The sequence below is a fragment of the Agromyces sp. Y575 genome, from assembly GCF_059445445.1.
The window spans coordinates 399039-512270 of sequence record NZ_JCAIUI010000002.1 but is presented as its reverse complement, the minus strand read 5'-3'; the positions used below and the strand labels follow the sequence as shown (position 1 = coordinate 512270).

The 113232-nt window shown below is 66.6% G+C and carries 105 protein-coding genes, 4 tRNA genes and 1 pseudogene (1 of these 110 cut by a window edge); 64 read left to right on the top strand and 46 right to left on the bottom strand.

All coding sequences use genetic code 11. The features are described 5' to 3' along the window. Positions 1-93 precede the first annotated feature (93 nt). Positions 94-1365: an ABC transporter substrate-binding protein gene (locus tag AC1C2U_RS08520; RefSeq protein WP_495361307.1), complete on the bottom strand. Its 1272-nt coding sequence runs from the start codon at positions 1363-1365 to the stop codon at positions 94-96. A 222-nt stretch (positions 1366-1587) separates the two neighbouring features. Between AC1C2U_RS08520 and AC1C2U_RS08515 the strand changes: the two genes are divergently transcribed. The 3 genes from AC1C2U_RS08515 (at position 1588) to AC1C2U_RS08505 (ending at position 5321) form a co-directional block, all read left to right on the top strand. Further along, positions 1588-2400: a M15 family metallopeptidase gene (locus tag AC1C2U_RS08515; RefSeq protein WP_495361306.1), complete on the top strand. Its 813-nt coding sequence runs from the start codon at positions 1588-1590 to the stop codon at positions 2398-2400. Then, positions 2393-3814, top strand: a complete 1422-nt coding sequence (locus tag AC1C2U_RS08510) for an MFS transporter (protein WP_495361305.1) — start codon at positions 2393-2395, stop codon at positions 3812-3814. The genes AC1C2U_RS08515 and AC1C2U_RS08510 overlap by 8 nt, the downstream gene beginning before the upstream one ends. A 118-nt stretch (positions 3815-3932) precedes the next feature. Continuing rightward, positions 3933-5321, top strand: a complete 1389-nt coding sequence (locus tag AC1C2U_RS08505) for an amidase domain-containing protein (RefSeq protein WP_495361304.1) — start codon at positions 3933-3935, stop codon at positions 5319-5321. A 180-nt stretch (positions 5322-5501) separates the two neighbouring features. Here the strand turns inward: AC1C2U_RS08505 and pgm are convergent, their stop codons facing one another. Both pgm and AC1C2U_RS08495 read right to left on the bottom strand, forming a co-directional pair. Further along, positions 5502-7142 carry a phosphoglucomutase (alpha-D-glucose-1,6-bisphosphate-dependent) gene (pgm, locus tag AC1C2U_RS08500; RefSeq protein WP_495361303.1) on the bottom strand — a complete coding sequence of 547 codons (1641 nt, stop codon included), beginning with the start codon at positions 7140-7142 and terminating at the stop codon, positions 5502-5504. A 151-nt stretch (positions 7143-7293) separates the two neighbouring features. Continuing rightward, entirely contained in the window at positions 7294-8583 is a 1290-nt protein-coding gene (locus AC1C2U_RS08495) for a DUF445 domain-containing protein (RefSeq protein WP_495361302.1), read from the bottom strand. A gap of 165 nt (positions 8584-8748) precedes the next feature. Between AC1C2U_RS08495 and pheA the strand changes: the two genes are divergently transcribed. Further along, positions 8749-9723 carry a prephenate dehydratase gene (gene pheA, locus AC1C2U_RS08490; protein ID WP_495361301.1) on the top strand — a complete coding sequence of 325 codons (975 nt, stop codon included), beginning with the start codon at positions 8749-8751 and terminating at the stop codon, positions 9721-9723. A gap of 28 nt (positions 9724-9751) precedes the next feature. Beyond that, positions 9752-10663: a hypothetical protein gene (locus tag AC1C2U_RS08485; protein WP_495361300.1), complete on the top strand. Its 912-nt coding sequence runs from the start codon at positions 9752-9754 to the stop codon at positions 10661-10663. Here the strand turns inward: AC1C2U_RS08485 and AC1C2U_RS08480 are convergent. Next, the gene (locus tag AC1C2U_RS08480; RefSeq protein WP_495361299.1) at positions 10620-11627 is read right to left on the bottom strand and encodes a diacylglycerol/lipid kinase family protein; all 1008 of its coding nucleotides are present in this window, start codon (positions 11625-11627) and stop codon (positions 10620-10622) included. The two genes, AC1C2U_RS08485 and AC1C2U_RS08480, sit on opposite strands and share 44 nt — an antisense overlap. Positions 11628-11730: 103 nt before the next feature. Between AC1C2U_RS08480 and serS the strand changes: the two genes are divergently transcribed. From serS to AC1C2U_RS08435, 9 genes are all read left to right on the top strand, one after another. Further along, complete coding sequence (serS, locus tag AC1C2U_RS08475; protein ID WP_495361298.1) at positions 11731-12996, top strand: serine--tRNA ligase; 1266 nt, start codon at positions 11731-11733, stop codon at positions 12994-12996. Continuing rightward, the gene (locus AC1C2U_RS08470; protein WP_495361297.1) at positions 12993-13862 is read left to right on the top strand and encodes an HAD family hydrolase; all 870 of its coding nucleotides are present in this window, start codon (positions 12993-12995) and stop codon (positions 13860-13862) included. Before serS ends, AC1C2U_RS08470 begins: the two co-directional genes overlap by 4 nt. A gap of 74 nt (positions 13863-13936) precedes the next feature. Then, entirely contained in the window at positions 13937-15202 is a 1266-nt protein-coding gene (locus AC1C2U_RS08465) for an LCP family protein (RefSeq protein WP_495361296.1), read from the top strand. 126 nt (positions 15203-15328) lie between these two features. After that, positions 15329-15413, top strand: a tRNA-Ser gene (locus AC1C2U_RS08460). A 135-nt stretch (positions 15414-15548) separates the two neighbouring features. Then, entirely contained in the window at positions 15549-16748 is a 1200-nt protein-coding gene (locus tag AC1C2U_RS08455) for an LCP family protein (protein ID WP_495361295.1), read from the top strand. Positions 16749-16942: 194 nt separating this feature from the next. Next, positions 16943-18253 (top strand): hypothetical protein, encoded by a 1311-nt coding sequence (locus AC1C2U_RS08450; protein WP_495361294.1) that lies wholly within the window; start codon positions 16943-16945, stop codon positions 18251-18253. A 141-nt stretch (positions 18254-18394) separates the two neighbouring features. Then, entirely contained in the window at positions 18395-18682 is a 288-nt protein-coding gene (locus tag AC1C2U_RS08445; protein ID WP_495361293.1) for a hypothetical protein, read from the top strand. A gap of 70 nt (positions 18683-18752) precedes the next feature. After that, a complete protein-coding gene (locus tag AC1C2U_RS08440; RefSeq protein WP_495361292.1) occupies positions 18753-20690 on the top strand; it encodes a dynamin family protein in 1938 nt (645 codons plus the stop codon). A gap of 8 nt (positions 20691-20698) precedes the next feature. Beyond that, positions 20699-22252 (top strand): dynamin family protein, encoded by a 1554-nt coding sequence (locus tag AC1C2U_RS08435; RefSeq protein WP_495361291.1) that lies wholly within the window; start codon positions 20699-20701, stop codon positions 22250-22252. On the opposite strand, the gene AC1C2U_RS08430 is transcribed toward AC1C2U_RS08435, so the two are convergent. The 4 genes from AC1C2U_RS08430 to AC1C2U_RS08415 all read right to left on the bottom strand — a co-directional run bounded on the left by AC1C2U_RS08430 (position 22139) and on the right by AC1C2U_RS08415 (position 28189). Next, positions 22139-22705 (bottom strand): hypothetical protein, encoded by a 567-nt coding sequence (locus AC1C2U_RS08430; protein WP_495361290.1) that lies wholly within the window; start codon positions 22703-22705, stop codon positions 22139-22141. The genes AC1C2U_RS08435 and AC1C2U_RS08430 overlap by 114 nt on opposite strands. 61 nt (positions 22706-22766) lie before the next feature. Further along, positions 22767-23582, bottom strand: coding sequence for an IniB N-terminal domain-containing protein (locus AC1C2U_RS08425; protein ID WP_495361289.1), 816 nt, complete (start codon positions 23580-23582; stop codon positions 22767-22769). A 120-nt stretch (positions 23583-23702) separates the two neighbouring features. Beyond that, positions 23703-26309: a LuxR C-terminal-related transcriptional regulator gene (locus AC1C2U_RS08420; protein ID WP_495361288.1), complete on the bottom strand. Its 2607-nt coding sequence runs from the start codon at positions 26307-26309 to the stop codon at positions 23703-23705. A gap of 26 nt (positions 26310-26335) precedes the next feature. Next, positions 26336-28189 (bottom strand): Hsp70 family protein, encoded by a 1854-nt coding sequence (locus AC1C2U_RS08415; RefSeq protein ID WP_495361287.1) that lies wholly within the window; start codon positions 28187-28189, stop codon positions 26336-26338. Between the two features lie 260 nt (positions 28190-28449). On the opposite strand from AC1C2U_RS08415, the gene AC1C2U_RS08410 reads away from it, so the two are divergent. Both AC1C2U_RS08410 and AC1C2U_RS08405 read left to right on the top strand, forming a co-directional pair. After that, a tRNA-Ser gene (locus AC1C2U_RS08410) sits at positions 28450-28538 on the top strand. Positions 28539-28737: 199 nt separating this feature from the next. Continuing rightward, positions 28738-29106 carry a hypothetical protein gene (locus tag AC1C2U_RS08405; protein ID WP_495361286.1) on the top strand — a complete coding sequence of 123 codons (369 nt, stop codon included), beginning with the start codon at positions 28738-28740 and terminating at the stop codon, positions 29104-29106. Positions 29107-29198: 92 nt separating this feature from the next. Here the strand turns inward: AC1C2U_RS08405 and AC1C2U_RS08400 are convergent, their stop codons facing one another. From AC1C2U_RS08400 to AC1C2U_RS08380, 5 genes are all read right to left on the bottom strand, one after another. Beyond that, positions 29199-29795: a dihydrofolate reductase family protein gene (locus tag AC1C2U_RS08400; protein ID WP_495361285.1), complete on the bottom strand. Its 597-nt coding sequence runs from the start codon at positions 29793-29795 to the stop codon at positions 29199-29201. Between the two features lie 393 nt (positions 29796-30188). After that, complete coding sequence (locus tag AC1C2U_RS08395; protein WP_495361284.1) at positions 30189-30686, bottom strand: DUF1801 domain-containing protein; 498 nt, start codon at positions 30684-30686, stop codon at positions 30189-30191. A gap of 65 nt (positions 30687-30751) precedes the next feature. Further along, positions 30752-31264, bottom strand: a complete 513-nt coding sequence (locus AC1C2U_RS08390; protein ID WP_495361283.1) for an SRPBCC family protein — start codon at positions 31262-31264, stop codon at positions 30752-30754. Continuing rightward, positions 31261-31866, bottom strand: coding sequence for an SRPBCC domain-containing protein (locus AC1C2U_RS08385; protein WP_495361282.1), 606 nt, complete (start codon positions 31864-31866; stop codon positions 31261-31263). Before AC1C2U_RS08385 ends, AC1C2U_RS08390 begins: the two co-directional genes overlap by 4 nt. Then, positions 31863-32186 carry an ArsR/SmtB family transcription factor gene (locus tag AC1C2U_RS08380; RefSeq protein ID WP_495361281.1) on the bottom strand — a complete coding sequence of 108 codons (324 nt, stop codon included), beginning with the start codon at positions 32184-32186 and terminating at the stop codon, positions 31863-31865. Before AC1C2U_RS08380 ends, AC1C2U_RS08385 begins: the two co-directional genes overlap by 4 nt. A gap of 118 nt (positions 32187-32304) precedes the next feature. Here AC1C2U_RS08380 and AC1C2U_RS08375 point away from each other — a divergent pair, with 118 nt between their 5' ends. From AC1C2U_RS08375 to AC1C2U_RS08365, 3 genes are read left to right on the top strand one after another with little or no spacing between them, the layout of a single operon-like run. After that, complete coding sequence (locus AC1C2U_RS08375; protein WP_495361280.1) at positions 32305-32880, top strand: dienelactone hydrolase family protein; 576 nt, start codon at positions 32305-32307, stop codon at positions 32878-32880. Positions 32881-32935: 55 nt separating this feature from the next. Beyond that, positions 32936-33496, top strand: coding sequence for an alpha/beta fold hydrolase (locus AC1C2U_RS08370; RefSeq protein WP_495361279.1), 561 nt, complete (start codon positions 32936-32938; stop codon positions 33494-33496). 46 nt (positions 33497-33542) lie between these two features. Continuing rightward, positions 33543-33875 (top strand): YciI family protein, encoded by a 333-nt coding sequence (locus AC1C2U_RS08365; protein ID WP_495361278.1) that lies wholly within the window; start codon positions 33543-33545, stop codon positions 33873-33875. Positions 33876-34236: 361 nt separating this feature from the next. Here AC1C2U_RS08365 and AC1C2U_RS08360 read toward each other — a convergent pair whose 3' ends face one another. Genes AC1C2U_RS08360 through AC1C2U_RS08345 form a run of 4 tightly spaced genes read right to left on the bottom strand, consistent with a single transcriptional unit; the run spans position 34237 to position 37892 of the window. Next, positions 34237-35037: a TrmH family RNA methyltransferase gene (locus tag AC1C2U_RS08360; protein ID WP_495361277.1), complete on the bottom strand. Its 801-nt coding sequence runs from the start codon at positions 35035-35037 to the stop codon at positions 34237-34239. A 22-nt stretch (positions 35038-35059) separates the two neighbouring features. Then, a complete protein-coding gene (locus AC1C2U_RS08355) occupies positions 35060-36568 on the bottom strand; it encodes an MFS transporter (protein WP_495361276.1) in 1509 nt (502 codons plus the stop codon). Then, positions 36565-37272 carry an SRPBCC family protein gene (locus tag AC1C2U_RS08350; RefSeq protein ID WP_495361275.1) on the bottom strand — a complete coding sequence of 236 codons (708 nt, stop codon included), beginning with the start codon at positions 37270-37272 and terminating at the stop codon, positions 36565-36567. The genes AC1C2U_RS08355 and AC1C2U_RS08350 overlap by 4 nt, the downstream gene beginning before the upstream one ends. Further along, positions 37269-37892: an ArsR/SmtB family transcription factor gene (locus tag AC1C2U_RS08345; RefSeq protein ID WP_495361274.1), complete on the bottom strand. Its 624-nt coding sequence runs from the start codon at positions 37890-37892 to the stop codon at positions 37269-37271. Before AC1C2U_RS08345 ends, AC1C2U_RS08350 begins: the two co-directional genes overlap by 4 nt. 104 nt (positions 37893-37996) lie before the next feature. Between AC1C2U_RS08345 and AC1C2U_RS08340 the strand changes: the two genes are divergently transcribed. Then, the gene (locus AC1C2U_RS08340) at positions 37997-38632 is read left to right on the top strand and encodes a DUF998 domain-containing protein (protein WP_495361273.1); all 636 of its coding nucleotides are present in this window, start codon (positions 37997-37999) and stop codon (positions 38630-38632) included. Beyond that, positions 38629-39096: an SRPBCC family protein gene (locus AC1C2U_RS08335; RefSeq protein ID WP_495361272.1), complete on the top strand. Its 468-nt coding sequence runs from the start codon at positions 38629-38631 to the stop codon at positions 39094-39096. Before AC1C2U_RS08340 ends, AC1C2U_RS08335 begins: the two co-directional genes overlap by 4 nt. Positions 39097-39210: 114 nt before the next feature. On the opposite strand, the gene AC1C2U_RS08330 is transcribed toward AC1C2U_RS08335, so the two are convergent. Continuing rightward, complete coding sequence (locus AC1C2U_RS08330) at positions 39211-39546, bottom strand: hypothetical protein (protein ID WP_495361271.1); 336 nt, start codon at positions 39544-39546, stop codon at positions 39211-39213. A 113-nt stretch (positions 39547-39659) separates the two neighbouring features. On the opposite strand from AC1C2U_RS08330, the gene AC1C2U_RS08325 reads away from it, so the two are divergent. Together AC1C2U_RS08325 and AC1C2U_RS08320 are read left to right on the top strand one after the other, a co-directional pair. Further along, entirely contained in the window at positions 39660-40055 is a 396-nt protein-coding gene (locus AC1C2U_RS08325; protein ID WP_495361270.1) for an MBL fold metallo-hydrolase, read from the top strand. Between the two features lie 357 nt (positions 40056-40412). Beyond that, positions 40413-40508 (top strand) — tRNA-OTHER (locus tag AC1C2U_RS08320). On the opposite strand, the gene AC1C2U_RS08315 is transcribed toward AC1C2U_RS08320, so the two are convergent. Beyond that, positions 40490-40813, bottom strand: a complete 324-nt coding sequence (locus AC1C2U_RS08315; RefSeq protein WP_495361269.1) for a tyrosine-type recombinase/integrase — start codon at positions 40811-40813, stop codon at positions 40490-40492. The two genes, AC1C2U_RS08320 and AC1C2U_RS08315, sit on opposite strands and share 19 nt — an antisense overlap. A 90-nt stretch (positions 40814-40903) precedes the next feature. On the opposite strand from AC1C2U_RS08315, the gene AC1C2U_RS08310 reads away from it, so the two are divergent. Beyond that, complete coding sequence (locus AC1C2U_RS08310) at positions 40904-41422, top strand: hypothetical protein (RefSeq protein WP_495361268.1); 519 nt, start codon at positions 40904-40906, stop codon at positions 41420-41422. 64 nt (positions 41423-41486) lie between these two features. Here AC1C2U_RS08310 and AC1C2U_RS08305 read toward each other — a convergent pair whose 3' ends face one another. Continuing rightward, positions 41487-42038 (bottom strand): TetR/AcrR family transcriptional regulator, encoded by a 552-nt coding sequence (locus AC1C2U_RS08305; protein WP_495361267.1) that lies wholly within the window; start codon positions 42036-42038, stop codon positions 41487-41489. Between the two features lie 61 nt (positions 42039-42099). On the opposite strand from AC1C2U_RS08305, the gene AC1C2U_RS08300 reads away from it, so the two are divergent. From AC1C2U_RS08300 to AC1C2U_RS08285, 4 genes are all read left to right on the top strand, one after another. After that, positions 42100-43188 (top strand): FAD-dependent oxidoreductase, encoded by a 1089-nt coding sequence (locus AC1C2U_RS08300; protein ID WP_495361266.1) that lies wholly within the window; start codon positions 42100-42102, stop codon positions 43186-43188. Between the two features lie 6 nt (positions 43189-43194). Then, positions 43195-44043: an SDR family NAD(P)-dependent oxidoreductase gene (locus AC1C2U_RS08295; RefSeq protein ID WP_495361265.1), complete on the top strand. Its 849-nt coding sequence runs from the start codon at positions 43195-43197 to the stop codon at positions 44041-44043. Positions 44044-44382: 339 nt separating this feature from the next. Further along, on the top strand, positions 44383-48684 hold the full coding sequence (locus tag AC1C2U_RS08290; protein WP_495361264.1) for a glycoside hydrolase domain-containing protein: 4302 nt from the start codon (positions 44383-44385) through the stop codon (positions 48682-48684). A gap of 140 nt (positions 48685-48824) precedes the next feature. Next, the gene (locus AC1C2U_RS08285) at positions 48825-50597 is read left to right on the top strand and encodes a class I mannose-6-phosphate isomerase (protein ID WP_495361263.1); all 1773 of its coding nucleotides are present in this window, start codon (positions 48825-48827) and stop codon (positions 50595-50597) included. Positions 50598-50612: 15 nt separating this feature from the next. Here AC1C2U_RS08285 and AC1C2U_RS08280 read toward each other — a convergent pair whose 3' ends face one another. Continuing rightward, complete coding sequence (locus AC1C2U_RS08280) at positions 50613-51533, bottom strand: ROK family protein (RefSeq protein WP_495361262.1); 921 nt, start codon at positions 51531-51533, stop codon at positions 50613-50615. Positions 51534-51725: 192 nt separating this feature from the next. On the opposite strand from AC1C2U_RS08280, the gene AC1C2U_RS08275 reads away from it, so the two are divergent. Beyond that, complete coding sequence (locus AC1C2U_RS08275; protein ID WP_495361261.1) at positions 51726-52757, top strand: LacI family DNA-binding transcriptional regulator; 1032 nt, start codon at positions 51726-51728, stop codon at positions 52755-52757. A 12-nt stretch (positions 52758-52769) separates the two neighbouring features. Here AC1C2U_RS08275 and AC1C2U_RS08270 read toward each other — a convergent pair whose 3' ends face one another. Genes AC1C2U_RS08270 through AC1C2U_RS08260 form a run of 3 tightly spaced genes read right to left on the bottom strand, consistent with a single transcriptional unit; the run spans position 52770 to position 55833 of the window. After that, complete coding sequence (locus AC1C2U_RS08270) at positions 52770-53582, bottom strand: carbohydrate ABC transporter permease (protein ID WP_495361260.1); 813 nt, start codon at positions 53580-53582, stop codon at positions 52770-52772. A gap of 2 nt (positions 53583-53584) precedes the next feature. Continuing rightward, entirely contained in the window at positions 53585-54532 is a 948-nt protein-coding gene (locus AC1C2U_RS08265; RefSeq protein WP_495361259.1) for a carbohydrate ABC transporter permease, read from the bottom strand. Continuing rightward, positions 54532-55833: an ABC transporter substrate-binding protein gene (locus tag AC1C2U_RS08260; RefSeq protein WP_495361258.1), complete on the bottom strand. Its 1302-nt coding sequence runs from the start codon at positions 55831-55833 to the stop codon at positions 54532-54534. The genes AC1C2U_RS08265 and AC1C2U_RS08260 overlap by 1 nt, the downstream gene beginning before the upstream one ends. 356 nt (positions 55834-56189) lie before the next feature. Between AC1C2U_RS08260 and AC1C2U_RS08255 the strand changes: the two genes are divergently transcribed. Continuing rightward, positions 56190-56630, top strand: coding sequence for a hypothetical protein (locus AC1C2U_RS08255; RefSeq protein ID WP_495361257.1), 441 nt, complete (start codon positions 56190-56192; stop codon positions 56628-56630). 283 nt (positions 56631-56913) lie between these two features. Here the strand turns inward: AC1C2U_RS08255 and AC1C2U_RS08250 are convergent, their stop codons facing one another. From AC1C2U_RS08250 to AC1C2U_RS08240, 3 genes are all read right to left on the bottom strand, one after another. Continuing rightward, the gene (locus AC1C2U_RS08250) at positions 56914-58143 is read right to left on the bottom strand and encodes a threonine/serine exporter family protein (protein ID WP_495361964.1); all 1230 of its coding nucleotides are present in this window, start codon (positions 58141-58143) and stop codon (positions 56914-56916) included. An 82-nt stretch (positions 58144-58225) separates the two neighbouring features. After that, positions 58226-59827, bottom strand: coding sequence for a helix-turn-helix transcriptional regulator (locus AC1C2U_RS08245; RefSeq protein WP_495361256.1), 1602 nt, complete (start codon positions 59825-59827; stop codon positions 58226-58228). A 210-nt stretch (positions 59828-60037) separates the two neighbouring features. Next, positions 60038-60289, bottom strand: a complete 252-nt coding sequence (locus tag AC1C2U_RS08240; RefSeq protein WP_495361255.1) for a LapA family protein — start codon at positions 60287-60289, stop codon at positions 60038-60040. Positions 60290-60506: 217 nt separating this feature from the next. Here AC1C2U_RS08240 and AC1C2U_RS08235 point away from each other — a divergent pair, with 217 nt between their 5' ends. The 9 genes from AC1C2U_RS08235 to AC1C2U_RS08195 all read left to right on the top strand — a co-directional run bounded on the left by AC1C2U_RS08235 (position 60507) and on the right by AC1C2U_RS08195 (position 71280). Next, positions 60507-61790 (top strand): metal-dependent hydrolase family protein, encoded by a 1284-nt coding sequence (locus AC1C2U_RS08235; protein ID WP_495361254.1) that lies wholly within the window; start codon positions 60507-60509, stop codon positions 61788-61790. Between the two features lie 62 nt (positions 61791-61852). Then, positions 61853-62626: an ATP-binding cassette domain-containing protein gene (locus AC1C2U_RS08230; RefSeq protein ID WP_495361253.1), complete on the top strand. Its 774-nt coding sequence runs from the start codon at positions 61853-61855 to the stop codon at positions 62624-62626. Continuing rightward, positions 62623-64575 carry a YhgE/Pip family protein gene (locus AC1C2U_RS08225; RefSeq protein ID WP_495361252.1) on the top strand — a complete coding sequence of 651 codons (1953 nt, stop codon included), beginning with the start codon at positions 62623-62625 and terminating at the stop codon, positions 64573-64575. Before AC1C2U_RS08230 ends, AC1C2U_RS08225 begins: the two co-directional genes overlap by 4 nt. A gap of 80 nt (positions 64576-64655) precedes the next feature. Then, positions 64656-66053 (top strand): glutamate decarboxylase, encoded by a 1398-nt coding sequence (gene gad / locus AC1C2U_RS08220; protein ID WP_495361963.1) that lies wholly within the window; start codon positions 64656-64658, stop codon positions 66051-66053. Positions 66054-66147: 94 nt separating this feature from the next. Then, entirely contained in the window at positions 66148-66834 is a 687-nt protein-coding gene (locus tag AC1C2U_RS08215; protein WP_495361251.1) for a hypothetical protein, read from the top strand. Then, positions 66824-67945, top strand: coding sequence for a hypothetical protein (locus AC1C2U_RS08210; protein WP_495361250.1), 1122 nt, complete (start codon positions 66824-66826; stop codon positions 67943-67945). Before AC1C2U_RS08215 ends, AC1C2U_RS08210 begins: the two co-directional genes overlap by 11 nt. Beyond that, positions 67945-68616: a GAP family protein gene (locus tag AC1C2U_RS08205; RefSeq protein WP_495361249.1), complete on the top strand. Its 672-nt coding sequence runs from the start codon at positions 67945-67947 to the stop codon at positions 68614-68616. Before AC1C2U_RS08210 ends, AC1C2U_RS08205 begins: the two co-directional genes overlap by 1 nt. Positions 68617-68638: 22 nt before the next feature. Continuing rightward, the gene (locus tag AC1C2U_RS08200) at positions 68639-70372 is read left to right on the top strand and encodes a cation:proton antiporter (RefSeq protein ID WP_495361248.1); all 1734 of its coding nucleotides are present in this window, start codon (positions 68639-68641) and stop codon (positions 70370-70372) included. A 2-nt stretch (positions 70373-70374) separates the two neighbouring features. Continuing rightward, the gene (locus AC1C2U_RS08195) at positions 70375-71280 is read left to right on the top strand and encodes a DMT family protein (RefSeq protein WP_495361247.1); all 906 of its coding nucleotides are present in this window, start codon (positions 70375-70377) and stop codon (positions 71278-71280) included. Between the two features lie 157 nt (positions 71281-71437). Here AC1C2U_RS08195 and AC1C2U_RS08190 read toward each other — a convergent pair whose 3' ends face one another. From AC1C2U_RS08190 to ku, 3 genes are all read right to left on the bottom strand, one after another. Next, complete coding sequence (locus AC1C2U_RS08190; RefSeq protein ID WP_495361246.1) at positions 71438-72223, bottom strand: tyrosine-protein phosphatase; 786 nt, start codon at positions 72221-72223, stop codon at positions 71438-71440. Between the two features lie 15 nt (positions 72224-72238). Beyond that, positions 72239-72796, bottom strand: coding sequence for an HdeD family acid-resistance protein (locus AC1C2U_RS08185; protein ID WP_495361245.1), 558 nt, complete (start codon positions 72794-72796; stop codon positions 72239-72241). Positions 72797-72962: 166 nt separating this feature from the next. Continuing rightward, positions 72963-73871, bottom strand: coding sequence for a non-homologous end joining protein Ku (gene ku, locus AC1C2U_RS08180; RefSeq protein WP_495361244.1), 909 nt, complete (start codon positions 73869-73871; stop codon positions 72963-72965). Between the two features lie 229 nt (positions 73872-74100). On the opposite strand from ku, the gene AC1C2U_RS08175 reads away from it, so the two are divergent. Then, positions 74101-76635 (top strand): ATP-dependent DNA ligase, encoded by a 2535-nt coding sequence (locus tag AC1C2U_RS08175; protein ID WP_495361243.1) that lies wholly within the window; start codon positions 74101-74103, stop codon positions 76633-76635. 321 nt (positions 76636-76956) lie between these two features. On the opposite strand, the gene AC1C2U_RS08170 is transcribed toward AC1C2U_RS08175, so the two are convergent. From AC1C2U_RS08170 to AC1C2U_RS08160, 3 genes are read right to left on the bottom strand one after another with little or no spacing between them, the layout of a single operon-like run. Further along, positions 76957-77940 carry a DNA topoisomerase IB gene (locus AC1C2U_RS08170; protein ID WP_495361242.1) on the bottom strand — a complete coding sequence of 328 codons (984 nt, stop codon included), beginning with the start codon at positions 77938-77940 and terminating at the stop codon, positions 76957-76959. Between the two features lie 13 nt (positions 77941-77953). After that, positions 77954-78220 (bottom strand): DUF7218 family protein, encoded by a 267-nt coding sequence (locus AC1C2U_RS08165; RefSeq protein WP_495361241.1) that lies wholly within the window; start codon positions 78218-78220, stop codon positions 77954-77956. Between the two features lie 13 nt (positions 78221-78233). Next, complete coding sequence (locus AC1C2U_RS08160) at positions 78234-79157, bottom strand: SDR family oxidoreductase (RefSeq protein ID WP_495361240.1); 924 nt, start codon at positions 79155-79157, stop codon at positions 78234-78236. 280 nt (positions 79158-79437) lie between these two features. On the opposite strand from AC1C2U_RS08160, the gene AC1C2U_RS08155 reads away from it, so the two are divergent. The 3 genes and pseudogenes from AC1C2U_RS08155 (at position 79438) to AC1C2U_RS08145 (ending at position 80410) form a co-directional block, all read left to right on the top strand. Next, positions 79438-79602 carry a hypothetical protein gene (locus AC1C2U_RS08155; protein ID WP_495351666.1) on the top strand — a complete coding sequence of 55 codons (165 nt, stop codon included), beginning with the start codon at positions 79438-79440 and terminating at the stop codon, positions 79600-79602. A gap of 74 nt (positions 79603-79676) precedes the next feature. Continuing rightward, a pseudogene (locus tag AC1C2U_RS08150) lies at positions 79677-79976 on the top strand (DUF7882 family protein); the annotation flags it as partial. 203 nt (positions 79977-80179) lie between these two features. Beyond that, positions 80180-80410 (top strand): hypothetical protein, encoded by a 231-nt coding sequence (locus AC1C2U_RS08145; protein WP_495351665.1) that lies wholly within the window; start codon positions 80180-80182, stop codon positions 80408-80410. A 43-nt stretch (positions 80411-80453) separates the two neighbouring features. Here the strand turns inward: AC1C2U_RS08145 and AC1C2U_RS08140 are convergent, their stop codons facing one another. Then, on the bottom strand, positions 80454-80777 hold the full coding sequence (locus AC1C2U_RS08140; RefSeq protein WP_495361239.1) for a DUF7882 family protein: 324 nt from the start codon (positions 80775-80777) through the stop codon (positions 80454-80456). A 148-nt stretch (positions 80778-80925) separates the two neighbouring features. On the opposite strand from AC1C2U_RS08140, the gene AC1C2U_RS08135 reads away from it, so the two are divergent. The 9 genes from AC1C2U_RS08135 (at position 80926) to AC1C2U_RS08095 (ending at position 90199) form a co-directional block, all read left to right on the top strand. Then, on the top strand, positions 80926-81945 hold the full coding sequence (locus AC1C2U_RS08135; RefSeq protein ID WP_495361238.1) for a LacI family DNA-binding transcriptional regulator: 1020 nt from the start codon (positions 80926-80928) through the stop codon (positions 81943-81945). A 244-nt stretch (positions 81946-82189) separates the two neighbouring features. Beyond that, a complete protein-coding gene (locus AC1C2U_RS08130) occupies positions 82190-84001 on the top strand; it encodes a glycoside hydrolase family 13 protein (protein WP_495361962.1) in 1812 nt (603 codons plus the stop codon). 70 nt (positions 84002-84071) lie between these two features. Continuing rightward, positions 84072-85430: an ABC transporter substrate-binding protein gene (locus tag AC1C2U_RS08125; RefSeq protein WP_495361237.1), complete on the top strand. Its 1359-nt coding sequence runs from the start codon at positions 84072-84074 to the stop codon at positions 85428-85430. Between the two features lie 125 nt (positions 85431-85555). Then, positions 85556-86536, top strand: coding sequence for a carbohydrate ABC transporter permease (locus AC1C2U_RS08120; RefSeq protein WP_495361236.1), 981 nt, complete (start codon positions 85556-85558; stop codon positions 86534-86536). Then, complete coding sequence (locus AC1C2U_RS08115) at positions 86533-87498, top strand: carbohydrate ABC transporter permease (protein ID WP_495361235.1); 966 nt, start codon at positions 86533-86535, stop codon at positions 87496-87498. Before AC1C2U_RS08120 ends, AC1C2U_RS08115 begins: the two co-directional genes overlap by 4 nt. A 63-nt stretch (positions 87499-87561) precedes the next feature. Beyond that, positions 87562-87960: an MmcQ/YjbR family DNA-binding protein gene (locus tag AC1C2U_RS08110; protein WP_495361234.1), complete on the top strand. Its 399-nt coding sequence runs from the start codon at positions 87562-87564 to the stop codon at positions 87958-87960. Positions 87961-88116: 156 nt separating this feature from the next. Further along, positions 88117-88189 (top strand) — tRNA-Arg (locus AC1C2U_RS08105). A gap of 210 nt (positions 88190-88399) precedes the next feature. Continuing rightward, entirely contained in the window at positions 88400-89896 is a 1497-nt protein-coding gene (locus AC1C2U_RS08100; protein ID WP_495361233.1) for a hypothetical protein, read from the top strand. A 9-nt stretch (positions 89897-89905) separates the two neighbouring features. Continuing rightward, positions 89906-90199: a GNAT family N-acetyltransferase gene (locus tag AC1C2U_RS08095; RefSeq protein WP_495361232.1), complete on the top strand. Its 294-nt coding sequence runs from the start codon at positions 89906-89908 to the stop codon at positions 90197-90199. 338 nt (positions 90200-90537) lie between these two features. On the opposite strand, the gene AC1C2U_RS08090 is transcribed toward AC1C2U_RS08095, so the two are convergent. Beyond that, positions 90538-91002, bottom strand: coding sequence for a MarR family winged helix-turn-helix transcriptional regulator (locus AC1C2U_RS08090; RefSeq protein WP_495361231.1), 465 nt, complete (start codon positions 91000-91002; stop codon positions 90538-90540). Positions 91003-91419: 417 nt separating this feature from the next. Between AC1C2U_RS08090 and AC1C2U_RS08085 the strand changes: the two genes are divergently transcribed. From AC1C2U_RS08085 to AC1C2U_RS08075, 3 genes are all read left to right on the top strand, one after another. After that, positions 91420-92541: a sensor histidine kinase gene (locus AC1C2U_RS08085; protein ID WP_495361230.1), complete on the top strand. Its 1122-nt coding sequence runs from the start codon at positions 91420-91422 to the stop codon at positions 92539-92541. A gap of 17 nt (positions 92542-92558) precedes the next feature. Then, positions 92559-93221 carry a response regulator gene (locus AC1C2U_RS08080; RefSeq protein WP_495361229.1) on the top strand — a complete coding sequence of 221 codons (663 nt, stop codon included), beginning with the start codon at positions 92559-92561 and terminating at the stop codon, positions 93219-93221. A gap of 147 nt (positions 93222-93368) precedes the next feature. Beyond that, positions 93369-94235: a CPBP family intramembrane glutamic endopeptidase gene (locus AC1C2U_RS08075; protein ID WP_495361228.1), complete on the top strand. Its 867-nt coding sequence runs from the start codon at positions 93369-93371 to the stop codon at positions 94233-94235. Between the two features lie 192 nt (positions 94236-94427). Here AC1C2U_RS08075 and AC1C2U_RS08070 read toward each other — a convergent pair whose 3' ends face one another. The 3 genes from AC1C2U_RS08070 to AC1C2U_RS08060 all read right to left on the bottom strand — a co-directional run bounded on the left by AC1C2U_RS08070 (position 94428) and on the right by AC1C2U_RS08060 (position 96782). Continuing rightward, positions 94428-95237 carry a winged helix-turn-helix domain-containing protein gene (locus AC1C2U_RS08070; RefSeq protein ID WP_495361227.1) on the bottom strand — a complete coding sequence of 270 codons (810 nt, stop codon included), beginning with the start codon at positions 95235-95237 and terminating at the stop codon, positions 94428-94430. Between the two features lie 497 nt (positions 95238-95734). Next, a complete protein-coding gene (gene upp, locus AC1C2U_RS08065) occupies positions 95735-96367 on the bottom strand; it encodes a uracil phosphoribosyltransferase (protein WP_495361226.1) in 633 nt (210 codons plus the stop codon). 31 nt (positions 96368-96398) lie between these two features. Then, a complete protein-coding gene (locus AC1C2U_RS08060) occupies positions 96399-96782 on the bottom strand; it encodes a hypothetical protein (protein ID WP_495361225.1) in 384 nt (127 codons plus the stop codon). 147 nt (positions 96783-96929) lie between these two features. On the opposite strand from AC1C2U_RS08060, the gene tadA reads away from it, so the two are divergent. Further along, the gene (gene tadA / locus AC1C2U_RS08055) at positions 96930-97400 is read left to right on the top strand and encodes a tRNA adenosine(34) deaminase TadA (protein ID WP_495361224.1); all 471 of its coding nucleotides are present in this window, start codon (positions 96930-96932) and stop codon (positions 97398-97400) included. A gap of 247 nt (positions 97401-97647) precedes the next feature. Here the strand turns inward: tadA and AC1C2U_RS08050 are convergent, their stop codons facing one another. Then, entirely contained in the window at positions 97648-98610 is a 963-nt protein-coding gene (locus AC1C2U_RS08050) for a cation diffusion facilitator family transporter (RefSeq protein WP_495361223.1), read from the bottom strand. 137 nt (positions 98611-98747) lie between these two features. Between AC1C2U_RS08050 and proC the strand changes: the two genes are divergently transcribed. Further along, the gene (gene proC, locus AC1C2U_RS08045; RefSeq protein WP_495361222.1) at positions 98748-99599 is read left to right on the top strand and encodes a pyrroline-5-carboxylate reductase; all 852 of its coding nucleotides are present in this window, start codon (positions 98748-98750) and stop codon (positions 99597-99599) included. Further along, positions 99596-101320, top strand: a complete 1725-nt coding sequence (locus AC1C2U_RS08040; RefSeq protein WP_495361221.1) for a beta-N-acetylhexosaminidase — start codon at positions 99596-99598, stop codon at positions 101318-101320. The genes proC and AC1C2U_RS08040 overlap by 4 nt, the downstream gene beginning before the upstream one ends. 120 nt (positions 101321-101440) lie before the next feature. On the opposite strand, the gene AC1C2U_RS08035 is transcribed toward AC1C2U_RS08040, so the two are convergent. After that, the gene (locus tag AC1C2U_RS08035) at positions 101441-101707 is read right to left on the bottom strand and encodes a hypothetical protein (protein ID WP_495361220.1); all 267 of its coding nucleotides are present in this window, start codon (positions 101705-101707) and stop codon (positions 101441-101443) included. Between the two features lie 170 nt (positions 101708-101877). Here AC1C2U_RS08035 and AC1C2U_RS08030 point away from each other — a divergent pair, with 170 nt between their 5' ends. Beyond that, the gene (locus AC1C2U_RS08030; protein ID WP_495361219.1) at positions 101878-102000 is read left to right on the top strand and encodes a hypothetical protein; all 123 of its coding nucleotides are present in this window, start codon (positions 101878-101880) and stop codon (positions 101998-102000) included. A gap of 18 nt (positions 102001-102018) precedes the next feature. Here AC1C2U_RS08030 and AC1C2U_RS08025 read toward each other — a convergent pair whose 3' ends face one another. From AC1C2U_RS08025 to AC1C2U_RS08015, 3 genes are read right to left on the bottom strand one after another with little or no spacing between them, the layout of a single operon-like run. Continuing rightward, a complete protein-coding gene (locus tag AC1C2U_RS08025; protein WP_495361218.1) occupies positions 102019-102960 on the bottom strand; it encodes a TAXI family TRAP transporter solute-binding subunit in 942 nt (313 codons plus the stop codon). Further along, positions 102957-104369, bottom strand: coding sequence for a sensor histidine kinase (locus tag AC1C2U_RS08020; protein WP_495361217.1), 1413 nt, complete (start codon positions 104367-104369; stop codon positions 102957-102959). The genes AC1C2U_RS08025 and AC1C2U_RS08020 overlap by 4 nt, the downstream gene beginning before the upstream one ends. Positions 104370-104371: 2 nt before the next feature. Then, positions 104372-105028, bottom strand: a complete 657-nt coding sequence (locus AC1C2U_RS08015; RefSeq protein ID WP_495361216.1) for a response regulator transcription factor — start codon at positions 105026-105028, stop codon at positions 104372-104374. A 100-nt stretch (positions 105029-105128) separates the two neighbouring features. Here AC1C2U_RS08015 and AC1C2U_RS08010 point away from each other — a divergent pair, with 100 nt between their 5' ends. After that, complete coding sequence (locus AC1C2U_RS08010) at positions 105129-107279, top strand: TRAP transporter permease (RefSeq protein ID WP_495361215.1); 2151 nt, start codon at positions 105129-105131, stop codon at positions 107277-107279. A 25-nt stretch (positions 107280-107304) separates the two neighbouring features. After that, positions 107305-108321, top strand: coding sequence for a TAXI family TRAP transporter solute-binding subunit (locus AC1C2U_RS08005; RefSeq protein WP_495361214.1), 1017 nt, complete (start codon positions 107305-107307; stop codon positions 108319-108321). A gap of 54 nt (positions 108322-108375) precedes the next feature. Here AC1C2U_RS08005 and rlmC read toward each other — a convergent pair whose 3' ends face one another. Continuing rightward, complete coding sequence (gene rlmC / locus AC1C2U_RS08000) at positions 108376-109500, bottom strand: 23S rRNA (uracil(747)-C(5))-methyltransferase RlmC (RefSeq protein WP_495361213.1); 1125 nt, start codon at positions 109498-109500, stop codon at positions 108376-108378. 105 nt (positions 109501-109605) lie between these two features. Here rlmC and AC1C2U_RS07995 point away from each other — a divergent pair, with 105 nt between their 5' ends. The 3 genes from AC1C2U_RS07995 (at position 109606) to AC1C2U_RS07985 (ending at position 112123) form a co-directional block, all read left to right on the top strand. Next, entirely contained in the window at positions 109606-110181 is a 576-nt protein-coding gene (locus AC1C2U_RS07995) for a DUF402 domain-containing protein (protein WP_495361212.1), read from the top strand. A 66-nt stretch (positions 110182-110247) separates the two neighbouring features. Then, positions 110248-110511, top strand: coding sequence for a hypothetical protein (locus AC1C2U_RS07990; RefSeq protein WP_495361211.1), 264 nt, complete (start codon positions 110248-110250; stop codon positions 110509-110511). Positions 110512-110590: 79 nt separating this feature from the next. Further along, positions 110591-112123: a DUF222 domain-containing protein gene (locus tag AC1C2U_RS07985; protein ID WP_495361210.1), complete on the top strand. Its 1533-nt coding sequence runs from the start codon at positions 110591-110593 to the stop codon at positions 112121-112123. Between the two features lie 270 nt (positions 112124-112393). On the opposite strand, the gene AC1C2U_RS07980 is transcribed toward AC1C2U_RS07985, so the two are convergent. Continuing rightward, entirely contained in the window at positions 112394-113092 is a 699-nt protein-coding gene (locus AC1C2U_RS07980; protein WP_495361209.1) for a response regulator, read from the bottom strand. Then, positions 113089-113232, bottom strand: the 3' portion of a protein-coding gene (locus AC1C2U_RS07975) for an ATP-binding protein (protein WP_495361208.1). The gene runs 2349 nt beyond the window's last position; only the last 144 of its 2493 coding nucleotides appear in the window; the start codon falls outside the window, past its right edge — the gene reads right to left on this strand; its stop codon occupies positions 113089-113091. Before AC1C2U_RS07975 ends, AC1C2U_RS07980 begins: the two co-directional genes overlap by 4 nt.

The window sequence follows — 113232 nt, the reverse complement described above, 5'->3', positions numbered from 1 at the left end:
GGGGTGGTGGGTGGGAGGGGGGCGGGGGGGGGGGGGTGTTGCGGGGGGTGCTGGCACCCCCCCCCCCCCCACGCCGATGGTCGACCTGAGTTGCTAGCCGATCGCGTCGACTTCAGCGACCCACTGGTCCCACGAGGCCTGCTTGTCCTGCGTGCCTTCTTCGACACGGGTCAGGGCCTTCTGCATGGCGTCGTTGATCTGGAAGTAGAACTCGCCCTTGAACGGAGCCACCGTGACGGCGTTGGCGCGATCGGTGAAGATCTGGCCGACTGGGGCGTCGTTGAAGTATTCGTTCGTGTAGTCGACCAGTGCCGGGTCGGTGAACGCCTCGTTCTGGCTCGGGAACGTGCCCGCGTTGACGAACGCCTTGATCTGCTGCTCAGGCGCGGTCAGCCAGTCCGCGAGCTTCTGCGCCTCGTCGACGTGCTCACCGTTGGCCGGAACGGTCAGGTACGAACCGCCCCAGTTGCCGCCGCCGGAGGGGAAGACGTTCGCGACGTCCCACGTGGTGACGCCCTCGGCGTTGCCCGAGATGACGCCGAGCATCCAGCCCGGGCAGAGCATGGTCGCGTATGCGCCGTTGGAGAGGCCTGCGAGCCAGTCATCGCTCCACTGGCCGAGGTGCGCCGACTGCGTCGCGCTGGCGTCGAGCACCTGGTTGTAGATGTCTTCGACGTCACCGTTCTCGGTCGCGATGATCTCGCCGGAGTCGGGGTCTTCGTAGGCGGCTTCGACCTGGTTGATCATGCCCTGGTAGGTGCCGCCCGCCGAGTCGAACCATGCACCGCCGGTCGCAGCCGTGTACTGCGCGCCGACCTCGAAGTACTTCGCCCAGTCGCCCTCGAGCAACGTCGCGACCGACTCGCGGTCGGTCGGCAGCCCTGCCGCGGCGAGTAGGTCGGAGCGGTAGCAGACGCCCTCGGGGCCGATGTCGGTGCCGTAGCCGATGAGGCGGTCGTCGCCGTCGGTCGCCGCCTGCACCTTCCAGTCGAGCCAGCGGTCGCCCAGGTCGGCGGGCACCTCGGCGAGGAGGTCGGAGTACTGCATGACCTCGGGAAGCCAGTCGACCTCGATCGCCTCGATGTCGGCGAGGCCGGTCTTGCCGAGCTTCTGGAAGTAGTTGGCACGAGCATCGTTCGAGGTCGCGGCCTTGTTCTGCACGACCGTGATGTTCGGGTTGGCATCCATGTACTCCTGGAGGAGTTCGTCGGAATAGCCGAAGTCGTTGAACGTGGCGACGCTCAATTCGATCTTCTCGTTGCCGCCTCCTGATTCGGTCGTCGGCGAACAGCCGGCGGCGATGAGGGCGATGGATGCTGCGCCTGCTGCTGCGGCGATCGCCTTGGTGCGTCGTGAAAGCTTCACGGTCACTCCCTTGTGTGCGTGGGTGTCGGAATGGTCACGTGAGACACGCCGCCCACCAACGGTGAGAGCGCTCTCACGATGCAGCACGATGCTAGCCAGCCGCGATCGGCAAAGTCAAGAGAGCGCTCTCATGCACCGAATTCGTTATCGAGCCGTGATCAACATCGACGCCCCTGACAGCTGGCCACGGGTCGCCCAGCGACCCCGGCGTAGACTCGTCCGGTGCCAGCAAGCGAACGCCGAACGTCGCCCGATGAGGTGACGCAGAACCGGCGCATGGTGATCGCCGTCTCGATCAGCCTCGCCCTCATCGCGGTGGCCGTGGTCGTCATCGGTGCCGTCTCCGGCGGCTCGGCGGGCAATGCGACGGCGGGCGGGGCATCCGGTTCGCAGACGCCCGAAGCGCCGCGCCCGGCGCCCGGCGAGGCCCCGCCGCCCGCGAGCGTCGACACCTTCGACCGCACCGCGCACTCCCTCGACGACCCGAACAGCATCTGGGTCGTCGTCAACAAGCTGCGCCCGATGAACCCGCAGGACTTCGAGCCCGACGACCTCGTCGATGTGCCCGTGCCGCACACCTGGGAGCCGATGATGCGTCAGGAAGCGTCCGACGCGATTGTCGCGATGTTCCAGGCCGCGGCCGATGAGGCCGATCTCTCGCTCGCCTCGAACAGCGCATTCCGCTCCTACTCCTCGCAGGAGTCGATCTACGACGGCGACGACCTGCTCACCGCCCGGCCCGGGTTCAGCGAGCATCAGACCGGGCTCGTCATGGACATCGGCGCCGAGAGCGGCGACTGCTCGCTCGCGACGTGCTTCGCCGACACCGCCGAGGGCATCTGGCTGCGCGACAACGCCTGGCGGTTCGGGTTCATCCTGCGGTATCCCGCCGACAAGACGCCGGTGGCCGGCTACGAGTTCGAACCCTGGCACTATCGCTACGTCGGCGTACCGCTCGCCACCGAAATGCACGAGACCGGCTATACGACGCTCGAGGAGTTCTTCGGCCTCCCGGCTGCACCCGAATATGAGTGAGCGGCGCGCCCTGAGCGCGTCGAAGGGGCCGCGGCGCGGTCTCTCCATCACCGTACTGATCATCAACCAGCTGCTCGCGGGCGTCGGGGTCGCTTCGGGCATCGCGGTCGCCGCGCTCCTCGTCGAGCAGATGACGGGCGTCGTCGCGCTCGCGGGTCTCGCGCAGTCGGCGAGCGTGCTCGGGGCCGCGCTGGCCGCCATCCCACTCGCCAAGCTCGCGGTGCGCTCAGGGCGCCACGTCGCGCTTGCGACGGGATACGCCCTCGCGCTGGTCGGTGCGGTGCTCGTCGTGGCGGCCGCGGCGAGCGGCTGGGTGCCGCTGGTCTTCCTCGGCCTTGCGGCGTTCGGCGCGGGTGCCGCCGCGGGCCTGCAGGCCCGCTTCGCCGCCACAGAGGTCGCGGCTGCCGGCTTCGAGGCGCGCTCGATGTCGCTCGTGCTGTGGGCCACGACGCTCGGGTCGGTCGCGGGCCCCCTCCTTTCCGCCACCGGCGCCGAGTTCGGGCTCGAGCTCGGCCTGCCGCCGCTCGTGGGCCCGTTCCTGTTCTCGGGCGCCGCTTTCGCGCTCTCCACGCTGCTCGTCGCGACCATGCTCCGGCTGCCGAAGCCAGGCACGATGGCCGCGGACGCCGCGGACGCCGCGGATGCGTCTCCGCTCCCTGAGCCCGTCGAAGGGGCTTCCCTCGTGCCGCCCGGCCTCCCTTCGACAAGCTCGGGGAGCTCGACGGGCGCAGGGAGCTCGACAAGCGCGGGGCGCTCGACGGGCTCGGGGAGCTCGACGGGCGCAGGGAGCTCCCGCGACCTGGATCGTCCGGTCGGCGCGTGGTCCGCATTCCGCACCGCGACCCGCAGCCCGCGATCCCTCTTCGCGATCCTCGCGATCGTCTGCTCGCACACGGTGATGGTCGGCGTGATGGTGATGACGCCCGTGCACATGACGGCACACGGCTTGTCGCTGTCGCTCGTCGGCGTCGTGATCAGCATCCACATCCTCGGCATGTACGGCGCGAGCCCGCTCGTCGGTTGGCTCGTCGACCGCATCGGCCCGGCGCGCGTGATCGCCACCGGCGCCGGCATCCTCACGGTCGCCGCACTCATCGGCATCCTGGCGCCGGCCGATGACATGCTGCTCGTCCCGCTGGCGCTCGGGTTGCTCGGCTTGGGCTGGTCGTGCGGGCTCATCGGCGGCTCCACTCTGCTGACGACGTCGGTCGATCCGGCGATCCGGGTGCCGTTGCAGGGCGCCACGGACGCCGCGATGAACCTCGCGGCTGCGGCATCCGCTGCCCTGTCGGGTGTCGTGCTCGGCATCGCGGGCTTCGCCGGCGTGAACGTCGTGGCCCTGCTGGTGCTGGTGCCGCTCGGCATCGCCGGGCTGCGGGCGATGGCCGCGAATCGCAGGGTTGCGGCGTCCTAGCTGCGGGGCTGCGCGATGAATGCGCTCTCACCGGGTTCCCAGAGTTTGAGAGGGTTCCTCACAATTTGGCGTGATGGGGTGTTCTGTCCCCCAAAATGCCGACCCGGAATCTTCGCCTGTGCCCTTCAACTTCTTCACGCCTGCCTCCACGCCCACTGAACCACCCGCCCGACGGCGCTCGACGTTCCGCGAACCCACGGATGGCGGCCCGGCCGTCACCGGCGCAACGGCCGAGACGGCCGAGACGGCCGAGACGGCCGAGACGGCCGTCATCGGCGAGCCGACACCGGTGCGAGCAGCATCCGGTAAGACATCTGGCAAGACATCCGACGAGAAGCCCGGCACGGAATCCGACGAGACACTCGGCGAAGCATCGGGCGGGGATCCGCGCGAGTCCTTCGGCGATCTCGAGAGTCGCAACACGCTCCGTGCCCGGCACCGCGCCGAGCGAGTGCGCAACCGGCGTTCGTCGAGTAGCACGCCGCGCCGGTTCGTCGCGCTCGGCTGCGCAAGCGCCATCCTGAGCGTCAGTGCGCTCGGCGCCGTCTCTGCGGCATCGGCCGACCCTGACGCCGACGCGACCCTCGCGAGCGCGAGCGACCAGCCAGCGGCGACCGAACACGGTGTCGGTGCCGGCGATGAGCTCATCTCGTCGATCGATATCTCGGCGAGGCCGGCCGTCACGAGCGGGCTCTCGACAGCCGCCGTGCCGTTCACCGGCGGCACCCAGGTGACTGTGACGGGCGAGGAGCTCGACCAGGTGGGCCAGGTCGCCGTCGGCGGTGTTGCAGCGCCCATCGTCGCTGCGGCGCCCGAGCAGCTCACGTTCCAGGTGCCCGCCGTGGCCGACACCGCCCTCGGTGGTGTTGAGGTGGCGTTCACGGATGTCGCGGGGGCGCCCGTCGCCGTCGTGGCACCCGGGACCGCGACCGTGGCCGGCGCCGCCGCCCCGGTGTCACTCGCCGCCCAGCTCACCGCGATCGACGAAGCGGCCGTGCACGCGGCTTCGCAGCCGCTCACCCTCACCTACACCTCGAACCCCGCGATCGACGCACAGCTGGGCTACGTGCTCACCTACTGGAGCGGTTACAACACGGCCGCGTACACCGTCTTGAGTGGTGTCGACTGCGCGAACTTCACGAGCCAGTCCCTCGCCGCCCGCGGTTGGGCGATGGATGCCGGCTGGTACTACGACCAGGCGACGGGCGCGATGTCGCCCAGCTGGGCGAGCTCGACTGCGATGCGCGACTGGCTGTACACCCGCCCGGACCTCGCCACGCCGCTCGACGACTCGCAGCGCGGCCTCGTGAAGGTCGGCGACGTCGCCCAGTTCGACTGGGACGGCTCGGGCGACCGCGACCACACGGCCGTCGTCACCCGCGTCGACCGGAGTGCCACCGGCACGACCGTCTGGGTCGGCGGCCACACCAAGGACGCCGACTACTGGAACGTCGACGAGGCCCTCGCCTCGGGCGGCGGCGCCGTCACCTACTTCTCGCTGACGTGAACAGTACTTCTCTCTGACGTAGCTGGTCGCGCCTGACCAGTGCAGCAATTCAGGAGCGGAGGCGTGTCGCGCCGTCTTGTTCCGGCGTGTCGGGGCGACACGCCGGGTGCCCTCCTGAATTGCTGCATAGTCAGGTGTCCGACCGCCTGCGCGCGGTTCGTCGCGGCGTGCCGGCTCCTGCTACTCGAGCGGCGAAGCGCCGAGCGCGGCGTCGACGATCTCCTTCGCGGCGGCCTGCACCTCTGCGAGATGCTCGGGCCCCTTGAACGACTCGGCGTAGATCTTGTAGACGTCTTCGGTGCCGCTCGGCCGCGCCGCGAACCAGGCGTCGGCCGTCTCGACCTTCACGCCGCCGATCGCCGCACCGTTGCCCGGCGCGTGCGAGAGCTTCGCGGTGATCGGTTCGCCCGCGAGTTCGGTCGCCGAGATGGCGTCGCCGTCGAGCTTGCCGAGTGCGGCCTTCTGGGCAGCGGATGCCGCGGCATCCGTTCGCTCGTAGGCCGGGTCGCCGAATCGCTCGACGAGGTCGCGGTAGAGGTCTGACGGCGACCGGCCGGTGACGGCGCGGATCTCGGAGGCGAGCAGGCACAGCAGGATGCCGTCTTTGTCGGTCGTCCAGACGGTGCCGTCGAAGCGAAGGAACGAGGCGCCCGCGCTCTCTTCGCCGCCGAAGCCGACCGAGCCGTCGACGAGGCCGGGCACGAACCACTTGAAGCCGACCGGCACCTCCCAGAGGCGTCGGCCGAGCGAGGCGGCGACCCGGTCGATCATCGAGCTCGAGACGAGGGTCTTGCCGATCGCGGCATCCGCTCGCCAGTTCGGCCGGTGCCCGAAGAGGTACTCGATCGCGACGGCGAGGTAGTGGTTGGGGTTCATGAGGCCGCCGTCGGGCGTGACGATGCCGTGCCGGTCGGCGTCGGCGTCGTTGCCCGTGAGAATGTCGAAGTCGCCGGCGTGTTCGAGCACCGAGGCCATGGCGCTCGGCGACGACGGGTCCATGCGGATCTTGCCGTCCCAGTCGAGGGTCATGAAGGACCAGGCCGGGTCGACGCGTTCGTTGACGACCGTGAGGTCGAGGTCGTAGGCGTCGCGGATCGCGCCCCAGTACGAGACGGATGCCCCGCCGAGCGGGTCGGCGCCGATCTTGACGCCGGCCGACCGGATCGCGTCGAAGTCGATGATGTTCGCGAGGTCGGCGACGTAGTTTCCGCGGAAGTCGTAGGTCTCGACGCCGCTCGGCTCGGCCTGCTTGACCTCCTTGAGGCCGCCGGCGATGAGTTCGTTCGCGCGGTCGGCGATCCACTTCGTGGCATCCGAGTCGGCGGGCCCGCCGTGCGGGGGGTTGTACTTGAAGCCGCCGTCTTGCGGGGGGTTGTGCGATGGGGTGATGACGATACCGTCGGCCTCACCCTCGGCGCGCTTCGCGGGGTCGTTGTTCCACTTCAGGATCGCGTGCGAGAGGGCGGGCGTCGGCACGTAGTCGTCGAACTCGTCGGCGAGCACGCGCACCTGATTGGCGACGAGCACGTCGAGTGCCGTCGTCTGGGCCGGCGCGCTCAGCGCGTGCGTGTCTGCGCCGATGAAGAGCGGCCCCGTGATGCCCTGCGCGGTGCGGTACTCGACGATCGCCTGCGTGATCGCGAGGATGTGGTCTTCGTTGAAGCTCGACGTGAACGCCGACCCGCGGTGGCCTGAGGTGCCGAAGACGACGCGCTGCGCCGAAACCTCGGCATCCGGATGCCGCTCGTAGTAGGCCCTGACGAGTGCTTCCACGTCGATGAGGTCGGATGCGGTCGCCGGGGTTCCTGCTCGCTCGTGCATGCTCCTAGTTTCTCGTGGGTTGAGGAGGCGCGCCAGCGCCGTCTCGTTTCTCGTGGGTTGAGGAGGCGCGCCAGCGCCGTCTCGAAACCTGGCCTTCGGTCGACGTAGGTTCGAGACACTCCTTCGTCGCTCCTCAACCCGCGAGGTCGCCTCAGGAGAGGGCGTGCACCGCGGTGGCGATCGTGAAGATGGCGAGTCCGGCGAGTGCGCCGACGACCGTGCCGTTGATACGGATGAACTGCAGGTCGCGGCCCACCTGCAGCTCGAGCTTCTCGGTCGTCTCCCGCGGATCCCAGCGCTCGACGGTCTCGGTGATGACGCCCGCGATCTCGTGGCGGTAGTTGCGTACGACGTAGGCCGCGGCATCCGTCGCCCAGGTGTCGACCTTCGCGGCGAGCCCCTCGTCGGCGACGAGGCGGGCACCGACTTCGACGACCGCTGAGGTCAGCCCGGCGCGCAACTCGCTCGACGGGTCGGCGAGCGAGGCATCGAGCGTCGCCTTCACCGAGGCCCACGCCTCGCCGGCGAACTCGCGCAGGCGCGGGCTCTCGAGCAGCTCGGCCTTGAGCGTCTCGACGCGCGCGATCATGAGCGGGTCGTGCTGCAGGGCGTCGGCGAGCTCGGCGAGGTAGCGGTCGATCGCGACGCGCAGCGGATGCCCCGCATCGGCACGTACGGCCTGTACGAACCCGAGCACCTCGCGGTAGGCGCGGTCGTCGACGACGCGGTCGACGAAGCCGGGCAGCCACCGCGGCAGCCGATCGGAGATCATGCTGCCGAATGCCTCGGGGTGCGCATCGAGCCATCCCTCGGCCTTCTCGAGCACGACGTCGACGGCGGCGCGCTGTTGGTGGTCGGCGACGAGACGGGCGCCGACCCGACCGATCGCTGGCGCCCACTCGGGCTCGAACAGGTATCGCCGGGCGAGTCGCTCGATCACGTCCTCGACGTCGTCATCACCGAGCAGGGTGAGCAAGCCGCGTGCGGCGACGGATGCCTCGGCGGTCAGCCGCTCGGCATTGGCCGGCGTCCGGAGCCAGCCACCGAGCCGGCGGGCGATGCCGATCGAGCGGAGCTTGCCGAGCACGACATCGTCGGAGAGGAACTCGTGCTCGACGAACGCGCCGAGGGTCGCGCCGATCTCGTCCTTGCGGTTCGGGATGATCGCCGTGTGCGGGATCGGGATGCCGAGCGGATGCCGGAACAGCGCCGTCACCGCGAACCAGTCCGCGATCGCGCCGACCATCGCGCCCTCGGCGGCCGCGCGCACGTAGCCGAGCCACGGCAACTCGTCCTGCAGCGCGAACGAGACTGCGAACACGACCGCGGCGATGAGCAGCAGGCTCGTCGCGACGCGCTTCATCCGCCGGAGCGCCTCGAGCCGTTCGGCATCGGTGGGCACGCTTCGCGTGGATCGATCAGTCGTACCGATCGCGTTCATGCGGGGTCCCGTTCCGTCGCGTATCCGTTTTCAGGAGGTTCCGCGATATCGGGGCGTTTCTCAGGAGAACACGCCGCTGAATCGCATGTCGGGGCCGAGAACTCCTGAAAAGGGGCCGAGAACTCCTGAAAAGAGCAGGGGGTGGCGGTGGCTAGGCTGACCTGCATGACGCACGCTTCGACGGGGCTCAGCGGAGCTGCCGCGCCCACACCGCCCGAGGAGACGTACTCCTACCTGGGGCCGGCCGGCACCTTCACCGAGTCGGCGCTGAAGCAGGTGCCAGAAGCATCCGGTAAGCACTGGCGGGCCGTCAACAACGTCGGCGAGGCGCTTGCGGATGTCACGGACGGCCGCTCGATCGCCGCGATGATCGCCATCGAGAACTCGGTCGACGGCGGCGTCTCCGCCACGCAGGACGCGCTGGCCACCGTGCCCGGTCTCCGCATCCTCGGCGAGTACCTCGTGCCCGTCAACTTCGTGCTCGTCGCGCGGCCCGGCACCGCGCTCGCCGAGGTGCGGGTCGTCAACGCGCACCCCGTCGCCTACGCGCAGTCGCGCGACTGGCTCGAACGGGAGCTCCCCGACCACGGGCACATTCCCGCGACGAGCAACGTCGCCGCCGCGGCATCCCTCTTCGAAGGCAGCCAGGCCGACGCGGCCGTGGCGCCGCCCGGCATCACCGACCTCCTCGACGTCGACGTGCTCGCCCGCGAGATCGGCGACCCCAACGCCGTCACCCGCTTCGTGCTCGTCAGTCGCTCACGGGTGCTGCCCGAACCGACCGGCGCCGACAAGACGAGCATCATCGTCGAGCTGCCCGATGACGAGCCCGGCGCGCTGCTCGCGATGCTCGAGCAGTTCTCGACGCGGGGCGTGAACCTCTCGCTCATCCAGTCGCGGCCTATCGGCGATGCCCTCGGCCGCTACCGCTTCGTCGTCGACTTCGACGGGCACGTCGCCGACGAACGTGTCGCCGACGCACTGCTCGGCCTCCGTCGCACGAGCCCCAAGGTGATCTTCCTCGGCTCGTATCCGCGGGCCGACAAGCGTGAGATCGAGTACCACTCGAAGTACGATGACGGCATCTTCATCGAGGCCCGCGACTGGCTGCGGGGCCTCCTGAGCGGCGAGCCCGACTGATCGGGCGGCCCTGATCCGAGGAGGCCACGTGAGCGACGGCGCCACGACCGGTATCGACCCGCGATTCGATCCGCGGTTCCAGCGCGGGTACTCGGGGCATCATGGGGCGAGCGAGACGGATGCCGCGGACACCCGCGCAGCGCGGGTGGCGCGCATCCCCGATCGGCCGAGGGCGGAGCTGCCGAGCCATGTGAACGAGCGGTTCGACGACGCAGAGGAGCCGAAGCAACGCGGCATCGAGGCGCTGTTCGAGCACCTCGGCGGGCAATCGGCGACACCGCTCGAGGCGGCCGAGCTCGCGAGTGATGAGCCCACTGCACCTGTCGACGACGAGGCGCAACCCGGCGGGCCCATGCCGCAGCGATGGCTTGTCGCCGGGTGGGCGGTGACGATGGCGGCGTTCGCGGTCGGCGTCTGGTGGTCGTGGGCCGTGTACTGGGACCTGGGCTCCTACACGGGAGTGTCTCGGTCTGCCGAGCCCGGGCTGCGGGAGCTCGGATGGGGGTTGTCGTCGCCGCTGCTGATGGCCGGTGCGATTGGCGTCGTCGTCGTGACGGCACTGGCGGCGCAACGACGCCTTGGAACGTTACCTGCCGGGAGCGCGAATTGGGCGAGCGACGAGGCTCGCACGCACCGAGGGGCGGAGTGGTGGGGGCTCGTTGCGATCATGGCCGCAACCGTTGTGGCTGTGATATGGCTTGTCCGCGGAGTGGTCGAAGGAGCGGGAGCGAGCATGGGTCTCGTCGTCGACGGAAGCGGGGTCAGCGAGACGCAATCCGAGGCTTTCGCGCGCATGGCGTTCGGACAGTTCGCGCAGGCCATGCTCGGGCCGCTCGTCTCAGCATCGATTGCGGCATTCGTGGCGATCGTCGCAGTCGAAGTGCGCCGCGCAGCATTCAGCGCGGCACGCGCACGATCAGCGCAGCCGGGTCGACCTTGAACCGCGCAGAGACCACGAGTCCGAACTCGTCACCGTCGATCTCGAACTCCTCGGCCGCGCCCTCGATCTCGAGGTCGACTGCCCGCCCTCGCAGGTACACGATTTCCGTGCGCTTGCTGCCACCGGTGAGGTCGAGGAACTGTCGGCCGAGCGCAGACTTTCGCAGCACCCGGTTCTCCCACGTGACCTTGCGCCAGATGAGCAGCCAGCCGAAGAGATTGCGAGGTGCCAGCACGACCACGTCGAGGCGGCCGTCGTCGATCTCGGCGTCGGGGATCAGCTCGATGTTGCCCGGCAGGTAGCCGAGGTTCGCCACGAGGATGCTCGCGACCTTCGAGCGGTGCTGCCGGCCGGTGTCGACCCGGTGCACGACGCGATACGGCTTGGATGCGGGCAGGGCCCGCAGGCCCGCGTCGACGTACGCCAGCCAGCCGACGCGCTTCTTCAGGTCGGCGTTGGTGCCCGCGATCATGGCTGCGTCGATGCCGATGCCGGCCATCACGAGTGACACGTGCGTCTCGTCGGTTCCGTCGGCGCGGGTGATGTCGGCGACGATCACGTCGACGGCCCGGTCCATGCCGGAGAACGCGAGCACGACGGCGTCGGCCTGGTCGTTCACGGGAATGTCGAGGTTGCGGGCGAAGAGGTTGCCGGTGCCGATCGGCACGAGTCCGAGCGGCATGCCGCTGCCGCGGAGCGTCGCCGCGACCGAACGCACGGTGCCGTCGCCGCCTGCTGCGATCACGAGGTCGACGCCGGCCTCGAGCGCTTCACGCGCCATACCCTTGCCCGGATCGTCCTCGGCGGTCTCGATCCAGAGCGACGGGGCGAAGTTCTGGCGTTGCTCGGCAGCCTCGACTGCGGCCCGCAGCGACTCGACGCCCTGCTTGGTGGGATTGAAGATGATGGCCGCGCGCAGGCGCTGGCCAGCGGCATCCGTCGCCCCCTCCTCGTCTGCCCTCACGCTGCCCACGGTATTGCATCGAGGCCTGAAACGGCCGTGAACGCGCTCGGGTGCCGTTCGGGTGCCGATCGAGTCGTCGGATGCCCCGGCTAGACTTGCTCGGGTGATCGACCCCGTGCTGCTTCGCGAGAACCCTGACCTGATCAAGCGTTCGCAAGAGCTCCGTGGCGAGTCCGTGGCGCTGGTCGACACGGCCGTCGAGGCGGATGCCGCGAGGCGCACCGCGATCACCGTGTTCGAAGCGCTCCGCGCCGAGCAGAACGCCTTCGGCAAGCAGGTCGCGCAGGCGCCGAAAGACGCCAAGGCCGCTCTCGTCGCCGAAGCGCAAGAGCTCGCGGCCCGCGTGAAAGCCGCGAATCAGGCTGCGAGTGACGCCGAGTCCGAGTTCACGCTCGCCGTGCAGCGCCTCGGTAACATCGTCATCGACGGTGTGCCGGCCGGCGGCGAAGACGACTTCGTCGTGCTGCGCGAGGTCGGCGAGATCCCCGCGTTCGACTTCGAACCGCGCGACCACCTCGAAATCGGCGAGCTGCTCGACGCCATCGACATGCAGCGCGGTGCGAAGGTCTCGGGCGCGCGCTTCCACTACCTCAAGGGCGTCGGCGCGCGCCTCGAGATCGCGCTCATGAACATGGGCCTCGACCGGGCGATCGCGGCCGGATTCACGCCGCTCATCACGCCGACGCTCGTGCGGCCAGAGATCATGAACGGCACCGGGTTCCTCGGCGCGCACGCCGAAGAGGTCTACTACCTGCCCGAACAGGAGCTCTACCTGACGGGCACGAGCGAGGTCGCGCTCGCCGGGTACCACTCCGACGAGATCATCGACGTGTCGAAGGGGCCGATCCGCTACGCCGGATGGTCGACCTGTTACCGCAGCGAAGCCGGCAGCCATGGCAAAGACACGCGCGGCATCATCCGCGTGCACCAGTTCAACAAGCTCGAGATGTTCACCTACATCGACCCGGCCGATGCCGAGGCCGAGCACGAGCGTCTGCTCGGCTGGCAGGAGGGCATGCTGCAAGACCTGGGCCTCACCTACCGGGTCATCGACACCGCGGCCGGCGACCTCGGCTCGAGCGCCGCACGCAAGTACGACGTCGAGGCGTGGGTGCCCACGCAGAACGCCTATCGAGAGCTCACCTCCACGTCGAACTGCACGACGTTCCAGGCGCGTCGCCTCGAGATCCGCCACCGCACCGAGAGCGGTAAGACGGCCCCCGTCGCGACGCTCAACGGCACCCTCGCGACGACCCGCTGGCTCGTCGCGATCCTCGAGACCCACCAGCAGGCCGACGGCTCGGTCGTGGTGCCCGAGGCCCTGCGTGGGTACCTCGGCGGCCTCGAGGTGCTCGAGCCGGTCGCATGAACAGCGAGCAACCGGAGCTCGCTGAGCCCGTCGAAGCTGGGGAGATCCCTTCGACGAGTTCAGGGAACGCTGACCCGTGGTTCGTCGCGCTCGACGTCGACGGCACGATCATGCACGAAGACGGCTCGATCGATCCGGTCGTCGCCGAGGCGGTCGCCGCAGCCCGCGACCGCGGCCATGTCGTGACGCTCGCGACCGGGCGCTCGTGGGCGACGACCGCTCCGGTGCTCGAGCGGCTCGAGCTCACTCCCGAGTACGTCGTGTGCGCCAACGGTGCCATCACGATGCAGCGCGACGATTCGGCATCAGATGGCTATGTTCGCCGTCACGTCGAGACGTTCGACCCGACGCCCGTGCTCGAGCGCATTCGCTCGTTCCTGCCGGCCGGCAAGTTCATGGTCGAGTTGCCCGACGGCTATCGCCTCTACACCGAGGGCATGAGCGACTGGAACGTCGACAACGCCCGTGAAGTGCTCTTCGATGAGCTGCTCGACCAGCGCGCCACGCGTGTCGTCGTGACGAGCCTCGAGCACGGGCTCGACGAGTTCTTCGAGATCGTCGACCAGATGGGCCTGCACCACGTGAGCTACGCCATCGGCTGGACCGCGTGGCTCGACATCGCCCCCGACGGCGTCAACAAGGCAACCGCGCTCGAACGGGTGCGGGGCTGGCTCGACCTTCCGAACGACCGCGTGCTCGCCGCAGGCGACGGGCGCAACGACCTCGAGATGTTCGCGTGGGCGGGCGCGGCCGGCAGGGCCGTCGCGATGGGCCAGGCGCCCGACGAGGTGCGCGAAGCCGCACGCGAAGTCGGCGGCACGATCGACGATGCAGGCCTCGCGGCGGTGCTCGACTCACTGCCGTAACGCGCCCGGAATCGCACCGCTCCCGGTGCTCGCAGAGCTCGCCAGCATAGAATCGGCGAAATCGAAGGGTTGCGGTGAGCGGTTCAGTCGAGCAGGATGTCGCCGTCGAGCAGACGGCGGTGCCGAGGCACGGGCGGATGCCGCGGCGCGGCGCCGTCTCGACGTACCTGAAGATCGCGGCATCCGCCGTCGCTGTGCTCGCGGTCAGCGCCACCTCGGTCGTCGCCTATGCCGCACTCGACCTGCTCGGATCGGTGCAGCAGGGCGCCGAGCTCGAGAGCGAACACCTGCTCGACGGGGTGCCCGACATCGGAGCGATGGACGGCGGCCTCAACTTCCTGCTCCTCGGCAGCGACAAGCGGCCCGAGAGCGGTGCATTCGGCGACCCCGAAGATGAATCGGGCGAGCTCAATGACGTCACGATGCTGCTGCACATCGCGCAAGACCACTCGCACGTCGAAGTCGTGAGCTTCCCGCGCGACATGATCGTGCCGGTGCCGGAGTGCACCGATCCTGAAGACCCCGATGGTGAAAAGCTCTCGGCGATGTCGGGTGTGAAGCTCAACACGGTGCTCGGGCACGGCGGCATCGGCTGCGTCGGTCAGACGGTGGAGGAGCTCACCGGAGTTCAGATCCCCGTCGGCGGCATCGTGCAGTTCGACGGAGTTGCCGCGCTCGCCACGGCGGTCGGTGGCGTCGAAGTCTGCGTCGCCGAGCGCATCGACGACGACTACTCGGGCCTGCACCTCGACGCCGGCAAGCACACCATCTCGGGCTACGACGCACTCGCCTTCCTGCGCTCGCGGCATGGCGTCGGCGACGGCAGCGACCTCGGGCGCATCTCGAACCAGCAGACGTTCATGGCCTCCCTCATGCGCACCGTGCAGGCCGACGGCACGCTCAGCGACCCGACGAAGCTGTACTCGATCGCGAAAGCCGTCACCTCGAACATGAGCCTCTCTCCGACGCTGCAAGACCCGGTGAAGCTCATCTCGATTGCGAAGGCACTCCAAGACGTCGACCTGTCCAAGGTCGCGTTCCTGCAGTATCCGACGGTGTACACCGAGGATCGCTCGGGCGTGGAGGCCGCCGAGTCGGCCGAGCAGGTGAACGCCGACTTGCTGGCGGATGTGCCCCTGGTGATCGACCCGAACGCCATCGATGGTACCGAGTTCGGAACGGTGCCCGACGAGACGGCACCCGCGCCCGAACCCGCACCTGAGGCATCGGCCGCGCCTGAGGCATCCGCCCCGGCTGAGACCCCCGGAGCTGTGCTGCCCGATGATGTCACGGGACAGACCGCCGCCGAGGTGCGGTGCTCGAGCGCCAACGAAGGCTGAGGCGAGTACGAACGAGCCGCTTCAGCACCTTTTCAGGGTGGCCTGCGAGGCTTGACGAAGCTTGCTTCGGCTAGAATCGGGGCCTGCCCGCACGAATCGCGCCCCAGGGTGCGAGACTGCAGGCTTGGAGGGCTGTCCGAGCGGCCGATGGAGCTGGTCTTGAAAACCAGTGGGCAGTAATGTCTCGTGGGTTCGAATCCCACGCCCTCCGCGCGAGACGACCAGGCACGAAAGGATGATGGTGGCAGAAGAGTTGCGAAGCAGTGCACGTCGTGCTGCGACCTCGAATCCTATTGTTCGGCATGGCCGACTCAAGCGACGCAGCCTGTGGAAGACCGCCGGCAAAGTGACCGCGTCCGTGGTCGCAGTCGCTCTTGTCTCGGGCACCGCCATCGCCGCGTACGCCGCCTTCGATCTCGCGAAGACCGTGCAACCCACCGTCACCCTCGGCAACGAAGATGTGCTCGAGGGCGTGCCCGATGTGGGTGCCATGGAAGGGGGCGTCAACATCCTCGTCGTCGGCAGCGACAGCCGCCAGGGGCAGGGTATGGCGTTCGGCGATCCCGAAGAAGAGACCGCCGTACTCAACGACGTCACGATGCTGCTGCACATCTCGCAAGACCATTCCAACGCCTCGGTCGTGAGCTTTCCGCGCGACATGCTCGTCGATGTGCCCGAGTGCGATGACCCCGATGACCCCGAAGAGCCGTTCTCCGAGCAGTACGGCATGAAGATGAACACCGTGCTCTCGCACGGCGGTCTCGGCTGCGTCGTCAAGACGATCGAGGCCGAGCTGGGCATCACGATCCTCTTCGGCGGTGTCGTGCAGTTCATGGGCGTCGCGGGGCTCTCCGAGGCGGTGGGCGGTGTCGACGTCTGCGTTGCCGAGCCGATCGAAGACGAGTACACCGGCACGTTCCTCGCGGCGGGCACGCACAACCTCTCGGGCATGGCTGCGCTGCAGTTCCTCCGCACTCGTCACGGTGTCGGCGACGGCAGCGACCTCGCCCGTATCTCGAATCAGCAGGTGTTTCTCTCCTCCCTCGTGCGCACCGTGCAATCGAACGGCACGCTCAGCGACCCGGTGAAGCTCTACTCCATCGCGAAGGCCGCACTCGCCAACATGCAGCTGTCCGACAGCCTCATGGACCCGACCCGCATGATCTCGATCGCGAAGGCGCTGAGCGCCACCGATCTCAGCAAGATCGCGTTCATCCAGTACCCGACCGCGTACGTCGAGGGCGGCGGTGCCGTCGAGCCCACGAGCTCGGCCGAATATGTGAGAACGTCGCTCCAGAACGACCTCCCCGTGACCTTCGACGCGGCTGCGCAGGAGTCGGCGTTCGCTTCGGCAGGCGACCCCAATGCGATCGTGCCCCCCGAGGAGGCACCCGTCGAAGAGGTGCCTGCCGACGACGCTGCGGCCGAGGCGCCCGCCGACCCGGCCGCACCCGCGCCCACGGTCGAAGCGCTGCCGAGTGATGTCGCCGGGCAGACCGCGGCAGAGACCCGGTGCTCCGCAGGCCGCACGCTCGACGACCAGTAGGCGGCGTTCGCGATCGGCTTCTGCATCTGAGCTGATCCCCCAGTGGCCCCCTGATCGGGCGCCGGAGTCCCCTACAGCACCTCGTGAACCCTCGGGTAAGCCCCCGATGCCGACCACCGCACCTCGCTCGTAGCGTGAGACGGGTAATCGACAACAGGGCGTGAAATCGTCCGGGGAAGCGAAGGAACACACTCATGGCTTTCGATGACAACAGCGTCTGGACTCGAGTCCGAGACTCGTTCAACGTCAACGTGGCGGTGCCGATCAGCGACAACACTGTCGACTCGCTCAACGACTTCAACTCGCACAACGACAACTCGGATAACTCCGATAACTCGGATAACTCCGATAACTCCGATAACTCGGATAACTCGGACAACTCGGATAACTCGGACAACTCCGACAACTCGGATAACTCCGATAACTCCGATAACTCCGATAACTCCGATAACTCCGATAACTCCGATAACTCGGATAACTCGGATAACTCGGATAACTCCGACAACTCGGACAACTCCGACAACTCGGACAACTCCGACAACTCCGACAACTCGGACAACTCGGACAACTCCGACAACTCGACCAACGACTCGTATAACGACAACTCGGACAACTCCGACAACTCGGACAACTCCGACAACTCGGTGCACGACTCGTACAACGACAACTCGATCCACGACTCGGGCAACACGACGCTGAACGACCACTCGATCAACGCGGGTGTGCGGGAGTACAACGTCGGGTTCGGCGACCTCACGATCGTCGGAAGCCTCGGCGCCGACGGTGAAACCGGCGAGTCGAGCCTGCTCGCTGATGGCGGCGGCACGAGCGTCAACATCGACAACCGTTCGACGGTGCTCGACCAGTCGGTCAACCAGAACATCGCTGCTGCAGCTGGCAGCGGAGGCGATTCCGGCGCGCTCGGCTCAGCCGGCGGTTCCGGCAGCGGCGGTACCGGTGCTTCCGGCAGCGGCGGCTCGGGTGGTAGCGCCACCTCGGGTGCGGCCGGCGGTGGCGGCGATGCCGCCGTGGGTGCCGGCGGTGACGGTGGTGCCGGCGGTGACGCCACGGGCGGCAACGGTGCCAGCGGCACAGGCGGTGCCGGTGGGTCCGGTACCGGCGGCGGCGCAGGCGATACCGGCTCTTCTGGTGGCGACGCCAGCGGCGGCAACGTGTCGCAGTACTTCAACAACGAAACTGTCGTCAATTCCGGTGACTACGGCGTGGCTGCGCGAGGCGATGTCGACATCGACAACTCGTCGTTCGATGTCTCGGTCGGCGACATCTCGATCGGCAACACCACAGATTCGTACAACGAGGACTACAGCTGGGACGTCGATGTGAGCGACTCGTTCAACGACAACTCGACCAACCTCGACGTGGATGTGGACGACTCGTTCAACGACGACTACTCGACCGATGTCGACGTCGACGTCGACGTTGACAACGCCAACATCCTCAGCCCTGACGCCGTCGCCCTACAGGTCGACGACATCAACCTGTAGGGGCGTTGCAGTTCTGCCCGGTCGCCCCCTGGGGCGGCCGGGCACACACCCATCCGGTCGCTGACGGCCGCGGTCACTGCTGACATCCGCTGGTTTGCAGTGCAGACTGAAATTCCCCCACAGATTCCGAAGGTGTCCGAGATGTCCAGTGACGAGGCCGCGAGCGAGCACGGTGCCCTGCCGTACGACGACTCGTCGGCACAGGCGGCAGATCCGATGGTCGAGCCTGACGACGGGTTCGACGCCGGCGCATGGGAGACCGATCTCGCAGACGCCCTCTCCGACCCGAGCGCGGCGAACCTCTTCACCGCGGAGATCGAGCACGTCGACGCATCCGATTGGGATGTCGACACCGCGCTCATCTGGGGCGACGTCGTCGACGATGTCGTCGACGACGCTGGGAGTATCGGGCCCGATTTCCCACTCTGAATCGGGCGCGTGACGGGGCGGGGTGCACTCCGCCCCGTTCTCTGTCACGATGGAGAGAACGAGGGAATTCGTGCCGGAAGCAGTCAACACTGAGGAGTCTGCAGTGGTCGAGCGCGAGCAAACGGCGACGCCCGACGATCCGCCGGTGGCGGCGCACCTGCAACGCGCGCCGGAGCTCGAGGGTGAGGCTTCGGCCATGATGGACGTCGTCCGCAACGTCGGGCAGCTCGCCGCTTCATCCGGTCGTGCAGACCTGGCCAGACGAATCCAACAGACACAGGCGCGGCTCGCCGATCCCGACATCCGCGTCATCGTGGTCGGCGAGTTCAAGCAGGGCAAGAGCAAGCTCATCAACGCCCTCGTGAACGCACCGGCATGCCCCGTCGACGACGACGTCGCGACGAGCGTGCCGACGTCGGTGGGGTACGCCGAGGTGCCCTCGGCGTGGGTGCTCGAGCAGCACACGGATCCCGCCACCGGCACGGCTGGCGTCGATCGCCGTCAGATACCGCTCGAGGAGATCTCCGAATTCGTCTCGGAGAGCGGCAACCCGCGCAACGAGCGTCGCATCGTGTCGGCCGAGGTGCTGTTGCCGCGCGAGATCCTCAAGGGCGGGCTGAAGCTCGTCGACTCGCCCGGCGTGGGCGGCATGGAATCGTCCAACGCGCTGGCGACGCTGTCGGCGCTGTCGACGGCGCACGCCGTGCTGCTGGTGTCGGATGCCTCGCAGGAGTACACCGAACCCGAGGTGCAGTTCCTCAAGCACGCGATGCGCATCTCGCCGAACGTCGCCGCCGTGCTCGCCAAGACCGACCTCTACCCGTCGTGGCGTGAGATCGAGCAGATCGACCGCGGGCACCTCCGTGATGCCGGTGACGTGCCGATATTCTCCGTCTCCAGCGATCTTCGCCTGCTCGCTGCCGAACTGCGCGACAGCGCACTGAACGACGAGTCGGGCTTTCCGGCGCTCGTCGCGCATTTACGCCGAGAGGTGCTCGGCCGCGCCGAGGTGATTCACGAGCGCAGCGCCGTGCACGATCTCGTGTCGGTGGTCGAGCAGCTCACGATGTCGCTTCGTTCCGAGCTGAACGCGATCCTGCACCCCGAGGACACGCCGCGCATGATCGCCCAGTTGGAGGCGGCGAAGGCGCGCGCCGACGAGTTCCGCGGGCGCTCATCGCGCTGGCAGGTGACGCTCACCGACGGCGTCGCCGATCTCATCGCCGACATGGAACACGACCTGCGCGACCGGCTGCGCAAAGTGCAGCGCGAGGCCGAGGACGCGATCGAAGAGGGCGATCCCGGACCCATCTGGGACCAGATCACCGAATGGCTCGACCAGCGGGTGGCCAGCGCGGTGTCCGAGACATTCGTGTGGACCGACGAACGCTCGCGCTGGCTGTCGGAGGAAGTGGCCGAGATGTTCAGCGCGGGAGAGTCCGCGCTCCCGGCGATCGACGTCGGCGACACCCAGGGCGTGCTCGACCCGGTCGAGGGCATCTCCGTGCTCGACCCGGGTCGTCTCGGCGCAGGAGAGCGGATCTACATCGGCGTGCGCGGATCGTACGGCGGCGTCCTCATGGTGGGCCTCGCCACAGGACTGATCGGACTGTCCCTGATCAATCCCTTGTCGCTGCTCGCCGGAGTGCTCGTCGGTCGGCGGGCATATCGCGAAGACATGAGCGCACGATTGATCCGCAGGAAGCACGAAGCCAAAGGCCACGTGCGCCGCTACATCGACGAAGTCACCTTTCAGGTCGGCAAGCAGCTCAAAGACCGGCTGCGCCTGGTGCAGCGCGCCGCTCGCGATCATTTCGGGGCGATGGCCGAAGAACTGCACCGATCGCTGTCGGAGGCGCTCATCACTGCGAAGCAGACGGCTACCACCTACACATCCAAGCGCGACCAGCGAGTGGTCCAACTGAAAGCGCAGATCGGCCAACTCGAGCGGCTTCGCGCCGAGATCCCCGAGCTTCCGCCGATGCGCACCGAGGCCGTACAACGGTGACGGCACAGGTGAGGGACGACGCAGCGGGCTTGCTGCGCACCGCCCGCGCCGTCTACAGCGATGATCCTGCGGCGCAGAATACGCTCGCCGAACTCGACCGGCGCTTGCGCGAACCCCTGCGGTTGGCCATCGCAGGCATGGTGAAGGCGGGCAAGTCGACGTTGCTGAATGCCCTGCTCGGCGAGCAGATCGCACCGACCGACGCCGGTGAGTGCACACGGGTCGTCACTTGGTACCGCTATTCGGCAACTCCGACCGTCACGCTTCACCCGAAGGAGGGCGAACCCCGGCGGCTGCCGGTGCGACGAGATCACGGGCGCCTGGTGCTCGACCTCGGTGGCGCTCCCGTCGAGGAGGTGGGATGGATCGACGTCGGCTGGCCGTTGATCGGTCTGAAGTCGATGATCCTCATCGACACGCCCGGCATCGCCTCGTTGTCGGTAGAGACCTCTGCGCGAGCGACCGTGTTCCTCACCCCGGAGGAGGCGCCCTCGTCAGCGGATGCCGTCGTCTATCTCATGCGGCACCTGCACGCATCGGACATCAAGTTCCTCGAGGCCTTCCGCGACACCGCGGCCGGGGCGGCGCAGAGCATCTGCGCGGTCGGGGTGCTCTCGCGCTCGGACGAGATCGGTTCCGGCCGCATCGATTCCCTGCTGTCGGCCGGCAAGGTCGCACGACGCTACGAGCTCGATGGCGAGCTGGCCTCGCTGGTTCTGGGGGTCATCCCCGTGGCGGGGCTCGTCGCAGAAGGTGCGCGCACGCTCCGCGAGCACGAGTACACGGCCTTCCAGGAACTTGCGGGGCTCGAACGGATCGACCGTGAGCGCCTCCTCGTGTCGGCCGACCGGTTCACCGGCGCTTCCGACGTCACCGAGCTGAGCTTGGCCGAGCGCCGGAACCTGCTCGACCGATTCGGACTGTTCGGGGTGCGGTTGGCCACCGCACTCATTCGTGGCGGCACCGAAAGCTCGTCCGATCTGTCGGCGCAACTCGTGCAGCAGAGCGGACTGATCGAGCTGCAACGGTTCGTGCGAGATCAGTTCCGCAGCCGCGCGTCGACTCTCAAGGCGCGCGGAGTGCTGCTCGGGCTCGATAAGCTCATCCGCGAGAATCCGCGCGAGGGAACCGAAGAGATCCGCGGCGGTATCGAGCGCATCACGGCCGGCGCGCATGCGCTGCGGGAACTCTCGTTGCTGGCCAGCGCGAGGTCGGAAGGGCTTCCGCTGATCGCTCAGGATGCCGCGGACGCCCAGACGATCATCGGTGCCAAGGGCACCCCGACCCACGTGCGTCTCGGCGTGGCTGAGGACACCGACAGCGACTCACTCCGCGACCGCGTCGGAACCGTCCTCGTGCACTGGCGCCGACTGGCCGAGTCTCCGCTCACGGACCGAGCGACGGTGAGTGTATGCCGGGTGGTGATCCGCAGTCTGGAAGAGATCGCGTCAGAGCTGCGGCCCGCGGCGGATATCGTGCTGCCGAGCAGACCAGGCGATGGCGCCCGGGAGCACACTCCAGAGCAGCGCGAGCACCACGAGCCCGCACTGGGCGGCAAGTAGGAGCCGCACTGGTTCACCGCGTTCGCCGATCGCCACCAGCTCCGTCGACAGCAGCAGCAGGAGGACCTGCACCACCAACGTCGAGAGCTGCCACCAGCGCACCTTGGGACGCCGGCTCATGAACGACACGAGAAGCGTGATCTGCGTCAGCAGTGCTGCCACCATCACCCCGAACACGACCCAGAACACGACGTCGGCTGCGGTCTGGTACGTCTGCTCCGCGCGCCCGTCGCTGACGCCGCGAACGACGTCCGCGATCAGGGGGAGCTGGGTCTGACGGATGACGAAGAAGTAGACCACCGTGAACCCGCCGACGGCGAAACTGAGCATCCAGAGAACCTGGCTCGCGCGCACAGAGAAGGGCGGGGTCAGCTTCACGAGCACCGGGGCCGCGTTGGGATTCGCGACGGGAGGGCGTTCCGGCGCGTCTCGCTTGTGACCTGCGGTCGGCATGGCCGCGTTCATCGCCGGTGTTCCGGCGGGTGGATTCGTCTGCTCGGTCACGGAGCCCAGGTCACGGCTCCTCGGCCAGATCTTCTGGATACGGATCAGGGTCGGGCGCGGTGAGTGGCTCGTTCGCGTCGTACGAATCCGCCGCCGTGAGGTCCGCCAGCAGCGCATCGGGCTGCGCTTCCGGTTCGACCGCCGCGGGTTGCTCGGGGGCCGCGGCCGTGGCATCCGTGGCATCCGTCGCCGATGCAGCGGTCGCCGTGTCGACGACAGGGGCGTCGTCGGCTCCAGCGCCGACCGTGTCGGCCGGGGTGTCGCTCGGCGCACCCGTCGAGGTCGTGTTGTGCGAGCCGGTGGTGTTGCCCACCGCGATGTCGCCCGCCGTGACCGTGGAGTCGGAGTTGTCGATGGCGGCATCGTCGCCAGCGGCGACAGCGTCGTCGCCAGAGGCGACGACGGCATCCTGATCGAAGATCTGCGTCACGTCGCCCTGGGCCCAGATGTTCTGATTCGTCGACTGGTCCACGATCGTCGTTCGGTTGTCGATCGTGGTGAACTGATTGATGATGCGGGAGATCTCGTCGACCACCTCGTTGGTGTCGCTGAACGGCTGCGGCGACCCCGGGTCATCCGTCGAGCGGGACGGGCCATCCGTCGAGCGGGACTGCGGTGACGCCTGCGCTCTCGAGGTCACCGACGGGTCATCGATGATCACCGGTGCGACCGCCTTCACGTCTGCCCCGCACGCGCCCTGGAGGCCGTGAGCGGCCAGGGCCTCCCGCGGCGCCGAGTTGAACTCGTCGACCGCGGCCGGGTCGCGAAGCAGACTCAGGATGAACGCGATCAACGCGTCGGCGATGGTCGTCACGGGTGTGTTCATGTATCGACTCCTCAGCGGTCCAACGGCAACATGCACGCATGTTCGAAGCTGGTCTGTCCTAACGTATGCCGCTCATGCCGGGCATGGCATCGGGGGTATCCCCGAAATCGCACGGGGGCACTATGGGGGTGCATCGGTCTGCCCATGCCCCGCTGCCGCGACATCCTCGGCGGCCCCCGCTCCCTCGATCAGTACTCGCAGCTTGGCGATCACTTCGGAACGCGACGACGCACGGAGCCGGCGACGGATGTGAGCGATATGGTGCTCCGCGGTGCGAGGCGAGATGAAGATGGTCTCGCCGATCTCGGCGTAGGTCTTCCCCTGAAGAACGAGCCTGGCGACCTCGAGTTCGCGATCGCTCAGCATCTCCGTCGCAGGCGCAGACGGCATGGGCGCGGGAGAAGAGTCGGTTCCGGATGCCGCGGGGCGGCGTGCGGCATCGTTGGGGTGCAGGTCGCGCGCGCACGACAGCAGGCGGGCGGCGACTTTGCGGTCGGTGGTGCGTGCGGCGCCGTGCCCGGCCAGGCGAGCCGCGTCCCAGGCGAGCCCGACCGCTGCGAGGCCGCGCGCGGAGCTCTCGACGGCGTCGGCGTGCACCGTACCGGCGAGCACTGAGGTCCACACTCTGCCGGCCTTCGCCATGACTGCGGCGACCCGGTTGGTCGGTGCGGCCGAGACGAGCGCGTGCGCGTGCGGGGCGAGATCCTCGGGCCGGTTCAGCAGGATGCCTTGCTGAATGCCCGCCCAGCGCAGGTGCGCCGACCACAGCGCGGGAGCGCCGAGCCCGTCGACGATCTCGAGGCCACGGGCGAGGTGAGGCTCGAGGTGCTCGGAGTCTCCCACCTTCGCTGCCGAGCAGACGAGTTCGGCGAAGGGATGCAGCAGGTACAGATCGATCTCGGTGCGCAGGATGTTCGGTCGAGCCTGACGCCACGCTGCCTCGAGGCCAGCGGCATCCTCGTACCGGCGTGCGATGGCAACTTGCACCGCACGGGCGAGCAGCGCGTCGCGTGGCGAGGTGGTCGGTGTGCACTCCAGCGCACGGGCGAGCGCCTCGCGTGCCTCGCCGGGCCAGGCTCGCTGCACCGCGACCCATGCGCGCCACAGCAGCAGGCGCGTGCGCGCCCACTGCCCGCCGTGCCCGCCTGCGATCGCGTCTTCGATCACGGAGTGCGCGGTGGCGAGGTCCCCGAGGTTGATCGCGACCGCCGTCGCGATGACGGCCGGCAGCTCGGGGATGGCTGCGGACGCGCGTGACGATGTGTACATCTCCGAGGCGCGCACGAGATCGACGAGCATGGTCGGGGCGCCCCCGGGGGCGACCGATGCGGCGAGCCCGCGACGGAGCAACTGCATCGAGACGCCCAGTGCCGACGGCACACCGCTGCGTCTCGTGGTGATCTCGTGGGTGATCTCGGTGCCATCGTCGAGCGCGCCGACGCCGTACGCGGCGATCATCGCCCGTACGGTCGAGTCGGGGCTGTCGGGGAGGGTCGCGCGGTACACGGCGGAACTCTGTTCCATCATGCCGCGGCCGGCCCAGGTCGCGGCCGCGACGTCGGCCATCCGATCGCCGTCCGTGCCGTGCGCGCCGGACGGCGCCGCATCGATCAGGGCACTGGCGGCATCGAGATCGGCCACAGCCCAAGCCGCCTGTGCCCGGCGCGCAGCGATGCTCGCCGGGTCGACGCCCGAGTTGAGCGCGGCGCAATAGAGCTCAGCCGCCCGGCGCGGGTGATCCTCGAGCATTCCGTCGCCGTGCTGCACCAGCGCGGCGCCGACCTGCGGATCGCCGACGAGACCGACCCATTCATCGTCGCCGGGGTCTCCCGACTCGGCGGAGCGCGCGATGACCTCCGCCAGGCTGCTGCTCATGTCGACGAGGCGTCGTGCGGGGATCGTCGCCCTGACTGTGGCACGCACCACCGGCACCGGCTGACCGTTGCGCATCAACAGGCCCTCGGCATACCCCTTCATGATGTTCTCGTCGTTGTGTTCGGGTGTCCCGAGAATCGGTCGCCCGTGCCCGCCCACGATCGAGAGCTGCTCGATCGTGCGGCGGAGATCGGAGTCGAGGGTGTCGAGCCGGTGCGCGATCCGCTCCTCGAGCATGCGGGCGAGCTCGCCGTGGGTCTCGTCATCGAGGCAGTCGCGCTCGTCGTGCGCCGCCAGCGCCTCCGACACCAGCCACGACACGCCGCCGGTGGTCGCGAGAATGTGGTCGAGGCAGCGGCTCGGGATCAGCTGGTCGCGGCTCTCCAGATAGGCGAGCACGTCCGATCGCGAGACATGACCGAGCACGATCGCCGGTCGTGTCCGCTCGAGGCGCCGCGCGATCGTGGTCAGGGTGTCCGACGGCGGCCACGGGCGGCTGGCCACCACGAGCGCGGCATCGGGGTCATCCGACCGGATTCGCACGCGTTCCAGCTGCTCGGCGTTCATCAGATGCAGGTCATCGACCAGGAGCACATGCGAACGTGGGACGTGCGCGACATCCAGCTCGCCGGCGGCCACCAGGCTTGCATCGCGATGCTCCGCGGCGAGCATCCCGTGCAGGTGACGCAGCACGGTCGACTTGCCTGAGCCGGCGTTTCCGACGACCATCGCCCGGGCGGATCCGGCCCAAGGCGCGACGATCGCATCCACCGCGGGTCGCAACTGGCGCTCCCAGACGAACGGCGGGCCGGTCTGCGGAAGCACGGTGCTCGACACATGCAGGACTGTCATGGCGTGGGCTGCTCGTCAATGCCTGATCAGACGGATTCGTCCGTCGTGGGTGGGGGCTGGGCGGGGTCGGTGGTGGATGAGTCTGGTGCGGGTTCTGGTGCGGGATCTGGGGTGGTGTCTGCCGGGGGAGGGTCTGGTGCGGGGTCTGGTCCGGGGTCTGGGGTGGTGTCTGTCGTGGGCTCCGTGGCGGGCGGGTCATCGGTGGGCGGCCCAGTGACGACCGGCTGATCGACCGCCCGCACCGAAGGGGGCGAGAGCGCCGGCGGCGTGGTGTGCGGCACCGCCGGACGTCGAACCGGAGACGGCTCGTTGATCGGGCTGAGTCGTGTACTCGGTTGCCGGGCGTCGCCGGTGTCATCGGGCCGTTCGAACACCCCCGAATCGACGAACGGAGCAAGCGGGGGCAGCGCTCTCGCGAACGGGGCGATCGCCTTCGACGCCGGGTCGGTCAACGGCAACGGTATCGCTTCGGGCGAGTCCGACGTGCCGCCCGCATCGCCGGAAGCGGCATTGTCGTAGGCGGTCATCCGCGAACCCGCTGCCATCGCGCCGCCGAAGACGATCGCTCCCGAGATCACTGCGACGGCACCCGCCAGCAGCCACGGCGATCCGTGCCTCGCGGTACGGTTCGACGTGGGGCGCACGAGACTGAACGCACTGGCGACGCGCGCGAGCACGAGTCCGCTGCCCGTGGCCACGTCGACCTCGATCTCGGCGTCTGCGTCGGTGTCTTCCGCGGTGGGATCGAGTGTCGCCGGCACGGTCGACGCGGCGACAGCTTCGCGTTGGTTCAACCGGGCGAACGCGGTGCGCGCCGCGCCCAGAGCGATGGAGGCCTTGGGATCCGCATCGACCGCCAGCGGCCGGTCGAATCGTTCGGAGAGGCGCTGGGCGACGAGTGGGATCCGTGACGATCCCCCGATGAGGAGGATCGCCTCGAGCTGATCGGCGGTGAGGTCGGCGGAGTCGATCGCGTTCTCCAGCACGCCGAGTGTCGTGTCGAGCGCCCCGTCGATCATGTGCTCGAACTCGGACCGTGTCAGGCGCACGCTCGATCGGCTCGGCGGTATGAGCACCGGGATCGTGGCATCCGAATCGAAGGAGAGCGCTTCTTTCGCATCGATGGACTCCCGGCGCAATTGGGAGAGCGCGATGCGGGTGTCGGGATCATCGATGGAGAGGGCAGAGACATCCAAGCCGGATGCCGCGATGACGTGCCGGAAGACACAGTCGTCGAAGTTCGCTCCGCCCAGATCGTCCAAGCCCGCGGGATCGCCGGCCAGCGTGAATTCCGAGTCGGCGCCTCTGTGCAGCACCACGGAGTCGAAGGTGCCGCCGCCCAGGTCGTACACCGCGATGGACTGTCCGGGCTCGAGCGGCCGCGTGGCCTCGTAGTGGCGTGCCGCTGCTTCCGGCTCGGTGATCAGGGACACGTCGTCGATGCCGAGACGGCCGAGTGCTGCTCGGATCAGGCCGAGCCGGTGCGCCCCCCATGCCGTGGGATGCGTGAGCGAAATCGCATCGGGGCGCGAGCCCATGCGTTCCGTGACGGCGTCGACGATCGACGCGAAAGTCTTCGCATACAGCATTTCGGGTGAGAAGGACTGCTCGCCGACCACGAGGGGCACGTCGTCGCCGATGCTGCGCTTGAACTCGCGCACGAGTCGCTCGGGCTGCGCGATACCTCTGCGCTCGGCGGCATCGCCGAACAGCAGGTCGCCATCGTCTGAGACGAAGGCGAGGGCTGCGACGCAGTCGCCCTTTCGCCCCAGTGCGAAGGGCGTGGCGCTGATGCTTCCATCTCGCTCGACTCGGGCAGTTGCCGCTGCGACGCGACTCGTGCCGATGTCGACCGCGAGGACGTACGGGTTGTCCTCCATGTTTCACAAACCACGATTCCGAGTTTGGCATGAGGTTCCGAGTTCGGCTTGAACAGCGTCACTATAGGCCGATGCCGGTGAGACCGCGAGAGGACGCCGGGCTTCTGGTACACCCCAGTTCGGAGGACACGCCGGCGATCGAGAGTCAGGCATGCGGGACGGATGCGAGGCGCAACGTTGTCGAGGAACGGTGCTGGAATCGTCGTTCGTACGGTGGCCGGGTTATGATGACAGTCGCGTGTGCGCACCAGCATCCGCAAGGAGACGTCGCATAGTCCGGCCGAGTGCACCACCCTGCTAAGGTGGAGAACCCGTAAGGGTTCCGAGGGTTCAAATCCCTCCGTCTCCGCTCTTAAAATCCCGGTCAAAGGCGCTTTCTTAGATCCTTACCAAGGATCGAGTTTTCTCGAACAGCGGTATTCTGTGTCCCATAGGTGTCCTCGTGGGGACACACAGGGGGACACACAGAAGCCGCTGTTGGTGGCTCGCCATCAGAAAATGCCTGATCAGAGGCCCAATGTGTCGACACGGCACCCGCCTTTGGAAGAGTGGAGAACTCTGACGGCGATTTCGTCACCGCGGACACGCTCTGGGACTTCAAGGTTTCGGTGAACCCGCCCACCAAGAACCACACGTTGCAGCTGCTCGTGTACTGGCTCATGGCGCGACGCTCCGAATGGAACTGGCGTCCGACCTGGAACTGGGACCACAAGACGCCGGAGACGGACTGGCGCGACAACTGGGATCTCGACGCGTATCTTCGCAAAAACCTTGCCTGGCCCGATGACCTTCAGTGCCCCATTCCTACCCACCTCGGTGTATACAACCCTCGGCTCAATGCGGTCCACCGGCTCGCCGTCGACAGCATCCCGGCTGAGGTCATTACCGCGGTAGAGCGCGACATGATCGGCTACTAGATCGTCAACGGCTAGAGCGGTGAGTACCCAGCCACGGCGTCGCCAATCGTCGCGATCCATGAATGGGGTTCGATCGCTGTCGGTCCTCTGGGTCAGGCGTATTCGGGGCGACCGCCCACGCGGTAGGTGAGGGCAACGATGCCCGTACCGAACACGCGGGAATCGGTCAGGTCGAGTGCGAAGTCGGGGCCCTGCTCGGGGAACAGGCGCTTGCCCTCGCCGACGATCACCGGGAATTGGATCAGGTTCAACTCGTCGACGAGCTCATTCTCGAGTAGCCAGCGCGCAAGCGCCGCACTACCGACCACGAGCAATTCGCCACCAGGCTGTGCCTTGAGCTCACGCACGCGGGCCGCGACATCGCCGGAGACAACCGTGGTCTGCTTCCACTTCGGGACACTCACGGTGGTGGAGACCAGGTACTTCGGCTTCGAGCTGATCGCCTCGCCGAAGCCATCATCGTCGCTGCGAGCACCCCAGTATGTCTCGAACAGGCCGTACGTCTTCCGGCCGAGCAGGAACGCGTCCGGTCGCCGCCAAATGTCGAGGATGTACTGCACGGCCTCGCCGTCATTGAGCGGGAGCGCCCAGCCACCGCGGGTGAAGCCAGGATCCATCTCCTCGTTGTTGCCACCGTTCGCCTGGGCGACGCCGTCGAGGGTGACCTGCAGGCTGATAGTGAGTTTCACGATTAGTTCCCTTCTCTCACCAATGTTACGAACGGGCGCGGCCGACTACCACAACGCCCGCAAAGGCGGTCCACTCGCGACGGGCCGTAGGCTGATCGCACCACGACGGGCGAAGGAGGAGCATGCGACGCGGAACTAACTTGCCGGCAGTCGGCACGTTCAACCAGACCGTAGTTCTCGAGGTCATTCGCCGTAGCGCGGAGAGTCGTAGCCGGAAGCAGATCGCCGAGGTGACGGGGCTATCCCTGCAGAGCGTGCGCAATGCCATTCAGAAGTTGTTAGATGATGGCTCGGCGGACGCTCTGTTGCGAGACCCACAACCGCAACGTCACCAGAGGCAGGAGTCACCTCAACCCTCAGCAGTCCCGGGTGCCGCTGTAGTCATCGGTCGGTTCAGCGTCTCTTGCCGACGCCCGGCGCGGAGCTAATTTGTCTCATCCACACCTCTATCTGGTGCTCGTCGAGGTCATCCACGGATCCCAGCTCCACACCTCGGGTCGCCTTACCCATCCCGACGGGGATCACCGGCGGCACTGGGTCGAGCAGCACCGCGCCGTTGACGAACATGAGCTTCACGTGGCCGACAAAGCCGCCGCAGCTGAAACACCACCCGTCACCGACGCCGTAGTACGCCATCCCCCATTTCACCGACCGTTGAAGGTCTGGCAGGGTTCTGGCCGCCAGGGCGTCTATTGCTTCGGCGATCCCGCGTTGAGGCTGTGGGAGGCTTGCGATGTATGCGAAGACCGGCGGATCGCCAACGGCCGCTTTCGCTGGGCTGGCCTTACCGGTCATGGCCGTCGGCAACGTCGTGGCGCTAGCTGAGGTCACTTTCACCTCCTCCTCTTCCCGCCTCGGCGTTCGGCTCGCGCCGACTCGTTCCCATGTCATACGGACTCCCTTTGTCTACATCACGGACGTCGTCTACTGCACCGAGGGGGTCTCGCGATCGGCTGCTAGCCCTGCGGAACGCTCGCGAGACCCCGCTCGGAGTATCGCCCTTGCAAGGCGGTGAACGCCTCAAAGTCGAGAGGGACGGGGTGACCGGTCAGCGCAGCCTCGAGGCGGTCGAATCCGTAGTGACCCCCGACAATGTCGCCTCGTTGAATGGCCTCGTCGGGCTCGGGCACGAAATACGTCGCACGCAGAAGCGCCCCCTCGTCCGTAGTGGCGAGTTCGTAGCGCATCCACGAGCCGGGGCTGGTGTGGGTGTGCTCCAGAAGCGTCGGCTGTTCGATGCGAAGGAAACGGAACTCCAGTTGCGGACCATCCGGCCAGTCGAAGCGCATCGTGCCCCCTTCTCGGAGGTCGACGTGGACATTGGTCGCGAACGGAGGCCACCAATCCGCGAGGCGGTCAGGGTTGGTGAGCGCGGACCAGACATCCCCGATCGGATTGGGGAATGCGCGCTCGAAGCGGATCATCCCGCCATCCTTTGTGCGTTCCAGTGTGGCGAACTTGCCCGTCATGGGGTCTCCTTCGTGGGTGGCGCGGTGTCGGGGTTGTCATCTTCTCGCAGGCTCCGCCCGGTCTCGAGAAGACTCTTCAAGTCGCGCAGCATGTAGGGATGCCCTCCTCCCGCGCCGAGGTGCTCGAAGTCCCCGCTCACTATCGCGGCCATCCGCGGAGCCCCAAGAAGGTCGTGCGTGACGGTCAAACGGCAGCGGCCATCGTCCAAACGCTCGATCGCATATCGGACCTCGGTGGCCGGCTCAGCGGCGGTACTCGGATCAACCAAGAAGCGCATTGATACCGACAACAGAGAAGGCGGGTCGTAAGCCGTGATGGTGCCCTCGGCAATGACGTCCGGCGCAGGAACAGTCCCGTCTCCGGTCACAATGCGAAGGTGCGGCGGCTTTTCAACGAGGTAGCGGCCTCCCACCCGCGGCTCGACGAATGTACGTCCGCCGTAACCGTAGCGGGCTGTCCAGGCAGGATCGGTGATCGCCTCCCAGATGCGTTCGGCTGAGGTGGCGATCACGATCTGATAGATCTGCGTTGTATCGTGACGGCGTGCTGCGGCCAAGTCCTGGTCGCGAAGCTGGGGCGCTACGGGAATATCGTCATTCATGATCCGTACTCCAACTCGTTCTTCAGTTCGGTGAGCGCTCCGACGCGCTCGGCCGTGTACTTGTCGATCCAACGGTCGTGGATGAGTCGGATAGGCACGGGGTTGAGGTAGTGCAGCTTCCACCGTCCCGACTTCTTGGTCGTTATGAGACCTGCAGCCTCTAGCACGCCGAGATGCCGCATCACGCCGAACCGGGTGAGCTCGATGTCGCGCATCAGTTCCGCAAGGCTCTGCCCATCGCGGAAGAACAGCCGGTCCAGGAGTATCCGCCTCGTCGAGTCGGCCAATGCCTTGAAGACCAGTTCGTCGTCGTCGACCATAGGACCAACATAGGTGCGAAAGTTGTCACGTGTCAAGATAGTCACCTATTGTGGCCACTCACACACCGGATCGATTGATCGATCGACGTCGCCGATCGACGCAGACGAAGGAGTCATGATGGCCGAAGCACTGCTCTTCCACCACGCGCTCGGACTCACGGATGGCTTGCACGCCTTCGCGAACGAGCTGCGGCAAGCGGGTCACACCGTGCACACGCCCGACCTCTTCGAGGGACGCACCTTCGACTCGATCGAGGCCGGTGTCGGATACGCCACCGAGGTCGGTTGGGGCGAGATCATTGCTCGTGGCGAGCGCGCAGCGCAGGCGCTGACCGACGAACTCGTCTACGCGGGTTTCTCGCTCGGGGTCATGCCCGCGCAGAAACTCGCCCAGACCCGCGCCCGCGCGCATGGCGCGCTGTTCCTCGGCTCCTGCGTTCCCATTGCGGAGTTCGGCGGGTGGCCTGCCGGTGTTCCAGTCCAGATCCACGGGATGGATGCCGACCCGATCTTCATGAAGGAGGGTGATGTGGATTCCGCCCGCGAACTCGTCAAGCTGACCGACGACGCCGAGCTATTTCTCTATCCAGGCGACCAGCACTACTTCGCGGACTCAAGCCTGCCGACCTTCGACGTAACAGCGACGAAAGTCCTCACACAACGTGTGCTCGAGTTCCTTGCGCGGCTTGACTGACGACCAGTCCCCGGCACTTGTCCCGCTTTCACCGCGACTATGAAAGGAAAATCGTATGTCAGACATCACAAGCGCTGTTTCCGACGATGGAACCAAGATCGGTTACCGGATATCGGGGCCCGCTGGTGCTCCCACCATCGTGTTGATCGAGGGCGCCCTCGCCACCCAAGACAACGGCGACGGCAAGGGTCTCACCCAGGTGCTCCTGCGTGACTATCGGGTGGTCAGCTACGACCGCCGCGGGCGCGGCGACAGCCTTGCCACCGAGACCTTCACTCTCGAGGCGGAGCTGGCCGACCTCGACGCCGTCGTCACTGCTGCCGGCGGGGCTCAGATCCTCTGCGGCTTCTCGTCCGGCGCCGTGATCGCCCTCTACGACGCCGCGCGCACCGGTCGCAACGCGCAGTACATCCTCTTCGAGCCCCCGCTGGTCGGCACCGATCCGACCGCGGTGCCGAGCGTCGCGATCATGGCGAAGCTCCCCGAACTGCTCGACGCGGGGCGCAACTCCGCCGCGGTCCAGCACTGCAGGCACGGCGCAGGAACTTTTCCAGGACTTGCCGCCCATCGACTAGACACCGCGAGTGTCGAATCGAGTGAGGCACGTTCGTCGTAGGAGTAGGGCGAGCGAGTCGCCCCATTACGCAGAAAAGAGGTCTCCCATGAAGTACATGGTCTCCGTGCTGTCCGATGGATCGGCGGAACTCGCCAACCCCGCCGAGATGGCGGCCATCGACGCGTTCAATACGAGGGTGCGGGCTGCCGGTCAATGGGTGTTCGCCGGCGGCCTCGCGTCACCATCGGCATCCATGGTCATCGACAACCGGGACGGCGCCGCATTGGTCATCGACGGACCGTTCACGGAATCGAAGGAGTGGATCGCGGGGCTGTGGGTTTTCGACGCGCCTAGCCTCGATGCGGCGCTCGAGCTCGCCGCCGCGGGATCGAAAGCGTGCAATCGCAGGGTCGAGGTGCGGCCGTTTCTCATTCGGTGACTCGGTCGACCCCCGAGGCCGACTGTCGCGGGGGTAGCCGGAGCTGACGCTAGCCTGATGGAGATGGTGATTACGAACCGCGCCCGAAGTCGCTAGGGCTTGCGCGGCCATTCCGTGGGTGTACTCGTGTGTCCTACCTGTGTACCCGAGAATCAGATGATGCCGTGTGGGACGTGGTTCCGAGCCTCGAGGCGCATAAAGTCGGCCCAAATTAGGAAACAGCGACCCTGCCAGGGTGAGTTCCTGCCGCGACTATGCGGGAAGAGCCAATCGCGCCCGAATGCTCCCTAGAGGGGTTGGGGTTAGGGTCGATGCCCCGCCAGGGGCACTCGGCCGAACGAGAGTGCGCAGCTCTCTGGCCTCAAGCCCCTCTTCGCCGCTCGTGGAGCGCGATTGCGATCGCCACCGAAACGTTCAGTGACTCCACCTGCGGACTCATCGGGATCGAGTACCGGTAGCGAGCAATCATGTCTATGGCATCGGACACCCCAGTTCGCTCGCTCCCCACCACAATCGCCACGCGCTCGCCCACCTCGCCGATGGCGTTGACCGGCAGCGAAGCCTCCGTGGTGAGGCTCGCGAGGTTGATGCCCCACTGATGCAGGTAGTTGAGCAGATGCGGCTGTGTCGCGAGCACGACCGGCAACGAGAAAACCAGACCTCTGCTGGCACGCACGAGTCTCCTGTCAACGATGGTGCTGAGTCCGCAGTCCAGGAGTACAATCCCAGCCGCGCCGAACGCGCATGCGGTGCGGATGATCGCTCCGATGTTGCCTGCAAGTCGCACACCGTCTAGCACAAGGATGTCGCCGTCTCGCGAGACGAGGTCGCTGAGCGCCGAGTCCTTGGGCGTGTGGGCGAGGGCGAAGAGACGCGACCGCTTCTCGGCACGGAAGAGACCCTTGGCCACGTGGTGAGATAGCCGATAGGCGGGCACCCCCAGCGAGCTCAGGATGTCGGAATCCGTGTCGCCGGAAACGTAGAGGCTGTCGATACGCACACCGTGACGCACTGCCTGCAGGATGTTCTCCTCGTCATCGAGAACGAACATGCGTGCACACCGCGCCTCGATGACGTCAACCACCCGACGCGCCACGGCGTGATGGGCGCTATCGATCACGGAAAGATCATCCGTCGCTCGCCCTGCATCCACGTCAGTCACGGTGACAGCATTCACTGTGACGTTACGTCAAGGTCAAGCGATTCGAAACGCCACGGAGCGCCACGAGCGCCACGACGCCCAGCACGACGAACACTGCAGCAGCGATCGCCCCCACGAGCTGCACACCGCTGACGAACGCCTCGCGTACGACGACGGCGAGAGCCTCACCTTCTGAACCCCCAAGGGTGGCAGCATAGGCGAGCCCACTCTCGATCCCGGCAACCGCTTGACCATCGACAACACCGCGCGCGGCGAGGTCGAGTTGGTATGCAACGGTCGCGACGCTTCCGAGGATGGCGACGCCCACGCCAACCCCCAGCTCCCCGCTGGTCTCGGTGATCGACGACGCCGACCCGGCCTTCGCTTCGGGGGTTGCCGACAACAACGCAGTCGTGCCGAGCGCCATCGGCGCCGAGACCCCGAAGGAGGCGAGCCCCATGCCGAGGATGACCGGGAACATGACAGCTGGCGTCGCCTGCGTGAGTAGCGAGAAGCCGATCGCACCGATGGCCAGGCCCGCTGCCATGACGATCGAGGGCTTCACTCGGCGGGCGATCACGGGAAAGAGGATGAAGCCGATCAGCATTGCAACGTTCTGCGGGAGGATCCACAGACCAGCGAGGAGTGGGGTTAGCTGGACGACCGATTGCAGGTAGATGGCGGTCGCAAGCGAAGTGCCCGCCATGGCTATGCCGCCGACCGCGGTGATCGTGAGAGCACCGCTAAACACTGGGATTCGAAATAGTGCGAGGTCCACGAGCGGATCGCGTATCCGCGCCTGGCGAAGCACGAATAGCGCCCCGACGATGACACCGGCAGCGACGGCGAGCAGCGACGGCAGGGATGCCCCCTGCCGCGCTAGCTCCTTGATTCCCCATGCCAGGGGCAGCAGTGCCGCCAGCGACAAGGCAACGCTGGTCAGGTCGATGAATCCATGGCCACCGTCTCGTGATTCCGGCAGTAGCCACGGACCGACGGCAAGTAGTACGAGCATGATCGGCACGTTGATGAGGAATACCGATCCCCAGCCAAAGCTCTCGATGAGTACCCCGCCGAGGACCGGCCCCACGAACATCCCGATCATGAAGCAACCGAAGAACACCCCTACTGCGGTGCTCAGCTGCGCGGTGCCGTCGAACATGGTCTTGATAGTTGCGAGGATTGTGGGCATGAGCGTCGCTCCCGCGACCCCCATCGCCGCGCGGGCGACAATCAGCATCGTCGGGTCGAACGAGAACGCAGCGACCAGGCTAGCCAGCCCGAACAACGCTGCTCCGACGAGCATCACCTTTCGACGGCCGACCCGGTCGGCGAGCGCGCCCATGGTCACGAGGAACCCGGCGAGCATGAATGAGTAGATGTCGATGACCCACAGTTGCTCGACGCTCGAGGCCCCGAGCTCGCGAGTGAGCGTGGGAAGCGCGAGGTACAGAACGCTCACATCAATCGACAGGAGGAGTGCAGGAAGCGCGAGCACTCCGAGGCCGAGCCAGGACTTCCGATCGGCTGCGCGAAGGTTGGGAGTAGTCATGGTCTACCGTCCGCCGCATACAGGCCGTCGATCCACCGCGCCCACGCCTCGGACGAGTCGGAGATGGGCGTCGACTGTGGGCCGTACTCGTAGCTGCCCACGGCGACCGGAGCACCAAAGTGGTTGCGCCCGAAGATGCGAATGAGGGCGTCATCGGTGCGGAGGCCAATGAAATGCTCGTTGTGAAAGTCCAGCTCGACCGATGTGGCACCGCTGGTCGGCAGATCCACACTAAGCCGCATGCCGGCTGGCGCGCCCTTCTCCAGGTTCCACGCCCGTCGGATGACCTCGAGCCCGTCCGGTCGGATCGACGATGCGGGGGCGAGCACTTCGTAGTGGCGATGAGGGCGGCCGAGGAAGTAGGTCAGGTACTGCCGCAAGGTGTGCATGTAGAACTCCGTGTGGCGGCGAGCGCCGTCATATTGGTTGTCCCAGTCCTCCACAAAGATCCCGCTATGGACGTAACGAAGGTATGACCCGGCCTCGCTCGGTTCGATCTCAAACTCGATCTGGTTGTACCAGCCGTCCGCCTCCTGCCGGAAGACGCCGCGGCGCGGCGGATTCCATTCCACGGGCGGACTGCTCGACGCGTCTTCATCGTTGGGCATGAGCCACGCGTCGGAGTCACGGGTGACGGCGTCCCAGACAGCATCGGGCGGGACGGGGAGGTCCCCCTCGTGCTCAATGCGGAACTCGTTGCTCATGGCTGGATCTCCTTTGTTTGCTCGGACGTCGAATGCAGTGGATCAGACAGTGCGGGATGCAGCGCGACAACCAGCCGATGGCGGCGGCCACCAGGCGAAACGTCATCGTGGTAGCGACTGATGAGTTCCGCGGTCACGTGGCCGAGTTCTGCCACAAATTGAGCGCGATCGTGCGCCGTAGCGAAGCGGACCTCACCATCAATGGCGAAGGTTCCGAGGCCCTTTCGAGCCTTGGTCGCACCCTGGATGAGACGCCCGACATCCCGAACGAGTCGAATGCCCAACGCCAGCAGCCAGCCCGCGGACTGCTGATCGGGGGACTTTCCAGGGTCTGGGGCGAGCGCCTGGAGTACGTCTGAGGTGATCACATAGTGCGCCGCACTGGCCTGATAGAGACGCTCCATCATGTTGCCCTTGCGGCGCTCTTCCAGGAACTCCACGAGGCCCAGACCCTCAAGGGTGCGCAGGTGATAGTTCACTTTCTGGCGGGGCAGATCCACCCGTTCGGCGAGCATGCTGGCTGAACGCGGCTCGGACAACTCCGCCAGTAGACGCGCTCGGATCGGCGCCATGAGTGCTTCGGCAAGCAGTGGATCGTCGATTACTTCGATATCGCGCATGCCACGAATCGTGGCATCTCGCAGCTTGCCTGTCAAGACAACTTAAGATGTCTTGACAAAATAAGTTGTCAATGATTTAGTTGGCGCGACGAAAGGAGTGCCCCATGCGCACGCAACATCTCACTCTCGGCGGCACGATCGCCGCCGTGCTCTTCATCACCATCGCGACGATCGAGGCCGCAACCCGGCCAGCCTTCGACTTGACGCGGCACGCGATCAGCATGCTCAGTCTGGGGGATCGGGGCTGGATCATGGCAGCCACGTTCATCATCGCGGGACTGCTCACCATCCTGTGCGCCATCGGGCTGCGCGCCCGCCGCCGTTCACGCACCGGACGGTTCTGGATTCCCATGCTTGTCGGGCTCTTCGGTGCCGGTCTCGTGCTCGCCGGATTCTTCCCCGCGCCAGCCGGACTGGGGTTCCCCGAGGGAACACCTCAAGACCAGCTACCAGTGATGGATGCCGTCGCGACAATGCACAGCGTGGCTTTCAACCTCGCCTTCTCGTCACTCATCGTCGCTGCGATCGTGTCCACACGTGCGTTCGTTGCCGACCGGCGACCGGGATGGGCGATCTACTCGGCGGCTACCGCTATTGCGGTACCCTCATTCATCGTGCTCGGCATGACGTCGACCGTCCCCACTGGAATTGGTTTCTACATCACCGCGGTGTTGGCCTGGGTGTGGCTGGGTGCCGTCTCACTTCGTCACTTCTTCTGGACGAGTGATAAACAATCATGACCACTGACGTGACCACCACCTCCCGCGCGTTCAGCGTCGAGATCAGCGCAACGACCGTCATTAGCAGTCCTGCGGAGCGGGTCTGGGAAATTCTGGCTGACACCAGTCGGTACCCTGAATGGAATCCGTTCATCGTGCGCCTGGAGGGTGAGCTCAGCTTGGGTAACCGCATCGAGATCGATGTCAAACCCGGCGCCGGGAAGCCTCAGACTCTTCGCCCCCGAATTGTCGACTACACGTACGGCACCACCTTCACCTGGCTTGGACACGTCGGGTTGCCGGGCCTTCTCGACGGGCGGCATCGCTTCAGCATCCTGCGGCTGTCACCCACGAAAAGCCGCCTCGAGCAGCACGAAGTGTTGTCGGGCGTCCTGACCCCCCTGTTCAGGCGGATGCTGACAGTCGACACGCCCCGCTCGTTCGTCGCCCTCAACGAGGCGCTTGCCGCGCACGCCACACGGTGAGCCTCGCGCCACCGCGGACTACTCGACGACCTGCACGTCTTTCCAGAAGGCCACGTAGCCGGACGTTCGGTCTGATCAGCGGGTGTTGCGCGTTCGTGGAAGAATGAATCGCGGCTAGATGCGGGAGGTAAGAACATGACCATTTGGATCTGTGAAGCGTGCGGAGTCGAGCATCCTGACACGGAGTTCGCGCCCGAGATTTGCCGCATCTGTGCCGATGAACGCCAGTATGTTCCGGCATTGGGCCAGTCGTGGACGACCATCGCCGAGCGCTCTGGCAATACTCGGATCAGGGTGAACGAGGTCGAGCCTCGATTGTATGGCGTGACCGCCGACCCGATTGTTGGCATCGGACAGTGCACTCACCTGATTCAGACCCAGGGCGGGAATCTTCTCTGGGACCCCATCGGATTTGTTGACGAGGCTGGCGCAGCGGCTGTGCTCAAGCATGGACGAGTGACAGCAATCGTCGCCAGTCATCCCACCATTTCGGTGCGCAGGTCGAGTGGTCACGCGCACTCGGCGGCGTTCCGGTACTGGTTGCGGAAGCGGACCGTGAGTGGGTGCAACGCCCTGACGCATCAATCGAGTTCATAGGGCCGGACGATATTCCGCTTTTGCCGGGGGTCACAATTCGCACGATTGGCGGCCACTTTGCCGGCAGCAAAATAGCAGTCTGGGCGGACGGCGCAAATGGAAGCGGTGTCGTTCTATCGGGGGACACCATGTTCCCGACTCAGGACGGGAAGTGGGTGGGCTTCATGCGTAGCTACCCGAACAATATCCCGTTGTCACCCGCGGTCGTCGAACGCGTGGCGAGCGCGACTCTTGCCAGTTCGTTCGATCGCCTCTATGGAAATTTTGGTTGGGTGATTCCCACTGATGCTCATGCCGCTATTCGCCGATCGGCCGACCGTCACATCCAGTGGGTGAGTGGCGACTACGACCATTTGACCTAGGGCATGTCTCCTAACCTGGTGGGTGGTTGTGGGGCAGGCTGGTGGTCGTGTCTCGGTCTCGGGTGTTGTCGATTTTCAGTGGGAGCGGATTGCGTCGTTGATGCCGGTCGCGTCGCCGAAGGGTGGGCGTCCGTTCGGTGGCTGGGAAGCCCAGCCGCGACGATGTCGTGCCAACGGGCGGCACCCGCGCCGTTGGACGTATCCGCCTCCAGCGCCGCGGCCCCAAACTTTCGGCGCATGTCGGCCCGTCCTCGGAAGAAGCGATGAGTTCATCCGACCACTCGCCGACGCTCGTCGTGTGTTCCCGGTGTGTCCCCGCGAGCCAGATAATGCGGTGTAAGACGTGTTTGAGAGCGTGGAGGTGCGGGAAAGTCAGCCCTGATTAGGAAACAGAGACCCTGCTAAGGTGGAGACCCCTTATGGGGTCCGAGGGTTCAAATCCCTCCGTCTCCGCTACGGAAATACCTGGTCAACTGGTATTTTTTCCGCAGCGTCGTTGCCGGGTTGGCATGGCCGAGCCACTTGGCCACCTGGTGCACCAGGATGCCGGCGCGCAGCCAGCTCGACGCGGCGTAGTGCCGCAGGTCGTGCAACGTGTGACCGGACGAGGTCTGCGTCCACCTCTCGTACCGGCGGAGCGGGCTCCCCTTCACCTGCAGCCCCGTCGCCGTGGTGCACAGGTACTCGCCCGGGTTCCAGCCCGTCGCTCGTTCGCGCACGATCTGGTGTCGCGTGAGGTCAGCGGGACCGGCCGCCACTTCTTGCTCGGGCGGTATACGGCTGCGTATCGATACGCTAGAGTATGGATCAATAGTTGAGGCAAGCCTGCCTGTTCCTGGAGAGACCGGATGAACGTTGAACAGACGTACGTCACCGCCTCAGAGCGGAGGTTCTGCACGCTGAGGCGCATCGACTACGAGGACGGATTCCTCCTCGAGCTCGGTTCTCATCAGCGACGAACGCCAGAGGACTGGGCGCGGGCCGTGCTCGAAGACGCACCCGTGCGCCTACGGAAGCAAATGCGACGCGCCTGGACGGCCATGGGGTTGAAGCTGGGTCCGGCGGGCCCGTCCGCCACGACTGTGCTCGGTTGGGAGATCCGTCACCGGAATCCGTACTCAATCCTCCTCGGAGCGGGATCGCGGCTCGGAATGTCCGGCGAACTGCTGGTTGTGCTTGACGAGGACACGCTGATCTTCGCCACCTTCGCCCACCACGCTAATCCGATCCTCCGCGCGGCCTGGGCCAAGATCACTCCTCTGCACGTGCGGACGGTGAGGTACCTGCTCGAGCGCGCTGGGGCAGAGCACGGTGAGACGGTTGGTGGCGCGGGCGGGCTGGCCGGGGCGGCCGGGCGATCACTATGAACACCAAGTGCCGTACGTGCTCACGAGTGGTGTGGGCAGAGAAGGATCCTGCCCACGCCGTCACTCACCGCAGCAGATGACGCAGCGCAGCGGCGATGACCCCCACTCGCTCGCGACGGCCGTGCGTGGCAGCGACGTAGGGCTGACCCACGAACAGGGTGAGCACCAGGAGACAGCGCCCTTCGACGTCGGCGTCGTCGTCGCAGAACTCGGCGAACAGCGGGCGCAGGTAGGCCATCCGGCGGTTGTCCACCCGCGCGACTCGTTCCGCTACGGCTGGGTCGCGTCGGGCCCAGTCACGCATCGAGAGTTCGAGATCGAGAATGCCCTCTCGGGCGGCCGCAGTGGCGAACAGCCGACGCAGTCGTGCACGGCCGTCGCCGCCACCCCGGTCGGACGACTCGATCGCCTCATCGACGAGCTGCTGCTCCCAGGTGTCCAGGAGCGCGTCGAGCAAGTCGGCGCGGTCGCGGAAGTGCCAATAGAAGCCACCTTTGGTCACCCCCAGCGCCGTGGCCAGCGGCTCGACGCGGACGGCATCAGGACCACCTCTGGTCAGGAAGCGCAGTCCTTCCTGGATCCAGCTCTCGCGTGGCGTACGAAGGGCGGCAGGCACGATCACTTCCCCCGTCGACGTTGTTCCATACCTTACCGTATTGATGACAGAAGGAGAGATCGTGCATACCGCCATTCGCAAGGAGCCAACCGTGAGAACTCCAGCGCACGACCGCCGTCCGCACGTGTTGATCATCGGAGCTGGGTATGCCGGAATGACAGCGGCGCATCGGCTTGCAGGTCGCGCTCGAGTCACGGTCGTCAACCCCATCGAGTATTTCGTCGATCGGATCCGCCTCCACCAGTACCTCAGCGGCGATTGGCGCCGCGAGCGAGTCGCGCCACTCCTGCGGGAGCATCTCCCATCGGGGGCGGAACTGGTTGTGGCGCGCGCAGCCGCCGTCGGGCCGGGCTGGGCGCGATTGACAACTGGGCAGTTCTTGGAAGCGGATCACGTCGTGGTCGCTGTGGGAAGCGGCGCCCGAGGGGGCATCGGAACGATCGAGGGCGTGGATGATCTTCGTCGGCGGCTCGAGGAGCTCACCCGCGGGGACACCGTGCAGGTACGCGGCGCCGGGGCCACTGGTGTCGAGGTCACCGCAGAGCTGCTTTCCGCGCGGCCCGACCTGCGTATCGAGTTGGTGGATCCCGAGGGCGTGTTCCCTCGTATGTCGCAGCGTGGTAGGGACTACGCGACGAGCCATCTGCGCCGGAATGGCGCGATCATCAGTGCGGAACTCGACGCTGCATCCGCCACTTTGATGATTGATTGCACCGGCTTTGCGCGATCAGTGATCGAAGGCATTGGTCGCCCGGACTCAGCGCTGATGATCGAGCCCGGGTTGTGGATTGCCGGTGACATCGCCGACATCGGTCTGAGGATGAGCTGTGCCGCAGCCGAACCGATGGGCGCACACGTGGCCGATAATATCCTACGAATCTCCGACGGACGTGAACCGCTTCCGTTCAGCTTCGGATTCGCGGTGCAGTCTGTAAGCCTTGGCAGACGGGATGGACTCCTGCAGTTCGTCAACTACGACGACAGCCCGCGCAGCGGTCGGGTCACGGGCGTGACGGGTGCGGCGGGTAAGGAACTGATCTGTCGCATGGCTCGACGGGTTGCGCTCAAATCCGCTTCTCTCTATCGGTGGCCGTCCCCACCGCGAGCCCGGATGGGCGCCGGTCTGGTCGCGCCATCGAGAGGGAGGTAATCGGCCGTGAAGCATCAGAGCACACGGATCGAGAACTCGTTGGAGCGCGTCGCAGTGGTGACGGGCGCAGCAACAGGCATCGGCGCCGCCGTCACCCGTGCGCTGCTCGACGCGGGATGGGTCGTGGTTGCGTCCCGCATGCCCGGGCAGCAGCCCGAAGGGGGAACCGAACGAGCCCACTTCGTGGAGGTTGATCTCACCGACGCTGCAGCACCGGGCTTGATCGCGGAGCGCGCTCAGCAAGTCGGCGGCGCCCGGCTGTTCGTCGGCTCGGCCGGTGTCTCGTTGCCGGGACCGATAGAGCTGAGAGCGGACGACCTCATAGCCGAATTCGCTCTCAATGCTGCTGCACCCGCCCGGATCCTCGCGGCCCTCCTTCCGCAACTTCGACGTGCGCCCGCGAGGATCGTGCTCGTCGGCGCCGGTCAAGGGCGGGTCGCACTGCCATTCGGCGGCGGCTACGCCGCAAGCAAGGCTGGCCTCGCAGCGATCGCCGACGCGCTCCGCGCTGAAATCCACAATGATCCGGTCTCCGTGAGCCTCATCGAACCCGGAGCGGTACGAACGGGCATCCTCGACGCCAGCCGCGTCCAGGCCGAAATGCTGATGGCACGCAACCCGAGCGATCATCGGCAACGGTACGAGGACCGGCTCATCCGAATGATCGCCACAGCTGCACGAGCCTTCGACACGGCGCTGCCACCCGAACGCATTGCGGATCTCGTGCTGAGCATCTCGACGACCCCGGCGCCCAGACCCCGCTACATCGTCGGTCGTGAGGCTCGCTTGCTCGCCGGCCTGGCCCACCTCCCCGCCAGCTGGCGGGCCCGGCTCGTTCAACGCATCGCCCCCTGACGAGCCCGTCCCTTGCCGTGCTTCATCGTGGCTCGCGCAGATCTCGGGAAGTGTCTTGGGCGGCGGAGCTGGCGGTGATCTCGGCGGCGACCGTCATCGCTTTCTGGTTGCCCCCTCACTTCCTCCGTGCTGGAGATGAGCCTTCAATTGAATGCTGCGACCCCGCGCTGAACGACGACGGTATGGTGCCGAGCCGCGCCTTGCTGGTAGCGTTACCAATTCCGTACCCGATTTCAGGTCCACTGCAGTTGCATCTGAGCCGGCCGACGATTCTCTTTCACCGTGCGGTTCACGAATGACCAGGGATTCCCTTCCCGAAGATCACAGAGAGCGATGATCATGAGCTACATCAAGAAGATTGCGGCGATGTCGGTGGTATCGGGGGTGCTGGCCAGCGCTCTGGTGGTGCTGGGTGTCGGTGCGACCGCCGTGCCCGCAGTGGCCGCTGAGGATGCGAGCGAGGACTTCGCGAGTCTGGTCGATCCGTGGATCGAATCCGATCGCGGGAGGTACTTCTTCTTCCAGTCCGCCAGCAATCCATTCGGATTCGTGAAGTTGCGCCCGGATACGTTCACCGCCAACGGGCGGAGCTCGGGCTACCGCCCCAGTGAAGACCAGGTGAAGGGATTCAGCCACATTCACGACTGGCAGATCTCCGGTGTGCAGGTGATGCCGACGACCGGTGAAGGCGTGCCCAAGACGGAAGGCGACACCGGCTGGCAGTCCCATGTGGAGCACGATGAGACCGAAGTGGTCGAGCCCGGGTATCACAAGCTGCGGCTCGACCGGTACGGCGTGACGGCCGAGCTCACGGCGACCGACCGGGTGGGCCTGCACCGCTACACCTACGAGCAAGCCGGCCCGAGCGAGATCATCGTCAACCTCGGCGGCCGCCTCGGCGAAGCCACGATGGCCGACGCCCAAGTGACCAAGGTCAGTGACACGGAGATCGAGGGCTTCGTCAATCAGAGAGGAGATCGGGGCCCGGTCAACAAGCTCTTCTTCAACATCTCCTTCGACAAGCCATTCGATTCCCTGCACGGATGGAAAGACGGAAACCTCACCGACGATGGTGCCCCGTTGGACACCAACGCGGGCAAGAACAGCGGGGTGTACGCACGTTACGACAACCTCGCCGCAGGTGAGACGGTGCAGATGAAGGTCGGTTTGTCCTTCACAAGTGTCGACGGCGCTCGCAACAACGTTCAAGTTGAAGCACCCGGATGGGACTTCGACGCAGTCAAGCAGGCTTCGCAGGAGCGCTGGAACGAGATGCTCGGTCGTGTCGATGTCGACGGCGGCACTCACGAACAGCAGGTGAAGTTCTACACGGACCTGTTCCACGTTCTCGCCGGACGAAGCGCCATCAGCGACGTCGACGGCGCCTACCTCGACAACACCTTCGGCGTGAACAGGGTCAAGCAGATCCCCCTCGACGAAGATGGCAAGCCGCAGTTCGCCATGTACAACTACGACGCCCTGTGGCTGACGCAATGGAACCTGAACTCGATCCTGGGAATGGCCTATCCCGAGGTCTACAGCAGTTTCGTCAAGTCCCAGCTCCAGATGTATCAAGACGGAGGACTCCTTCCCCGCGGCCCGGCGGCCGGAAGCGAGACCGCTGTGATGACGGGCTCTCCCGTGTCGTCCTTCATCACGGGGGCGTACAACAAGGGCATCCGAGACTTCGACGCCGACCTTGCGTTCGACGCGATGCTGGACTCGCAGTCCCTCGGCGGCCAATACGAGCCCGGTGCGTTCGAGCCCGATGGCTTCGGCGGATGCGGCGGGGCCAAGCAGTACATCGAGAACGGGTACGTTCCCGAAGACCTGTGCGTCGACAAGCACAACGGCGGGGCAGGTCTGACGCTCGAGTACTCGTTCCAGGACTGGGGCCTCGCTGGCATGGCTGAGGCGCTGGACAAGACCGGATTCAATGTGGCGCAGCTGGCCTCGGCGGAAGCCTCGTCGCAAGCCAACGACTCGAAGCAGGCCGCTGCGCGTGCGATCGACGGCCGTCCGCTTCGATCCACTCCGGCCGAGTGGTCGTCGGCCGGCGAATCCGACCCGTGGATCACGGTCACCTTCGACAAGCCGCGAACGATCCATCAGATCGTGCTCAAAGACCGGGTCGATCCCGCAGTGAATGTGAATTCCGGGGTGCTGACCTTCAGTGACGGATCCACCGAGACCGTGGAGAACATCGGCACGGCCGGGCAGAGCAAGATCGTGGACTTCAGCCCGCGCACCGTCGACTGGGTGAAGTTCGAGACGACCGGCGGAGAGGGCACCGACGTCGGGCTCAACGACATCGAGATCTGGGACGATACCGACCTCGGGAAGTACCTGATGGATCGGTCGGGCAACTGGCGCAACCTCTACGATTCCGAAACCGACTTCATCCGGCCCAAGTCGGCCGATGGCAACTGGCTCGCCGACTTCGATCCGCTTTCCGCAACGGACTTCGTCGAGGCCAACTCATGGCAGGCGACCTGGTTCACCTCTCACGACGTGATGGGACTCGCCAATCTGCTGGGCGGTACGACGGCGTATGCAGACAAGTTGAACTACGCCTTCGAACAATCGGTCGATGGCGGCTTCATCGGCGGATACGGCGAAAGCCACGTCAATTACGGCAACCAGCCCGCCCTGCAGAACGGACATCTCTTCAACTACGTCGGCTACCCGTGGCTGACGCAGTACTGGGTGCGACAGGTGCAGAAGCAGGTGTACGCACCCGTGACCACGACCGACGGCTACGGTCACCACGATGAGGATCAAGGCCAGATGGGCGCGATGAGCGCCCTCATGGCGATGGGGTTGTTCGAGGTGACCGGTGGCGGGCAAGGTGACCCGGTCTACGACATCACCTCGCCGATCTTCGACGAGATTACGATCGCCTTGAACCCCGACTACTACTCCGGAGGGCAGTTCCGGATCATCACGCACGACAACTCGGCCGACAACATGTACATCCAGAAGGCTGAACTCGACGGCTCGACGTTGAACAATTCCTGGTTCCACCATTCGGAGTTCGCCGACGGCGGCACTCTGGAGCTGTGGATGGGGGACACCCCGAACACGCAGTGGGGTGTCGACGACCTTCCGCCGTCGGAATCCGAAGAGGCGGAGCAGATCCTGACGACCGGTGTCACCATCGATGCTCCCGACTCGATCGAGGTGCCGTACAGCACGATCGCGTTGACCACGGCGGTGGCTCCCGAAGATGCCTCCTACAAGCGAGTCGACTGGACCGTGACGAATCCAGACGGTTCCCCCACCGATACGGCAACGGTCGACGGTTTCGACGGCACATTGACCGTCAACGACGCAGAGGGCGACATCGTGCTGACCGCGACCGCTGCAGATGGCAGCGGTGCGTCGGCCAGCAAGACGGTGACGGTCGACCTCGACCCCGACCTGTTGCGAGGAAACGCCGCGCGTTGGCCGAACGTCACTGCGACCGCCTCCTCGGAGTACTCGAGCAAGTTTCCGGCTCGCAAGGTCTTCGACGGAGTGATCGGCCCAGGCGACGGCGGCGACTGGGCATCGCGCGGCGAACGCAATCCGTGGGTCCAACTCGATTGGGCGACGCCGATCACCGCAGATCGAATCGTGCTGTTCGACCGCCCCGCGCTGCTCGATGACGCGAACGGAGGAACACTGGCGTTCAGCGACGGCAGTACGGTGCCGGTCAGCGGACTCGCTCCGAATGGGAGCCCGTTGAGCGTGAGCTTCGACGCCCGAACCTTCGAGTGGGTCAGATTCCAAGTCGAAGGCGGAACCGGTTTGAACCCCGGACTGGCCGAACTCGAGGTCTACGCGGTCCCCGGCGTCCCAGAAGCGCCAGTCGAGGTGACTGCGGCATTCGAGGGAAACGAGGCCGCCGTGGCATGGCAGCCTCCGGCCTTCGACGGTGGAGTTCCCTTGACCGGGTACGTCATCACCACGTACCGCGACGGCGCCCCGGTGGAGACACGAAACGTGGAAGATGGGGAGAATCAGGCGACCGTCGACGCACTCGAGGGCGGACATTCGTACGAATTCACCGTGGCTGCATCGAACCTGATCGGTTCAGGACCAGAATCCGAGAAGACCGTTGCGGGAACGCCACCGAAGCTGGTCACGCCGGCCCCGGTCTCCCACGTCGATCCATACGGCACGGACGGCGACCAGTACACGATTCCCTCATCTGAAGGCGTGGAGTACCTGATCGATGACGTCGTCGTCGCGGCCGGCACCTATGCGGGCTCAGGGCCGATCTCGGTCGTCGCTCGAGCGATCGCCGGCTACCTACTGGCTGAAGATGCGACGGCGGAGTGGTCCTTCACGTTCACGGCGCAAAAGGCCGACTCGCAGAGTTCTGGTGCGCTCAACACGATCATCTCCGTCGGAGGCAGGGGAGTCGTCTACACCATGAACGTTGCGGCCGGGCAAGTCGTTCCGACCGGACCGGTCTCCATCTCCGAAGGACCTCGCGAGATCGCGACCGCGACGCTCACCCCACGCGACGGCGGGCGAGTCCGCATCGCGCTTCCCAAGCTGAGCCGAGGTCTGCACCTGCTGACTGGGCACTACGGCGGCGATGACAAGGTCGCGCAGTCGAGTGCCCGGCCGAACGTCGTGTTCGTCCTCTTCTAGCCAGAGCGCACTCCCGGAAGGGGCCTGCCGAGAGGCAGGCCCCTTCCGCTGTCGGCGCATGAACCGAAGTCCGATTCGAGGACTCGCGCCGCAACTGGTAACGTTATCAATCTGTTCGTCAGCGAGAAGGATGTCACACAATGGTTTCTCCATACCCCCGCGGTTCGTACGACAAGCAGCCAACGGTCACGGTCCCCGGCACGCATGAGGTCTGGCAGGGGGCCGCCGCGTGGAGGCACATCGCGGATGTCGCGGCAGCCGGCGCGAACAGCGCGCCCGTCATCATTGTCGATACCTACCCGGGGGTCTTCCTGCCGGAGCTGATCGCGAGCATTCGTACGAGCCTGCCCGAGTTCCAGGTCATCGATGTCGAAGAGGCGGCCGCGAAGCCGATCACCGAGATCGATGAGATCCTCGAGTGGAATCTCACCGACGATCGCGTCTTCGGAGTCATGAGTCATTTGGAACTCAGCGACCTCTACGACCGACCGCGGCTCGACAAGCTCGCCGAAGAGCTCGCCACCTCGGAGCGCGCGACCGTTCTGGTGGGTTGGGGAGCCGCAATTGTTCCGATCCAAGACGCGACAATCGTTCTGGCGGACATGGCGCGCTGGGAGATCCAGCAACGCCAACGCAGAGGCGCGCCCAATTGGCGCTGCACGAATTTCGACGAAGACAATCTTCGCAAGGTGAAACGCGGCTTCTTCGTGGAGTGGCGCCTGGCCGACCGCCACAAGCGCTCGCTGTTCGAAGAGATGCGTTTCGTGCTCGACACGAACGCCTCCACGACGGAAGGCAAGCTGATCACGGCCGAGGCCTTTCACGCCGGTATGCAGGCCGCGGTCGACGCCCCGTTCAGGGTCGTGCCATTCTTCGACCCGGGAGTATGGGGCGGCAAATGGATGCAAGACGTCCTCGACCTGCCCGACGCAGAGAACTACGCCTGGTGTTTCGACTGCGTCCCCGAGGAGAACAGCATTCTTCTGAGGATCGGCGATGACATCATCGAACTCCCCTCGATCGACGTGGTGTTCACGCATTCTCGCGAGCTCCTGGGCGAGCGTACCTTCGCGCGTTTCGGCGCCGAATTCCCGATCCGCTTCGACTTCCTGGACACGATGGAGGGCGGGAATCTCTCGTTGCAGGTGCATCCGCTCACCGACTACATCCAGAACACGTTCGGAATGCCGTACACGCAAGACGAGAGCTACTACCTGCTCGATGCGGCTGAAGACGCCAAGGTCTACCTCGGGCTGAAGACAGGCACGGATCCTGCAGCGATGATCGCGTCGCTCGATGCGGCCACCCTTCCCGGCGTCGACTTTCCTGTTGAAGAGTTCGTCAACGTGTTCCCCGCGAAGAAGCACGATCATTTCCTCATTCCCGCAGGCACGGTGCACTGCTCGGGTGCCGACACGATGGTGCTCGAGATCTCAGCCACGCCGTACATCTTCACCTTCAAGATGTGGGACTGGGGCCGCAACGGACTCGACGGCGTGCCGAGGCCCATCCATCTCGACCATGCAGCCCGCAACATTCAGTGGGACCGCGACACCGATTGGACCCGCGAGAACCTCGTCGACCAAGTCGAGACAGTGGCAACCGGTGACGGCTGGGTCGAAGAGCGCACCGGGCTCCACGAACTCGAATTCATCGAAGTGCGACGCCACTGGTTCACCGGCAGCGTCGAGCACGACACCCGCGGCACGGTCAACGTGATCAACCTCGTCGAGGGCGCCGAGGCCGTCATCGAGAGTCCGAGTGGCGCGTTCGAGCCTTTCGTGGTGCACTATGCCGAGACGTTCATCGTTCCTGCCAGCGTCGGCCCGTACCGCATCAGCCCACACGGCGATGCGGTCGGCACGAAGCTCGCCACGGTCAAGGCATCGGTCCGCGGCACGGAGCGCGAATAGGGCGAGCACGGCACCTCAGTCGCCGAGGTGCCGTGCTCCCCAGAACGCAGCCCCGATGATCGGTGCGTCATCCGGATGCTCCGCCGGCAACAGGGGGAGCGCGCTGAACGAGGAGCCGGCGCGGTCGAGGCCCGTGCGAATCGCCGGTTCGACGAGATCCCAGGAGCGCGACATCGAGCCGCCGATCACGAGCGCATCCGCACCGAAAGCTGAGACGACGCCGGAAAGCGCGGAGCCCAGGCCGCTGAACGCGTCTGTCAGTACTCTCGCGGCTACGGCATCGCCTTGTCGGGCCGAGGCTGCTATCTCGTGCACGTCGGGGGCGGTTTCAGCATCCATTCCGGATGCTGCGACGAAGGTGGCGCGGATCGCTCGACGCGACACAGTGTCCTCGAGCGGCCTGCCTTCGAATTCGAGCAAATGCACACTGCCGTCTGGCGGCACCGAGGGCCCGTCGTTCACCGGCTCGCCGCCGACGAGAAAGGCGGAACCGACACCGGTGCCGAGCGTGATGCACATGAGCCGATCGTGCCCGCGACCGGAGCCTGCTGCATATTCGCCGACGCCGTAGGCATCCGCATCGTTCAGGAAGTGCACGGAGCTGGGCGTTGGTTCGATGAGCGCCATCAGCGCGGCACGAACATCCACCCCACGAAGGCTGTCGAACTTCTCGACGTCCTCGAACAGTCCAATGCCTCGGTGATAGTCGAAGGGTCCGGGGATAGCCACCGCCCATTGAGTCGCCAGAGTGACCGGCAGCGTCTGTGCGGCCCTTCCGATGTCCGTCAAGAGCTCCTTCGCGGTTCCCTGGGCGCGGATCGCAGCGCGCGACTCCGATCCCGGGCGGACGCGCCACGAGCCAGAGTCCACGAGCGCTGCGGTCACGTGGGTGCCTCCGATCTCCAATACGGGGATTCCCGGGCGGCTTTGCGTCATCGCGTGCTCCATTCCTCTCGAGCGGGACGCGGGGTGTCGCCGCGTGAATCCTGGAGATCGGATCGCGGGACGGCGACCAAGCCGCGGACCGCGGCCTCAGCAGCGCCGTGCTTGCCGAAGCCGCCCGCGGGACGAGTTGCTAACGTTATCATCGAGAATGGTGCCCCTTCAGGCCATCGGGTGAGGATCGCAATGAGCAATATCGAGAGCGGCGTCGCGGGTGTACCCACTGTCAAAGAGGTTGCTGAGCTTGCCGGTGTGAGCCCGATGACCGTGTCCCGGACGTTGTCTGGCGGAAAGAATGTTCGCGCCGAAATGCAGGAGAAGGTTCTCGCCGCGGTTGCCGAACTCGGCTATCACCGAAACGAGAACGCCAGAAGCATCCGCCCTGGCCACTCTTCGGGCTTGATCGGGGTAGCCATTACCAACCTCGGCAATCCCTACTATGGTCAGTTTGCGCTCGGGGTCGAGCAAGTCGCCTCCCAACACGGTCGGCGCATACTGCTCGGGAACACCGGGGAGGACGTGTCGCGCGAGCAACAACTCGTTTCCGATTTCGTCGGCAGGCAGGTCGAGGGTCTCATCGTCGTTCCCACGGGAGGCGCATCTGCGCACCTCACCGCCCATCGCCTCGGGAACATTCCGCTCGTCCTGGCTTCGCGAACCGTAGACGGCGTGGACGCCGATACTGTGCTGCTCGATGATGTACGGGGTGCCTATGAGAGCACCCGCCGGCTGATCGATGCTGGCCACACCCGCATTGGATTCCTCGGCAATGTCGTATCGGTTTCTACCGCGGGGCGCCGCTTCGAAGGTTTCTGCCGGGCCCTCAACGAGGCGGGGCTCGAGCCTGATGCTGATCTCGTATTCCGCGGGCAGCAGGATGTCGCGGCCGCACGCCGCGCGATGGAAGCCTTGCTCGAGTTGCCGGTGCCTCCGACAGCTGTCTTCAGCGCGAACAACCGCAACACGATCGGGGCGCTTCAAGCTATTGGTACCCGGCAAAGCGGCCCTGATGCGCCGACATCGCCGACTCTCGTCGGTTTCGACGACGTGGAGCTGGCCGACATGATGCATGTGCCGCTCATCACGGTGTCGCATGATCCCAAGCAACTCGGTGCGGAGGCCGCTCGATTGCTCTTCGAGCGTCTCGACGGAACCGTCCCGCAGGGGTCGGCGCGGCTCGTCGAGTTGCCGGTCACCGTCGGTGAGCTTTCCTCTTAGCGTTGCGCCGGTCTATCCCGTCGCCTTGAGACTGGAGACGAAATAGCGCTGACAGGTGAGGAACAGCACGACAGTCGGGAGTGAAGCGACGATTGCCGCGGCGAGAACGACGGGCGGGCCCAGGCTTGAGAAGCCGGCACTGATCTCGGCCAGTGCCGCCATGACCGGACGACGATCGGGGCTCGTGGTGAGCGTGATGCCGAAGAGCAGGTCATTCCACACCCAGGTGAACTGGAAGATGAATGCGGCGAAGAGCGACGACTTGATGAGCGGCAGATGGATTCGGAAGAACAGCCTGCTCCAGCCGGCCCCGTCGAGTTGTGCCGCTTCAGTGATCTCAGGAGGCAGCGTTGTGAGGAAGTTGCGCACGATGAAGAACGCGAAGGGAACACAGATCGCGGCGTAGATGAGGATCATGCCGATGTTCGTGTCGTAGAGCTTCGTCGAAACATACGCCTTGAACAGTGGCGAGAGGAAGATCTGCAACGGCAGCAGAGTGCCGAGATAGATCAGCCAGAACCAGAGCGTCGGCCGTTTCATCGGCATGATCACAACGGCGAAGCCGGCGAGTGCGGCCGCGAGCACCGCCGTACCGGCAGAGACGAGCGAATAGATCAAGCTGTTCAGCATGCCGAGGCCGAGGCCGGACTGGTTCCAGGCGATCGCCAGATTGTCAAGGAACCCGAAGCCGCTCGGTACCCACGTCGGCTGGCCGGTGTAGTCCGCCGCCGGCACGAACGCATTGACGATCATGAGATAGACGGGAATCAACCAGAGCACTGCCATGACGGTGATGAAAACATTGCGACTGATGCGTCCGATCACGGTCAGCTCCTCTTCAATTGGCGGCGCAGGTACATCCACGAAGTGGCGATGACGATGATGGCGAGAACAACAGCGACTGCGGCGCCATAGCCGTAGTCGCTGATGATGAAGGTTTGGCGGTACATCGTGACGGCGAGAGTCTCCGAGACTCCACCGGGCCCGCCCTTCGTGAGAAGCCAGATGAGGTCGAAGACGCGAAGACTGTTCGCGATCGAAATGCCGATCACGACGATCGTGACTGGTCGAAGCTGGGGCAGCACGACGTGCCAGAACAGGCGCATGCCCTTGGCGCCGTCGAGTTGACCGGCTTCAACCGTTTCCGGCGGAATCGATTGGAGGCCGACGAGGAAGAGGATGACGGTGACCCCGGTGGCCTGCCACGTGTTGGCGACGATCATCACGATCGTGTTCGATGGCCACTCGAGTAGCCAGCCCGACGCCGGCGGGATGAACCCGAAGAATGAGATGGCTTGATTGAGCGCTCCATCGGATCGAAGGATGAAGCCCCAGATGACGGCGGTGGCCGCGCCGGAGAGCGCATATGGCAGCACGAAGGCCAGTCGGATCCATCGACCGCCGCGCATCGAGTTGGTGAACGCGGCGATCAGAAGACCAAGCCCGACGGGGAGGACGAGCGTGCCCACCGTCCACATCACCGTGTTGAGCAGCGATTGCAAGAACGTTGGATCTTGGAACAGGCGTACGTAGTTGTCGAATCCGACGAAGGTCGACGTGAAGCCGTTGTCGGCGGTGAGGCTCTGGTACAGGGTCGCGACGAAGGGGATCAGCAACAGGATGCCCACGAGCGCGAGTGCGGGGAGTAAGAACGGTGCCGCGCGGATATTGCCGAAGCGGTTCGAGCGGCCGCGGCTCGGCTCGCGCCCAACGGGGCGGGAAGCCTGAGTGCTCCCCGCCCCGGTGGTCTTTCGCGCCGCTGTGGAAGTGCTCACTACTCAGCGGCCTTCCACTTCGCCCACTCGGCATCGGCGAGCGTCTGGAACTTCTCGAGCGTGGGCATGATGTTGTCTTCCGTCGGATTCACCATGAAGCTCGCGAGGTATTGCACGCCGCCTTCGATCAGGGGCGGTGGGCTGGCCTCCCAGAATCGCACCAGTTCGGTGGGCTTCTCAGCGGTGACCTGCTCACTGACGGATGCCAGTACAGGATCATCGGTCACCACCTCGGGGTTCGCCGAGGTGTCCTTGATCGCGTTTGCCCATACCGACTGCACATCGGGACTCAGCCAATCGCCCATCGCCTTGACCGCGGCCTCTTTGTTCGCCGACTTCTCAGCCACCGCGATGACGCCTGACTCGGTGATGACAGATGGCTTCACGCCGTCCTTCACGACCGGGAGGAGATAGGCACCGTAGTCGGCCTCGCTCATGCCGTTGGTCACGAAGATGCCGTTTCGCCACGTTCCCATGGGTACCTGTGCGACGGTGCCCTCCTGGAAGAGGGCCGGCTCGTTGTCCCAGGCGATGTCTGGCGCGGTGAAGTAGCCCTTCGCGTAGAGATCTCCCCACGTACGGAGGGCCTCTTGCGCCGGCTCGTCGGTGTACTTGGCTTCCCCGTTCATCAATTCCGTGTAGAACTCGGGGTCGGACTTCGACAGGATCTCCTCGAACCAGATGGACGATGTCCAGCCGGCCTCCTGCGTAGCGAACAACGGGGTCACACCGGCAGCCTTGATCTTGTCGTTGTTCGACAAGAACTCCTCCCACGTTGTCGGCGGCTGAATTCCGACGTCTTCGAAGACGTGCTTGTTGTAGAAGATCACCCAGAAGCTCTTGTACATGGGCATGCCGTAGACCTTGCCGTCGTACGAGAAGTCGGCTTCGGAGTCGGGGTTCACCCAACCTTCGTCGACGGCTTTGTCCCACTCGGCAGAAAGATCGGCGAGCCCACCGGAGCGGGCGAGGTCTTGCAGGCGGTAACCGTTCCACCACTTCACAAGATCGGTCGTGCTGTCGGTGCGAAGCGAAGACCGGATGACCTGTTGGTAGTTCTCCGTCGACGGAACGTTGCGCGGGTCGATGCCTTCATTGCCAAGCGACTCGAGCGCCTCGCCCGCGGCCGTGTACGCATCGACGAAGTCGGCCCGGTCACCGTTCAGCGTGAGTGCCGAACCGCCTGATGCGCCCTGTGGAGCGCTGGAAGAGCCTTGCGAACAGGCTCCCATTCCGGCAACGAGTGCTGCGGCTATTGCAAGCGCGCCCAACCGCTTGAGACGTATCTGATTGCGTGTCATGGATGCTGCATCCTCCTTGATGGCTTACGTAACTACCGCTGCGATGTGTGACTCGGATCCGTCGGCTTCGTTCGAAGGAGGCGGAACTTGGTAACGATAACACATCACGCAAGTGCATGACGAATGTCAACTTCGACGGCTGGAACCGGCCATGCCGACGATGCGTCGGAGCGGAATCCGATGTACTCGAGTACTCGGAAGACCGCACCTTGGGCGGGACGAAGTACTGGCATCCGGTGATGGATTCCGCCCTGTGGCAGTCGACCGGCCGCGCGACCCGCCAGCGCCGTGTCGGAGCCTCTCGCTAGACTCTCGGAGTACCTAGATCAGGGGGAATTGCAAACATGCAACGAATCATGACATCCACAGCTCCGACATCCAGACTGCTCAAGTCCGCGGCGCTCGTTTTCGCAGGCGCGCTTCTGCTCTCGGGCTGCGCGTCAGGTGGCAGCGACGGAGCCGAGGCATCGGACGACCCGTGCGAGGTGGTGCGCGTCGAGGTACGCGACATCTCCAACGGCGCGCAGAACGCGATCCTCACGGCAGACGACTCGGTCGAGCTGCAGGAGTACCTCGACGGGCTCTCCGAGCGCGTCGATGCACTCGACGAAGAGGCCGCCGACGATTCAGCGCTCGCCGAGTCACTCGATGCGCTTCAAGAGAAGCTCGACGACGCGAGCGAGTGGGCAGGGGCGTTGCCGGACGGCGCTGAAGTCGACGCCGATGCTCAGGCTGCGCAGACCGAGGGCATCCAGGCCGCTGCAGTCAAGGTCACCGAGGTGTGCGCCGCCGAGTAACCCTCGTCGGCTGAACTGAGCCGGCCGAGTCACGTGGCTCGCGCGAGCACGTCTCGGCTGGCGCACAACTCGGTCGGCTCACGCACGTGATGAGCGCGCGGCATCCGTTCACTCGGAGGCCGCGCGCTTTCGCGTGTCCGCTCGCGAGCGCACCTCGCTCGGTTCCAGTCGTGGTCAAGAGAACGGAACAGAACCCACGTCGTTCTGATCGGTGGCCGGCGGCTCAGCACTCCAGGCCGTCGCGGCCCGCGCGGCGTCGTCCGCAGCGTGCAGCGGCTCGTACTCAGTCATCGCGGGACTTCTCATCTCGTTTCGAGACCGAGTGCCAGCCTCGGGCGATGGCGGTGGCATCACGACTCAAGCCAGCACCCAGCACCATTCCGATCGCAATCGCGATGAGGGAGCCGAAGGTTTGCAGAATGGTGCTCGTCGCACCCGCCGTGCCCGATGCCGCTTCACTGAGGCCGATGAAACCCATGGAACCGGGAACCAGCAGCCAGTACGCGCAGGTCAGCATGATCCCCTTGGAAGGTGCGCCTTTCAGGCGCCCGGCCAGATTGACGGCTGGAATCACGAGGAGTGCACCGACCAGTCCCGACAACTCCGGTCCGAGGAGGAGGTTGCCGAGCAGCTGGGCGGAATAGGCGACGACGAGCGCGTAGAGGATCCAGACGAACGAACGACGTGGTGCCGCAGAGAAGAAGTAGTAGCCGAGGCCCACCAGGGCGATGCCGGCCCAGGGCGCCCACGCGCCGAGTTGCACCGGAGCATCGCCGCTCGGTGCAGGTGTGCCGGCCACGGTCATGCCGGCGAAGACCCCGAAGACGAGGAGCCCGAGGCGCGCGATCCCGTAGACCAGGCGGCTCGCGCCGGCCATCATCTGACCCGATGTGAGCTCAACGGCGGCGACGGTGAGTGTCAATCCCGGCAGGAACGAGACGAGCGAGGGAGCGACGAGCCGGATCACATCGTCGTGCACGAGGGGACTGATCAGGAGCGAGATGAACAGTGTGACGGCGAACGCGGTGAACGCGGGCAAGATCAAGGACAGCGTCGAGATTCGGCTGCCGATCTGCACGATGGCACCGACCGCCGCGCCGAGCACGACATAGACCGGTAGCGCACTCACCGTCGGGTTGAGCACCATGCCGAATCCGATGGTGAGCAGCGTGTACCCGAAGACGGTCAGAACGGGACCGAACCGGGATCGATCCTTCCTGACCTGCGCAATCGCAGAAACGACGGAGTCGGGTGCCGTACGGTCACTGAACGAATGGCGCACGAGACGCTCGATCGCATCGGCCTGATCGAGTCGCAACGCGCTCTGATTCGCGGGGAAGATCAACGTCTGGGAGGGCGCCGTGCTGGGGTCTTCGACGAGAACGAGTGTGGGGAGCACGAACACCCGCAGTTCGGGTCGCGCGTACTGATCCGCGATCCGATTCAGGATGCCTTCCACATCGCTTGTGGCCTGCGACGAATCCAGCAGTGCCGCCCCGATCTCCCCGAGCATCTCGGGCACGCCCGTCGTTCCGCCGACGGACGCCTCGCTCGGCGGCCTTCGTTGGAAGGCACCGGCTGCCGCACGGAGGCGATCAGTGAGCCCCGACATCCACGCTCTCGCTCTGCGTACCGAGCGCGAGCCGGCCGATGTCGTCGCCGCCACGGGCGATGAGACGATGCCGAGCTGCGAGCTTCATCGCCTCGTCGCGTGTGGAGCACCCGAGCTTCCGGTACAGGGCTTTGAGCTGCGACTTGATGGTGTTGGGCGACACGTGGAATGCCGCCGCGATGGCGGCCGTCGTCGGGTTGGTGGGGAGGGCGTTCAGCACGCGGAGCTCACCCGGCGTCAGAATCGGACGGATCTTCATCTCGAAGTGCGGGAGACCGGTCGTTGCGGTATCGAACTCCGCGAGTTCCTCGCTCGCGAGGTGCGCCTTCACTTGATCCACCACCTGCTGCGGCATGGTCGCGAGCAGCCGGCGGATGTTTCCCGTGATCGCGAGCCGGTAGATCTGGGCGGCCGTGCGAGGGTCGAGCTCGGCGCCTTGCGCGATTTCGAGCCAGGCCCAGAAGAGGATGGCCTTGGCACGGTGACCAGGACTGAGAGTGTGGTCGCCCGCAAGCCTCCGGATCTCGTTGGCCGCCAGGTCGAAGCGTGATTCGTGCAACGCCAATCGAATGATGGCGAACCTCGTCATGGTGCCGGCGCTCGCGCTCGATTCGGCGACCTCCCACGCGGCCGTCGCGTCTCCCAGAACGCACAGGGCCTCGACGGATGTCGATGCGATGACATCGGATGCGACGGACCCGTGCTGAACCGGGTGCGCGTCGCCGGCCAATCGAATCGCTTCGAGGGCTTCGCCCGGTCGCTGCTCGGCCAGGAACGACCGCGCGCGAGCAAGGAGCGCGAAGGGCCAGGTCATCAGGAGGCTGTCGTATGGTTCGAGCTCTGCGAGCAGGTGATCGGCGTCATCCGTCATGCGCTCGACAGCGATGAGCGCGGCCGTCGCGGCCTCGGTCGTCTTGCTCGCACTGAGATGCGACGCAGAAGCGGGCGGCTGGAGCGCGACCTCGGCGAGGGCGATCTCCGCTTCGTCGAGTGAACCTCGGAGGGCGTGCGCGAGCGCAGTACGACCGAGCGCGAGTCGTTCGGCGTCGCGTTGGTTCGAGAGCCTGCCCAGCTGACGGGCGGTACTGAACTCGAGCAGTGCGCGGGAGGAGTCGCCTGCGGCGAGCAGAGTGGAACCGATCTCGTGATGGTAGAACCAGAGCTGTCCGTCCACTCGTTCACGCGACTCCACACGGATGTCGAGGATGCGATCTTCGAGCCGTCGGGCGTAGACAAGTGCCGCCGCCACGTCGCCGCTGAATCGGAACGAGATCATCTGCACGAGCGTGAACACATCGAGTTCGTCCGGACTCATCATCCGTGCGGTGTCGGGATGGATGAGCGGCTTGAAGGGACGTGTCGTCCGAGCGAGCACCGGGGTCATGCGGTGTCCGAACCGAAGGATCGGGTAGCGTTCGAGCAACTGGCTGGGGAGGCTGTCGATCGCTGAGGTGAGCACGCCGTAGTGCTCGTGGTACAGAGGCAGGATGTTCGCCATCGCGACCCGGGCGATCGTTTCCGGCGTGCCGGAGGCGATCGCCCGCTCCAACTCCTCCAGCGCCTTGACATCATCGTTCAGATTCATCGATGCGTCCCCCCGTTCACACAACCGTTCACGCGATCCCCCCGGATACTCGGCTAGCTGGCGCTGGCTCTGGCTCCGGCTCTTGCTCCGGGCAGAGGCTTGTCCCCTCCCCATGTGTTCGTACACATATCTCTCCCCTGCATTCGGCGAATATGCCGTTCAAGAAATATCTGCTGCGACCTGAGCGCAGACGCAGATCGACGGTGCGATCTACTTCTTGCGTGGCCTGAACCAGGGGAAGAGTGATCCGATCACGACGCCGGCGAGCAGGACTGCGAGAAACCATCCCCATGCGGGCATCGTGAACTGCAGGAAGAGAAAGCTCAGCGTGGCTGGTGCGACGTTCGAGAACACGAACGTGAGGGCCACCACCGCGAGGATGATCGCGAGGATGACCTTCCCGTTGGACGAAGAGCTCGCTCCGTCTGTGCCGTTCGGTTTGGCAGTTTCCGTGCCATTCATATTCCCCCCATATGCCCCTGCTGACTTAACGCTGAGCGTATATCGACCCCTGTCGGCGGCAGTCTATCAACGTTGCAAGGCCCGGTGTCTAGTCGGCATTTCGGAGGGTGGGCGGGTGAGACGAGGGTGAGGGCGGGGTGATCCGCAGGATGACGCACCGGGGGAAATCGGCTGCGATCCGACGTTGCCCTCTCCGGCTCGGAATAGTGTCACGGCCATGACCACAGGAACGCATGCACCTCAGAGAATGATCATTCGCAACGTCCGCGTCTTCGACGGGGTCAGCGATCGCACACTGGACAATGCGGATGTCCTCATCGAGGGCGCACACATCATCGCGGTATCCGCATCGCCGGTCGCCGGCGATGCGTCGGACGGTGTCGTCGAGATCCAAGGTAACGGAAAGTTCCTCATGCCGGGACTCAGCGACGCCCACGTGCACCTGATGGGCAATGCCAACAACATGATGGACTTCCTGCAGGGACCCACCGGCGCCCTGTACGGCAACACGATCGCCGAGGCGAAGCGGATGCTGCTGCGCGGCTTCACGACGGTCCGCGACATGGGCGGCGACACGGCGCCCATCAAGTCCCTCATCGACCGGGGCAGCTTCGAAGGCCCCAGGATCTTCCCCAGCCAGGCGATGATCTCCCAGACATCGGGCCACGCGGACTTCTCGTTCGTCTACGACGTGCCCGAGGAGTTCGGCGGCAAGCCCAGCCGCACCGAGGACATCCACTTCACGCGCATCGCCGACGGCGTTCCGCGAGTGCTCGCCGCGGTGCGCGAGCAGTTGCGACAGGGAGCCACCCAGATCAAGCTCACGCTCGGCGGGGGCGCGGCATCCATGTACGACCCGCTCAACACCCTGCAATACACCCCGGACGAGATTCGTGCTGCGGTGCAGGCGGCGACCGACTACGGCACCTACGTCGCGACCCATGTCTACACACCGGCCGGTATCGCGCGGGCGATCGATGCGGGCGTCACGTCGATCGAGCACGGCCACCTCGCCGATGAGGAGACGATCAAGCGCATTGCCGACGCGCAGATCTGGCTCTCGATGCAGCCGTTCGCGGAGGACGACCACCACTATCCCGACCCGGTTCGCGCCGGCAAGAACACCGAGATCTGCCACGGCACCGAGCAGGTCTACGGATGGGCGAAGCAGCACGGTGTCAAGACCGCCTGGGGGACCGACCTGCTCCTCGAACCGCAGTCGGCGCCCCGTCAGAGTGCCATGGCTGCTCGCCTCGGCGAGTTCTACAGCAACGTCGAGGCCCTCAAGATGCTCACCTCGGGCAACGCGTCGCTCTTCGAGCTCGCCGGTGAACGCAACACGTATCGCGGTGGGAAGCTCGGCGTCATCGCCGAGGGTGCCTGGGCTGACATGATCCTCGTCGACGGCGACCCGACCAGCGACATCTCGCTGATCGGCGACCCCGACAGCAAGTTCAAACTCATCGTCAAGGCCGGGCAGGTCGTCAAGAACACGTTGTGACGCCGGGGGGTGCCCGTCGAACTCGGGCACAGGCGAAGCGACGGTTCGAAGGGGGAGAAGGAATGACGTCGTCCAAAGCGGGTGAGCCGACCGCACGAAGCGGCTCCGAGGCCATCACTCAGCCGGGGATCGAGGCGGGTGATGTGCTGCTCGAGGCATCCGGTATGGGAGTCGACGCTTCGTGGGGGCACATCTACGGTCCCGTCGACCTGACGGTTCGCGCGGGGGGCGTGACGGTCCTCGTCGGAGCGGGCGGGCGGGGCAGGACCTCGCTCCTGCTCACTCTCGCCGGGCGGATGAAGCCTTCGACCGGAACCTTGACGGCATTCGGTCGCGAGAACGACGCCCACCATCTCTTCGACCACGCGACGATCGCCAACCTCGACGAGGTCGACGGGATCACGCAGACCATTCGCGTTCACGACATCGTGACCGAACAGGTCCGGTGGGCCGCCCCATGGTACGGGTGGGTGCCGCAGTCGACCGAGGACGACTTGGAACGCATCTGCCGCCCCGTGTTCGGCGAGTACACGCTGCCGACCATGGACGCGATGGTCGAAGAGCTGCCGGAGTTCACCGCCGCGCTCTTCCGCATCGCGGTCGCGAACATCCGCAACCCGGAGATCCTCGTCGTCGGCGGTATCGACACGCTCCACAGCATTCGCAACGCGCACAAGCTGCTCGAGCGACTCGTCGCACTCGGCCGCGAGCAGACCGTCATCACGGCCGACGTGAACGGCGTATTCCCCGGTAGCGGTGCGCGCGAGTACATCGAAGTCCCGAACCTGACGGACCAAGAGTTCGCCACCCTCGAGCAGGAGGCCCTCAGCCGATGATCGCCGCATTTTCGCCCGGGAGCGATTTCAAGCGCTACTACCGCGGCCGCATGCCGCGGCTCGCCCTCATCGTGATCATCATCATGCCGCTGATGTACTGCGCGCTCTATCTGTGGGCGTTCTGGAACCCGTTCGGCGAAGTGAACAAGCTGCCTGTCGCGATCATCAACCTCGACGAGGGGGCGACGGTCGACGGGCAACGGACCGATGCGGGTGCCGACGTCGTCACGGGCCTCATCGAATCGAAACAGCTCGATCTGTACGAGGTCGATGAGCAGGAGGGAGTCGACGGCCTGGCCCACGGGCGCTTCTACTTCACCATCACGATTCCAGAGGACTTCAGCGAATCGGTGACGTCGGCGGCGTCCGACGACGCACATCAGGCGAGGCTGATCTTCACCTACAACGATGCGAACAACTACCTGGCGACCGTCATCGGGCAGGACGCCGCGGCCGAGGCGATCAACCAGGTCAGCGCTCAAGTGGGCGAGCAGATCTTCGAGACCGTGCTGGGTCTGGCCGAGGGCACGATCCCGAAGCTGCGAGAGGCGGCAGCGCAGGTCGATGAACTCAACGCCGGCATGCAGACCGCGAACGCGGGCGCGCAAGAACTCGCAGACAACCTCGTCACGGCGAAAGACGGCTCGGCGACACTGGCCGGTGCGCTCGACGAGTTGGACGACGCCGTCGATGGTGCCGTGACCCGCGCCGAGTCGATCGTCGACAGCTCGGGAATGACCGGGACGGAACTGCGGCAGGTCGTCCAGCGCGTGACCACGAACACCGATCAGGCTGCAGCGGCACTCGACAGGGTCGTTGCGGGCAGGGACGAGGCCATCAACCGGCTGGACACGATCATCGCCGAGCTCGCGGCCGGTGATGAGGTCCAACAGGACTTCGCGAGCCGCCTCACGGAGGTTCGGGACTTCATCCTCGACAACTGGATCTCTCAGGATCTGGCGCTGACATTCGCCGCTATCCAGCAGGATGTGGACGTCATCGCCGCCGAGCTGGACAACCCGGACAGCCGTGTGAGTGTCATCCTTCGCTCGGTTGAGAACGGTGGAGTCCAGCGGGATCTCGGTGAGGTCCGGGCCGCCGCGGGTCAGCTTCGCTCGGGTGCCGACGAATTGTCCTCCGGACTCGTGCAGCTCAGCGACGGCGCGAGCCAGCTCGCGGCGGGTACCCCGCTCCTGGCGGCGGGCACCGACCAACTCGCCGGCGCGGTCGATCAGGGCATGCAGTTCATCCCGTCCTGGAACAACGAGGAACAGGGCAACTTCGTCAAGGCGCTCGCCGATCCCGTTGCGCTCGACGAGGTGACCCACAACGAGGCGAAGACCTTCGCGTACGGCTTCGCGCCGTTCTTCATGGGCCTCGGCCTGTTCGTCGGTTCGCTCATCGCTTGGATGCTCTTCACGCCGTTGCAGGCGCGCCCGCTTGCACAGGGTCTCGGGTCGTTCCGCGTCGTGCTCGCTTCCTACGCGCCGACGCTGTTCGTCGGCATCCTGCAGGCGCTCCTCCTGTTCCTGGTCCTGTACTTCGGGCTCGGGCTGCATCCGGTCCACGCGGGGGGAACGCTCGCGTTCATGTTCCTGATGGTCGCGATGTTCCTGGCGCTGATACAGATGTTCAACGCGCTCTTCGGTCCCGCCGTCGGCAGGGTGGCGACGCTCGTGTTCCTCATGATCATGCTGACGTCGGCCGGGGGCATCTACCCCGTTCCTGTCACCTCGGTGCCGTTCCAGTACCTGCACTGGATCGACCCGATGACCTTCACCGTGACCGGTCTTCGGCAGCTGATTCTCGGCGGGGTCGACTCGCGGCTGTGGTCGTCGATCGCCGTGATCCTGGCCCTCACGGTCGCCTTCATCGCAGTCTCGACCTGGGCAGCCCGGCGCAACCGGCAATACAACATGGATCGCCTCTATCCGCCGGTCGAGGTCTAGGAGGGCGATCGGGAGAAGCCGTCCAGTCGTACGAATCATTCGTTGTACAAGCAAGTTCAGGAGCGAAAGTGACCATCAACATCAGCAAGGCGCGCCAGACGACGAACGTCGACCCCACGATCAGTGTGAACCCGGTCTTCGTCCGACCTGGTGAGGCGACCGAGTTCGACAAGTTCGTGCTCCCCGAGCAGCCCAGCCTGCCGGAGACGGCCTATCAGATCGTTCACGACGAGGCCATCCTCGACGGGAACTCGCGGCTGAACCTCGCGACGTTCGTCTCGACGTGGATGGACGACGAGGCGAAGAAGCTCTACGCCGAAGCCGCGGACAAGAACATGATCGACAAGGACGAGTACCCGGCCACGGCGGCGATCGAGGATCGCTGCTGGCGGATGCTCGCCGACCTGTGGCACGTGCCCGACACGAGCGACACGATCGGAACGTCGACGATCGGCTCCTCGGAAGCGTGCATGCTCGGTGGCCTCGCACTCAAGCGGCTGTGGCAGGAGAAGCGGAAGGCCGAGGGAAAGTCGACCGAGAAGCCGAACCTGATCATGTCGGCTGCCGTGCAGGTGGTCTGGGAGAAGTTCTGCAACTACTGGGACATCGAGCCCCGGTACGTTCCGGTCACTCGCGAGCACATGGTGCTCGACGGATTCGAGCTGGAGAAGTACGTCGACGAGAACACGATCGGCGTCGTCGCCATCCTCGGCCAGACCTTCACGGGAGCGTACGAGCCTGTCGAGGCCATCGCCGCCAAGCTCGACGAGATCCAGGCGAACACGGGCCTCGACGTCAAGATCCACGTCGACGGGGCATCCGGGGCCATGGTCGCGCCATTCTGCCAGCCCGAGCTGAAGTGGGACTTCCAGATCGATCGGGTGAACTCCATCAGCACCTCGGGTCACAAGTACGGGCTCGTCTACCCGGGTGTGGGCTGGGTCATCTGGCGCAACCAGGCCGTGCTGCCCGAGAGCATGATCTTCCACGTCAGTTACCTCGGCGGCGACATGCCGACCTTGGCACTGAACTTCTCCCGCCCCGGCGCTCAGGTGCTGCTGCAGTACTACCAGTTCCTTCGCCTCGGCCGTGAAGGGTACCGGGAGGTGCAGCAGAACTCGATCGATGTCGCGACGTACCTCTCCTCGGAGATCGCGAAGATCGGCCCGTTCGAGCTGGTCAGCAAGGGCGACACCATCCCGGTGTTCGCGTGGGTGCTCAAGGACGGCTACACCAAGACGTGGAGCCTCTACGACCTCGCCGACCGGTTGCGGATGAAGGGCTGGCTCGTGCCGGCCTATCCGATGGCCGACAACCTGTCGGACGTGACCCTGCAGCGCATCGTCGTCAAGGTCGGACTCAGCCGAGACCTGGCGTCGGCCCTCCTGTCGGACATCAGAGGCGAAGTGGCGTTCCTCGAGGCGTTGACGGCGCCCCTGCCCCGTGAGGCGAGCACCGGGTCGCACTTCCACCACTGATCGTCACCGGTGCGGGGACGGCGTCGCTCCGGCGCCTTCCCCGCGGCGGTCGGCCGAGATCGACAGGCACTTGAAAGATGTGGAGCACGCGACCATGAGCGCCGCAGCGACGAATACCGAACGGCCCCGGATGTCCTTCCTCATCCCCACCGTGACGAAGCAGTGCTGGGGCTTCATGATCGGCTCGGCCTTCTTCGCGGTCGGGTCCGCTCCCGGATTGAGCGAAGCGCTCGGCACTGCGGGCTCCAACCTGCTCTTCTTCATCGGGGCGTGGTTCTTCACGACCGCCGGACTGATTCAGCTGTTCCTCAGCGGGGCCGTCGCCGTACCCGTGTCGTACCCGCCCGGGCGGATGGTGCGCGCCGAGTGGCTCACGGCCTCGACGCAGTCCTTCGGCACGCTCATGTTCAATGTGAGCACCAGCGCGGCGCTGTACGCGAAATCGATCTCCACTCAGGAGCACTTCGTCTGGAACCCGGATGCCGGCGGCTCCGTCGCCTTCCTCGTGAGCGGCTTCTTCGCCTTCGTCGCCTATGCACGCGTGGCGCGTCTCTGGGATCTCGGCAGCATCGCGTGGTGGTCGGTGCTCATCAACTTCGTCGGATGCGTCGCCTTCGGCATCTCGGCCGTCGGCGCGTACATCCTCCCGAACGGCAGCTCCATCAGCGGCCCGCTCTCCAGCGGCGGCACCTTCATCGGTGCGATCTGCTTCCTGCTCGCGTCCCTCGTCGTGCTGCCGCAGTGGAACCGCTCGAAGCGTCGGGATCCACGTGTCGAATGATCAGATCCTGGATCCGGTGAGCGTCGACGGCGACCGGGAGCCTGTGCCGGCTATCGCGTCCCATCGCGTCGACTGGCGCGTGCGGGTGATGGACGACGAATCCTTCGCGCTGACCGTGGGGGCTGTCGCCTTCGTGATCACCGGGGTGGTGGCGGCGTTCGTCTTCTGGGGGCGCGAGCTCCCCATCGACGGTCGACGTTCGCTGGGCGACTTCACGGGGATAGCGGGTGCCATCGCCGCCGCGATCGCGTTCGCCGTCGCTCGATCGGTGCCGCGACACGACGACCGCACGGAGGCGCCGGACGCCGATCGCGCACGCTATCGCTGGTTCGACCTCGTGGCGCTGTCGCTCGCGCACGGTGCGATCGCACTGCTCGGCTGGATCGGCATCGCGACCATCATGGAGCACAGCTTCATCGGTGCAACCGTCTACGCGTCACCCGCGGTCGTGATCGCCTCGGCCGCGACCGCATTGTCCGCATACCTCGCCGCCCTCAGCGGAATGAACCTCTCGCCGCGCCAGCTCTCGCTCGTGCTGGCGGTGTTCCTCGTCGTCGGCGTGACCACGGCGATGCTGAGCTCCACCGATCCGCTCTGGTGGCAGATGAATCTCTCGGCGCTCGGCATCACGCATGACATCTCATCGTTGACCTTCAATCTCACCTTGATCGTGTCGGGCGTCATCATCACGACGATCGCCCGCTTCGGTACGACGACGCTGCCGTCGTACACCACAGCCCAACGTCGCCGGCGGGCCGCGGTTCGCGTGCTCTTCGTGCTCCTCGGCACCCTTCTGGCGTGCGTCGGCATCTTCCCCGTCGATCGGTTCTTCCTGCTCCACAACACGGTCGCGACCGGAATGGCCGTCGCCTACGCGGCGCTGGTGATCGGCCTCCCGTGGCTCGTCCCATCCATGCCGAGGGCATTCGTCGTGCTCGGGTTCGTCTACGTCGCCATCATCGTCGCACTGGCCGTTCTCTTCGCGGCCGGCGTCTACAACCTCACGGCCGTCGAGCTCGTGTCCTCGCTCTTGATCTTCAGCTGGATCATCCTCTTCCTGCGCAATGTCGAGACCCCCCGAGGGGTCCGCTCGACCGAGGCAGCCCGCTGATGCTCGCCGTGCTCGCCGACCTCCTCACGATCGGAATCGCGATCGCGATCAGCCCGCTCGCCATCGTCGCCGTGATCCTGATGGCGACCGCGGGCAAGGGTCGCACCAACGGCACGGCCTTCATCCTCGGGTGCTACACGTTCGCCATCGTGTTCGTCGGAATGCTCGTGCTCATCGGCCGCGCCGCCGGAGCAGAGGAGGCCGACTCCGGTCCGCACATCACCATCGACGTCATCGAGATCGTCCTCGGTGCGGGCCTGCTCTTCCTGGCGTTCATGCAGTGGCGCCAGCGATCGGCCACCGGTACCCCGAAGTGGATGGCGAGCCTCGACGGGTTGAGCATCTGGAAGGCGTTCCTCGTCGGCATCCTCATCTCCGGTCCGCTCTCTCCAAAGGACCTGCCGCTCCTCGCCGCGGCAGGCGGCCGGATCTCTCAAGCCGCACTCCCGGTCGAAGAGCTCGTCGCCGTGGTGCTCATCTTCGGTGTCATCGGCGTCACCGCGGTCGCCGTTCCGTGGCTCTTCAGCGTTGTCTCGCCGGGCACGGTGGAGGCGCGACTCACAGGACCGCGCACCTGGCTCGTGTCGAACCACGCGGTGATCATGACTGTGCTGTTCCTCATCCTCGGCTTCAAACTGATCGGCTCGGGCGTGGCCGACCTGGCCGGCTGAGTTTCAGGTTGGGAGGCTCAGGATGTCTGTAGAGCTGCTGCTCGCCATCGTCGCGGGCGTCGTCGTGATCGTCTTCGCGAACTCGCTCTCCAGTCGCATCGGCGTCGCAGGCCCGCTGATCCTCGTGGCCATCGGCGTGGCGGTCAGCCTGATCCCGGCCGTCTCGGCGGTGTCGGTTTCGCCGGCCCTGATTCTGACGGGCGTGCTGCCACCGCTGCTCTTCTCGGCGGCGGTCTCCGCTCCTGCGATCGAGTTCCGACGGGACCTCAGTGCGATCAGCGGATTGTCCGTCGTGCTCGTCATCATCAGTTCGCTCGTGCTCGGCGTGTTCTTCGTCCTCGTGATCCCGGGAATCGGATTCCCGTTCGCGGTCGCGCTCGGTGCGATCCTGAGCCCGACGGATGCGGTCGCCACCTCGATCGTGCGCAAGCTCGGCATGCCTCGCCGCATCGTGACGGTGCTGGAGGGCGAGAGCCTCCTCAACGATGCCACCGCGCTCGTCCTCCTCCGCACGGCGATCGTCGCCGCAGCCTCGGGCTTCTCTCTGCTGACCACGTTCGGCTCCTTCGCATGGGCCGTCGTCTCCGCGATCGTGGTCGGTGCGCTGGCGGGGTTGCTCGCCCTGAGGCTGCGGGCGTGGACCTCGAGCGCGACGGCCAACACCGCGCTCGGCCTCACGGTTCCGTACCTCGCGTTTCTGCCCACCGAAGCGCTCGGGGGCTCGGGGCTCGTCGCGGCGGTCGTGGCGGGCGTCGTATGCGGTCAAGGATCGGTCCGATGGCTGACCCCCGAGCAGCGCATGTCGGACAAGCTCACCTGGCGCACGATCGAATTCCTCCTCGAGGGGGCCGTCTTCCTCATGATGGGGCTCGAGCTCTACGGAATCGTGCAGAACAATCTCGCCGCCGACGAGGGCCTGCTTCGCGGCGCCTGGATCGCGGCGCTCGCCATCGTCATCCTCCTCGTGGTTCGAGCGGCGTACGTCATCCCGGTGCTCGGCGTTCACTCGGTCCGGGTGAAACGGTCGGTGCAGAACCAGCTCGATGCCAGCGCGATCGGATCCACGGGGCATCCGGATGCCACAGCGCGCCGTAAGCCGAGGCTCTCGTCGCTGCCCGGGGTATCGATGGCCGTCGACCGCAAGCGGAGCCCCAAGCGCATCGGCAGGATGCGCGCCGACATCGACTACTTCGACTCGTCACCGCTCACCTGGAAGCACAACACGATCATCGTCTGGGCCGGGATGCGCGGTGCCGTCACCCTGGCAGCCGCGCAGACGCTGCCGAGTGATACCCCCGATCGGGATCTCCTCGTCTTCATCGCGTTCCTCGTGGCCGCCGGAAGTCTCTTGCTGCAGGGCCTGACGCTTCCCGTTCTCGCGCGCGTGCTCAAGCTGGGAAAGGACGAGGGAGGCGGCTTGCCGCGGGAGGAGATCCGCACGATCGACGGCGAGCTTCGGGATGCCGCGCAAGGTGCCATCGAACGTGGTTCGCTGTTGCGCAGTGACCGGAGCGAGTTCTCAGATGAGAGCTATTCGCTTCCGCGATCCCGGTTCGTCACTCCGCTCGACCCGGCGGACGGGCAGAGCGCGCCGGAAGCCCTCGAGTTCGAGCTCGCGCTGGTCGGTGTGATGCGGGCGCGTCTTCATGAACTCGGTCGATCGGGAAGGCACAGCACGAGTGCACTCCGGTACGTGCTCGACGAGCTCGACGCGTACGAGATCAGCGTGAAACTCCACCTCGAAAGTGAGAAGTGACCATGGAATTGGACTCGGCGCCGCTCGCCGGCATCGGACTCGCGGTCATGTCGGCTGCGGCGCTCTCGGTCGGAAACCTCCTGCAGGCGCGGGGTGTCCGAGCGATGGAGGCCGACGCCGCCCGCGGAGTCGACGGATCGAAGGCGATCCATCTCGTCCGCAACCATTTCTGGCTGATCGGCGCACTCATACTGATCGTGGCGATCCTGCTGCAGATGGGCAGCCTCACGTTCGCGCCCCTCATCATCGTGCAACCCATCGGTGTCACGGCGCTCGTCTTCACCGTGTTGTTGACGGCGATCGTGGTGAAGCGGGCGCCGTCGGCAGCGGTCGTGAAGGCGATCGCGGTCTGCGTCCTCGGCGTCGCAGCCTTCGTCACGGTCGCGGCGCTCGTGAGCACCCAGCATTCCATCACCGACGTGCAGCTCATCGCCGTGCTCGTGGTGCTCGTCAGCGTGCTGCTGGCAACGGGTCTCGTTCTGGTGGTCGGCCGCAACCGGCCGACGCCGCCCGTGTTCTGGGTGCTGCTCGGCGGAGTGTATTCGGCGTTCGTGGCGACACTCGGCAAGACGGTGATTCTGCGGGTGCAGGCGGCGCTCGCCTCGCGCGAGTACTCCTTCGATGTGACGAATCTGCTGACGATCGGCTGCATCATCGGCATCGGCGTCGCAGGGGCGCTCTCGATCTATTTCGTGCAGCGCGCGCACGCGTTCAATCGCCCCGAGGTCGTCGTCGCCGGACTCACCGTCGTCGATCCGGCGGTCGCGGTCGTGCTCGGCATCACGATCCTGGGGGAGGCCAGCGCTGCGCCCGCGTGGGCGATCCTCGCGTTCGTCGCCGCGGGCGCGGTGTCGATCGGCGGGGTCTTCGCCCTGTCGCGCGCCGAGACTGCGAAGGCGGAAGTGTGAGAGCCGAATACGAAGTCGACCGCGCGCGCAGTGTGCTGGTCGACTTGGCAGAGGCCATCGCCGAAGGTCGCACGCCTGATGAACCGCCGTTCGGAGTCTGATTCCGACGGATGCCCCGTTCAGACGGATGCCCCGGCGCTCGTGCTCCCTGCCGCGGTCAGCCCGCGAGCCGGGCGCGCAACGCCGCCAGTTCGGCCTCCGTGAGTCCGCCGGAGCGAAGGTAGCCCGCTGCGCCGCCGTGTTCGGAGTCCGTCCACGCGAGCGCCTGCTCGATCGCTTCGGGCGGGGTCCCGGTCGCGAGCGTGCGCAGCGCGGGCGTCACGGGAACCCCGAACGACGAGATCGAGTGGAGCATCCCATCGGCCCACGGCCCTGCGAGGTTGTCCTGCGATGCCGCGTAGTCAGCGACGACCGCGGTGCGCTCGACTCCGACGGCGTCGAGCATGAGCGCAGTCGCAACGCCGGTCCGGTCCTTGCCCGCCGTGCAGTGCACCAGCACGGCGGAGGGCGCGTCATCCGTCGACGCTGCGATGAGGCGTGCGACCTGAGCGAACTGAGTGGCGCGGTGCTGGAGCATCCCGAGGTACAGATCGCTCAGCGTCGGCAGCGATGCCATCGCCTGAGCGATCAGCTCGGGTGACATCGAAGCGCCGCTCTGCGCGAACTGTGATGCCATGTCGGCCATCGCGCCCTCGAGCATCGAGAGTTCTGCGACCCGGAACGGTCGTGTCGTCGGGATGCGGTCCGGCGCCGCCTGACGTTCCGCTGGAGTGCGGAAGTCGACGATCACCCCGATATCAGTGGCGGCGAGTTCGTCGATCCCAGTCGGGGTCAGTGCACTGAGTGCCTCGGAGCGGAAGAGTATTCCGCTGCGCGTGGCGCCTCCCGCAGTGAGCGGCATCCCACCGGTGTCGCGGAAGTTGTACAGTCCGTCGATGTGCATGGTCGTTGCCCGTCTTCAGCGGCGCCGCTTGCCGAACGCGAAGGCACGAACGATGTTGATGATGCCGAGCACGATGAGTGAGATGCCGAGCAGCCACCACAGCACGGCGATGCCCCACATCGGCGAGAACATGAGCACGATACCGGCGATGATGCTGATGATCGCGAAGAAGACCGACCAGGCTTTCGACGATGCATCGCCGAGAGTCGAGAGTGCGACGATGCCCTCGACGACCCACATGATCCCGACGACGATGCCGAGGAACAGGGCGAGCCAGGCCTTCGTCTGTGCGAGATTCGCGAACGCGATGATGCCCGCAAGCACGAACACGATGCCGAGCACGATATGGCCGACGCGCGACCATCCGCCCTTGCCCTTCGTGAAGATGCCGAGGCCCGCGTACACGAGACCCGACGCGATGGCGTAGATCGCGATGATCGCGGTGACGACGATCGCGGTCTTTCCGGGCCAGACGAGGATCAGGATGCCGACGATGAGCGCGATCACGCCACCCACGCCGAGAGCGGTGCGGATGCCGTTGGCGGCCTTTTGGGTGTCGGAGACTGTGGTCATTCGGAAGGTCCTCTCGGTCTGCACTTCACGCAAGCATGGCGATCAACGGGCCGTCGCGGATCCGGTCCAGCGAAAGATCACCCGACTCGTCACCCTGCGTGTCATCATCGCCGGCGGTCGGTGTCGACGCGGTGGCGGCATCCGTTCACTCGGTGGCGGCATCCGTTCACTCGGAAGCCGCGCGCTTTCGCGTGCCCGACGCCTTCGCCGCGGGCTTCTTCTTCGCTGCCTTCGACCCCTTGCTCGAACTCGTGCCCGACTTGCTCGAACTCGTGCCCGACCCGCCGGCGTCGCGCTTCGCCGCAATCGACTGACGCAGCGCCTCCATGAGGTCGATGACCTCGCCGCCCGTGTCCTCTTCGGGCTCTTCGCCGAACGTCGCGGCGGTGTCGACGCCTTCGCCCTGCTCGAGCTTCGCCTCGATGAGCGTGCGCAACTCCTGCTGGTACTCGTCGACGTACTGCTCGGGGTCGAAATCGGAGACGAGGCTCTCGACGAGCTGCTTCGAGAGGTCGAGCTCCTTCGCCGAGATCTTGACCGGCTCGTCGAGGGAGGCGAACTCGGCCGCGCGCACCTCGTCGCTCCAGAGCAGCGTCTGCACCATGAGCACGTCGCCGTGCACGCGCAGCGCAGCGAGGCGGGTCTTCTGGCGCAGCGCCATCTGCACGATCGCCGTGCGATCGGTCGATTCGAGCGTTTCGCGCAGCAGCACGTAGGCCTTCGACGAGACCGAGTCGGGTTCGAGGTAGTAGCTGCGGTCGAACATGATCGGGTCGATCTGGTCGCTCGGCACGAACTCGACGACCTCGATCTCGCGGCTGCGTTCGGCCGGCAGCGACTTCAGGTCTTCGTCGGTGATCACCACCGTCTGCTCACCGTCGTCGTAGGCCTTGTCGATGTTCTTGTAATCGACGACCTTGCCGCAGACCTCGCACTTGCGCTGGTAGCGGATGCGCCCACCGTCTTCGTCGTGCACCTGGTGCAGTGACACGTCGTGGTCTTCGGTGGCGCTGTACAACTTGACGGGCACATTGACGAGGCCGAATGTGACCGCCCCCTTCCAGACGGCTCGCATGCCTCCAGTACACACCAGCAGGCAGCCGCGGCGATACCCCTCGTGCTCTGGCATCGAATTTGTACGAGTTGCAGGATGATTCGGGCGACACGCTGGTCGTGCGCGGCGTGCCGGCCGAATCATCCTGCAACTCGCGAGGCGGTGACGCGCGAGACGTGACGGTAGGGCATCCGTCGCCGAGTGCGGGGTGGTTTCGACGAGCTCAACTCGCAGGGACCATGATGGGGGCATGGCCGATGGCGCGCGCCAACTCGTCGAGGTCGACGGCCGCCGCCTGCGGCTGACGAACCTCGACAAGGTCATGTATCCCGAGACGGGCATGACGAAGGGCGAGGTGATCGCCTACTACGCGGAGATCGCCGCCGTCATGGTGCCCCTCGTCGCCGGGCGACCGGTGACGCGCAAGCGGTGGGTCCACGGCGTCGGCACAGCGGATGCCCCTGAGCAGCCGTTCTTCGAGAAGAACCTCGCCGAGCACGCCCCCGATTGGGTGCGCCGCGGTGTGCAGCACCATTCCGACGGCGACAAGTCGTACCCGATCGCCGGCGATCGCGCGACGCTCGTGTGGCTCGCGCAGCAGGCGGCACTCGAGCTGCACGTGCCGCAGTGGCGCTTCGACGCCAGCGGCGAGCCGTCGAATCCCGATCGCATGGTGTTCGACCTCGACCCCGGCGAAGGCACGGGGCTCGCCGAGTGCGCCGAGGTCGCCCGGCTCGTGCGCGAGCTCATCTCGGGGATGGGGCTCGAGGCGATGCCGGTGACGAGCGGGAGCAAGGGCATCCACCTCTATGCGGCGCTCGACGGCTCGCAGACCTCCGACCATGTGTCGGCGGTCGCGCACGAACTCGCGAGGGCGCTCGAGGCCGACTACCCCGAGCTCGTGGTCTCGAGCATGCGCAAGTCGCTGCGCACGGGCCGGGTGCTCATCGACTGGAGCCAGAACAACGGCAAGAAGACGACGATCGCGCCGTACTCGCTGCGCGGGCGTCCGCGCCCGACGGTCGCGGCGCCGCGTACCTGGGAAGAGCTCGACGACTCCGACCTGCGCCAGCTCGAGGCATCCGAAGTGCTCGCAAGGGTCGCCGAGTCGGGCGACCCGATGCGGGTCGTCGTCGAGCGCTCCCACGGCGGCCCGCTGTCGGAGTACCTCTCCATGCGCAAGACGGGCGTCACACCCGAGCCCATGCCCGCATCGGCATGGGGGCAGCCGAACGGGGGAGCGCCGCGGTTCGTGATCCAGGAGCATCACGCGCGGCGGCTGCACTTCGACTTGCGGCTCGAACGCGACGGCGTGCTGAAGAGCTGGGCGGTGCCGAAAGGGGTGCCCGAGGGCTCTGGCACCAACCATCTCGCGGTGCAGACCGAAGACCACCCGATGGAGTACGCGACGTTCGAGGGCACGATTCCCAAGGGGGAGTACGGCGCGGGGTCGATGACGATCTGGGACGCAGGCACCTACGCCACCGAGAAGTGGCGCGACGATGAGATCATCATCGATGTCGACGGCCGGCCCGGCGGGCCGCTCGGCGGTGCGGTGCGGCTGGCGCTCATCCGCACCGACGGTCAGGGCGAAAAGAGTTCGTGGCTGCTGCATCGGATGAAGGACCAGACGGCCGCGCGACCGGCGGGCGATGGTGGTTCGGGGGATCCCGATACGCGCCCTCCACTCCCTGAGCCTGTCGAAGGGCCGTCGGGCGCCGCGTCCGCGGGGGATGGTGGTTCGGGGGGTCCCGATACGCGCCCTCCGCTCCCTGAGCCTGTCGAGGGGCCGTCGGACGCTAGTCCACCAGCGGGTAAGGTCGGCCCGATCGCCCAGCGCCCGATGCTCGCCACCGCGGCCACCCTCGGCATGCTGGCAGGCGAGGAGTGGGCGCTCGAGTGGAAGTGGGACGGCATCCGCGTGCTCGCGCGCACCGAGGCGGGAGGCGTGCGACTGCTCAGCCGCAACGGGGTCGACATCACCGCCCGCTACCCCGAACTCGCGTCGCTGCCCGAGGTCGTCCGAGGCGACGCCCTCGTCGACGGTGAGATCGTCGCACTCGACGCGGAGGGCCGGCCCGACTTCGGTCGGCTGCAGCATCGGATGAATCTCACGAGGCCGCGCGAGATCGAGCGGGTTGCGGCATCCGTGCCGGTTCGCCTGCTGCTGTTCGACGTGCTCGAGGTCGCCGGCCGGCCGGTCATCGACGAGCCGTACCGCGAGCGCCGCGCGCGCCTCGCGGGCCTCGTGCGCATGAAACGCGGCGTCCCGGTCGAGGTGCCGGCTCCCGCGACCGGCACGCCGGAGGATGCGCTCGAGGAGAGCCGCCGACTCGGTCTCGAGGGCCTCGTGGCGAAGCGGCCGGACTCGCGGTATCGCCCGGGAGCCCGCAGCGCCGACTGGCTGAAGCTCAAGCTCACCCTTACGCAGGAGGTCGTGATCGGCGGCTACCGGCGCGGCGTCGGCTCGCGCACCGGCCGCATCCGCTCGCTGCTCATCGGAATCCCCGGCGACGACGGGCTCGAGTACGCGGGGCGCGTGGGTTCAGGACTCGGCGAGCTCGCCCTCGACCGGTTGCTCGCCGCGCTGCGGCCGCTCGAGCAGGCGGAGTCGCCGTTCGTGCAGGTGCCCGCGGCAGACATGCGCGACGCGGTCTGGGTGCGCCCCGCCCTCGTCGGTGAGATCGAACTCGGCGACTGGACGAGCACCGGGGTTGCGCGGCATCCGCGCTGGCGGGGCCTGCGTCCCGACAAGTCGCCGGCCGACGTGGTGCGTGAACAGTAGCGACGAGCTGCGTCTGCCGTGTCACGCACGCCGGCCACCGGATGCAGCAATACGACGATTGCTCGTGGCGCTGTGCCGAAATTGCGTAAAACCCCCGCAAATGGGCAAAAACAGACAGGTCGTACTCGTTCGCCAGGGGGCAATCCATGAAGTCTGACACGACGACGAACGGACTCCGATGAGGGTCGAGACAGCATCCGGTCAGTTGAGCCACCGTGCCACGATTCGCGCGTTGATGTCAATAGGTCCGCACAAGTAATCATTTCCACGCACGCCCCCGACGAGCGGGAACGTCAACCGACATGCGCCGTCGTGCCAGCGTCAGACGGCGTCGGCGCCCGCCGGCCCGAGCAGCTCGAGCAGCCGTCGTTCACGATCGGCTCCGGATGCCACGATGACGCCCTGCTCGTAGGCGACGAGCACCCGCGGGTCGACGTAGCTGCTTCGGGCGATCGCGGGCGTGTTTCCGAGCACGCGTGACGCCTCTTCGATCGCCTCGCGGATCGCGGCGGTGCGCGCCCGGGCGCTCGCCGCCGGCCCGAGTTCGGCGAGGCGGTCCGCCGCCGCGATGGTGCCCCGCAGGGTGCGGAAGTCCTTCGCGGTGAAGTCGCCGCCGGTGCGTTCGCGGATGTCGTCGTTCACGTCGACCGGCACGGCGGCCCGCATCGCCGGCCCGGCGGTCCAGGCGTAGAGTCGGGCGGCTGCCGAGCGCTCGCCCGCCCGTCCGACGAACGTGGCGAGCGAGGCATCCGTCACCCGCAGGTCTTGTGCGAGGCCGCCCTTCGCGCGGAAGCGGAACCGCACGGTCTCGCGGTCGTCGAGCACGGCGTTGCGCACGAGCAGGGTCGTGAGGCCGCGGCTGCGGAACCCGGCGAGCGACTCCTCCGATCCGATGCGGATGGCGCCGAGGTCGAGGGTGCGGAAGGCAGCGGCGAGCACCCGCTCGCGGGGCAGGTCGTCGAGCGCGAGGTCACGGGTGACGCTTCGCCGTGCCCTTGGCAGCACCTCGGCGAGGGCGGTCATCCGCAGGAATTTCTCGGCGTCCCGGTGCTCGCGCCAGACCGGGTGGTAGACATACTGCCGCCGGCCCGCCGCGTCGATGCCGACGGCGAGGATGTGCGCGTTCGGAGCGTCGGAGATCCAGACCTCCTGCCAGGCGGGCGGGATCGCGAGATCGGCGATTCGCGCGCGTTCGGCTCGGCCTGCGGCGGCGCCGTCGCGGTGGACGTAGCCGAAGCCGCGCCCGCGTCGCACCCGGGTGAACCCGGGCGAGACGTAGGGCTCGACCCGTTTGAGGCGCGGCATCGGCGTCGGGCGGTCAGTGGTTGCGCAGTGCCGCGATGAGTTCGGCCTTGCGCTTGCCGCTGTAGCCCGCGAGACCGAGTTCCTTCGCGCGCTTCTTCAGCGCATCGACGGTCCAGTCCTCGTAGTCGCCGCTCTCGCCGCCCTTGCGGCCGATCGCGCTGCGGCCCTGCGCCGCCGCGGCGTTCGAGATGCGAGCGGCCTTCTCCTTCGAGGCGCCGTCGTCGCGAAGCTCCTCGTAGAGCTCGGGATCCTTCAGCGATGCGTTCCTGCGTCCTGGCATGGTGCGTCTCCTCTCACAGCCCACGACCGCCGGTGACGGGCAGTATCGCCCCCGAGACGTACGACGCTTCGTCCGAGGCGAGGTACACGTAGGCGCCGGCGAGTTCCGCAGGCTGCCCTGCCCGACCGAGCGGTGTGTTGTGCCCGAACTCCGGCAGCTTGTCGGGCCAGCCCGTCGCGGGGATGAGCGGCGTCCAGATCGGTCCGGGGGCGACGGCATTGACTCGGATGCCGCGTGGTCCGAGCTCCTCGGCGAGGGCCTTCGTGAACGCCACCAATGCCGCCTTGGTCATCGCGTAGTCGACGAGCGCCGACGACGGATCGAAGCCCTGGATGGACGTCGTCGTGATGATGCTCGACCCGGCGTCCATGAGCGGCACCGCGGCACGTGCGAGGAAGACCGGTGCGAAGAGGTTCACGCGCATCACGGTCTCGAAGTCGTCGGTCGGGATCGTGTCGATGCCGCTGCGTTCGCGCTGGTGGGCGGCATTCAGCACGAGCAGGTCGATGCCATCGAAGGCCTGATGGGTCTGAGCGACGAGCTCTTTGCTGTGGTCCTCGTTCCGGAGGTCGCCCGCCAGCAGCAGCGGGTCGGATCCGGCATCCGAGATCCATTTCGCGGTCTCGTCCGCGTCCTGCTGTTCACTGGGCAGATAGGCGATGGCGACCCTCGCACCCTCTCGAGCGAAGGCGATCGCGACGGCCCGCCCGATGCCGGAGTCACCGCCGGTGATGAGCGCCCGCCGCCCCTCGAGCCGGCGATTGCCGCGATAACTCTGCTCACCGTGATCGGGCAGGGGAATCATCCGTTCGGTGAGGCCGGGTGGTTCCTGCTCCTGCTTCGGGAACCGGTCAGTCGTGTGCTTCGTCGTCGGATCGATGAGCAGATCGTTGGTCAGGTGATTGCTCAGGTCATCGGTCGGGCGATCGTTGGTCATGGGACCTCCTCAGATCACAGCCACCGTACGCGCGCTCCACTGTTTGCGTCAGGGGATTGACAGGCGTGCAGCCGCGGCCAGCACCGACGGGGCCGGCTGCCACTGGCGGCCTTCAGGTATCACGCGGCGCGAACGGGGGTCAACCCCTAGCCCCGCTACGTGACACGCCCCTAGCGTTGAGAGCACGAGGCGTACCCCCGTCTCGAGGTTCTGCCCGTCGGGCACCGAACCACTCGCCGCGCTCGTCGATCACGAGCGCGGATCATATGAAGGAGAGATCATGAACATCCTCGTCGCCATCATCGCCATCGCCGCAGTCGTGCTGCTCATCACGGGCGGCGTCGTCCCCGCGCTGAACTTCCTCATCTGGGTCGGCATCGCACTGGCGGTCATCGCGGTCATCGTGTTCCTCGTTCGTTACATCAGCGGGAACCGCACGGCCTGACCCGCGACGCACTTCATCAGTACGGGCGGCCTTCGGGTCGCCCGTTCTGCGTGCCGACGTCGTATGCTGGTGGCGTGGGAACCTTGTATTACGGCGACTCCGGTACCCCGATCGGCATCGAGGACCGTGCCCTCGCGCACCTGAAAGTCGCCATCACGACGAAACTCCGCCGAGGAGAGTCGTTCACGCTCTCGTGGCAGCACAACGAGGATCAGCCTCGCGGGCGGAGTACGCTCTGGCTGCACGCCTCGATCCCGCTGCGCTTCGTGTTCGACGAGCCCGTGGCGCCCGAGCTCAGCCGCCAGTGGATCGAAGCCCTGATGCGCTCGGCGAACAGCACCGGTGGTGTCCGGCTCGTGCCCGAGAACCTCGACACCGACCCGATCCCGATGAACCCCGACCAGCCGGTGCAGGTCGGCGTCGACGTGCAAAAAGTCGACGTGCAAGAGGTCGACGTGCAAGAGGTCGACGTGCAAGAGGTCGACATGCAAGAAGTCGAGTCCGGCAACGAGGAGTCGCGGCCGACCTGAGCGCGCACAGCCGCTCGCTTCACGGGGGCGGAGAACGGGAGGCAACGATGGCCGAGAACACACAGCAGCCGGTCGAAGTGCGGCCGCTTGCACTCATCGAACGATGGTGGCCGCAACTCTCGATCGTGGCGAAGCACCGAGTGCTCGCCGAACTCGACGGCGTGCTCGACGTGCAGACGGCACGCGAGATCGAGGAACTCACGGAGGCGCCGGCACCGGTTCGGCTGTCACCGGCCGAGCAGGACTACGTGCGCACGCAGATCGAACCGGTCGACTGACGCCGGGTCGTTCGCCCGAACGACCGCACGCTCGGCGAATCGGCTACTCACCCTCGACCTGCTCGCTCTCATCGGGTTCGGGCACGAAGTGCAGGCCGGCAGTGCTGTTGGCCGAGAGCAGCAGCTGCTCGATCCACAGCCGGTTCAGCACGGGCGGCCGGTTGCCACTGAAGACGAACTGCAGCGGGATGGACTCGTGCAACCAAATGGTGGTGCGCCCACTGCCGTTCTCGACCCCGTGCTCCCAGGTCATGGCGAAGCTCTCGGAGCGACGGAGCTTGTTGAGAATCGCCACGCGCAAGTGGGCGAGCGTGCGATCGTCGATGTCGATCTCACGCAACGAGGAGTTGTAGATGAGCTTGCCCATGTTCGCACTCTAGCCGCCGTGCGCCCCGCGGCACAGAAAAGGCGCGGGCGTCAGGTGTCAGATCGCGAGCGAGTTGTCGGAGACACGGTGCGCCGCGGCATCCGATCGCTTGTCGAGTTCTTGCGCGGCCTCCCGTAGCATGGCGGGCATGTCGAGGAGACTCGCGGATGTCGCGCGCAAGGTCGGAGTCAGCGAAGCGACCGTCAGCCGGGTGCTGAACGGCAAGCCGGGCGTCTCGGCATCGACGCGCGACGCCGTGCTGACGGCGCTCGACGTGCTCGGGTACGAGCGGCCGACGAAACTCCGCGGCGAGCGGGCGCGGCTGGTGGGTCTCGTCATGCCCGAGCTGCAGAACCCGATCTTCCCCGCGCTCGCCGAGGCGATCGGGGGCGGACTCGCCCAGAACGGCTACACGCCGGTGCTCTGCATCCAGACCGCCGGCGGCATCTCCGAGTCCGACTACGTCGAGCTGCTGCTCCATCAGCAGGTGTCCGGGGTGATCTTCGCGGGCGGGGCGTACACCCAGGCTGACGCGAACCATGATCACTACGAGCGCCTGCGCGAGCTGAAGCTGCCGACCGTGCTCGTGAGTGCGCCGGTCGAGGGGATCGGCTTCGCCACGGTCTCGTGCGACGACGCGGCATCGATGGAACAGGCGTTCGGGCACCTCGTGCAGCTCGGGCACGAGCGCATCGGCATCCTGCTCGGGCCGAGCGATCACATCCCCTCGCGTCGGAAGCACGAGGCAGCGCTCCGCATGGCCGAGCGGCACGGCATCGAGCTCGGCGACGACCGGGTCGTGCACTCGCTGTACTCGCTGGAGTCGGGGCAGACGGCGGCGACGAAACTGCTCGCGGCCGGGGTCACCGGCATCGTCTGTGCGAGCGACCCGATGGCGCTCGGTGCGATCCGGGCGGTGCGGCGGGCCGGGCTGCGAGTGCCCGACGACGTATCGGTCATCGGATACGACGACTCGGCGCTCATGGCGTGCACCGAGCCGCCGCTCACCACGGTCAGGCAGCCGATCGAGGCGATGGGCAAGACGATCATCGATCTGCTGATGCGGCAGATGTCGAGCAATCGGGCGATCGGCGACGAGGTCTTCTTCGCCCCCGAGCTCGTGGTGCGCGGCTCGACAGCGCCCGTGCGACGCAGCCTCGTGGGTTGAGGAACGAGCGCGGCGAGTGTCTCCGAACCCGCTCGCCGGTTTCGAGACAGCGCTGGCGCGCCTCCTCAACCCGCAAATGGGATGCAAGTGAGTCTCGCAATCGACTGCAAGGCATCGCAAATATTTGCTGATTTGTTGAATAGTTGCATCATTCTGTTGCTCTCACTACGTTGACGTGCAAGACGCCGTCGTCTCCCTGACGTCGCGCGCCGCCCGTCGACACGAGGAGACACGCAGCGTGACCATGCACCTCACGGATGCCACCACGGTTCCCACAACCGTCGCGCCCGACCCCCTCTGGTGGCGCAGTGCCGTGATCTACCAGGTCTACGTCCGTAGCTTCGCCGACTCCGACGGCGACGGCACGGGTGACCTGCGGGGAGTGCGCAGCCGACTCGGCTACCTGAAAGAACTCGGCGTCGACGCACTCTGGTTCAACCCGTGGTACCCCTCGCCCTTCGCCGACGGCGGCTACGACGTCTCCGACTACCGCGACATCCACCCGAGCTTCGGCAGCCTCGACGACGCCGAGCTTCTCATCTCCGAGGCACTCGAACTCGGCATCCGCACGATCATCGACGTCGTGCCGAACCATATCTCGAGCGAGCACACGTGGTTTCAGGCGGCCCTCGCCGCCGGCCCGGGCTCGCCCGAGCGCGAGCGCTTCTGGTTCCACCCGGGCAAAGGCCCGAACGGAGACGAGATGCCGACGAACTGGGTGTCCAACTTCCAGGGCGATACATGGACCCGCACTGAGAACCCCGATGGCACACCGGGGGAGTGGTATCTCCACCTCTTCACTCCTGAGCAGCCCGACCTCAACTGGAACCACCCCGACGTGCGCCGCGAGCACGAGGACATCCTGCGCTTCTGGTTCGACCGCGGCGTTGCCGGTGTGCGCATCGACTCGGCCGGCCTCCTCATCAAGGACCCGTCACTGCCCGAGGTTCCCGATCAGCCCGCACCCGGGCAGCATCCCACCGAAGACCGCGACGAGGTGCACGAGGTGTACCGCTCGTGGCGGCGCATCGCCGATTCCTACGAGGGCACCCGAGTGCTCGTCGGCGAGGTCTGGGTTCCGGATGCCGCCCGCTTCGCGGCCTACCTCCGCCCCGACGAGATGCACACGGCCTTCAACTTCGACTTCATGTCGCGCCCGTGGGATGCCGGCGAGCTGCGCGGCTCGATCGACCTCATGCTCGCCGCGCACGCGCCGGTCGGCGCCCCGAGCACGTGGGTGCTCTCGAACCACGACGTCACCCGCCCCGTCACGCGGTACGGCCGTGAGGACTCGAGCTTCGCGTTCGCGAAGAAGCGCTTCGACACCCCCACCGACCTCGAGCTCGGCACTCGCCGCGCCCGTGCCGCCGCGCTGCTCACCGCAGCTCTGCCCGGCTCGCTCTACCTCTATCAGGGCGACGAGCTCGGCCTTCCCGAGGCCGAGCTGCCCCGCGAAGTGCTCGAGGACCCGATGCACTTCCGCTCCGGTGGTGTCGACCCCGGCCGCGACGGATGCCGCGTGCCCCTGCCCTGGCGCGGCACAGAGGCCCCCTTCGGGTTCAGCCCCCCGGAGGCATCCCTTCGACAGGCTCAGGGAGCGAATCTGCTCGCTGAGCCCGTCGAAGCGGCCGCTCGAGCTCAGGGAGCGAATCTGCTCGCTGAGCCTGTCGAAGCGGCCGCTCGAGCTCAGGGAGCGAATCTGCTCGCTGAGCCTGTCGAAGTGGCCGCTGCACCATGGCTGCCGCAGCCCGCCGACTGGGCTGCGCTGACCGTGCAGGCGCAGGAGGCCGACCCCGGCTCGATGCTCTGGCTCTACCGTCAGGCGTTGCGCATCCGCGGTCGTGAGCGCGCCCTCGGCGACGGTTCGCTCACCTGGCTCGAGAGCGAGCCCGAGGTGCTCGCCTTCCTGCGCGGCAATGACTTCGTGAACGTCACGAACCTCGGCGAACACCCGATCGCCCTGCCCGAACACGAGAGCATCCTGCTCTCGAGCACCCCGCTCGTCGGCGGGCTGCTCCCTCCCGACTCCACGGTCTGGCTCCACCGATCCGCCTGATCGTCGAGGCCGCGGTCAAACGCGGCACGCACCTCACCACACCTGAACACAGCACCGAAAGGACTGGACAATGAAGTCACCAAGAAAGGTCGTGATCGCCGGCATCGCCGCGTTCGCGATGGTGGGCGCACTCGCCGCCTGCAGCTCCGGAGGCACCGACGGGGACAAGACGGAGCTTCGTGTCGCGACGTTCCCGCCCGGCGCTGACGCCGCAGCGTACGAAGCGTTCGAAGCGCAGGAGAAGCAGTTCGAGAAGCTCAACCCCGACATCGACATCATCGGCGTCGAGTATGAGTGGGAGGGCCCGACGTTCGCCGTGCAACTGGCAGGCGGCAGCCTCCCCGACGTGTTCACGGTGCCCTTCACCGACTCGAAGACGCTGCTCGAGAACGGCCAGCTCACGGACGTGACCGACGAGATCGAGGAGCTCGGCTACACCGACAGCTTCAACCCCGTCATCCTCGACGGCGTCACCGACTCCGAGGGGCGCATCTTCGGATTCCCGCGCCAGGCCTATGCCATGGGCCTGCACTACAACCGCACGCTCTTCGAAGCGGCCGGGCTCGACCCCGACAGCCCGCCCACCACATGGGACGAGGTCCGTGCGGCCGCGAAGACCATCGCCGAGAAGACCGGCAAGGCCGGGTACATGCAGATGACGCAGAACAACACGGGCGGCTGGCAGCTCACGGCCGCCACCGTCGCACGTGGCGGCTCGACGCAGGAGGACAACGGCGACGGCACCTACACCTCGACCATCGCGAACGACGGCACGAAGACTGCGCTCGAGTTCCTGCAGGCGCTCCGCTGGGAGGACAACTCGCTCGGGTCGAACTTCCTGCTCGACTGGGGATCCATCAACCAGGAGTTCGCGGCCGGCAACATCGGCATGTACACCACGGGTTCCGACATCTACACGGCACTCGTGCGCGACTTCTCGCTGAACCCCGACGACTACGGCCTCACGGTCATTCCCGTCGAAGACGGCGGCGGCACGCTCGGCGGCGGTGACATCGCGGTCGTGAGCCCAACGGTCGATGACGAGACCAAGGCTGCAGCGGTCACCTGGATCGACTGGTACTACATGCAGAAGCTCTTGAACGAGGACGCAGCGGTGCTCGATGCCGAGACGCTCGCCGCGAGCGACCAGGCCGTCGGAACCCCGCTGCTGCCGGTGCTGAACCGCGAGGCCTACGAGCAGTCGCTCGTCTGGATCGAGCCGTTCATCAACGTGCCGCGCGACCAGATGACCCCGTTCATCGAGGGCATCTGGGAGCAGACGCCCGTCGGCGAGCCGAAGGGCAAGACGCAGGAGATCTACGCCCTGCTCGACCCCGTGGTGCAGGCCGTGCTCACCGATCAGAACGCCGACATCGATGCGCTCCTCGAGACCGCGAACACCGAGGCGCAGGCTCTGCTCGACGAGTGACAACTCGCGGGTTGAGGAGGAGCGAAGCCCGTCTCGAAACCTGCCCGTTCGCCCCGACAGGTTTCGAGACATGCCCTCCCTCGTCGGGAACTCCTCAACCCGCGAATCGATCTGAAGGACACGACATGACCCTCACCGCGAAACCGCCCCCTGCGGCACCGGCTGCCGACGAGGGCGCGCCGGCCGCGGCATCCGCTCACCGAAAGCGCGTCAGGAATCTGCGCACCTGGGTGCGCGGCGGCGGGCTCTCGACCCTCGTTTTCCTCGCGCCCATGCTCTTCGTCTTCGTGATCTTCAGTTGGTCTCCGATCGCGGCGTCGGTCATCATGAGCCTGCAGAAGACGAACCTGCTCGACCCGCCCGTCTGGGTCGGTCTCGACAACTTCGTCAACGTGCTGAGCGATCCGCTGCTCGGCACCGCAGTGGCGAACACCCTCTACTTCGCGGGGCTCGCGCTCGTCTTCGGCTTCCCGTTGCCGATCCTCGTCGCCGTGCTGATGAGCGAGGTGCGCCGGGCCAAGGGGTTCTACAGCGCGCTCGCGTACCTGCCCGTCGTCGTGCCGCCCGTCGTCGCGGTGCTGCTCTGGAAGGTCTTCTACGACGCGAGCCCGACGGGGCTCTTCAACACCGTGCTCAGCTGGGTCGGCATTCCCCCGCAGCCGTGGCTGCAGTCCTCTGCGACCGCGATGCCCTCGCTCGTGCTCGAGGCGACGTGGGCGGCCGCCGGAGGATCGATCATCATCTACCTCGCCGCGCTGCTCGCGGTGCCGCCCGAACTCTACGACGCAGCCGAGGTCGACGGTGCGTCGATCTGGAAGAAGATCTGGCACGTGACCCTGCCGCAACTGCGCGGCATCCTCTTCATCATGCTGATCCTGCAGATCATCGGCACGGCGCAGGTGTTCCTCGAGCCGTACCTGTTCACGGGCGGCGGGCCGAACAACGCGACCGTGACGGTCCTGCTCCTCATCTACCGGTATGCCTTCCAGAACAGTCTCGGCGGCGATTACGGCGAGGCGACGGCGCTCAGCGTGATGCTCGCGATCGTGCTCGCCCTCCTCAGCTGGCTGTACTTCAAGCTCACGAACCGCTGGAGCGCCTCATGACGACGACGCCGACTGCACGGGACATCCGCCTGCCCCGTCTCTCCCTGAAGCCCCGCAAGGCCAGGCGAACCGACGACGACCAAGGCGACCGCGGAATCGTCTCGGAGTACGAGCGCAAGAAGCGCAGCGTGAGGATCGGCATGAGCGGCGTGCACCTCGCGCTCTTCGCCGGCCTCGTCATCGTCGGCCTCGGCCCGCTCCTCTGGCTCGCCAAGTCGGCGGTGACACCGACACAGGACACGCTGCGCCAACCCCTCGCGCTCTGGCCGAACGGCATCGACTGGGCGAACCTGCAGGCCGCCTGGGTCGAGGTGCACATCGACCAGTTCTTCTGGAACACGATCGTGATCGCGGCGGGCTCGTGGTTCTTCCAGTTGCTCGTCGCGACGACGGCCGGGTACGCGCTGTCGGTGTTGCGGCCGAAGTACGGGCCGATCCTGAACGGGGCGATCCTCGCGACGATGTTCATCCCGGCCGTCGTGCTCCTCGTGCCGCTCTACCTCACGATCGTGAACCCGCCGCTGCTCGGCGACGTGTCACTGCTCAACAACTACCTCGCCGTCTGGTTGCCTGCCGCGGCGAACGCGTTCAACATCCTGCTGGTCAAGCGCTTCTTCGACGCGCTCCCGCGGGAGGTGTTCGAGGCGGCGCGCACCGATGGCGCCGGCCCGTTCCGGTTGTTCTGGTCGATCGTGCTGCCGATGTCGAAGCCCATCCTCGGTGTGGTGTCGGTGTTCGCGATCATCGCCGCGTGGAAGGACTTCCTCTGGCCGATGCTCGTTCTGCCGAACCCCGCCGTGCAGCCGCTGTCGGTGCGGCTGCCGGCAGTGCAGGGCTCGATCGAACTCGACGTGTTCCTCGCGGCGCTCGCCATCTCGACGCTCATCCCGGTCGCCCTGTTCCTCGTGTTCCAGGGGGTGTTCCTCCGCTCTGCGGGCCTCGGCGGCGCAGTGAAGGGGTAGTAGGTGCGATGAACGGATGCCGCGGCTCGCGCGGAGTCGGCGGTGCCGCGTAGGGTGGCGGGCGTGGAGCATCCCCGAGTCGTCGACCCGCGGCATCCGCTCGTCGAACGCGTGCGCGCCGTCTGCCTCGAGTTGCCCGAAGCGGTCGAGGTCGAGGCATGGGGTCGGCCGACCTTCAGGGCCGCGAAACCGATCTTCGTGCACGTGAGCGCCTCGATGGAGCGACCCTTCTCGATCGTGCTGAAGACCGACCCCGACGAGCACCTCGCACTCGTGCAAGACGAGCGGTTCTTCGGGCCGCCCTACTACGACCGCACTCGATGGGTCGCGCTCGACCTCGACGGCCCGAACTCCGATTGGGGCCTCATCGCCGAGCTCATCGAGACCTCCTATCGGCAAGTCGCGAACCGCCGGCAGGTGAGCGCGCTCGACGCGTTGCGACCCGAACACTCGGGCGGCTGAGCCGCCCGCCGACGGCCCTGTTCGCGTCTGCAGGCGTCGTCATGCATGCCCGCCGGCGGAGCCGCGGGTGCGTGCCCGTCGATTGGCGCGATCCGAACCCTTGGGTTAGAGTTACGTGGTTGCCTGATCGCGAACGAAGCGCAGGCGACATCCCATGCGCCCGTAGCTCAACGGATAGAGCATCTGACTACGGATCAGAAGGTTGGGGGTTCGAATCCCTCCGGGCGCACACTGGTTGAGACAGTAAGAGAACGGCTCGCGAAAGCGGGCCGTTTTCGTTTCCCCTCGTCTCTCCGAGCTATGGATGCCCTCAGCGAAACGCTGCCGTTTACTGGGAATTCGCTGAGTATCGGCGTGTGCGGCTCGTCGATCGGGTGACGGCGTTGCGGCGCGGCGGTTAGGCTCGGCACATCTGGGTCCCGTAATCGAGAGTTCGGATATGAGGGGTGTGCGCGTCGAGTTCGACTCGGCTTCGTTCTACCGGGTGATGCTGAAGCGCCAGCGCACGATGAATCCCGGCTCCGCCGACCGTGAGGGGCACGTTCGGCTCAGAAGCCTGCGTTCGCGTCGCGTCGCATCGCTCACGCGGCGCGTCTACGCCCTGCTCATCGCGATGGCCGTGTCGATCGTGCTATACCGGGCGCTCGACCCGCAGTTCTCGCCGACGAACACCGAGCACGCGGTCGACATGCTCTGGATGATGCCTGCGCTCGCCGGGGGAGCCGTCGTCGGCGCGGCGCTGGTCGTGGCTTCGGCCTCGCGCGCAGGGCTTGCGGGCATCGCTCACCTGGGCATGCCTGCATTGACGCCGCAGAGTCGTTCGCTCTGCAACGGGCTCATCTGGGCGGCGATCGCCCTGCTCGGCGTGCACTTCACCGCCGCGGCGTTCGACGGGCTTCCCGGTGGCCACCGGCTGGCCGGAGTGGTGCTCGGCGTCGTCTTCGGCGTCGGGACGTTCCATCTGCACCGCCATGCCATCGAGCACGAGGCGTACCGCACCTTCAACCTCGTCGCCATGCTGCTCGCCGCCGGAAGCCTCGCGAGCATGAGCATCACGCCGACGGGCGATTGGTGGACGCGCAATTTCAGCACCCTCGGCACGTCGAACGACCTCGCGGCCGCCTGCTTCAACGTGGCCATCATCGTGTCGGGGCTCGGCATGGCGGGGCTGTCGGCTTCGCTCACCCGCGCGCTCGCGCACGGACCGTTCGGTCTGCGGGCGGGTGCTCGCGTCGTGATGCAGACGCTCATCGCGCTCGTCGGGGTGGGGCTCATGGGCGTCGGCCTGGTGCCGATCAACGGTGCCACCGATCTGCACAACGCCCTCGCACTCGGGGCGGCGGCCTCATTCGCGGTGCTGTGCGTCGGGGTGCAGATCTTCGCGTCGCGCATGCCGCCGGTGTTCGTGTGCTTCTCCTACGTCTCGCTCGCGATCGAAGCCGCCGCGATGGTGGCGTACGACCAGCTCGGCATCTTCAACCTCACCGTCTTCGAGCTCGTGGCCTTCACGCTCGTGTTCGCGTGGCTCATCGCGCTCGTCGTTGCGACCACGACCGTGCACGAGCGAGGTCAGCGATCAGCGGATGGCGCGGCTCCCGCCCGAGGCATCCGTCACCGTCACCCGCGATCCGGGTGGCCGGGCGGGCGCTCTCGACCGGGCTCCGTTCCTCGCGCCGGACGCCAGTCGGCGCTTCGGGACTCGAGCACGCCGCGGCGGGCTTCCGCGCCGTTGCGGATCAGATGGGGCGACGGTCATCGCCCTCGCCGCGCGTCGCGGTCTCCCCGGCCGTCGCCCGGGCGACAACTGCGGCCGCCGACGGCCCCTGCGCGTCGGCGTCGTGGGTTGCGGCGAAGCAGGCGCAACCATCGGAGCGGTCGAAGCGGTCACACATGTCGGACTGGTGGACCGGCCAGACCGGCCGGGCGGGTCGAGTAGAGTCGCGCCATGGCTACCGACATCATCGAAATCGTCCGCAACGATGACCGCCACCGGTACGAGCTCACGTTCGGCGGGGAACGGGCCGGGTTCGCGCAGTACCGACTCCAAGACGGGGCGATCGTCTTCACCCACACCGTGGTGCTGCCCGAGTTCGAGGGGCGTGGCCTCGGCAGCAAGCTCGCGAGGTTCGCGCTCGACGACGCAGTCGAGCGGGGTGAGCGCATCGTGCCCGAGTGTCCATTCATCGCCGCGTACCTTCGACGACACGACGGCTACGAGGCATCAGTCGATTGGCCCTGATCTGGCCCTGACGCGGCTGCGACGCGGCATCGATCCCCCCCAATCGGGGCAGTATCCGTGCTCTCTTCGGGCGGCTACGATTCGAGCAGACCCGAGTCGGACCCGACCGACCTTCTCGCGCTGCACCGGCGAGTCGCGTGATCGAGCGACTGCCCGATCGCCCGGGGAGAATCTCGCCGGGCCTGGTTCGGGTCGCTCGGTGGGAGGGTCTCCCTAGGAGACCGCGGTGGGGCGGGAGGTAGGGTTCCCGCCCCGCCGTCAACCTGTGGCTCAGCCGTCATCCTGTGACTCAACAGTCGAGCTGCGACGCCAGCCGGCTCGGCCGTGACGCCAGGTTGTCATCCCACGGCTTCGGCGGGCTGCTCCTGGTCGATTTCGATGCGGAGCCGGTTGCAGAGCTCGGTGAGCACGTGCAGTTCGGTTTCCGTGAGGGTCTCGCCGAACAGCCGATTGATCGACTCCATGTGCGCGATCGCGACCCGGCGGAAGAGGGCGAATCCTTCCTCGGTGATGGTGACGATCGTGCCGCGGCCGTCGCTCGGGTCGTGGAGTTTCGCCACGAGTCCGCGTGACGCGAGCCGGTCGACGAGCCGGCTCACGCTCGGCTGCGTGATGAGCACGTTGCTGTTCAAGTTCTTCAGTCGCAGCCGACGACCGGGTGCGCGCGTGATGTTGAACAGCACGTCGTATTCGTTGAGCGAGATGATCTCGCTCGGGAAGTCGGCCGCGAGTGCACGCATGATCGTGACTTGCGCACGGAACAGCGACTCCCATGCGGCGACGGTGATCGCGCGATCTGCCATGCCCGTTCCCTTCAGGTTTGTGGGTTCATCCCACAATAGGGAACCGCAGGAGGAAACGGTTGAGGGCCGGTCGTAGAGGCTGACGGTTCGGGGTGCCGTCCCTCGGCTGTTGTGGCCGTGGCGCGGTTGAGGGCCGGTCGTAGAGGCTGACGGTGTTGGGTGCCGCCCCTCGAGCGTTGTGGCCCTGGCGCGGTTGAGGGCCGGTCGTAGAGGCTGACGACCGGCCCTCACCCTTGCACCAAGAGTGTCCTGCAATCACATTCCACGCCGCCTGCCACAGCAAACAGTCGGCGCACTTCCGAATATATAACGGATCGGTAACAGGCGCTAGTTATCGTTCTGTTATTTTTCGATTTCGTCGCGATCAGCCGCCGAGAGCTGCCAAGACTCCTCCGGGCATCCGCGTACGATGCAAGGATGTGGGTCGTTCGCTTTCTCCTGACTCATGTCAAATGGGACGTACAGACCGCTGTCGTTCTCGTCGGCTTGTCGTTCGTGCCGGGTGTGGCGCAGCAGGGGCTTGAGCTGGCCGGGTCGCCCGATCGACCGCTCGATCTGCTCGGCGCATCGCTCATCGTGATCCAGGGAGGCGGAGTCGCACTATTGCGCCGATGGCCGCACTGGTCCTTGGCTCTGACCGTCTCGGCGTTCTCGGCGTACCAATTGCTCGGATTCCCCACGACGTTCGCTGCCCTCGGTCTGCTTGTTGCCCTGGTGGGCGCAGGGGCCCTGGTCGAGCGGCACCGGATGCTGACCGCGATGCTCGCCCTGGGCGGTTACGTCGCTCTCGTCGCGGCGCTGATCGCGCTCGACGCCGCACTCACCGTGCTCGACGCGCTGGTCTTCGGAGTGCTTCTGGCGGCGCTGTGGGTCTTCGGCTCGTGGCTCCGATCGCAGGCCGCTTTGCGTCGCAGCCGTACTCAGAGCGCTGAACAGGAGACGATCACAGCCGAACGCGCGCGCATCGCCCACGAGCTGCACGACGTGGTCACTCATCATGTGACGGCCATGGTCGTGCAGGCCGAGGCCGGACAGTTTCGTCAGGAGATCGATCAGGGGACGCTGGACCTCCTTGCCTCCATCGCTGACGGGGGCAGAACGACGCTCGTCGACCTCCGCAGTCTGCTCGGGGCTCTCGAAGGGGAAGCTGAGACCACGCGTGCGCCCGCCGACCAGCAGGTCGGTGACCTTGTCGCCCGGGCCCGCTCGGCCGGTCAGCTGATCCAGCTCGTGGAGCGTGGTGAGCCTCGACCATTGGCAGGGGCCACAGGACTCGTGGTCGTTCGCGTCGTGCAGGAGAGCCTCACGAATGCGATGAAGCACGCGCGTGACGGAGCCGCAATGGTGGCGATCGACTACGGCGAGCGTGAGATCCTGGTTGAAGTGGTCAGTTCCGGCCGCAGCCGCAAGAGTACGGCTTCGATATCGGGGGGCCGGGGGATCATCGGGATGCGTGAGCGCGTGGAACTCGTGGGTGGCGACCTGCAGACCGAACCGGTCGGCGATCGATTCGTGGTGCGCGTGCGGCTTCCCATATGAGCGCGGACCCGGCGAGCATGCCCATCCGTGTCCTCGTCTGCGACGACCACGAGCTCCTGCGCACCGGATTCGTCACGATCATCAATGCTCAGCCCGATCTCGTGGTCGTCGGCGAGGCGGCAGACGGCGAAGAAGCCGTACGGGTCACCCGTCGCGAGCACCCGGACGTCGTTGTGATGGACATCCGTATGCCCCTTCTCGACGGGATCGAAGCGACGAGACGAATAGCGGGGCCGCAGGTCCCGGACGCGGCGCGCGTGCTCGTGGTCACGACGTTCTCGCTGGACTCACTCGTCTACGACGCCCTGCGCGCGGGCGCGAGCGGCTTCCTGCTGAAAGACGCCAGGCCAGCTGAGCTGACGGCGGGCATTCGAACCGTTGCCGCGGGCAACTCACTGATCGCGCCGGCAGTGACCCGATCGTTGATCGGACGCTACGGTGACCGGCTGCGGCCCTCGGCGCAGGACCGTTCGACCTTTGCAGCACTCACCGTACGCGAACGCGAAGTCCTGACTCTCATCGCCGATGGACAATCGAACGCGGAGATCGCTGCACAGCTCGTCATCAGCCACGAGACGGTGAAGACCTACGTATCACGCATCCTGACGAAGCTCGACGTGCGTGATCGAGTGCAGGCTGTAGTACTCGCGCACAGAGCGGGACTCGCTACCTGGTCCTGACCCTCCGCGCGGATCGCTGATCTCCATGGCGCTTGGGTCCCCCGAGCGAGGGATCCCAAGTGTCCACCCTCGTGGGATTCGCCGTGTTCGCGAGCGACGTATCGTCATGCTCAGACCCCGAAATCGAGTAGGGGACAAGGAGCAAGAATGACGAAGTCCACGCAGGATCTCCAGCCATCAGCCAAGCGTGGGATCGAGAAACCCCGAACTCGATCCTGGATCAGAACGACCATTGTCGTCGTCGGCTTCGCCGTGGCGATGCTCGTCACGAACTCCATCGCCTCCGAGCTTCGCAATCCTGTGGCTGCGCTCATCATCGGTCCCGTCCTGGCGATTGCGATGGCATCTCTGTACCTCTGGACAGGCCGGCGCGTCGAACGTCGCGAGGTGACAGATCTCGCGTCGAAAGGCGCTACCCGTCACCTGCTGATCGGGACGGGGGGCGGGTTGGTACTGTCGGCGGTGACCGTCGGCATCCTCGCCCTTTTCGGTGCGTACACGATCACCGGCTGGGGGTCGATCGCCGGTGCGCTGGCCGTCGCCGGAACGATGTGCGCGGTCGCCGTTTCGGAAGAAGTATTCTTCCGGGGAGTCGTGTTCCGCCTCATCCAGGGTCGATGGGGCGCAGGCATGGCGCTCGGCGCCTCGGCGATCATCTTCGGACTCGTGCATATGCTCAATCCGGGCGGCTCGCTTTGGGGCGCTGTTGCGATTGCGATCGAGGCCGGACTCATGTTGGGCGCTGCGTACCTCGCCACCGGGTCGCTGTGGCTGGCGATCGGCCTGCACTTCGGCTGGAACGTTGCGACGGTGGGCATCTTCGGCACCGTGACGTCCGGCTCCGAGGCGCGCGACTCCCTAGTTACCGCCGTGACAAGCGGGCCGACATGGCTCTCGGGGGGAAGTTTTGGACCGGAAGCCAGCATCATCGCCGTCCTGGTGTGCTCGGTGGCGACAGTGCTGCTCCTGCTTGTGGCGCGCCGTCGGGGTCGACTTTCGCTTCGTCGCCGCTGATCGCCAGGGCCGGATCATCGAGCCGGGTCAGCGCTCCGTACTCGAAGGCGCCCGTGCGAACGGGTCAGTCACGAAGCTAACGGGTCAGTCACGAAGGAAACCGCGTTCAAAGAGTGCGAACATCCGTCTGGCCGATGTTTCATCGAACGGTACGAACGTCGGGAAGATGCTCGTGCGCGTCGGCTGACCGGCTCAGTACAGGTCGGGCGAGGGCGTCGACGCCTGGCGGATCGAAACGTCGGCGTGACGGTCGAAGCGGTACCCGACGCCGCGCACAGTGCGCACGATGTCTTGATAGTGCGCGAGCTTCGAGCGCAGGCGGCGCACGTGCACGTCGATCGTGCGCTCGCTCGGCGCCTCGTCGTCGGCGTCCCACAGGTTGTCGATGAGCTCGTGGCGGTCGATCGTGCGGCCCTCGCGCAGCACGAGGTACTGCAGCAGCTCGAACTCCTTGTAGGTGAGGCCGGCGGCCTCGCCGTCGAGCAGTACGCGCTTGCGGGAGATGTCGATGATGACGCCGTTGGGGTGGCGGTCGGTGTCGTCGCGGGTGTCCTGACCCTCCCGCTGCTTGGCGAGCGCGGCTGGGTCTTGCAGGGCGAGCCGCACGACGTCGACGTCGCGGCCACCCGCGGCCTCGGGGGCGAGTGCGACGGCGGCGTACGTCTCGGCCGAGGGTGCGACCTCGGCGGTGAGCGTGCGCAGCGCCTCGACGATGCGGTGCAGGGTCGTGCCGTCGGCGAGCGCCTTGGCTTCGTCGATGCCGACGTAGAGCACGAAGCCGCGCGCCTCGGTGCCCTCTGGCACGGCTCGAACCCGCGGTGCGCGGGCCGCGTCGGCCGAGGCATCCGTCACCGGAGTGGCGACGCGAGGAGCCGAGGTGACCGAGCGAAGCGGAGTGGCGGGGGTGTGCGATGGAATCGTCGGGGCGGTCGGCAGTGACGGTGCCGTGCGGGCCTGGACCGTGCGGACGGAAGCGGGTGCGAGTGCGGGTGCGAGAGACATGACGAGAATCCTTGTGTCAAGGGTGCAGCGACCGAGCCTGGAATCGGGGTCGGAACGAATGGCCGTACGGCCGGGCGAACCCCCGAGAGACGGTGGGTTCAGAGGAGTCGGCGTCGATCTGGATGCGGATCGGCTGCGGGACTCGGCGATCGGGTCGCGGTCAGCGGCACATTCGACAACACATGGGTGCACGTGCCGGCATCATCGTGCCGGTCGTCCTGAGAGCGCCGGAGGCGGTCAGGTTGCGTGCGGTGTCAGTCATGAGCAGAGTCAAACCGATGGCCGAGCGTGTGTCAACTCATGACCGTCACGTGACGCGGTGTATGTCGCACGCGGTGCGCGTTGCGGCGGGACATACGGGAGGATCCAGTGAACCCGGCGCTACGTTTGCAAGATTCTGCGATGAACGATGAGTTTGAGAAATCTTCCGCGCACGATCTCCGCCACGGTGTGTCGAGCCTCGAAGATCCTTCGGTGCCGGAAGTCGCCGGCCGCGCCTATACCGTGCCGTAGAGGCGATCGCCGGCGTCGCCGAGACCCGGCACGATGTACCCCAGCTCGTTGAGGCGCTCGTCGACAGCGCCGAGCACGATCGTGACCTCACGGCCGTGCAGAGCCTGCTCGACCGCCGCGAGGCCCTCGGGTGCGGCGAGAATGCAGATCGCCGTGACATCCGTCGCCCCGCGCTTCAGCAGGAACTCGATGGCCGCCGTGAGCGAGCCGCCCGTGGCGAGCATCGGGTCGAGCACGAAGCACTGGCGGTCGCTGAGGTCGTCGGGCAGTCGCTCGGCGTACGTCGTCGGCTCGAAGGTCTCTTCATTGCGAGCCATGCCGAGGAAGCCGACCTCGGCCGTCGGCAGGAGCTTCACCATGCCCTCGAGCATGCCGAGACCCGCGCGCAGGATCGGCACGATGAGCGGCTTCGGGTCGGCGATGCGCACGCCCGTCGTGGGTGCCACCGGGGTCACGATGTCGACCGGCTCGACGCGCACGCCGCGGGTGCCCTCGTAGGCGAGCAGCGTCATGAGCTCTTCGACGAGTGAACGGAAGACCGGCGAGGGGGTCTTCACGTCGCGGAGCACCGTCAACTTGTGGGTGATGAGCGGGTGATCGGCAACGTGGACTCGCATGGGCTCGAGTCTACTGAGCGCGGCCTCCTCGTCAGTGCCAGAACACCGCCACGGCGACGTTGGCGATGGCGGCGATGCCGGCGCTCCAGAGCACCGGGCGCAGCGAGGCATCCGTCTGCTCCGCCCGCTTCAGCGCGCGGCCGCGAATCACGCCGACGATGGCCAGCACGAGCACGACGAGCGCGATGCCGAGCTTCACGAACGCCTTCGCGCGATCGATCTCGGTGCCGCCGATCTCGTTGACGGCGATCAGCGCGATGCCCGAGGCGAGCTGCACGATCGAGCCGACCAGCACCGGCGAGAAGTCGAAGCCCGATCGCCTGGGCATCTGCAGGATGTAGGCGCCGATGATCGCGGCGAGGCCGACGAAATGCACGACGAGCAGGAGCAGGCGGGTGAGTTCGAGGGGTTCCAAGGTTGCCTCCGATGGGCTGGATCGAGTGGTGAGTAAGCATTCACTCACCACGATGATACGATACCGGAAGTCAGGTGTACAGGAGGCCCATGTCGACGCGAGATCGCATCCTCGATGCAGCGCCCGAGGTCATGGCCGAGCGCGAACATGATTGAGTCCGGCCGCCATCACGAGTGGATGCGCCTCGCACTCGCCGAAGCCGAGCAGGCGCCGGCCACGCGAGACGTGCCCGTAGGTGCTGTGGTCGTGAATGCCGCCGGGGAGGTCATCGCCGCGCGTCGCAACGAACGCGAATTGCTCGGCGATCCCACCGCTCACGCCGAGCTCCTCGCGCTCCGTTCAGCCGCAGAGGCCACCGGCGATTGGCGCCTGACCGACTGCACGCTCGTGGTCACGCTCGAGCCGTGCGTCATGTGCGCGGGGGCGATTCTCGCGGCCCGCATCCCGACCGTCGTGTTCGGCGCATGGGATGAGAAGGCCGGCGCAGCGGGCTCCCTCTACGACGTGCTTCGCGATCGGCGGCTCAACCACCGCGTCGAGGTGTTCTCGGGTGTCGAAGCGGATGCCGCGGCGCAGCTGCTGCTCGACTTCTTCGACGACCCCCTGCGTCGCCCGTAGCCCGCCTCACGCCGGTCGAGTAGGCGCGCCAGCGAGGCAGCCCTCACGCTGGTCGAGTAGGCGCGCCAGCGGGGCAGCCCCCACGCTGGTCGAGTAGGCGCGCCAGCGCCGTATCGAGACCTCTTGGCCGGGCGGGTCTCGGTACGCTCCTGCGTCGCTACTCGAGCAGCGGGGAGTATCGAGACCTGTCCACCCGGGGGTCTCGATTCTCTCCTGCGTCGCTAGTCGACCAACGGCTGCCTCGTCGTCACTCGAGACCCTTGATGACGATGGCGTCGGTGGGCGGTGCCGCGAGGTTCGGCTCGACGTAGACGTCGGGCTCGATGTAGATGACTCGAGCGGACGGCACGGCATCGCGGATGCGCTGCTCGATCGCGTTCGTCGTCGCTGCGACCTCGAGCAGGCGCTGGTCGGCGGCGAATCCGACCTTCGCGCCGACGAGCAGCTCGTCGGGGCCGAGGTAAAGGGTCTTCATGTGGATGATGCGCTCCACCTCTGGGCCGGCGAGGATCGCCTGCTCGATGCGCACGACGTCGTCGTCGTTGGCGCCCTCGCCCACGAGGAGCGACTTCGTCTCCATGCCGAGCACGACGGCGACGACGATCAGCAGCGTGCCGATGAAGAGGGTGCCGATGGCATCGAAGAGCGGGTTGTCGGTGATGATCGTGAGCCCGACGCCGATGAACGCGAAGACGAGGCCGAGGAGCGCAGCGACGTCTTCGAGCAGCACGACGGGCAGCTCGGGAGCCTTGGCGCGCCGAACGAACTGCACCCAGCTCAGCTTGCCGCGCACGTGGTTCGACTCCTTCACGGCGGTGCGCAGTGAGAAGGACTCCAGCACGATCGCGATCGAGAGTACGAGGATCGGCAGCCACGGCACGTCGAGCGCATGCGGATGCTGCAGCTTGTCGATGCCCTCGTAGATCGAGAAGAGCCCGCCGACCGAGAACAGGATGATCGAGACGACGAACGCGTAGACGTACCGCTCGCGGCCGTAGCCGAACGGATGCTCCTTGTCGGCCGCACGCTTCGCCTGACGGCCGCCGAAGATGAGGAGCAGCTGGTTGCCGGCGTCGGCCACCGAGTGCACCGCCTCGGCGAGCATCGAGGACGAGCCCGAGAAGAACCAGGCGATGAACTTCGTGATCGCGATTCCCGTGTTGGCGAGGAATGCCGCGATGATGGCTTTGTTGCCGCCCGATGCGCTCATGGAGCAATCCTAAAGGGGCTGAGATGGGCTGCGTTGATCAGAGCCCGATGCGCTCATGGAGCAATCCTAAAAGTGGCGGCGGAGCGGAAATGTGCGCTCCGGGCACAGCATTCGACCCCGAACCTAGGATGGTCGCTATGAGTGCCGACGCCCCCGTCAGACTGCCCGCGATCGCGTTCCTGGGGGCCGGGTCGATGGCCCGCGCCGTGCTCACGGGCCTGTTGCAACCGGGCGTCGAGGTCGCCGGCGGCATCCGCGCGACGAACCGCAGTGCCGAGAAGGCTGCCGAGCTCGCGAGCCTCGCCGGCGTCACCGCCTACGCCACTGAGACGGATGCCGCAGCGAACCGCACCGCGGTCGCGGGCGCGAAACTCGTGGTCGTCGCTGTGAAGCCCGCCATGGTACCGGCGCTCCTCGAGGAGATCGCGGACGCGCTCGACCCCGGCTCAGTCATCGTGAGCGTTGCCGCCGGGGTCACCGTGGCGACGTTCGAGTCGCTGCTGCCCGAGTCGGTCGCGGTGATCCGCTCGATGCCGAACACCCCGGCGGTCGTCGGCCGCGCGGTCACCGGCATCTCGGCCGGCACTCGCTCGAGCGACGCCGACCTCGCGCTCGCCGTGTCGCTCTTCGAGACCGTCGGCGAGGTGCTCGTCGTGCCTGAGGAACAGATCGACGCCCTTTCCACGATCTCGGGCTCCGGGCCGGCCTACGTCTTCTACCTGATCGAGCAGATCACGGCGACGGCGATCGACAAGGGCTTCACGCCCGAACAGGCGGCAGTCATGGTCGAGGGCACGTTCCGCGGCGCGAGCGAGCTGCTCGCGGCATCCGATGCCGGCCCTGCCGAGCTGCGCCGCCGGGTGACGAGCCCGAAGGGCACCACCGAGCGCGCGGTCGCGGTGCTCGAGGAGGCTTCGCTCAAAGAGACGTTCGACCGCGCCACCGATGCCGCGCTCGCCCGTGCCCGCGAGCTGGCGGCCGGGGCGTGAGCGGGCTGATCCCGAAGCCGGTCTCGTTCGAGGCACGCGACGGCGAGTTCAGGCTCGACGCAGGCACGGCCATCCGGGCGACGGATGCCGCGGCATCCGTCGCCCGCCGCCTGCAGGCCGAACTTCGCGCGGCAACGGGCTTCGCGCTGCCCGTGAACCCGTGGGTTGAGGGGGCGCTCCAGCGCCGTCTCGAAACCCGATCGGCGGGCGACGCGCTCCCCGATGAGGGGTCTCGAGACGCTCCTTCGTCGCTCCTCGACCAGCGGGGCGTCGCGGGCGGGATCGCGCTCGACATCGACCCCGAGCTGCCGCGCGAGGGGTTCCGGCTCGAGGTCGCGCCGGGCGGCGTGCGCATCACGGGCGGCTCCGAGGCGGGCCTCTTCTACGGGGGGCTCGCGTTCCGGCAGCTGCTCGGGCCCGACGGGTTCCGGCGGTCGGCGTTGCCGGGGCGGCAGTGGCGCGCCGCGGCATCCGTCACGGTCGACGCCCCGCGCTTCGCGTGGCGCGGCTTCATGCTCGACGTCGCCCGCAGCTTCCGGCCGAAGCACGAGGTACTGCGTCTCATCGACTTGCTCGCCCTGCACCGGATCAATGTGCTGCAACTGCACCTCACCGACGACCAGGGCTGGCGCATGGAGATCCGCCGCTACCCTCGGCTCACCGAGGTCGGCGCATGGCGGCCCGAGTCGCAGCTGGGGCACGGGCCCGAATCGACGCTCGACGGCCGCCCGGTCGGCGGCTTCTACACGCACGACGATCTGCGTGAGATCGTCGCGTACGCCGCCGAACGGCACATCGAGGTCGTGCCCGAGATCGAGACGCCCGGCCACGTGCGGGCAGCGCTCGCCGCGTATCCGGAGCTCGGCGTCACCGCCGGGCCGTACGAGGTGTGGACGCGCTACGGCATCAACGACGACGTGCTGAACACCGAGGAATCGACGGTCGACTTCTTTCGCAACGTGCTCGACGAGGTCATGGAGGTCTTCCCGTCGCGGTACATCGCGGTGGGCGGTGACGAGGCCCGCAAGACGCAGTGGGCGGTCGATGCGCGCACACGGCAGCTCATGGCCGAACGCGATCTCGCGACGCCGAACGAGTTGCAGGCGTGGTTCATCCGCCGACTCGACGCTCACATCACCGCGGCCGGCCGGCGGCTCTACGGCTGGGATGAGGTGCTCGAGGGCCCGCTTGACCCGGGCGCGACGATCGCATCGTGGCGGGGCATCCGTGGTGCCCAGGTCGCCGTGGCCCGAGGTCACGACGTCGTGCTCTGCCCCGACGACTTCGCCTACCTCGACTACCGGCAGTCGGATGCCGCGGACGAGCCGATTCCCGTCGGGACCGTGCAGAGCCTCCGCGACGTGTACGACTTCGAACCCCTGCCGGCGGATGCTTCGGAGGCGACGCGGCGCCATGTGCTCGGCGTGCAGGCCAACGCCTGGAGCGAGCACATGGACACGGTCTCGCGGCTCGACTACATGGTGTTCCCGCGGCTCGCGGCGTTCGCCGAGGTCGCGTGGAGCGGTGCGGGCAAGCACTGGGAGGATTTCGCGGCGCGCCTGCCCCTGCAGCTCGCGATCTACGACGCCGTCGGGGTCGCGTACCGCCCGCTCGACGGTCCGCACCCGTGGCAGAGGCGGCCCGGTGTCCCCGGCGCGCCTCGCGACAAGGCCGACCGGCAGGCTGAACTCGCCGCGCTCACGGCCGACCTGCTCGAATAGCACTGCGCCTGCCCCGTCCGCAGGATGAGCGCTCGAAGGCAGCCGTTATCGACGGTCGTCGGTGCGCTCATCCTGCATTCGATGGCTCGGCTCTCGCGCCGGCGCTCAGCCGCTCGGTCGTTACGCCGCGGTGCGCGCCGCGGTGCGCGCCGTGCGCGAGCGGTGCGCACCGAGCACGGCCCTCGCCAGCAGCACGCACGCGCCCACCAGCAGTACGACGCCGACGGTCGTGGCTCCTCCGACGAGCCCCGCGAGTGCCGCGTCGGGGTGCTCACGGGTGAGCGTCGGGTCGGATGCGATTTCGCCCTCGAAACCGGCGGCGAAGCCGATCATGAACAGCCAGAACGCGACGACGACGGCCCCGGCGATGGGGTTTACCCTCCGCATGTCACTCTCCTTCAGATGACCTTTCAGCTTAGCCCATGCTGCGGAAAAATACCTGAACATGGCCGAATTCCGAGCGGCAACGCGGTTCGCTCCGAGCGGACATGACTTCTGTCGCGGGGTGGGCTATGGTCAGGGGAAGCCCGCCAGCTGACGAAGGGAAGCGAGCTCGAATGTCTGAAAAGAACACACGTGGGAACGCCACGAAGAAGCAGGCCCAACTCTCGTTGAAAGAGAAGCGAGCGCAGAAGCGCGAGAAGACCGACGAGGGATTCATCAAGACGCGCAAGCGCTGACATCCAGCCGCCGCGCCGTCACCCGTAGCGCTCGAAGTAGCGCCGCTCGGCCGCTGGGTGCAGCGGCATCGACCCGGTGTCGATGAGGCTCGAAGGCGTCAGATACTGCAGCCCGGCCGAGCGCTCCGGAACGAGTCGCACCGCATCGTCGATGAGGATATCGACGAGGGCGGTGGCGATAGGGTCCGGAAGATCCGCCCGCGCCAGGAGGAAGTTCGAGACGCCGATCGTCGGCATCGGCTCGCGGAGCGCGTAGACGCCGGTAGGTACGACGGTCTGCTGGTACGCGTCGGCATGCACCTCGCCGAGCAGCGGCATCGCGGCGCTCAGATCGACGAGCGTCACCTGGATGACGCCGTGCAGGCGATCGAGTTCCGGAACCGGGATGCCGCCCGACCACATCAGGGCGTCGATGCCGCCGGTCTCGAGTGCGGTGACGGCAGCGGCGAGGTTGAGCTCGACGAGCGACGCGGCTCGCGCGCCCGACGTCAGGCCGAGTGCGTCGAACACCCTGCGCGACGTCTCCGCCGTGCCGGATGCCGGTGCACCTATCGAGACGACTCGGCCGGAGAGATCGCCCGCGTTCGTGATCGGACCATCGACCGGCACGATGCACTGCAGGTAGTTCTGGTAGACGCGACCGATCGAGACGAGACCGTGCGGATCGATCGCGGCCGAGTCGGCGAGCGCGATCGCGAGGTCGGCGTCGCCCGAGCGGAGCATCCCGATGTTCTCGATGCTGCCGTCGGTCGGAAGCGCCTCCATCGCGGTCACGGCACCAGCGGCGACTGCAGCGTCGCTCAACAGTTGGCCGAAGCGGATGTAGGTGCCCCCGGGCTCCCCGCATGCCATCCGTAGCGTTCCGCCGGTGCCCGGTCGCGCACAGCCGCCGAGCGAGAGAGCCGAGAGCCCGGCGAAGCCGAGGAGCAGCGCGCGGCGCGAGATCGAGCCGCCCGTCACGAGATCGCTCCGAATCGCACGGCGACACGCAGGCCGCCCTCGTCGGCACGGTCGATACGCAACGCGCCGCCGTTCGCGCGCACGAGTTGCCCGACGATGGCCAGTCCGAGCCCCGTACCGGTGAGCCCGCGATGCTGCGCTGAACGCCAGAATCGGGTGCCCGCCTGCGTGAGCTCATCGTCGTCGAGCCCGGGACCGTCGTCGCTGATGACGATGCGCACTGCGTCGTCCTCGCTTTCGCCCTTGCTTTCGTGCTCCAGCGCGAGCCGTACCGTTGCGCCCTCGCCGGCGTACTTCCTGGCATTCTCGAGCAGCGTCGCGACGATCTCCTCCAGATCCGATCGGCGGCAGGCGATCTGCACCTCGGTCGTGCCTTCGGCGACCAGGCTCTGGCCCGCATCCCGCATGAGGGGCTGGAACGGTTCGGCGAGCGCGGCGGCCGTCGGCACGGTGTGCTCGCGACGAGACGCCTCGGCGAAGCCGTTTCCGCTGCTCACCTCGGCCGTCGCACGATGCTCGGCATCGGCGAGCACGAGCATCCGTCCGACGGTCGATTCGAGGCGGTCGAGGTCGGCGTCGACGATCTCGAGGGAGTCGTCGCTTGAGCCGTCGCGGTTCAGCGCGTCGATGCGCAGGCGGATGGCCGCGAGTGGATTGCGCAGTTGATGCGATGCGTCGGCCACGAAGTCGCGCTGCTGCACGAGGGTGTCCTCGATGCCCTCGGCCATGCGCGAGAACGATGCGGCGAGCCGGCGCAGCTCGGGCGGGCCGGTGGCGTCGACGAGCCGCACGTCGCGGTGCTCACTGAACGCGTTCGTCGCGTCGTCGAGCGCGCGCACGGGTCGCAACACCCAGTTCGTCCACCACAGCGAGGCCGCGGCGAGGCCGCCGAGCACGAGCAACCCGACGAACGCGACAAGAAGCCACGACAGCGTGATGTCGCGCCTGGCCGCCGCCGCGTCGATCTGCAGGACGACGACGCCCATGCTGAGTTCACCGGTGCCGAGCACCGGCTCGGAGACGAGTGCCGTGCCCGTACTCCACGGCCTGATGACCGGCAGTTGCCACTGCGGCAGGTTGCGCGACGAGGCGAGCACATGCGCCCGCACCTCCTCGTCGGCCGGGGTGAGGGCGCCGACCTCGGCGATGTCGGCGCCCTCGCCGTCGAGCACGACCACCGACTCGCCGTAGACCTCGCCGAAGCGGTTGAGATACCGCTCGAGCGCCGCGGCATCCGATGAGGTGATGGCGTTCTCGGCGAGCCGCACGATGTGGTCCATCGAGGATGCGCGGGCGAGGGCGAGTTGCTGGGTGCGCGAGACCGCGATCGACTCGCCCACGGGAACGACGATCGCGAGCACGGCCAGGAGACCGAAGAGCATGAGCGGCAGCAGCACCTGGGCACGCATGCCTACGACGCCTCCAGGCGGTACCCGTAGCCGCGGATCGTGGTGATCGCGTCGCCCGACGGAAGCTTCTGTCGCAACTGCGCGAGGTGCACGTCGAAGGCTCGCGAATTGGCGGCGTAGGCGTCATGCCACACCTCGTCGAGGATCTGCTCCCGGCTCACGGCCGCGCCCACCCGGCGGGCGAGCACCGCGAGCAGCGAGAACTCGGTCGGCGTCAACGCGAGTTCTTCGCCGTCGCCGCGCACCCGTCGGGCTCCGAGATCGATCTCGAGGGTGCCCGTGCGCACGCGGTCGAGTGGCTGGGCGCTGAGACGGCGGCGGGCGACGACCTCGAGTCGGGCGAGCAGCTCACGCATTCGCACGGGCTTCACGAGATAGTCGTCGGCGCCGAGGCGCAGCGCGAGCACCGTCGACCGCTCGTCGCCGCGTGCCGTGACGACGAGCACCGGCAGGTCGGTCACGAGGCGGAGCCGTCTGATGACGTCGAAGCCGTCGGTGTCTTCGAGTCCGAGGTCGAGCATGAGCACGTCGAAGTCATGGTGCCGAAGGAGCACGTCGCCGCCCCGGGACACCTGTTCGGTGTGGTGGCCGCTCTGCGCGAGCACCGATGCGAGGGCAGCAGCGACGGAGGTGTCGTCCTCGGCAATGAGCACACGCATCCTCGCAGTTTAGACATCGAGGTCTCGGCGGATGTAAAGGCGATGTAAGGATTCCGGACGGCTCGGGCGAAGGATGCGGCGGCCGCCCTACGGTTGCGCCATGTCCTACACCGAAGTAGAACCGACGGGTCGCGCCGCCTCCACGATGGAGGCCGGTCAGGCCGGCTCGGGCCCGTTGCCACCCGACGACATCATCGCCGAGTTCGACGAAGAGCGCCCGTCACGCACACTGCCGATTCGGCTCGAGCGCGTGATCACGGCGTACTGCTTCGTCGTATCGCTGTTCGTGCTCTACCAGGTGTTCTTCCCGCTGCCCCAGGGCACGCAGTTCTCACTCATCGCCTTCCTGTCGGTCACGCTGCCGCTCACCTTCCTGCTGTACCGCGGCCGGAAGCGCCGGAGGGATCCGCTCCGCTCCGATGCGCCGACATGGTGGGACTGGACGCTCACGGCCGCCACCGCGTTCGTCTGCACCTATCCGATCCTGCCGATCGTGATCGGTGATGGCGGAGGCGGTTTCGACGCGTTCCTGAACCGACAGGGCACACTCGGAACGGTCGACGTGATCGCGGGCACCGCGCTCACACTGCTGATCCTCGAGGCGACCCGTCGCACCACGGGCCTTGTGCTCCCGATCTTCTGCGTCGTGTTCTTCCTCTACGCCTACTACGGCGGCTTCTTGCCGATGGATTGGGCGATCAGCCATGCGGGCGTGAACTTCGACCAGATCATCAACGGCTTCTACAACGACCAATCGGGCTTCTTCGGCACGCCACTGGGCGTTGCGGCGACCTATATCGTGCTGTTCATCATCTACGGTGCCGTGCTGTCGGCGACGGGGGCGGGCCGCTTCTTCATCGACTTCTCCTTCTCCCTCTTTCCCGCGTCGAGGTCGGCCTCGGGCCGCACCGTCGTGACGAGCGGGTTCCTGCTCGGCACGGTGTCGGGTTCGGGCACGGCGACGGCGGTGACGCTCGGCTCCCTTGCATGGCCGATCCTGCAGCGCGCGGGGTATCCGCGGAACAACGCCGGCGGGATGCTCGCCGCCGCCGGCATCGGCGCGATCCTCTCACCGCCGACGCTCGGCGCGGCCGCCTTCATTATCGCCGAGTACCTGCAGGTGTCGTACCTCGAAGTGATGATCTGGGCGATCATCCCCACGATCCTCTACTACGTCGGCATCTTCCTCGCTGTGGAGATCGACGCCCGCCGCTTCGCGACTCGGGCGGTGGATGTGCCGAGGAAGCACCTCGGCAAGCTGGTCGCGCGCTTCGGCTACCACTTCCTCTCGCTCGCCGTCATCATCCTCTTCCTCGCGCTCGGGCTGCCCGCGTTCCGTTCGATCGTCTACGCGACGCTCGTCGCCGCAGCGTTCGGACTCGTCGAGCGGATGGTGTCGCGGCGCGACCCGCTCGACGACGCCTCGGTGGCGACGACCCTCCCGAAGGCGGTCGCCGAGTATCTCGGCGAGCTGTACCACGCACTCGCGAGCGGCATCCGAAGCGCGATTCCAGTCGTCGCCGTGTGCGCGGCCGCAGGCATCATCACGAGCGTCATCGTCAAGACCGGCATCGGCCTCACCTTCGCCCGCATGCTCGTCTCGCTCGCCGAAGCCGTCAGCGACAACCCCGAGGTCACCCTCACGATCACGTGCCTGCTCGCCGCGGTCGCGATCATCCTGCTCGGCCTGGCGGTGCCGGTGACCGCATCGTTCATCATCTCCTGGGTGATCATCGGCCCCGCGCTCATCGCCCTCGGGGTCGAGCGGCCCGAGGCGGCGATGTTCATCTTCTACTTCGCGGTGCTCTCCGAGGTCTCCCCGCCCACGGCGCTCGCGGCCGTCGCATCCGCGGCGATCACCGGCGGCGACACGATCAAGACGATGTGGCAGGCGACGAAGTACACGCTGCCGGCGTTCCTTGTGCCGCTTGCGTTCGTGCTCACCCCTGCGGGCGGCTCACTGCTGCTGCAGGGCGGACTTCTCACCTCGCTGTGGGCGACCGTCGTGTCGCTCATCGCCGTCGCGGCCCTGGCCGGCGCCACCGGCGGATGGGTGCTCGGCCCGGCGAACTGGCCCGAGCGCATCCTGCTGCTCCTCGGCGCGCTGTGCTGCCTCTACCTCGTGCCGGTCTCGATCGCCATCGGCCTCGTCTGCATCGCTGCTGCGATCGCCGTCAACTGGCTTCGCAGGCGCCGCGCTCGGGGCCCGGCCGACGCGTCAGCGCAGCGCCCCCTCGTCTCAAACCCCTGACCGCCACCAAGAGAGGAACACGCACATGACACTCCGAACTTCGAACAGAGGCAAGGTCGGCGCAGCGTTCGCGGCCTTGGCCGCATCCGCACTGCTGCTGACCGCGTGCGGCGGCCAACAGCCGCAACAACCGGCCGCCGAGGGCAGCGGTGAGGCCTGCGTCGCCCCAGCCCAGCAAATGACCATCGCCACCGGCAACTCGACCGGCGTCTACTACGTGCTCGGCGGTGCCATCTCGGATGTCTTGAGCAGTGAAACCGAGCTGCGCGTCACCGCCGCCGAGACCGGGGCCTCCGTGCAGAACATCGAGCAGCTCGTGGGCGGCGACTACGACATCGCGTTCTCGCTGGCCGACACCGCTTCCGACGCCGTCAACGGCACCGGCTCGTTCAGCGAGCCGCAGCCCGTCGAAGCACTCGGCATGATCCACGCGAACTACACCCAGGTCATCGTGAGGCAGGACAGCGGCATCACGACCATCGCCGACATGGCCGGCAAGACGGTGTCGACCGGGTCGCCGAAGTCGGGCACCGAGGTGATCGCGGTCCGACTGCTCGAGGCCGCCGGCCTCACGCCCGACACCGACGTCACCACTCAGCGACTCGACCTCGCGACGAGCGTCGACGGTCTGCGAAACGGCACGGTCGATGCGATCTTCTGGTCGGGCGGATTGCCGACCCCCAACATCACCGAGTTGTTCACTTCGGATGCCGGCACGGTCGAGTTCATCGACATCACTCCCGAACTCGACGGGCTGCAGGAGATCAGTCCCGTCTACCAGGAGGGTGCGATTCCCGCCGACACGTACGGGCTCGATGCGGATGTGCCGACGATCGTGGTGCCGAACGTGCTGCTCGTGCGCGATGACATGGATGACGCGACCGCGTGCAACATCACCGAGACGATCTGGAGCAACGTCGACAAGCTGGAACAGGTGCACGCGGCCGCGGCCGCGTTCGACCCGGAGGATGCGAAGCAGACCGACCCGATCTCGCTGCACCCTGGCGCAGCGGAGGCGCTCGAGGCCCTCACCGGGAAGTGACCCGCATGGGAGGGGGCCTGCACCGGATGGGAGGCCCCTCCCATGCGCAGCCGCTCAAGCGCGCTCGAGCAGCACCATCACCTCGAAGTGCGTCGTCTGCGGGAACATGTCGAAGACGCGACCGCGCACCGGTCGCAGCGACGGCATCGCCTCGAGATCGCGCGCGAGCGAGGCGGCGTTGCAGCTCGAATACAGCACATGACGAACAGCGGATGCCTCGAGCCATCCGCTCAGCTCACGGCCGATGCCCCGCCGGGGCGGGTTCACGATCACGAGATCGGGTGGCGTCTCGGCGCCGAGCGCGAAGGCCGTGGCGTCGCCGGCTTCGAACCGCACTCGTGAGAGCGCGGCATCCGTTCGGCTGAGCTCGGCGCTCGCGACCGCCTCGACACTCGTCTCGATGCCGGTGACGGATGTGGCGGCATCCGCGATGTGCAGCGCGAAGCCGCCGACGCCCGAGTAGAGGTCCCAGGCCGAGTCAGGGGCGAGCCCGCGCACCCAGTTGCGCGCCTCGACGTAGAGCGCTTCGGCGATCTCGGTGTTCGTCTGGAAGAAGCTCTGCGGGCGCAGGTGCATCGTCACGTCGTTCAGGCGCATCGGCAGCGTGGAGGCCTCGGTGAAGACGATCTCGTGGTCGCCCTCGAGCACGGCCTTGTGCTCGGGCAGCACGTTCGCCGTCACGACGCGGGCGTTCGGCAGCTCGGCGAGGAGCCACGGCAGGTGCTTGCGGATGCGGCCCACCGGTTCGGTCGAGCGCACGACGAAGCGGATCATGAGCTCACCGTCGGGCGACTCGGTGAGGATCAAGTGCTTCAGCTCGCCCGTGCGGGTCGGCACGTCGTAGGGAGTGAGCCTCGCGCGCGTGATGAATGCCGAGATCACGGGGAACGCGGCGCGATGCCCGGGGGAGCAGATGCCGCACGCCTCGAGGTCGATGCCGTGGCCGTCGGTATCGAGGATGCCGATCGTCGGGGCGTCCGTCGTGCCGGCGATCACCATCTTCGCCTTGTTGCGGTAGCCGCCCTCGCGACTCGCGACAGGTGGCAGCCAGTCGAACTCGGCGTGCGTCTTCAGGAGGTCGTCGGCGTGCCGCTGCTTGTCGGCGAGCTGCCGTTCGTAGGGCTGTCCCATGAGCGAGCACGAGGTGCAGCGCCCGGCGTCGAAGTAGGAGCAGTCCACGGGTTCCAGCGTAGGCGGGTGGCCGCTGTGGGTTGAGCTTGTCGAAACCTGCGGGTGTCGACCGTCTCGAGCGACGGCGCGTGCGGACGCGGATACGGTGGTCGCGTGAGTACAGCTGACGTCCGCCCCGGCGCCTCCGGCGCACCCGGCGCACCCGCGCGTGTTCGCGTTCGCGCGTCCAAGTGGGACGGCCGGCCGCACTGGGAGTTCGACGGACTCTGGCTCGGTGCCGACGCGCACGGCGACTGGGTCGGTTTTCCGGCGGGCACGCGGTTCGCGCGGCCTGGAGACGCGTTCACCGCGACCTGGGAATCGGTTTCGCTCTTCCCGCGCGCCGGCTGGGCGGCCGGGTTCAACGCGGGCCATCCGCGCGGGCTCGGTATCTACGTCGACCTCGCCACGATTTCCGAGTGGCGAGCGGATGCCTCGGGCTCGACGGTCTGGACGGTGTCGTACGTCGATCTCGATCTCGACGTCGTCGAGCGTGCGGGGGAGCCAGCGTTCATCGACGACGAAGACGAGTTCGCGGAGCACGCGGTGGAATTCGGGTACCCGTCCGAACTGCTGGTGCGGGTGCGAGCCGACGCCGACGCTGTGCTGGAGGCGGTGCAGCGACGCGAGCCGCCGTTCGACGGGGCGACTGCCGCAGCGTGGCTCGAGCGGCTTGAGCGGCTCGTGTGATTCTTTTGACCTCGCGGTCGCCTGGATCTGCAGATCTGCGGATCGCTCGGATTGCAGGATCATGGAATGGCGATCGCAGGATCGCAGGATCGCAGGATCGCAGGATCGCAGGAATGGCGGAATGGCGGAGTGGCGGATTGCTGGATTGGCGGATTGGCGGAGTGGCGGATCGCAGGATCGTGGAATGGCGGATCGCAGGATCGCTCGGATCGCTCGGATCGCAGGATCGCAGGATCGCTCGAATTGCCGCGCTGCCCGGCAGCCGGGATCGCCCGCGTCGCCGGGATCTCCGAATCTCCAAATCGGAGCAAACGCTTCATTCGAATATAGATCCGAAAAGATGAGATTCAAGCGTGAATTCAATCGAATACATCTTCCATTCCTGTCTGAATCTGCGATAGAATGAGGCATGCCAGCAACGACCGCCGCACTCACCGAGTTGCGGTCGGCGTGCGCTGAGGCCGATGGCATCTGGGCCGGCGCGTTGCTGGGCGAGTCGACCGAATCCGGGGTCGATGTTCGGGTCATGAGTGGCGACGGCCTGGTGCGCGTGACCGAATCGCTGGCCGAGCTGGCACGCCGTGTACAAGCGTTGCAGGCCAAGTGCGCTGCCGAACTCGCCGCTCGGTCGCGCAGTGGCGGTGACGACGACGTTGCTCGCCGGCACGGGTACTCATCTCCCGCGCGGCTGATCGCGACGGTCACCGGCGGCCGCTACAGCGACGCCGCGAAACTCGTGGCTGTCGGTGAGGCCACCGCATCGCGAGCATCGTTCACGGGTGAGACCCTCCCGGCTCGGCATCCGCATCTGGCCGTTGGGCTCGATGCCGGCGAAGTGTGCGTCGATGCCGCAGAGACGATTCGTCGATTCCTCGATGGCGTCGCACTTCGTACCGATCGAGCCGAACTCGACGAGGCCGAGCGGTTTCTCGTGGAGCGGGCCCCGCTCGTCGGCGTCGACGGTCTCGTGCGACTCATCAAGCAGCTGCAGGCACGACTCGACCCCGACGGCGTGAAGCCGAGAGAAGACGAGTTGCGTGCGAACCGTGGGCTTCGCATCTGGGAGGATCGCGCCGGCATGATCCAACTGCAGGGCGCATTCGATCCGGCCAACGGCGCGCCAGTCAAACTCGCCATCGAAGCGCTCGTCGGTGCCGAGCTCCGCCGGGCCCGCGATGCGAAACGCGGGTTCGTTGCCGGCCCCGGTGAGCGCGACCATTTCGACCGTGCAAAGAATGCCGACGATACGACGGCTGCCGGCGATGCGACTGCTGCCGACGAGACGACAGATGCCGACGGTGTCGACGGTGTCGACCCGATCTTCGATGAGCAACGGACGATCGCCCAGATGAATGCCGACGCATTGGCCGACATCGCTCGCCTGTCGCTCGGGGCGAAGAACGCGCCCGCGACGCTTCGCCAGGTCACGGTCGTCGCCCGCGTCTCAGCTCAGGCGTTGGGGTCGGGGCGAGGGCACGCCACCATTGACGGCATCGACCAACCGGTATCGGTCGCGACCGCGCGTGAACTGGCGCTTTCAGCGGGAGTCAGCCCCCTGTTGCTCGGCAACCGCAGCGATCCACTCGAGCTCGGCCGTGCCGCCCGCCTCTTCACCTCGGCGCAGAAGATCGCACTCGTCGAACGTGACGGCGGCTGTGCTTGGCCCGCGTGCGAGCGGCCGCCCTCGCACGCGCAGGCGCACCACATCCGGTGGTGGAAGCGGCATCGAGGCCGCACCGACATCGAGAACGGCATCATGCTGTGCTCGCATCACCACCACCGCGTCCATGACGACGGCTGGATCATCACCATCCGCGACGCGCAGACGTGGTTCACGCCTCCGGTGTACATCGACCCGCAGCAGCGACCACGCCCCGGTAATCGACGATTGCCGGTTGACTGGGCCGATGCCTCGCCAGCCCCTCGGGTCGCTGCAGCCTGAACGCACGGTCAGAGCGAGCGGCCGGTGGCCGGTTGCGCGGGTCGAAAGCTATGGGTTGAGCGTGCCGAAGCCGGTGGATGTCGAGGTCTGTCGGTTGAGCGTGCCGAACCCGGTGGATGTCGAGGTCTGTCGGTTGAGCGTGCCGAAGCCGGTGGATGTCGAGGTCTGTCGGTTGAGCGTGCCGAAGCCGGTGGGTGCCGAGGTTTGTCGGTTGAGCGCGCCGAAACCTGGCGCGGATTCGCCAGGCTCAGCAGGCGGCCTGCGGCAGGCTCAACCAGCGGCGCCCGGCTCGAAGCGATAGCCCATGCCGGGCTCCGTGAAGAAGAAGCGCGGCTCCGACGGTGTCGGCTCCAGCTTGCGTCGCAGTTGGGCGACGTAGAGGCGCAGGTAGCCGGCGTCGTTCGCGTGGAACGGCCCCCACACCTCGCTCAGCAGCATCTGTCTGGTGAGCAGTTTGCCCGGGTTCATGAGGAACAGCTCGAGCAGGCGCCACTCCGTCGGCGTGAGGCGTACGGATGTCGCGCGCCCCGACGCATCCGTCGACCTGATGGTCTTCGCGGCGAGGTCGACGGTGAGCGCCCCGATGGTGAACGCCGCGGCATCCGCCTCGCCGGTGGTCGACCGTGCACGGGCGCGGATGCGGGCGAGCAGCTCGTCCATGGCGAAGGGCTTCGTCACGTAGTCGTCGGCGCCGGCGTCGAGCGCGTCGACCTTCTCGGCCGAGTCGGTGCGGCCCGAGAGCACGAGAATCGGCACCTTCGACCACGCGCGCACGGCGCGGATCACGTCGATGCCGTCGACCTTCGGCATGCCGAGATCGAGAAGGATGAGATCAGGGTGGGCGTTCGCCGCGAGATCGATCGCCTCGGCACCGTCACGTGCGGCGATGACGTCGTAGCCGCGCGCGGCGAGCGTGATGCGGAGGGCGCGTTGCAGCTGGGCGTCGTCGTCGGCGAGGAGGATCCTCATCGCGCCTCCTCGGTGGTCGGTGCCGACGGCAGGGTGACGACCATGGTGAGGCCGCCGCCGGGGGTGTCGTCGACTTCCAGTGTGCCGTCCATTCCCTCGACGAACCCCTTTGACAGGGCGAGGCCGAGGCCGAGGCCAGA

What these genes read in the sequence shown, in the direction of transcription:
- AC1C2U_RS08510 (WP_495361305.1), top strand. Translation starts at nt 2,393, where the DNA reads ATGAGTGAGCGGCGCGCCCTGAGCGCGTCGAAGGGGCCGCGGCGCGGT.
- pgm (WP_495361303.1), bottom strand. Translation starts at nt 7,142, where the DNA reads ATGCACGAGCGAGCAGGAACCCCGGCGACCGCATCCGACCTCATCGAC.
- AC1C2U_RS08495 (WP_495361302.1), bottom strand. Translation starts at nt 8,583, where the DNA reads ATGAACGCGATCGGTACGACTGATCGATCCACGCGAAGCGTGCCCACC.
- pheA (WP_495361301.1), top strand. Translation starts at nt 8,749, where the DNA reads ATGACGCACGCTTCGACGGGGCTCAGCGGAGCTGCCGCGCCCACACCG.
- AC1C2U_RS08470 (WP_495361297.1), top strand. Translation starts at nt 12,993, where the DNA reads ATGAACAGCGAGCAACCGGAGCTCGCTGAGCCCGTCGAAGCTGGGGAG.
- AC1C2U_RS08450 (WP_495361294.1), top strand. Translation starts at nt 16,943, where the DNA reads ATGGCTTTCGATGACAACAGCGTCTGGACTCGAGTCCGAGACTCGTTC.
- AC1C2U_RS08445 (WP_495361293.1), top strand. Translation starts at nt 18,395, where the DNA reads ATGTCCAGTGACGAGGCCGCGAGCGAGCACGGTGCCCTGCCGTACGAC.
- AC1C2U_RS08430 (WP_495361290.1), bottom strand. Translation starts at nt 22,705, where the DNA reads ATGCCGACCGCAGGTCACAAGCGAGACGCGCCGGAACGCCCTCCCGTC.
- AC1C2U_RS08425 (WP_495361289.1), bottom strand. Translation starts at nt 23,582, where the DNA reads ATGAACACACCCGTGACGACCATCGCCGACGCGTTGATCGCGTTCATC.
- AC1C2U_RS08420 (WP_495361288.1), bottom strand. Translation starts at nt 26,309, where the DNA reads ATGACAGTCCTGCATGTGTCGAGCACCGTGCTTCCGCAGACCGGCCCG.
- AC1C2U_RS08415 (WP_495361287.1), bottom strand. Translation starts at nt 28,189, where the DNA reads ATGGAGGACAACCCGTACGTCCTCGCGGTCGACATCGGCACGAGTCGC.
- AC1C2U_RS08395 (WP_495361284.1), bottom strand. Translation starts at nt 30,686, where the DNA reads ATGACATGGGAACGAGTCGGCGCGAGCCGAACGCCGAGGCGGGAAGAG.
- AC1C2U_RS08390 (WP_495361283.1), bottom strand. Translation starts at nt 31,264, where the DNA reads ATGACGGGCAAGTTCGCCACACTGGAACGCACAAAGGATGGCGGGATG.
- AC1C2U_RS08385 (WP_495361282.1), bottom strand. Translation starts at nt 31,866, where the DNA reads ATGAATGACGATATTCCCGTAGCGCCCCAGCTTCGCGACCAGGACTTG.
- AC1C2U_RS08380 (WP_495361281.1), bottom strand. Translation starts at nt 32,186, where the DNA reads ATGGTCGACGACGACGAACTGGTCTTCAAGGCATTGGCCGACTCGACG.
- AC1C2U_RS08375 (WP_495361280.1), top strand. Translation starts at nt 32,305, where the DNA reads ATGGCCGAAGCACTGCTCTTCCACCACGCGCTCGGACTCACGGATGGC.
- AC1C2U_RS08370 (WP_495361279.1), top strand. Translation starts at nt 32,936, where the DNA reads ATGTCAGACATCACAAGCGCTGTTTCCGACGATGGAACCAAGATCGGT.
- AC1C2U_RS08365 (WP_495361278.1), top strand. Translation starts at nt 33,543, where the DNA reads ATGAAGTACATGGTCTCCGTGCTGTCCGATGGATCGGCGGAACTCGCC.
- AC1C2U_RS08355 (WP_495361276.1), bottom strand. Translation starts at nt 36,568, where the DNA reads ATGACTACTCCCAACCTTCGCGCAGCCGATCGGAAGTCCTGGCTCGGC.
- AC1C2U_RS08350 (WP_495361275.1), bottom strand. Translation starts at nt 37,272, where the DNA reads ATGAGCAACGAGTTCCGCATTGAGCACGAGGGGGACCTCCCCGTCCCG.
- AC1C2U_RS08345 (WP_495361274.1), bottom strand. Translation starts at nt 37,892, where the DNA reads ATGCGCGATATCGAAGTAATCGACGATCCACTGCTTGCCGAAGCACTC.
- AC1C2U_RS08340 (WP_495361273.1), top strand. Translation starts at nt 37,997, where the DNA reads ATGCGCACGCAACATCTCACTCTCGGCGGCACGATCGCCGCCGTGCTC.
- AC1C2U_RS08335 (WP_495361272.1), top strand. Translation starts at nt 38,629, where the DNA reads ATGACCACTGACGTGACCACCACCTCCCGCGCGTTCAGCGTCGAGATC.
- AC1C2U_RS08330 (WP_495361271.1), bottom strand. Translation starts at nt 39,546, where the DNA reads ATGCTTGAGCACAGCCGCTGCGCCAGCCTCGTCAACAAATCCGATGGG.
- AC1C2U_RS08310 (WP_495361268.1), top strand. Translation starts at nt 40,904, where the DNA reads ATGAACGTTGAACAGACGTACGTCACCGCCTCAGAGCGGAGGTTCTGC.
- AC1C2U_RS08290 (WP_495361264.1), top strand. Translation starts at nt 44,383, where the DNA reads ATGAGCTACATCAAGAAGATTGCGGCGATGTCGGTGGTATCGGGGGTG.
- AC1C2U_RS08285 (WP_495361263.1), top strand. Translation starts at nt 48,825, where the DNA reads ATGGTTTCTCCATACCCCCGCGGTTCGTACGACAAGCAGCCAACGGTC.
- AC1C2U_RS08280 (WP_495361262.1), bottom strand. Translation starts at nt 51,533, where the DNA reads ATGACGCAAAGCCGCCCGGGAATCCCCGTATTGGAGATCGGAGGCACC.
- AC1C2U_RS08275 (WP_495361261.1), top strand. Translation starts at nt 51,726, where the DNA reads ATGAGCAATATCGAGAGCGGCGTCGCGGGTGTACCCACTGTCAAAGAG.
- AC1C2U_RS08260 (WP_495361258.1), bottom strand. Translation starts at nt 55,833, where the DNA reads ATGACACGCAATCAGATACGTCTCAAGCGGTTGGGCGCGCTTGCAATA.
- AC1C2U_RS08255 (WP_495361257.1), top strand. Translation starts at nt 56,190, where the DNA reads ATGACATCCACAGCTCCGACATCCAGACTGCTCAAGTCCGCGGCGCTC.
- AC1C2U_RS08250 (WP_495361964.1), bottom strand. Translation starts at nt 58,143, where the DNA reads ATGCTCGGGGAGATCGGGGCGGCACTGCTGGATTCGTCGCAGGCCACA.
- AC1C2U_RS08245 (WP_495361256.1), bottom strand. Translation starts at nt 59,827, where the DNA reads ATGAATCTGAACGATGATGTCAAGGCGCTGGAGGAGTTGGAGCGGGCG.
- AC1C2U_RS08240 (WP_495361255.1), bottom strand. Translation starts at nt 60,289, where the DNA reads ATGAATGGCACGGAAACTGCCAAACCGAACGGCACAGACGGAGCGAGC.
- AC1C2U_RS08235 (WP_495361254.1), top strand. Translation starts at nt 60,507, where the DNA reads ATGACCACAGGAACGCATGCACCTCAGAGAATGATCATTCGCAACGTC.
- AC1C2U_RS08230 (WP_495361253.1), top strand. Translation starts at nt 61,853, where the DNA reads ATGACGTCGTCCAAAGCGGGTGAGCCGACCGCACGAAGCGGCTCCGAG.
- AC1C2U_RS08225 (WP_495361252.1), top strand. Translation starts at nt 62,623, where the DNA reads ATGATCGCCGCATTTTCGCCCGGGAGCGATTTCAAGCGCTACTACCGC.
- AC1C2U_RS08215 (WP_495361251.1), top strand. Translation starts at nt 66,148, where the DNA reads ATGAGCGCCGCAGCGACGAATACCGAACGGCCCCGGATGTCCTTCCTC.
- AC1C2U_RS08205 (WP_495361249.1), top strand. Translation starts at nt 67,945, where the DNA reads ATGCTCGCCGTGCTCGCCGACCTCCTCACGATCGGAATCGCGATCGCG.
- AC1C2U_RS08200 (WP_495361248.1), top strand. Translation starts at nt 68,639, where the DNA reads ATGTCTGTAGAGCTGCTGCTCGCCATCGTCGCGGGCGTCGTCGTGATC.
- AC1C2U_RS08195 (WP_495361247.1), top strand. Translation starts at nt 70,375, where the DNA reads ATGGAATTGGACTCGGCGCCGCTCGCCGGCATCGGACTCGCGGTCATG.
- AC1C2U_RS08190 (WP_495361246.1), bottom strand. Translation starts at nt 72,223, where the DNA reads ATGCACATCGACGGACTGTACAACTTCCGCGACACCGGTGGGATGCCG.
- AC1C2U_RS08185 (WP_495361245.1), bottom strand. Translation starts at nt 72,796, where the DNA reads ATGACCACAGTCTCCGACACCCAAAAGGCCGCCAACGGCATCCGCACC.
- ku (WP_495361244.1), bottom strand. Translation starts at nt 73,871, where the DNA reads ATGCGAGCCGTCTGGAAGGGGGCGGTCACATTCGGCCTCGTCAATGTG.
- AC1C2U_RS08175 (WP_495361243.1), top strand. Translation starts at nt 74,101, where the DNA reads ATGGCCGATGGCGCGCGCCAACTCGTCGAGGTCGACGGCCGCCGCCTG.
- AC1C2U_RS08170 (WP_495361242.1), bottom strand. Translation starts at nt 77,940, where the DNA reads ATGCCGCGCCTCAAACGGGTCGAGCCCTACGTCTCGCCCGGGTTCACC.
- AC1C2U_RS08165 (WP_495361241.1), bottom strand. Translation starts at nt 78,220, where the DNA reads ATGCCAGGACGCAGGAACGCATCGCTGAAGGATCCCGAGCTCTACGAG.
- AC1C2U_RS08160 (WP_495361240.1), bottom strand. Translation starts at nt 79,157, where the DNA reads ATGACCAACGATCGCCCGACCGATGACCTGAGCAATCACCTGACCAAC.
- AC1C2U_RS08155 (WP_495351666.1), top strand. Translation starts at nt 79,438, where the DNA reads ATGAACATCCTCGTCGCCATCATCGCCATCGCCGCAGTCGTGCTGCTC.
- AC1C2U_RS08145 (WP_495351665.1), top strand. Translation starts at nt 80,180, where the DNA reads ATGGCCGAGAACACACAGCAGCCGGTCGAAGTGCGGCCGCTTGCACTC.
- AC1C2U_RS08140 (WP_495361239.1), bottom strand. Translation starts at nt 80,777, where the DNA reads ATGGGCAAGCTCATCTACAACTCCTCGTTGCGTGAGATCGACATCGAC.
- AC1C2U_RS08135 (WP_495361238.1), top strand. Translation starts at nt 80,926, where the DNA reads ATGTCGAGGAGACTCGCGGATGTCGCGCGCAAGGTCGGAGTCAGCGAA.
- AC1C2U_RS08130 (WP_495361962.1), top strand. Translation starts at nt 82,190, where the DNA reads ATGCACCTCACGGATGCCACCACGGTTCCCACAACCGTCGCGCCCGAC.
- AC1C2U_RS08125 (WP_495361237.1), top strand. Translation starts at nt 84,072, where the DNA reads ATGAAGTCACCAAGAAAGGTCGTGATCGCCGGCATCGCCGCGTTCGCG.
- AC1C2U_RS08120 (WP_495361236.1), top strand. Translation starts at nt 85,556, where the DNA reads ATGACCCTCACCGCGAAACCGCCCCCTGCGGCACCGGCTGCCGACGAG.
- AC1C2U_RS08115 (WP_495361235.1), top strand. Translation starts at nt 86,533, where the DNA reads ATGACGACGACGCCGACTGCACGGGACATCCGCCTGCCCCGTCTCTCC.
- AC1C2U_RS08100 (WP_495361233.1), top strand. Translation starts at nt 88,400, where the DNA reads ATGAGGGGTGTGCGCGTCGAGTTCGACTCGGCTTCGTTCTACCGGGTG.
- AC1C2U_RS08095 (WP_495361232.1), top strand. Translation starts at nt 89,906, where the DNA reads ATGGCTACCGACATCATCGAAATCGTCCGCAACGATGACCGCCACCGG.
- AC1C2U_RS08090 (WP_495361231.1), bottom strand. Translation starts at nt 91,002, where the DNA reads ATGGCAGATCGCGCGATCACCGTCGCCGCATGGGAGTCGCTGTTCCGT.
- AC1C2U_RS08085 (WP_495361230.1), top strand. Translation starts at nt 91,420, where the DNA reads ATGTGGGTCGTTCGCTTTCTCCTGACTCATGTCAAATGGGACGTACAG.
- AC1C2U_RS08080 (WP_495361229.1), top strand. Translation starts at nt 92,559, where the DNA reads ATGCCCATCCGTGTCCTCGTCTGCGACGACCACGAGCTCCTGCGCACC.
- AC1C2U_RS08075 (WP_495361228.1), top strand. Translation starts at nt 93,369, where the DNA reads ATGACGAAGTCCACGCAGGATCTCCAGCCATCAGCCAAGCGTGGGATC.
- AC1C2U_RS08070 (WP_495361227.1), bottom strand. Translation starts at nt 95,237, where the DNA reads ATGTCTCTCGCACCCGCACTCGCACCCGCTTCCGTCCGCACGGTCCAG.
- upp (WP_495361226.1), bottom strand. Translation starts at nt 96,367, where the DNA reads ATGCGAGTCCACGTTGCCGATCACCCGCTCATCACCCACAAGTTGACG.
- tadA (WP_495361224.1), top strand. Translation starts at nt 96,930, where the DNA reads ATGATTGAGTCCGGCCGCCATCACGAGTGGATGCGCCTCGCACTCGCC.
- AC1C2U_RS08050 (WP_495361223.1), bottom strand. Translation starts at nt 98,610, where the DNA reads ATGAGCGCATCGGGCGGCAACAAAGCCATCATCGCGGCATTCCTCGCC.
- proC (WP_495361222.1), top strand. Translation starts at nt 98,748, where the DNA reads ATGAGTGCCGACGCCCCCGTCAGACTGCCCGCGATCGCGTTCCTGGGG.
- AC1C2U_RS08035 (WP_495361220.1), bottom strand. Translation starts at nt 101,707, where the DNA reads ATGCGGAGGGTAAACCCCATCGCCGGGGCCGTCGTCGTCGCGTTCTGG.
- AC1C2U_RS08030 (WP_495361219.1), top strand. Translation starts at nt 101,878, where the DNA reads ATGTCTGAAAAGAACACACGTGGGAACGCCACGAAGAAGCAGGCCCAA.
- AC1C2U_RS08020 (WP_495361217.1), bottom strand. Translation starts at nt 104,369, where the DNA reads ATGCGTGCCCAGGTGCTGCTGCCGCTCATGCTCTTCGGTCTCCTGGCC.
- AC1C2U_RS08015 (WP_495361216.1), bottom strand. Translation starts at nt 105,028, where the DNA reads ATGCGTGTGCTCATTGCCGAGGACGACACCTCCGTCGCTGCTGCCCTC.
- AC1C2U_RS08010 (WP_495361215.1), top strand. Translation starts at nt 105,129, where the DNA reads ATGTCCTACACCGAAGTAGAACCGACGGGTCGCGCCGCCTCCACGATG.
- AC1C2U_RS08005 (WP_495361214.1), top strand. Translation starts at nt 107,305, where the DNA reads ATGACACTCCGAACTTCGAACAGAGGCAAGGTCGGCGCAGCGTTCGCG.
- AC1C2U_RS07990 (WP_495361211.1), top strand. Translation starts at nt 110,248, where the DNA reads ATGGCGATCGCAGGATCGCAGGATCGCAGGATCGCAGGATCGCAGGAA.
- AC1C2U_RS07985 (WP_495361210.1), top strand. Translation starts at nt 110,591, where the DNA reads ATGCCAGCAACGACCGCCGCACTCACCGAGTTGCGGTCGGCGTGCGCT.
- AC1C2U_RS07980 (WP_495361209.1), bottom strand. Translation starts at nt 113,092, where the DNA reads ATGAGGATCCTCCTCGCCGACGACGACGCCCAGCTGCAACGCGCCCTC.